We start from the raw sequence: 115,343 nt of genomic DNA, 5'->3' as shown, positions 1-115,343 counted from the left end.
ATCTCTTAGTCTCCTGAAATTCCCCTCCTACCATCTGCCTTATTATCTCACTAACCTCGTCTGGCGTAGGGATGTGCTCAACTTTTTGCTCAAATGTATCCGGTGTTTTTTCACTCATAATTATATTTAATCACTAACGTAAATTTTCGTCCACAAGTTATTTCGCCAGCAACTCCTTGCCGTGATTATAGGAGTCGCGTTTTCTAAAGACACTATTGGCTCTTCCTCTGCCATCTTCATTATCTGGTTCGATATGAATATTTGCCGATTTGAGACCTGGGAATGCCTTATGTAGGGCAATTTTAGCCTGATGACAAATATCATCGTGGGCCTCCTCAATCGTTAAATCCTTATTTGTGCCCAAGTGCAAATCTAAATAAAATGCTTCTTCCCTGCCCCTCGAACGAACCGCATGACAAAATTCTACGCCAGGTACGGCTAGAACTATTTTAGTTACCGCAGAAGGTGATACGACTTGGCCATCAGCCAAAGTCTTAGCGGTAGACACGATTATTTCCCATATAACCCTCAGCACAAACAGGCCGACTAGTAATGATAGTGCCCCATCTAGCCAATTCCATCCGATCCTGCTAATTATCAGAACGCCAGCAACGACTAGACTCGAAACCCACAGATCGCTCTTGGTTTCATTAGAATCTGCGATCAAGAACTCACTTTTTAAACTTCTGCCGGCCCCACCTTCATACCAAATAGTGATAATGTTTATACCTATAGAAGCCACAACGATTATCATCATAAATGGATTGACCTGAATCTCCTGCGGATGCATCAGACGATGAATGCCACCTTCGAAAATCTTATAGCAAGTAACAGATATTATCGAAACAATTAAAAGCGTTACGAAGGATTCGAATTTGTCATAACCATAGGCGTATTTATCGTCGGGCTTCTTCTTCGCCAATCGTATACCCAAAAATCCAATTATATTAGACAGCGAGTCTCCAAGAGAATGAAATCCATCCGCTGCAATTGCTAAAATGCCAGTATAAAATCCGAGAACTATCTTGATTAAACAGGCCACCAAATTCATAAAGAATGTCCGAACAAGTACCTTCTGTATTTCTTCCAGCCGTTTCTTTTGGATTTCCATACATCAATTTAACCACTTTCCCCCAAATATTTCTAATATAAAAACGCCAAAAGCCATTTTTAAATGGCTTTTTTTAATACCTAAGCTTAGCCCGTTAATTTGAAAATATTGAGACCTACTTATGACTAATGGCATCCCTAAGAATCGCTACTATTTCAGCATTTATTAACTTAGAATTGAGAATCTTTCGAACATTATTTATCTGCTTAGGCATTATTTGCTGTCCACAAAGTAGTTTAACTCTCTTCGTAACCTCCTTCATATCTTTAAAAGAAATCACCATATTCTCCAGACCGGCTATTTTTAATATTTCGGCACATCCCATGTTCTCGCTTACAAGGACGGGTATCCCCATGCAGACCGCCTCCATCGGGACGTTACCAAATGTCTCAAATATAGAAGGGCAGATAATTAGTCCCTGGGCAGAATAGAAATTCAACAACTCTTCATGAGTCATCGAGGCGAGTCTATTTATGCTCTTCGGCATCCCCATTATTTTTGAGTCGCTAGTTACAAACGATGCCTCGTGCCTCCAACCATCTTTTTGTAATGCCTTGTGAATATCAAAAAAGGCTTTAAAATTCTTTATGCTATCCCACCTACCAATGGCAGCGATCCTCCTTTCGGTCGTCCTAAAAATCGTATAGTCCTCTTTCACGTTAAATGAGTTGGGAATTATAAAGGCATTCTCAATCTCTCCTTTATATATTTCTTTCTCAACAAGGTCCTTGCATAAACGCGACGGGAAAACGAAGCGGCTCACCCTCTTTCTAAATGATTTCTCTATCTGATTGAAAAACTTCCTAAGCTTCGGCTTGAGATGCTCTGTCTCTTTTGTATATACTCCCGCATACCGCAACACTATTGGTATTTTTAACTCGTGGGCGGCTATGGAAATCAGCCATGGTACATAATATGTCCCATTCAAAAATACGACATCTGGCTTATCCTTGGCCAGAATATCTTTAATTATATTTATGATAGCCCTATACTTTTTCTCGAGGTCTCCCAGAGATTTAGAGCTATATATAGCTTTATATATCGAGATGTCGTGAATGTTTATAATGTGATGCGCAAACCAATCCAAAGAAAGATGTCGAAACATCGTAGGCTCAAGTACGTATCTTTTTGCATTTAACTCAAGGCCAATTACACCATCTCCTTCTCCGTGGATTGAATCTAAAAAATTGATGTTTGACCGAGTTATACCTCCAAGATATTCTCTAGTTACGTTGGTAGCTATTCTCATTTTGACTCTTATTATAACACAGATTATGTGCCATGGGAATCCCTGGGATTAAATCTTGGCTCACATCTCTCTGTCGGTAAATACCACTAATCGTTGGGAATAGCTTTTAGATGCTTCGTCCCAAGTACCTTCACAGGTAATTAGATTTAGGTGCGATCTTTCATCATTGGATATAAATATTTCAGAAGAGTCTGCATCTGGATCATATCGACGACTTTCGCGCACTATAAATGACACTAGCAAGCCCCTATCGTCTTGAACCTCAATCTTATCTCCCGGTCTTAGATTATGTAAATCTGAGAATACTGCCTTATCGCCACGTTCATCGTCGACATGACCATCAATCACCGCACTGCCGCTTTCTCCTGGACGAGGGCCCAAACTATACCATCCAGTATTTACCGGGAACTTTGGAACATCCATGAGCCCATCATCTGTTATCGCCACCTGCTCAATCACCGCATCAACACCAATGCTTACGATTTTAATCCGTACTGGGATCCCAATTCTATCGCCTTTTTGATTTAACCCGGGATATGCCAAACTATATATAAAAAATATGGCCGGAAGTCCAAGTAAAACTATACCCGATAACCACCATCTTATAATTCGTGTATACAAATATTTATATAATTAAATTCACGCCTGACACTACCAGAGAAGATTTACTTAATTTGGGCCGAAACCCGTATTTGGCAACTTCGGTGTTGGAGTTGGGGTAACCGTAGGAGCCGGAGTTACCGTAGGCGACGCTGTCGGTGTTGGCGAAGGTGTTGGAGTTGGTGTTATTGTAGGCGATACCGTTGGTATCGGCGTTGACGAAGAAGTTGGCGTTGGTGTCGCTACTATACATACTGGCCTAGTGATCGGGCTTGTGTCGAGAGTTACCGCGCCATTCCGTGCCAACACCCTGCCGTTGATTGACGCACCAGTAGTCGCCGTGACAGACGCGAATGCCAAGATAGTCCCGGAAAAGCTTGAATTTGTTCCTAGTGTAGCAGAAGAACCAACTTGCCAAAAAACGTTACAAGCTTGAGCGCCATTTATAAGATTTATCGTACTTCCCGATGCTGTAGTTAGCGTAGAGCCAATCTGAAAAATAAACACTGCATTTTGGTTCCCCTGACCATCTAGGGTTAATCCGCCAGTAAGGCCGATTGATGTCGCAGAATTATATACTCCCGGCGTCAGGGTCAATCCACCCAGATCGCCAGATATTATTACGGCACCAGCTTGCGTGCTAGCCAAATTATAAGCCGTAACTAGGTCTATCTGCGCCTGAGCAGCCACGCCATCAGTTATGTGCTGCGTACCATTGACTACTCCAGGCGGAAATCCCGTAACCGAAGCACCAGGATTCAATCCTAGGTCTCCGTTTACAACAGTAGACCCGATATTGGTAATCGTTGAACTTCCGAGTACTGCAAAATTACCAGCCGCGCCAAGATTTATCGTAGTCGCAGCTAGACTAGCCCCAGACACGTCAAGGACAAAAGAAACTACCAGCGCGACCATCAAAATTTTTCCAAATATTTTCATGATATTATTTTTCGTTAAGCTTGGCTGCTGCTTCTGGAGTTGATACGGTCTTGCTCATTAGAAATAATCTAATGATTGCCATGGCTATCATCCAATATACAAACATAGCGAGAAGAGTAGTCCATTCGAAGACGCTACTTTCTACAACAGTCTTTGGAAACACCGCTAGAAAAGGTGCGATAAATGGCCAAGTCACAGAATAGATAAGATTCGTAAAGCCCGCGCCAGGATTTGCTGCCATCAATTTTAATATAAGACGAAAAGCAAGCAGCACCTCTAAAATCGATAAAATGTACCACACGACCTGAGCGCCTCTAAATAACGGCTTCGTAGTTGGAGAATTGTATGAGTCCATATTTTTAATGTTATGTTGTTAATATTTTTTAGCGACGTAATGCTTTCACTATTGCGATTAATACACACGCACCAATCAATGCCACCACAAAACTGTATAGATTAAATCCCCCAACACCACTTGCTCCGATAACGCTCATCAACCAACCACCTATAACTGCTCCGACGATACCCACTGCTATATTTAACAATGCTCCCTGCTCAGCGTCGGTCTTCATTATCATAGAAGCCACCCAGCCAACTAATGCGCCGAATATGATCCATAATATAATTCCCATATGTTTTTATTAATTATTTTTTATTTTACCTAGACGATTATGATATTTTCTTAAGTTTTACAATCTCTTGCTCCAGCTTCTCAATGTTAACCTCCAATTTATGCGCACGCTCCGCGAACTTGGATTCGACTTGATTAGCATGACTAGCGAGAGTCTCGGCGACAAGCATCATGTCTGTAACATCTTCCATGGCCAGAAGTATAATCGGTGGAAATAATTTTGAAGTCATCTCCTCTTTGGGATGGATCTGTCTAGCATTTAAAATCATGACCTTACGGCCTATAACAGGAAACTCGTGAGCAACCTCGAAGCCTTTGAAAAATGAATTTCTGGGCAATATATCTTCGAGGAGTTTCCGAAGCGATGGAATATTCCATTGACCATTTCCGAGTTCATAGACAACCTTTCCTTCGGTATCTTTTGACTCGACTTGGAAAAGTCTATAGAAGGAATCATTAGCCGCCATCACTCGAAGGTCTTTGTTAAGAATCAGGACCGGTTCTCGAACCACATCGACTACCGTTCTGATGTATGTCCAACTTTCCTCCCATAAACGCTTCACAAAATCAGGGCCTATGGCCTCGATTCCTATACTATTCTTGTTTTTTATTGGTTTCATAATAATGAAGCCTGCCAATGATCAAAATTATTACAGCTGGCTATTGTGCAAAAAAGGGGTCACAATTGATCTACACTATCACTCCTCGCACGATAATGTGCAATTTGGCCGCTTTATTCATAAACATGGACGAAACCACTCAAGAAATACAACAAAAGGTGGCATTTACTATAGTTCACGGAGATTACGAAAAAAAGCTTCGCTCGTATGCCTTTTTTAAGATACGTAACCGCATGACTAGCGAAGATTTAGTCCAGAATACATTCATTAAAACTTGGAGTTATATAGTCAAGGGCGGAAAGATCGAAATTATGAAAGCCTTTCTCTATCATGTTCTCAACAATCTTATCGTCGACGAATATAGGAAACGAAAGACAACCTCACTTGATGCCCTGCTAGAGAAAGGGTTCGAACCTGGGAATGATAACTCTGGACGCCTTATAGATATGCTCGACGGCAAGAAAGCGCTTATATTGATACAGCGACTTCCTAAAAAATACCAAGAGGTGATGCGTATGAAATATAGCCAAGACTTATCGCTCGAAGAAATCTCACTCGTCACCGGACAATCAAAAAATACCATTGCCGTACAACTACATCGTGGACTGGCGAAGCTCAAATTACTATATGATCCAGCATAAGTGATGGGCCTTTACTTGATTAAATCAGCCCCCCACTGGAGGCTGATTTAATTTGTACATCATAGCCGGTTTAATCGATAGAATGGTCTGCTTCAGTTATATAGCCATCAAACCAGCTAAGCCCACGCTTGTCTACGGATTGATTAGTAAAAATACCATCATACTCGCTTTTGATTGCCGCTGACCAAGCTTCCTGGTCACCCACCATTTTCTTCATAGTCTCTAAGCCTGCCTGGGCTAATCTAGTCTGGTCTGCAGCTTCGGTGGAACTCGAAAAAATTGTCACAAATTGAGACGCCCCGAATATCACACCACCAACCAACAATAAGATAACTACCCCAAGAAAAATAACAATTCCAGCCGCTTTTAAGATTGGTCGCCAAAAATGTAAACTAGTATACCCGAAGTTGGTACTTGAGTGTATGGGATTATAGTGTTTGTCTATCATATTCATCAACGTTTCATTACTCTTATTACAAATGGTGCCGCCTCAAGACCAAATAGGTTACAACGGCCCGAACAATCATTTAGACTGTAATAACTTAAATTTTGTATCGGCTTACTATTGAATGTATAATCTAAAAAAATAAATACTGAGAAATGACCATCAACAAATCAATCAATATAATCGGCGTAATTCTTGTCGTTGCAATAGTCGGGATTGTACTGTTTGGATATGGTAAAAATCCACAACCAACACAGACCCCAAGTCCCAGTATCTCACCTACGCCGACCGGCACATTAGTTTCACCAAGCCCAAGTCCATCGGCAAGTAAACCCTCAGAAACTCCTCTGAGTTTTTCTCTCGCTGTTCCCTTCACGCCCCAGGCGCCGATCGGCAATTGGGACCAACTTCACAATGAAGCCTGCGAAGAAGCTAGCGCCATAATGGCCGGGGCATACTTTGCCGGCGACACAAGAGAAAAAATTCCGGCCGCCGAGGTGGAAATAGAAATTACCAAATTGACTAAGTGGCAGGATACGAATTTCGGCTACTATTTAGATACTGACGCAGTAGAAACTGCAGAAATGATTGAATCGGTATACGGCCTTAAAACTAACCTAGTAAAAAACTTTACCGAAAACGATATTAAATCGGCCCTACTAGCAGGTAAAGTACTTATAATTCCGGTTAATGGCCGCAAACTCAATAATCCGAACTATAAGCAACCGGGGCCAATTTATCATATGTTAGTAATTCGCGGCTATACAGCCACAAAAATTATCACCAATGATTCTGGCACAAGAAACGGCGAGAATTATCTATATTCATTCTCGACCATTAACAATGCCACGGCTGATTGGGATCATGCCATCGACACAATCGACGAAAGCAAATCCGTCATGATCGTTGTTTCAAAATAATCCACCAATATGCAAAATATTTTTTCGACGCACAGACGCACGATGAGCCTGCTCGGACTGGGCCTTATCGGACTGATCATCGTAATGACTAACTGGCCACTACCCGAGACCCTCGTTCTGGCCGTACCCTTTACTGATCAAGCTCCGACGGGGAGATGGGACCGTAACGAAGATTGCGAAGAGACAAGCATCGCCATGGCTCACGCCTATTTCGAAGGCAACAGAGATAATGAGTTAACAGTAGCCCTAGCCCAAGAATATATAGCCAAACTAAGAAAATGGGAGGCAAACAATATTGGCTACAACGCCGACACTGGCGCTTACACCACTTCTCGAATGGCTGAAAAAGTATTTGACATAACCGTTAAGCAAATAAGAGATTACACCGAAAAGGATTTAAAGAAAGAGCTGAGCAGAGGCCATGTCGTTCTCCTGCCAATAAATGCCCGATTATTGCCGATCTACACGGACTCAGGGCCTTTTTACCACATGATCGTGGTGCGCGGCTACAATGCCTCTGGATTCATAGTAAATGATCCAGGCACCACTCAAGGCAATGGTATGATTTATTCTTTTGATACGCTCAAGCAAGCAGCGGCAGATTGGAATAATTCTGCCAAGACCATGGATGCCACCATAAAGATAGCCCTCATCCTCTCAAAGTAGATTCTAAAGCCTACTAGCTATCCGCATCAGCGATCAATTGCAATGTATAGATGCTTTGTACGGCATCAAAAGTGATCGGGATCAAAATGGGTAGTATTTTTTAACTCGCTACCCAGGTCGTAGCCCGCGGTAGAATAATTAACTTAATTTAAGCACCGATAATTTACTAGTTTCATCAAAACTCGTGATTACTTAGTACTTATTTTAACAACTGAATGCAAATATCAAAACACAACATATTTATTGTCTCTTTCCTAATGATCGGCCTAGGACTACTCGGAGGGATGTTCGTTAGTAATCATACTCAAGTAGCCTCGGCTAACGCAACTTGCACTGTCGACACATCGCTACTGACAAGTCTATATGGAGCGATATTCCATCGACCCCTAGATTCAGGTGCATCTTTCCACGCAGGGAAGCCTTTGAGCGAAGTGTTGGCGACGATATCAAACTCTCCTGAACATTTGGCTTATACCGGAGTATTCAACGCAGTTAAAGCCCTTGAAGAAGCTCAAAGAAATCCGAATGGTCTCTCGGATGCCGATAAACAAAAATACCTCTTAATGGTAGACTCTTCATTATCGACAATCTCAGCTTGGACTGGAACTTTATCCTCTCAAGCTCTACAAAATCGTACCATCGGACCAGTTCAGGCTAGAAATGCCATTCAAGAAGTTTATTATAACTTGAATGCAAACGCCCAAGCAAAAGCTCAGTATGGATTGTTCAACGCCTCAGTTAGAATCGGCGAGCCACAATACATGCAGATGCCGCAATAAGACAAAGACTCGTTTATAGTTCCCCAGGAATAAAAAGATGATCCACTCATGGATCATCTTTTTATTCCTTCCTAAATACGCGGATATTAATCCAGATATTTTTATATGATCGCTCGTTGGGCAATTTATTTAGTAAACAAAAACCCCGGGGGTAGAACCCCCCGGGGGCTGATAGCCGTCGCGTAGACGACTATCGAACGAACTTGACGTTGTCGGTGTAGAACGGCCCGGCCGAAAAGCCGTTGCCATCCCTGACCCGAACCTGTTCGTCGCCGCCGCAGCAGCCGTGGGTGAACTCTGTCACCCTGTATTCCTGCCCACGGCGACTCACGATCGAGCCGACCTTGATACGCGAGTCAACCTTCGACTGATCCTGGCTCATGTGTCACCTCTCCTACTGGATGTGGTCCAAGTACTCCCTTGCCACCTCGAGAATCCGTGAAACATCGCTCGCCACGTTGGCGTAGCCAAATGAAATTCTGATGCTCCCGTTGGGAGCCGCATCGAATTGCGGCTCGTTTGGGTCGACCACGAAGCCATACACCTGCTCGTTAGCCCCGGGGTTGCAGAAGTCGCCCGCCCGGACGTGAACTCCACGCTCAGAGGCGAACTCTTCAAACCTTCTCACTGACAAGTATTCGCCGTCTTTGCGAACGGCGCAAGCCACGGTGTCCGTACCACGCGGGCTGTGAATGACGAACAAGGCGTCTCCCACTGCCAAGCCCTTGAGCTCGTCACGGAGCTGGGTAGCCAACGCGATGGCGTGCCGATTCCGATCCCCAAACTCCTCGAGGAACTCGAGCCCTTCCATGATCGCCGGGATCATCTGGAAGTTGATGGTTCCGTCCTCGTACTTCGACGCCCCACGATCATGGGTAAAGTAGTCGGTGGCGACCGACACCAGTCGGATCGAGCCGCCGGCGAACCACTTCTTGGCCAGCGCTGCGTAGGCCGTCTTCTTGATGATCAGGCAACCGACACCCGTTGGGAACCCGAACATCTTGTAGAACGACACCGGAACGAAGTCCGGCTTGACCGCGCTCAGATCGAGACGGCAGTTCGCGTTGTACGCGGCGGCGTCCAGAAGGACGTACCACCCGCGTTCCTGCGCCATCCCGACTAGCTCGAGCGGATGACACACCCCCGAGTAATTGCTCTTCGCCGGGTAGGCGAAGAGCTTGTTCCCACCTTCCGTACGCGGGTAGTCGAGCAGTCGGACCAACCCATCTACGTCGATCCCGAGATTGCCATTGATGGGCGCGTAGCGCACCACCCCTCCGTCACGTTTTGCGGTTTCCCGCAAGCCGTTGACCGAGTTATGGTTGTCCGCGGTGAGCAGAAGCTCACCGCCCCGGAACACGAAGTGTTCGAGGATACGGATCGCACCGGTCGCGTTCGGGGTAAAGACCACATCGTATTCATCGCTGGAAGCGTTGAGATACGACAGAATTCTCGCTCGCGTCGCCGTCACCATGTCGGAGGCGGTCTGCGATGCCCGGTGCGATGAGTGTGGGTTACCCAGCAGATGCGACGTCAGAAACGTCGCGAACTTGCTGATGAGCGATACCGGTGGAAGCGCCGCTCCCGTCCAGTCCGCATACACTTCGCCGTCCCTCAACTGAGGGAATTCGGCAGTCCTGTCGATCTTCTTCATCCTCAAGCTCCTTATGGATACAAGAAAAAAAGCACCAAATCTAACGTATTCTGTTGTGAAGGTCCCTACCATCACTGTTGTATTAATTATAGCATAAACAGGCGGTTTCGTCAATCGCAACAGCTTAGACCTGTCTAGGCCATCAATCTTACTGTTTTAGCAAGGAGAAATGAACGTTCCTCCCCTATTTTGCGGGTTGAAAAGAGGAAAAATCGAGCCTTAATTAGTGTTGCATAAGATCAACACGTATATCGGGCACTCCATGGTCTATCGCACCGACAAATCTCCAACATAGAAATTAACTAATTGATCAGCCGGTTTCTGCTTACCTCCATGCTGATTGTTAAAATTGGCCGAGCCATCAGTCCCACATATCTTAAGAATGCGATCAGAGCCACCGGGATGTTTATCAATCCACGAAGTAAGGTCATAAATCTTTCCATTAACCACGCTCCAGCAGCTTGGTCTGCCATTATGACTAGCAACATCTAAAAGAGTATGCCCAGAAGATGTATCTTGAGATTTTGGAGTGATGGATGGACTAGCAGTCGGGCTTACCGTAGAGCTCTTATTTGTATTGTCTTTAGCTGTAAAGACGAGAATTAATACCCCCGCAGCAAGAAACACGCCTAATATTAATATTTTTTTATACATAGAATAATATGTAATCAATTATTTTGGCTAGAGATTCTCTTTTTGCTCTTTATAATGCCCACGATACCAACAATAGCCGCTATCAGTCCGAGTCCTTGCGCTCCTGGACTATCGTCGTATCCACCGTACACAACCATGAATACGCCAAACAATATTGCAAGAATAGAATAAGTTATCCTAGTTTTATTCATACGAAAATTTTATCATATTCATGTCAGATTGACTAAAGAGTAAGGGAGCGCTCGGCAATCGATATGTGCAACTTGGGCTTGCTATTAATTGGATGGCGTTGGACTTGGTAGCAAAGGTCTGATTTGGATTGATTGAGCTGTCAGGCTTCCATCAGAATTCGCAGTACCATTAGTTGTTACGGTTTCTCCGATGCTCAAGTCGGAGACAACGCCCTTGGTAAACTTTCCAATCTCTGTCGAGCCGGAATAGAACACAATCTTTGAACCACCATCTCTCATTTTAACAGTTACACTCTTGTCGTCTTTTGAGATGATCTCTCCCGAGATAACTCCTGCGCCCATACTACCTCTGCTCGGACCATTTCTAAGACCAGCTCCAGCATTATCCGCGAATTGTTGACGCTGTTCCGAAGTTAAGTTAGCAAAATTCCCTTTTCCAGCCTGAGCATATTTCATGCCTCCATAAAACGCTCCACCTCCAACTATCACTGCGACTACTATCGCCACTAATAAAAGTTTCTTCATGGTATTTTTGTTATTCGAAACGTAGCGCCTCTATGGGATTTAATTTAGCCGCCCGAGAAGCCGGGTAGTAGCCAAATACAATCCCAATAGCGGCTGAGACGCCGAATGCTAATAAAATTGAAGATATTGAAATCGATGTCGCTATGCCACCAAATCTTGAGACTAGCAGACTGACGACCCATCCGAATATTATTCCTAGCGCTCCTCCAGAAAAGGTAAGCAGTACGGCTTCGGCTAAAAATTGTAAATTAATATCTTTTCTCTTGGCGCCGATAGCCTTTCTTAACCCTATCTCTCTCGTTCTCTCCGTAACCGTGGTCAACATCATATTCATAATGCCAATTCCCCCGACAACTAAGGATATGCCCGCGACTGCGGCAAGAAGAATAGTAAAGGTATCGGTAACCGAAGATGCCGTCGCTACAATATCTGCCTGATTAAGTGTACTAAAGTCAGCAAGGGCCGGATCTGAGATATTGTGCCTATCGAGTAGTAGGGCAGTAATCTGGGCTTGTAATTCCGCCATAGAGTTCTGATCAACAGCCTGGACGCTTATTTGACTTACCGATGCATTTCCAGCCAAAAACTTTTGCGCGGTAGAAAGGGGTATATACATCGTATTGTCGGGATTATTAAATCCACTTCCCCCTTTAGCTTTCATCACTCCAATAACTTTGAACTGAACAGAACGGATACGGATTGATTGGCCGATGGGACTTACTCCTTCACCGAAAAGATCATCTCTTACCGTTGGCCCCAATACTACTACTTTGGATAAACTTCTGAGATTCTGCTCACTGATAAATGAACCATCTTCAAGCTCAACATTTCTGACTGTTAAATAACTCGGCACCGTTCCAACTACTTGAGTATTGGTATTAGTTCCCTTAGCCGTTATCTGATACCGACTAGAAAGTTCTGGGGCGACATCATTCGCTAAAACTACTTGCTCCTTAAGTGCATCAGCGTCATCTTGAGTTAATGTCTGAGCGCTACCACGACCGGCATTGACCTGAATGCCAACGCCTCGCTGAGCACCGGGCATTACGATAACCAAATTAGATCCCAAGTTTTGGATGCTCGATTCAATAGTCCCCTTGGCTCCTTGCCCAATTGAGATCATAGCGATAACTGAACCGATACCGATGACAATGCCAAGAACCGTAAGACCAGATCTGGCCTTATTCGCTAGCAAGGCTGAATATGTTTCTTCGAATAAATCAGAAATGATCATGATAGATTTGCGTGACGCTTATTTTTATTTATCTTATCCTCCACGATTAGTCCGTCTTTGATGGTTATAATTCTATCAGCATGTTCGGCCACCTCTCGCTCATGAGTGATGAGAACGATAGTTCTATTTTGCTTTTCGTTAAGAGCCTGGAAAGTATTCAAAACTATTTCTCCTGTTTTTGTATCCAAATTACCGGTGGGTTCATCTGCGAGAATTAAAGAGGGATCATTAACCAAGGCTCGAGCTATAGCAACACGTTGAATCTGCCCTCCCGAGAGCTGATTTGACCTATGATGGAAGTGAGATTCATCCATCCCGGCATTAATAAGAGCCCGTCGAGCTTTTAGCTCACGCTCTTCTTTGGGAACTCCGGCATATACCAAAGGCAATATTACGTTCCTAAGCACAGTAGCTCTTGGCAATAAGTTAAATGCCTGGAAAACAAATCCCAATTTATCTTTTCTGGTATCAGCCAATTCGTCGTCAGTCAAATTAGAGACATCATGTCCATCGAGAATATATTCGCCGCTTGTGGGGATATCCAGGGCTCCGATGATATGCATCAATGTTGATTTCCCAGATCCTGATGGACCCATAATAGCTACAAATTCACCATCAGTAATTTCAAAACTAACTCCCTTAAGAGCACTAGTTTCTATATCTCCGCTTTTATATATCTTGAATATATTATTACACTTGATCATGGCTTGATAGACTCGTCACAAGTTATTATTAGCGCATCTGCGTCCTGTTGCCTCCTCCGCCGCCAGTAGCACTTCCGCCTACCGGGAATAGACTGTTTTGGCCCTGACTTGTCGTAGTTTGAGTTGAGGCGGCGATGGTTCGAACTATAACAAGATCTCCCTCATTAAGACCACTCGTGACTTCGGTAATAGCGTCATTAGATAATCCCGTTTCAATCGTCTGCCTTTGTATGGCAGAAGATAGAGAAATGCCAGTACTATTTAAAAGACTAGCCGCCGATTCGGCATCCAATTTGTCTCCTGGTATTTCTATGTAACTTCCACTACTAGCAGATTTGATGGCTGAGTTAGGCACCACCAAAACGTCTTGCTTAGAATCAGTGATAATAGCGGCAGAAACACTCATGCCAGATTTAATTCGCTCATCTTGAGTATCAAATCCGATTTTAACATTATAACTAACCACACCCTGGCTAACCGTTCCTAGGGAATCAACTTCTAATACTTTTCCCGTGAGAGCTAAATCTTCTACTGCGTCAAAAGTAAGTGTAGCCTTTTGTCCAACTTCGACTTGAGAAATATCAACTTCGTTCAACGATATTTGAGCAATGGTTTGTTTGGTCAGCAATGTCGCTATTATCGTACCACTCGATGCCGAATCTCCAATTTCAATATCTGATTTGGCCACGATTCCAGCAAATGGCGCACGAACTGCATAGTCTGCTAGGTTACTCTTCGCATCCTGCAATGCCGCTTGTCTCTGCGCAACTGTATTCTCCTGACTTCTTATGTCTATTGGATTAGAAAGCGCCGAATCTTCAAGAGATCTTTGGGCTGATTCGATTGACCGCCTAGCGTTACCTAGACTTGAAAGAATGCTATTTAAATTACTCACTCCGCTTCCAATACTATTTTGGAAGGTAACTAATTGTTGTCGTATCTGTCCTTTATGGCCTTGCTTCGATGCTTCGTCGTTAATATTGCTCACTAGAGCATCTAGCATGTTCTGCTCGCTTTTAATGGCTTGGGCTAAAAGTTCAACCGTATTTTCTGTCGTTTCTATAATTGACGTTATTTCTTCCGGCGAAGCATCTAATCTTACATCTCTATAAGTCTTGAAATTAGGATCATAGGCGTCTTTAGCGATTTTATAATCGTATTCAGCTCGAGAGGTTATAGATTTAAATTCCTCTCTAAAGTCTTGATAAGCTAAGTTGCCATACTCGCAAACATTGCCACAACCACCAGCTTCGACATTGTTGTCATAAAGGACGCCTCGCGCTAATTCAACTAAATTTGGTAGATTTAAAAATGCATCCGAGACCTTGCTATATCCGTCCTTGTATGACTGAGCTAGATTATCTGTCGTAGTCTCCCCGCTCGTCTCCTGACTACGACGCATTTTCTCCAAAGATATTTGGGCGCTCTCGAGGCTAATCTGAGCATCACGCACCGACCGCTGAGCATCTTGCGAGTCTAAGTAAGCTAAGGCTTGACCCGCGTAAACTTGCTGTCCGGCCTTAACCCCAACATAAGTTATACTACCCGAAACCTTTGGCTTAACATCCACTTGCTGCAGGGCAGAGATCTGACCACTGCCAGTGATAGAGGCAACGATGGTTCCTTTTTCGACGGCCGCTAATACATATTTAGTTTCTATCGTGGCGTCTCCTCGAAAAAAGAAATACGAGCCAAGAGCGATGACTAAAAACCCCATGCCCAATAATATCTTCCGTTTTAAAATTATTTGTAATATTTTATTCATATATTTTTATCTTCGTGGTAAACGAGGAGACGGCTCGCCTCGCTGAAGCCCTGGCGAAGCAGGCAATGGCCGGTCTGTCGGGGAAGCAGGCATAATTCTAATGAATTTAGCCACGGTCTGGCCTTTGTCGTTAGGTTCTCCAATCACTACAATCGATTCGTCAATTGTGAGATCTTTCATTTGAATCGCATCTTTGAAGCGTCTAATATCAGTATTCGCGTTAATAACTATAATTTTCTCAACATTGTCCTTGCCTCGGACTACCAGCTCAGAACCAGCCATGTTGATTATCTGCCCAAAAGTACCATGCCCACCGATGAAATCGCCGCCATTCAATTCTTGGTTAAATTCTCCCATGAATCCATCCCTTGGTCCGGCAAAATTTCGATGATAATTTTCTCCCCAGGCATACGAGAACTTAGCCTTACGATATCCGACTGCGACTCCGACGCTAAATGTCCCCAAGAGCATGGCAAAACCAAAAAGGGCTACGATAACAACAACTATTTTTTTTGACTTAATAAAGTCCAATATTTTACTCGTAGTGGATAAATCCGAACTATTTGTGTCCATGTTTCTGTTTATTAATTAATTTAATAACCGTAAAAAGTTTTTCAAAAGCAAGAGCAGCGAGTCTGATAAAAAGGGCTAGAAAAGCTACTGAAAGAAGTAGTGCCGTGGCCGTGATGCCAGGCATCGACTCAAAGGCCGCAAAAGCAAAACTGTCCCAATATTTAATCACTACGCCAGGATCAGAGAATATAAGAGAGATGAAAAATTCTAGGTTAGATTCTGATAAGACATGTTTTATTCCGATAAAGGCAAAGATCGACAAGAACAAAAAGATCATGAGTAGGACTACAAAAAAACCCAGATATCTCTTCGCCAGAATAAGCTCTTTCTCCAAGCCCAATCTTTTTATGATGCGCGAGAATAAGCTTCGAGGAAGTCTAACCGAGGGCATATCCTCAAATCGTTGATTATCTTTTTGATCTCGCATACATACTAATACGCACAAAGGATGCACTTTGGTGCATCCTTTGTGCCCTGAAATCATTTGTATATCTAGAGTAGCTTCCTTAACAAAGCTAGGCCTCGCCTATATCTACTCTTTACGGTATTCAGCGGTTCATTGAGTAAAATGGCAATCTCCCTAAAATTTAGACCGTTATTAGAATATAGATTGATTACGGAATTATAGCCTACTGGTAGCCTAGCCAAGGCCGCTGAGAGCTTCCTAGATTGTTCTTGGGCAAATATCTGATCCGGAATTGACGGAGATTCATCAACTATAGATTCGGGGAATCCGTTTTCCTTCAAAACAGAGAAAGGCAAAGCATTCTTTTTTCTTAGCTCATCAATGGCCGTTCGTTTTGCAATGGTGAATATCCAAGTTCGAAAACTTTTAGACTGATCAAAATTTTTAAGATTTTTCCAGACTTTAACGAAAACTTCCTGTGCAACGTCAGAGGCAGTATCTTGATTACCGGTATATCTTTTAACAAAACCAAAAATAATGGGCAGATATCGCTTAATAAGCCCCTCTAGGGCTTTATCGTCTTTCCCGAGGTATTTCTGGACTAATTGTTCGTCTGTAAGACTATTCATAGGCATGAGTACCATAGCAAAAATCCGTCCAGGATTAAAGGGGCATCGCAATGACGAGAGACATAAGAAGATATTCGCCGTTATAAGCAGAATGGATACTATCAATAAAATCCTGCCCTCTTCCGCCGACAATAATAAGAGCTACAATTGCAATCGAAATAGTTAATACTGCTTGCCATAAGATATCCTCCCCACAAAAAATATAAACATAACTAGGCATATAATTACTGCGACAATGATGCTGGGATATTGCCCATTAAAACCGTCGGCCGATAGGTGCTTCAAAAGAATCCCCAAATACGCCCAGATCAGCACTAGACCATAGGCAATATTTTTATCTTTGCGCATGCGCAAGATACCAATGAGCGCGCCGACGATTAAAATAATGCTAGTCCAGACAAAGTCAGCAACTCCAAATCCCTTCCAACCAATACTGATCAAAAATACCGTTATATTAGCAATCGCTGCCACGGTAATCCAGCCAAAGTACACGCTAAATGGCGCCCAAATAAAAAACTTCTCCGACGAAGTAAATCGCTCCGCGCGAAGAACATCTGCGATCTTAATAAGAAGAACGAGTAATATCGCCATTATAAAAACTGAGAGGCCGATATAGTCATAGTGCCAAGCAAATATCCACGTCATGTTAGCAAGAGAGGTGGCGATAAAAAGTGGGTTGATCTTTCTGAAAATCCCCTCTCTTTGCTGACCGCTTTTTGTAAATTGATAAATCACATAGCCAGCCAGTAGAAGATAAATCAAGCCCCAGATAGAAAAAGTCACGCCCGCTGGTGCAAATAGGTTAGGATAGGCATTCGATATCTCTCCGGTGGAACGATTATTAATGGGCAAACTATTAGCCAAAAAATTCACCACTACCATGGCGACATAAGAGACACCGGCAAATATTTTCATAAATATGTTTTTCATAAATTTATTATACGATTTTTAAAAGATTTATATGACCAATAAGACTAACTCATAATCTTATTCTCTCGCACCTTAAGTAAGACGTATATATCAATCAAGGCCATGCAAACACTCATAGCAAGTGGCCCCAAAAGGAATCCCAACGGACCAAAGAAAGCCAGTCCACCCAAGACGGAGATGAATACCGCAAGCGAATGTAGCTGCATACCACGGCCAACAAGCTTGGGGCCCAAGAGGTTATCGATAAGGCCAACTGCTATCATCCCCCACACCAGGAGCCCAACTCCACCAAATGTGCTATTGGTAAGAAACAAAAAGATGATCGCCGGAGTAATGACCAGCGCCGTTCCAATACCAGGAAGAAAAGCAGCCACAACGGCAACGCCTCCCCAAAGCGCGGGATTAGGCACGCCGAAGATTGCAAAACCAATACCGGTTAAAGCTCCTTGAACGAGCCCAATAGCTAAGTTTCCTTTCATAGCCGCGGACACGGCCACCTTCAAGCGTGACACAATGAAATCATCATCCGTATCGTTGAGGGGACTCAGCGCAATGAGATAATTTTTTAGTCTATCGCCGTCTTTGAGAAAGAAATAAAAAGCAATAAGGAATACGAACGTATTGAGTAATATCTTGGCAAAACTTGAAAACACTGCGCCAAAGTTTCTAATCAGCACGTCTAGCCCCTGCCTAGCATATTGATCAAAGTTGAATTCAAAATCTGCAGGAATCGGGAGAATAGTGCGGGCTTGGTTTAATATATTTTCCATCGAATCAACAAAATTTCCTCCACCGCTATGCACGAGGGATTGATACAGCTGGCTAGATTCTTTGAAGATCTGAGTTCCCAAAAGCACGATCGGTAATAAGATCAGAATAATAGCGACGAGAGTTGTGAGAAATGCCGCCAAGCTCTCTCGATTTATGAAAATACCTAAAAACTTTTTGTAGATCACCTGGAAGAGAAACGCGAATACAGCAGCCAATATCAATGGACTTAAAAATGGCTTAGCTACAAAATACAAGACGATAATCGATGTCGCGAGCGCTAAAAGTAGAAAATAATGAGAATGATGTTTGTTATCCATATAATTATATTTTGCATTTACTCCTATTCTGTCATTTTTATAAAATAATTAAAAGATTGCTCTCTAAAACTATCGTTGGACTTCACTATAGAATTATAAAAAAAGATGGCCATTGTTGGCCATCAAGTCCATATTCTGGACAGATTGTTATTTCCTGATTCCGGCATACCACCAATTAACACCAAATGCCATATAGTGCCACGAGAAAGGAACATGGCCGCAATATATATTAAGCGTATCTTCGGATTTGATCTCTCTGAACATTAAAACCTGATAGTCTTTGGAATCTTGCGGAATACTCCAAAATGTCATATTCGGATAGCGGCGCGAGAATGTTTTATCTTTATGATTTACGGCGGCTAGTGCATAGGGATCTGCTCTTAACCCTAGTTCATCGTAAGCCTTATTCATCTCCTCGCCCACCAGAATATCGTCAGGATTTATCTGAAAAAATATCATCTCAACCTCCCTATCTCCTTCTGGATCGTTGAGAGCATTACACTCTTCCAGATCTAACTTCCATTCGGGAGCAGTAAACGCCTCGCTAGAAGCTAGATGTCCACTTACTAGGACCTTCCGAGAAAAAGACTTTGATATCCTGAAATGTTTCTTGGCCGATCTTGTGTCTACTGTGCCCCAATGAGAAGCAAAATAGTCTCTTTCGAGCTCCACATCTATGGAATGGACAATGGATGTGTCGAATACGGCGTCAAGATTTTTATCTTCATTATTATCACCGAGGCTCTTGTCGATACGATTAATGTCTTCAACGCTTTTTGGGATAGTCTTGCGAGGTCCATCTTCCGATGGTGATACATGCGTCGGTTCATTTATGATTGCCTCGCGATATGATGGTTGAGTATCATCATTCGCTACATGTTGATGATTTGGCCCCATAATTAGAGTACAGAACATCACCAAGACAACAATAATACTACCCAAGATAACCCGCCCTATAGCATTGCTAGGTGAGTCTCCGGGCGGAGAAGAGATGTTTGTGCTACTGGAAGAAGACGAATAACTATAGCTACCATAGTCATCATCGTCTGAGCTTGATCCTTCATCCACATCGGGCTCTTCTCTGGGAGGCTCCGGCTGGTTAGCATAACCATTATCAAACCCTCTCTCGAATGCCTCACTGTGGAAGCCCACAAGAACATCGTGCCTAAATGCTGCGCCCATCGAATTACATTGCGATCCCTCTTTTTGACCCGCCTCATAGTCTTTTTGTTCTTGAGTTTTTTCTGGTTCTGATTCCCACCAATTCGCCATGTGCCAGCTCCTTTGTAAATGTGCTTATTCAAGAAATACATCAGTTTCGTTAGGCTGTCAAGGTCTTAAATCCAGACGCATTAAGGCGGGAGCTTATTCTTTAACTCGCCAATTTATCTCGAAGGAAATAGAATACTTGCCAGGGATCTCCCACCTAGAAAACCTGAAGCAAAACAGCTGAAATTTATTCGCGTCGATTTTACCGAATCCAAACCTGTTCAAGGTTAATTCTATATCTATAACCATTTTTAAATTTAATCACAATCCATTTTAAACGTCCACGCATTCAATAAATTCAGTTTAATCGATAATCTCAGCAAAAAATTACTGCCAATAGATATAAATGATACTGGATGTCTTTTTCATTCTCGTTGCTCCGCACTCCTTTTAATGATTAAATATACTAGTGTTCCAATAAAATAATTAATATATGAGAAAAACTTTTATCTATCTTGCGATCATCGCGGCGATCCTTCTTCTACTAATCGGCGCGATGTTCGCTTCCAATATCTGCCCACCTGTCGGACCATGGCCGACTCCTCCCTGGTGCCGTGGAGAATTTATAGTACACAAATATGAAGTATCGGTTTCTCCATCCCCTCTGCCTCAAATAAAAGCGGTTAATATGTACGACACATGGGGCCGAAACTACAATATGGGAATGTTCGAAACGACGCAGGCCAATATTGAGAGTTCATTCGAACGAGTAAGAACTCTTGGCGCCAAAGAGATATTCATACACGATTTTGACAGGGCTCTATATGACGACGAGACAGACTATAAAAGTACTTCATATCAGTTAGCTGACGAAACATTCTGGAACGATATGCGTGACGAATCAATAAACTCCGAGGATCTGGAGAAGCTCGTAGAAGCCGCCCATTCACGCGGGATGAAACTTGGCATAAAAAGAAATCTGGCCTTCGTGAATATCGGGAAATTCATATTGTCTGGGATAAAAGGAGATATTACCACAGACGTCGCGAAAGATTACGAAGACTTCAACAGTTCACATACGGAAGAATGGATTTCCAATTACTTCGAAAAATGGGAATCGCGATTATCAGAGAAGGGTAAGATGTACCAGGAAGCTGGAGTCGATATTATGTCCATATCGCCCATGTTCCAGGACCCAACGTTTACTAGACACGAGGAGCTTGCGAATAGATTATGGAAAAAACTCATATCTAAGGTCAAGGAGAATTTTAAAGGAGAGATAATGACTGATCTGAATATATACGGGTTTATCGACGGCAAAAACGGAAAGGAAGATTGGACAAAATATGATTATTACAAGGAAGCCGACGTGATTGAGATAAAAATATACGCTATACCTGGCAAGTACAAAATAGACGGAGAAGAATCATTCGATGCGGCGATGGGAAGAATGATCGAAGATGTTAACCGAAAGGCCATTGCGAAGGGAATAAAGGTATCTCTATTCTTCGCACCATCCAGCTATACAGACGGCACTTTTGCTGGCCCAGTCGAATATCTCGATTCCAAAAACCCATCGATCAGAGCCCTTGAAAGTGATTACAACGAGCAAGCCAAAGCTTTTAATTCCTTCTTTTCGGTGGTCCGAGATGCAACGAATATCGTCAGGATTAACGTCGGTAATTTCGCCTGGGATGATGCTCTCGATCCAGAAGTAAGGCCCCTGATATCGATATCGGCCGGCTTCCGCAACAAACCATCTGAAGAAGTCGTTAAGGCTTGGTTCCTAAAATAAATTCGGTACGAATAAAAACAAAGGGCCTCGCACTAGACAAGGATTGAGGTCCCCTGTCTCGATGCGAGGCATGCACGCTTAGCGTGCGATCTTGAAACCAATCCGCTGCCGTAGCGAGCGAATGGCCTGAGTCGTCTTCCCCCAAAGGAAGATGAGGTCATTCTTGATACCGCCAATGAACGAATTGTTGGCGGCGTTGGGGCTGAAGGTGGCAACCTCGCCGCCAAGGTACCGGGTCACGAGGTCGATCGCCTCGACCAGGTCCTTCACGTTCGGGCTCTCAATCCGGACCACAACCGTACTCATCATAGCGGTGACCAGAACGAGAGCCTTCCCATGCGTTAGTACGGCGTTGTTCAGGTGGTCCTTTGCGAGGACCTCCATGAACTGATTTTCCCAACTGAGCATCCACCCCTGCGGGATGACCAGATCCGGGTTCGGATTGATGATCGACCCGAGAGTCCGTACTTTCTCGCCATTGTTGTCGAGCAACACCATAGTTGCCATAGCCGCTCTCCTTCCATCCGTCCAGCTGTGCTGGATCGTTGGTTTACGGTCTGTTCGCGACGCCCAGGTTAGACGCCACAACATTATTTATATTATAGCACGAAACTGTAACGTTTGCAATACCAAAAAGTGCCCATTTAAGGCACTTTTTGAAAGACGCGCCCCTCTCCTCTTGGGCATCAATTCTATAACCTAACTGAGATTAGGACTTATTGTTGAGATACTTACTGGCTACACTTAGAGCGAACGAGGTTAAAATGACAATGACGCTAGTGAAGAGAAGTTTCAACAGAACAACATTCGGGCCGTTGCTTTCAGGAGATGTTGTCACAACCATCGACAGTCCGATAATACCGAAAGCGACAGACGCCCCGACGAATACTTTTGTAGCTATTTTTTGCATAACTTTAGCATATCAATTAAAACGATATTCGTAAACCATCCGCATGCCTTGCTTCGCTCACAGAACATATTCAGATCGACAACCTCGGCAAACACCCAAAAAGACTCAGCTGGATATGGATAAAAAAAGAAGCCCGCCGACTTGAGTCGACGGGTTTCCGTCGCCAAGTAGGCGGGCCGATAGCTAGGCCCAGCGATCGTGGTAGTCCACTTCTCGCGCGACGTAGTTGGTGTGGCCCAGAGCGCACGAGATCGAACCACGGAGCGGCTTGTTCATGAGCACGATACGATTCGGCAGCCTCGGTAGCTGTTCGACTTCGGTCATTGTCCCCATGATAGCCTCAACCTCAGATCGTGACCACGTTCCTCCGGTCGGTTTCTCGAGAACCGTGACTTTCATTTGCACTCCTCCTGTTCCTTGATGTGGCGTTCGAGATAAGATTACCAGCGGTGAGTCTTGATGCCAGGAGTGATGTTCGTCTCAACTACCGCCCCCTCGCCGTCGTGGATCACATATTCGCTTCCACGACTGGCGGCAGACTTTTTGGCACAGACCGCGCCGCAGACCACGACGTCGTTTGGACCCTCTAGCCCGGACTCGTCGAAGTCAAACTCAACGCGACAGACTGCACACTTACGAATGTCGGGCATGGCACAACCTCCAGATTTCAGGATATATTAATAATACCACCGAAATCGCGTTCTGTCAATCAAGTGCATCACGCTGAGCAAATGAGGCCAAAATCTGTTGGGAATAAAAAACCGACGCTAGTCGGCTAGAGAATTTTTGGAAAATTTGCTGATACTTGCTATAGTATAGATATGAACAAACAAAAAATTATACTCTTTGTTGCCATGGCACTTTTGTTGCCAGCGGTAGCTCTTGGTGCGACATTTACGAGCGGAAGCAACCCAACCGTCGGCTCGTCAGAGATAGTCAGCGATGATCTGTATATCGCCGGCAGTAGCGTATCCGTCACTGGTACAATAATCGGAGATCTCTTTGCGGCAGGTCAATCCGTCCTCATAAGTAACCAGGTCAGCCAAGATCTCTTTTCAGCTGGCAACAATGTTGTCATTACTGCCAATGTCGACGACGACGTTAAGATTATCGGCAATACTGTTTTTATTCAGGGCAACGTTGGCGGCGATGCCATGATAGGCGGCAATCAGATTACGGTTTCCGGTGGCCAAGTGGGTGGCGACCTCTTACTTGGCGGCAATTCAATTAATGTCGAGGCTTCTGTTCGAGGTAAGGCTCGGATAGCAGGAGCATTGGTATATATAAATTCCACCGTGACTGGAGATATTATTGTCGATGCCACTCAATTGAAATTGGGACCGAAAGCTGTTATTAGCGGCAATCTTACCTATCGTTCACCCAATGAAATGTCTAGAGATAGCGAGGCAAAAATTCTTGGCACAGTTTCTTATGAATCGAAAGCGATGCGTAACGAAAGTCGACCTATCAAAGCTTTCATATCATTCTGGTTGATCATGAAGGCCTTGATGATGATTGTCCTAGTATTCTTAATGGGTATCATGTTCAGACGCTACAGCGTTGAAGCAGTTGAGACTGCCTTCAAGTCTCCCTGGGCCGCACTTGGAAAGGGGTTCGTCACTGTTATTATCTTACCCGTAATATCTATTCTACTTCTGGTTACGGTCGTTGGAATTCCGCTTGGAATTTTAGGCATCATAAGTATTGTTGCTCTTAGTATCCTTAGCTGTGCCTTAACTCCGATATTCATAGGTTCACTTCTATATAAATGGCTTACTAAGAAAACGAATTTCGACGTTAGCTGGAAGACTATGTTAATTGGCGTGGCCGCATATATTATCCTCTGGTTCATTCCATTCGTAGGGTATGCCGTTATTTCTCTGTTCAGCCTGACTGCAATTGGAACGGCCGTAAGCTTGAAGCTACGGATGATCAAAGAGCTGAGATAAACATCTATATTCCCGAGTTAAGAGTATGCCATACGTGGCCTACTCTACGACGAATAAGTGACCGATCAAACTAAAACACCGCATAAGATACGGTGTTTTAGTTTGATCGGTCTGGTGAATGAGGCCAGAGTCTACTTGGATTAAATAATAAACTACATTTTACATCCAATGGTGCGACAGATAATAGCAACAAAAAAATCTCCCACATATCGCCAAGCTACCCCAAGCGACTCAGCATAACTCTTCTCCGGTATTGGCATCGTCTGGAATCTTTTAATATAATCCTGCCCTTCGGTAGTTAATGTAGAGTGAAATTGAGTGCAAAACCCATTTCTAATAACATGGCTATCGGAATAATCCGAACTATCATTAGGCGCCGAATCCATCATTTCTGTTGATTCAGCGGCGCGTGGATATGTGAGCTTATCATCCATCAGTTGTGGACAAGTACCCGTACGAGTACCATTGAAACATTCAATACAAATTTTGTCTTCTTGGTAGCCAAACATCTTCTTTCCGTAAACTTTATCGACATTCCAAATTCCAACAGCAAGCCAGACGACCACCAAGCATAATAATAGTGCAACCAGAGTATACAATAATATCCGCATGATATTCATGATCCAATCGTAGCATAGCCCCGGCATCTATACCAGATTCAACCAAAAAGCCAGCTTTGTCTGGCTTTCACGTAGCAATGCCGCCAACTTCGCTGACGCATCAATATCAGAACCTATTTTGCAACAAAAAAAGACCGTTCTCGGTCAGCGAGCATCAAACAAATGATGCTGTGATTGCAGGGATTAGAATTCTCCAAAGAGTAACGCCCGCCATACCGACGGGGACGATCACTCCGAAGAAAGCCACAAACTTCTTAAAACCATGGCTTCGCATGAATGCTCTGGCCCAGACAACGAACACAAAAGCATTAACACAAAGCTGGAGACAGCCGGCCAGAACACTAGCGCCAGCAAAGAAGTTTGTGAAATTTGCGATCAAGAAGAACAAGAAGCCTACCACCCCGGAAGCAATCATCCACCCGGTATCCTTATTCATTTTGCCACCCCGTATAGTAATTATACCACATTTACACGATATAATCAAGTGCTACTCCGCTGGATAAAATCAGGATCTATCTAGAAAATAAAAACCGCCAATATGGCGGTTTGATCATGCATCTCGACATGAACGACAGGCATGGCACTCATTGCACTCGCCTTTGCGAGCACGCTGACACGTTGACAGCGTATTCGAACATTCACATTTTTTGCCCAAAAATCTCCCTAAACACCCAGGACATCCAAAAGGACAAGGCAAAGGCTTCTTGCGATATGGTGAACGTGGTTTTTTATTCATCGCCTCTTACCTCAGAGAACGATCAACTTGACCTAGAATACCACTCGCGTGGTATTTGTCAATATACTTGCAATAATGCTGTCAGCTCTGCCTACGGAACGCATTCAGAACGCTGGATTGGGTTAGTATTCACAATGATTTAATAAAATATGCGTTTGTATAAAAAGAGAGAGCCCGCGAGGCGGGCACGTAATGTGCGGGCTCTCGCGGGCAGGTGATTTCTGAGCTTGCTCATCAGTAGAGACCGTGGCGTTCTTCAGCGCCTTCGTAGATCTTCAGCCAGCCTTCTTTGATAAACCAGGAAGGAATGTAGGCCTTCTCGAGTTGCCCCTCTTCCTTGAGGACTCGATAAGACCATACGCAATGTTGTTCGGAACCGCGAGTGATGTTACCGCCGCGCCTGTACTCGGCTTGCGGATAGGGCGATCTGATGCCGAGTTCAACGATGCGATTGTACCCGCACTTTAGCGGAGCATTGAAACCGCCGCTGATGTCCACGTACTTGTTGTCCAGACCGAGAGCAGCACGCAGAAGCTGAGTGAGCTCCTCCATGCTTTCGGCTGAACGAACCTTCGTGGTGATCAACTTCACCGCCATCGAACGACCTGTCGCGTAGAACGGATGCTTCACGTGATTCCAGCTCGTACCGAAGTTCTTACTGGGATCTGTTGCTTGTGCGTCCTCCGGGCAGTAGATGCTTCTCACCGCGTTGCCGCGAATGTAAGCATCTGTAGCGCCGTTGACCATTCCAACTGACTCTTTCCCGTTCATCACGGGATGATAAGCCGGGACGATGTAGAGATCGAACCCGCCACCAGGCCTGGACTGACTGTGCCAGAAGGTGAAGCTGTTCGGCTCTTCGACGGTGAAACGAACCATCAACTCGGTATCGAAGATCATCCTTTGGGGAATCACTTCGTACTTGAGACCAGCGACGCCAACTTGTTCGATGGCGGCGCTGATTGCATCTTCGGCTCGCCGATGGACGGCAGCAAAGACACTGATGTGGAGTTCGCGAAGTCCTCTTGTGAGCGTCTCCCGATTCATCTCCTGAATCTCCGACGGGATCGTCGAGAAATCCATGAAACGGTCGGAATCATCTCGCGTCAGGTTGTGATTACGATGTTCGGCAACCATGAGGCCACCGAAAGCCGAAGCCGTCCGATGTCGAACGTACTGTCGAACATGTGAGGCCGCAAGACGCAGAACCTCGAGCTGAACTTGCTCGGAGGAATCTGCATACAGAACGACTTCGCCCACCTGATCCCAAGGATCGAGGAGGACTTCCGCCACGACAGCGTGCGGCAGGCCTTGGGTTATGACCCATAGTCTATCTCTCCGACGCAGTTTCAGACTCATTATACTGACTCCTTTCTTGGGTTTTTGAGAACTAGAATAATTATACCACGTTTCCGTGATATAATCAAGTTAACTCCCCGAACGCTTTGATGTTAGAGACTGTTTTGAGGCAAAAGAAAGACCCACACTGTGGGTCACCTAGAAAGAGATTTCTATTGCCTGAAGATATTTATTCTTATCTCCAGCCATTGTCAATTTAACGGTTGGTGATTTTTTCCAAAATTGGTACCACTTTTTGGAACTTACCACTACGTAGTTCGCTCTTATCAATTCATCCTCGTCAATATCAGTTTCGGCAGTTAATTTCAATGTACGTTTTGACGCATCGGCAACTATTCGCATGACACTCTCCTAGTTTTAAGGTTAAAATAACAATAGCACCATCTAGTGCTATTGTCAAGCTTTGCTCTGCCTACGGAACGCATTCAGAACGCTGGATTGAGTAAGAATTCGGGGAGATTTAATTAGTCTTGGATACGTATAAAAACAAAGGACCCCGCACCAGACGAGGATTGGGATCCCCTGTCTCGATGCGAGGTGTGAGCGCTTAGCGCGCGATCTTGAAGCCAGTTCGCTGCCGTAGCGAGCGAATGGCCCGTACCGCCATGTTTCGAAGAAAGACGAGGTCGTTCTTGATGCCGCCGACGAACGAATTGTTGGCGGCGGAGGGGCTGAACGTAGCGACCTCGCCCCCGACGTACTGAACCATGAGGTCGATTGCCTCCACGAGATCCCTCACATTCGGGCTCTCGATTCTGACCACGAGCGTCTGCATCACGACATTGACCAGGACGCGGGCCTTCCCGTGCGTAAGCACGGCATTTTTCAGACGATCGGTCGCAGTGACCTCCATGAACTGATTTTCCCAACTGAGCATCCACCCCTGCGGGATGACCAGATCCGGGTTCGGATTGATGATCGACCCGAGAGTCCGTACTTTCTCGCCATTGTTGTCGAGCAACACCATAGTTGCCATAGCCGCTCTCCTTCCATCCGTCCAGCTGTGCTGGATCGTTGGTTTACGGTCTGCCTGCACGCATCCAGATTAGATGGTGCAACATTGTCTATATTATAGCACAAAATCCTAATATTTGCAATATCAAAAAGTGGTGTTTTAAGCCACTCTCTGAAAAATGCTCCGCATTGTGAATGACGTTAGAACTGTGATCAAAAAAGAGAATTTTTTGCATATCCCCGACTTGAGAGAATATCTGAATATTTAATCTAGCCGTCCCTACCATTTAATAAATTTAATAGTAGAATTATTATCATGAGCCAAGAATGGAATAGTAACGAAGCCAAAAAGATTATAGAGCATAAGCCGAACTCCCCCATAGTCGTCGAAAGCGAACGAGAATTGGAGTTAGAAAACCTTCCAGAGTTAGAAGAAGGAAAGATTTATCATTCAACGACCTACCCCTTCGCATTCCGACGCGAGGAGCAACCATACAATCGCTATACCTTACAAAAGACGATTGGCGGGCTAAAGTATATATTCCGACTTTCCGAAGGCTATGGCAATAGTTACAGCTTCCTATTTAAAACTAGAGAATATGCATACGCCCGGATAAGGCTAAGCCCAGAAGATCAGACGATACTTCGGAATGCCATCTCTTCTTTTATTGAAGCCGCGGCTTCCTTGAAATCAATTAAAGCAATCGGCATATCACCGGCAGATACTGCTTATTATGGGAGCGACGTAGGGAGGTGCATAGAAGAGATTCTGGCAAATCCCAACAATAAATTGACTCGAGATGAAATAAAAAGCGGACATTTGCCTCACGAAGTGTTCGAATTATATTATTCACTATTTGATAAGGATTTTTTACCCGATAAATTACGCAGGAAAGGTAAGGCGAAAGAACGCTCGGAGTATTTTAAAATTATGTTTGAAAAATATATGCCAGGGTGGGTAATCGAAAATATACCGGGTATGTTCAGCGACCTTGTCTTGAAAAGGATAGATTAGTTCTAACGTCCACATTAGGTCCAACCAAAAAGCCAGTATTATCTGGCTTTTTATAGGTGCTCCGCTGAGTAAAGAATGCCAGGATCTGTTTGGATTAAAAAATGACCGTTCTCGGTCAGCGAGCTCTTTTCTTTGAGCTTGAGTTTGGCCTTCTTCGCCCCTCACTTTTTCGTTTCGATATATGTTTTCTTTCATTCAAGGACATCCCAGCAAAGAGAACTAGAAATGCCCCTTCAATCCCGATGTCGCACGAGGCTTGCCCGGTCTCTGATGCTTGTTTAATCCGCCGTCTTATATCGTTAATGGACAGTTTGGCCATTGCCTATCCTTTGTGAGCAAACTAAGTCTAAAATACCACCCTCGTGGCATTTGTCAACTTTCGTATAGCAGCGCTGCTAGCTCCGTTGATGCATTGATGTCAGAATCTGTTTGGAATAAAAAAGCCGACGTTAGTCGGCGAATGGGCCTGGGATTACAATGATCCGACAAAGTTGCATAGTTCTTTCCCGATTGCTTTCTGCCAAAACACGTCCTGTTCGTCTTGGCTCATTTCGGAGATATACTTTCCACTCTCTGGTTCAATTTGAATCGACTCAAGCGGATAGCCTGGTACTATCTTCGAACTCGACTGAGCAACAAACAATCTTGGCGATATGATCGTTGTCTCACGAGTCTCGCCGCTTGGAGTCGCTACGCATATCGCAAACTCCCAATGCCCCCCGACTTTTTCTCCGAGCCTTCTGATTAAGGAACTATAGTGGTTCAATAATTCTTGGTCATCCGAACGGTCATCTCGACTATTTATTCTCCGGACATTAATGCCAGGCTGCTCTTTCTCGTTCAGACCATCAATAAATAGGGCGTTATCCATTGATAAAACTGTTGCGCCCAATACCTTGGCATATGCGACGGCTTTCTTCCTGGCGTTATCTTGAGCAGTCGCACCATCCTCTATTACTTCAGGAAGAACACTCTTATCTTTGACGCCATCAACTTGAAATTTCAGTGGCAGCAAGGCTCCTTTAATTTGCTTAACCTTGGCCTCATTTGTGGTGCCGATAATTAGTCGCATAGGTCTCAACCTTCTGATGGAATGCGATAAGGTTATCAGAAGTTAGCTCTACCGTCCATACTTGTTATAACTAAAAAGTCAGATAATGCTGGCTCTCATTATAACAGCGCTACTAGCTCGCACTGAAGGACGATTTCAGACAGATTGATTGGGTCGAAGAATTCGGAGACCTGGATTTACTACAAAAAAAATTGAATAGATTTCTTTAATTTCACCTGTTGTTAACCCACTCTGGCCAAGGTCTCATAAATTTGCTAAATTTAAAGCAGGAATGAAAATTATATCCTCAATAACTTACAATGATGCAATGCATGCACTATGCCCTTATTTTGCCATGTTCCCTCCAGAATTTGCTAGAGACGCCATCTTAAAACATTCAAAGCCAGGAGATTTAGTTATAGACCCCTTTTCAGGTAGAGGAACCACCTTGTTGGAAGCAAGAATACTGGGAAGAGCGGCGATAGCCAATGATATAAACCCTGTGGCGTTTGCGATTACTCAAGCAAAAACAAGGCCCATTAAACTGGCTACCTGCTTAAAATACATCGAAAAACTAGAGAAGGAGTTTGAGTCGGCCGATAAGAATTCTATCAGAGAAGAAGCTTCCAGGTTGCCGCTTTTTTTCCGCCATGCATACTATAGCAAAACCCTACTTCAGATTTTATGGTTAAGGAACCGACTTAAAAAAGAGCAAACAAAGGAGGGTCTTTTTATTAAAACATTATGTCTTAGCTACTTGCACGGGGAAACACAAAAAACAAAAAAGGTTTACTTAAGCAATAACCTGCCCCATACGTATTGCCCGAAGCCAGGCTACTCAGTTAGATTCTGGCACAAAAATAAAATGAAGGCTCCTCATATAGACACCTTCTCTGTTTTACGAGACAGGACAAATTTCAGACTATCAAACTCTAAACAGCATAAATTTAAATCTCGTGGGCATTGTATCTTAGGAGATGTTAGAGATATTGATAGAAACATAAAGAAGATCACCAGTAAGAAAGCCGCGCTAGTAGTAATGTCTCCGCCATATTTAAAAATAACATCTTACGAGGAAGACCAGTGGCTAAGGCTATGGTTCTTAGGATTCGAGCCATTTCCATCACGAGGCAAGATAACCAAAGATGACAGAATTGCATCTCAAGAAAAATATATAGATTTTCTTTCTGACACATGGAAGTCACTTATTAAAATAATGAGTAAAGATGGGATTATAGTATGTAGAATAGGTCAATCCACAAAAGATAATTACCCTTTGCGAAAAATTATCCAGAAAAGCATAAAAAGGAGCAATCAAAAACTTAGTTTAATAAAAGAAAGCTACTCTCCTTTTAAAAAAGTGCGGCAGGCTAGAATGTTCGGCAAAAAATACGATGACTCTGGAGAGTACGACTTTACGATCAAGGTTCTTAAGTAAGAGAGTGCTCCTGTTTCAATTTTTTACGTTGACTACTTAAAAAAGTATCTAGTTTAGAGTTTGACCAAGACTCGCCATAAAGAGCAATTCTAATTCTATCAAATGGGATATTCTTCCTTCTCTTTATTCTCTCCCAGTACTCCTTGTGGGATTGATCGTTGTCGCTCAGGATATGGGGTATAAACAACCCTAGGGTGTTTGGAAAATTAAAGTTAACACACTCTAGTAGGAATGAATCGAGGTCTCCTAATTTCTTCATGTAACTATTATGGTCCCTAGAAGTTGCACACTGCCCTAAAAATACCAACATGCCCCTTCTCTCATCTACGAATGGACGCCAAGCAGCAATATCTAGACCCGCATCTCCTGTATGAGCACTTCGTCCACTTCTGACACCATCAATTAGATTTTCTCCATCTCCGAGGGTCCTTATAAGCTCTGGCAGGGCCTTTAATAGTGATCTTTGTCTTCTGGGCCAGCTATTACGCGGCCAACCAAAATGTAAGCTTTTCGCAGGAACTGACTCACTTGAAATATATTTCTGAGCGACAGAAGAGCATAACTCTTCAAAAATACTTGCAGCGGGAAATGTTCTGGAGTTTATTTTTGTAAGTCCAACAAACGAAAGAAGTAAACAAAAAAGATAAGCCTTGTAGCGGTCGTTATTTTTAAATTGAAAAATCTCTTCCCCGGGAGATAACGCAAAGGGATAATGATCTTGGAGAATTACAGCACGGGTTTTTAATTCGTCCCACAACTTTGAAACTTTTTCTTCTGCATCATTACTATCCGATGCAAACGAAAAAACAGACAGTACCTCTTCCCGACTAACTTGATAGTCAGATTGAATCCATGCTGAAACTTCTACCCAATCTGCTAACTCTGATAACTCGTCTGCTTGGTTTGGTAATGATATCAGCTGGCGTAAAGTAGGAGCAGAAGATCTAGCTTTTTTTACCTTTTTTCTTGGCATCGAGTCTGTTTGTTAAATCTATGGCAAGCTCAGCTATTTCATCGATCATTGATCTTGTGGAAGAGTCAACTTTTTTATATGTATGAAAGTTGGCAGCTGCTTTTTTAAGTTTTGCCAAAGCATCAGCTATTAAGTCTGGGACTATCTGCTCTGCCTCTCCGGTAGCAGCAAAGACATTACTCAAAGATCCGACCTGATTCACGTTTACCTTTAGGTCAGCTATTAATTTCGGGTCGCTTAAGACTGCGTCTAATTGGCGGATATCAGGATTCTGTGACCGAATAACCGACTTGAATTTACCCTCCTTATCACCATAAATAAATTCAATGAGTAACTTCAGATTTTTAATATATTTTTCATGTATGGGGTTGTCTTTTAAGAGAGTCCCACTTTTTATTTTAAGACCAAGAAACTTTTGCGTATTTGTGTATCCAAGAATGGTATACAAATGGGAAAAGGCGAACTTTGCTATATTTTCCGGTTCAATAAGGTTTTTGCGCTCTGCCTGTTGTAGTACCTTTATGCCATTAAACATCTTCACGACTAGAGCATTTTGATCTCCTATGCGCTCAACAATCTCGTCTATTGACGTACCAGCTTTATGTAAACTAACAATATAAAGCGCCTTACTATAAGGATCCCACGGCATTGGCCCCTTAATATGCCTGAAGCCCAAGTAGCTCCATAGATCTTTTCGACTACCATAAACCTGCACAGGAATGTGTTTGGTGAGATTTTCCACAAGAGAATCCTCAAGTTTTAAATTGTTTGGACTAGAAAAGCCGAATTTTTTTAAAAGGTTTGAGTCAAAAAGTATTTTTAAAGCTGCTACGCGTCGATTGCCCTCAATGACGATATACTTACCAGGACTTTTTTTATCTCCGATAACTAGCAGGGGTTCTGCTTCGTAGTAACCATTCTGTCTGAATGATTCTATTAACTCATATAGATTTTTCTCTTTGGCAAGTTTCTCTATGATTTCTTCCTGACTTTTGCCGTTCAGGGTACTCCCAAAGCGAGGATTGTCGTCGTCTAACACTAAAGAATCCAAGGTAATCTCTTTCTTGTCTATTGGTTTTGGAAGCTCAATTTTATTAATTTTTCTCGTCATATTGCTGAAATTATTTAGATGAAGACATCCTCGCAGAAATAGACAATAAAATCAACATGGATACTGGACAAGATCGTATTGAACCTTGTCGGGATATCCTCCCATTATTTACCTCTCCTTAATAACAGCACCTGTATAACCCGGAGTATTTCTTGCTTTTACAAATTCGACCGAGTAACCAGTAGCACTCGAGGATAGTCCACCTACCTTCAAGATATTTTTTGTATCCCGGAACTGAACAAACCCGGCGTCGGTTTCAGCACCTATAAACAAGTCTATAACGTTTCTAGTTTTTACATCGTAAGTTGCCATAAGAAAATAGTCGCCCCGTTCCCAGCTTTTTTCCCATGTTTTTGTCCCATTTTCTATTTGGAGCATATTCGGCTCGCTGTTATTATCTGGTATGCCCAATTCGGCTACAAGTCCGGAGAGGTCCTTGCCAACAAGCATTGGGACATCAAACGCGGCAACTGTTTCCACATCCTTCCCTGGTTCACCAGAGGACAATGCCGAGATAAGTACAACCACACCAACAACTAGCAATAGGCTCACCGTGATTCGTTTGAGATTCGTCCCCATGGTATATTTTGCCTCGGCTAATGGGGACTCAGGGTTTTGTATAACACTAAACCCACCGCTAGGCCGAGAGCTTTCACTCTCCCACACCCTTTCGGGTATGGACCGACGAAGGAGCCTGAACGATGGGTTCAGTATCTTCGTCGGTATTTGATGCCATGCTAATCAGGTTGCCCCGATTGGTTTAGGCTGAATTGTTACGCTAAATTTACCACAAACACTCAATGATTAAAAGGTCTTGCTCTACTTGAAAAATTGACTAAAAATCGCTACGGTTGTGATAATCATGGGGAAAAATAAATCAAACAAAAAGGTTATTAATACCTTTAGAGATTTCTTAAGAACTGACTCGTTCCAAAAAACCGCTAGAGAGCTTAGGGTAAAATATGGGATTCTTCCAAGTGGGATTTCAATTTCAGATAAAGAACTACCAGAGATAAACCAGCAAACATTCCCGATTAATTTTGGGTCCGGGGACTTATACAGAGAGTTGAACCGAGATATAGAGAACCTGATCTCAGGGTTTCCAATAAAACATTGGGCCGTTGTGTTCCTGTCTAAGGTATATATTTTCTATAATGACATAGAGAGATTTGTCCACCTAAAACCAGATTTTGATTATGGGGTTATTGAGATTTTTAACCTAGCTGAAGATCTATCAACTTACGACGGTGGGTTTGACCCAGATAACGGGAACAGCCCCATGGCCTTACTAAAAGAAGTGGTTAATCGCGGCGATGAGTATCCTATCGCAATCGGGGTTCACAAAGATGCAACCAAGCGGGATCTGATCGACTTTATAAGCAAGAATTGGAAACGCATCGCTGGAGAAAGATCTGGGGAAGAAAGCAGGCTACTCCAGGTCAGGACTAGAAGAGAAGGGAGTCGCGAGATGACCGACTTCATCTATAGGAATCGTCACATGTCGAGAAAAAAACTCGCAAACCTAGTCTGCGAAATGTTCCCCGAAAAGCTGACGCGCTCAATAGATGCAGGCAGTATCGGAAAAATCATCTCCATCGAGAAAAAAAGGCGAAAGTAAGTGTACCTCACTTAATACTTAGTCATCGTCGTTAAGACAGAATAACCTGGTGGTATAACCATCAGGTTATTTATTTTCATGGGGACCAAAGCCGCCGGTTTATCCCCATGAGCCGGCGGCTTTGATTATATCTAAAGAACAAATTAAAAAGATGCGAGAGCTATACCGCAAAATATATGGGAAGGATTTTGAATCCGATCTTGAAGCGGAAGAACATCTTAGAACACTATGTCAGCTTTTTAGTTGGCTTATTAAGAATCAAGCAAAAAAAGAGGCAACAAATAAACCATGCAACAAATAGGACGAACTATAGCTCTGCAAAAACTAATATCAAGGTTAGGCCTTAAAAAATGGGAGGAGCTTGGGTTTACAATGGTCCCTAATCAAATCATAAAGGGTAGCGGACTCACAAACTCAGAGATGAGAGTCTACGCAACTATACTTATGAGAACTTTTAATAAGGGGCAGTGCAGAGTAAGTCACAATACTATCGCAAAAGATATCGGCCTAAATTCAAAAAATAGCAGGATTACCATCTTGAATAACATAAAGAAAATCGTTAAGAAGGGGTTTCTAGAAAGCCAGAGAGCAACAAATGGATCAGTCTGCGTATATAGACCACTGGTATTTGTGGATAAGACCGGCGTAGTTGATAGACGTGTAAATAAAAATTCACAGCCCCTATAAACATAATCGCATAGCCCCGTAAGGTTATGCTTACACAAATAAGAATAGTAAGAAAAAGTTATAAAAATGTCTTAGATAAAAAGTCTAAAATTAATTACTAGAATAATGGCTTAAATAAAGGATATTTGGAAAGCCGGTCAGAACTTTTTAGCCATAAATCAGACTTTTCGGAAAATCACCCGCTGGGAAAAGTCGAGAATCAAACCATTATAAAAATGGCTTAAATAAAGGATATTAGGAAAGTTGCTCCAGGCTTATCCCACCTAAATTAGCCATTATGACAGACTTGAATTGATTCCAAACTTAAGCGTTAATGTAATCAACCCCTAATTTAATGAAATGGCTTCCGAAAACCAAAAAATACAAAGAATAAGAGTCGACTGTGCAATTCTATATTGCCGGGTATCCACTAAAGAACAGGCAGAAGAAGGGTATTCCCTAGCCGCGCAATCGGAGTTGCTCAGGACTTATGCTGCTTCCAAAAACCTTAAGATCGTTAAGGAGTTCTCTGTACCAGAATCAGCAAGCGGAAAACAGACACGAAAGATATTTAAGCAGATGATTGATTATGCTGTTGACCATAATACTGGCAACATCTTATGCGAGAAAATCGATCGGATGACTCGAAATCAAAAAGAAGCAATTATAGCGGGCGATTGGGTTTTTGAGAATGAAAACCGAAAAGTACACTTCGTAAAAGAGAACTTCATAGCAAATAAGAATACCAAGGCCCACGAGAATCTGGTATGGGATATGAAAATTGCTATTGCTAGGTTTTACTCAAACAACCTGTCCGAGGAGGTTAAAAAGGGCCAGGCACAAAAACTGAAAGAGGGCTGGCTTCCCACTAGGCCCCCTATCGGCTATAAGACCATCGGAGAAAAGGGCAGGAAGATCCACATAGTTGATGAGAATAAATCGCCGTATGCTCGTCGTATGTTTGAATTGTATGCTTCCGGTCAGCATTCACTAAAATCACTTGTTGAGCTGTTATATCGAGAAGGTTTAAGAAATGAGTCCGGCCGAAAGATACTTAAAAGCCGGATTGCAGAACTTTTGTCTGATCCCTTTTACTACGGTTCGATGGTTTGGAAAGGTGTTATCTATCCGGCCAAGCACCCGGCATTGATATCGAAAGAGTTATTTGACCAGGTGCAGTCCCTCATGCATTCCAAAACAACGCCTAAACACAGGAAGCACTTCCACCTCTTTAAGCAGTTGGTTTACTGTAAGGCCTGTGGTGGCACCGTATGTGGTGAGATACATAAAGGGCGAACCTATTACCGATGTAACGGCTATAAGGGTTGTAGGGGCCTAAAATTCGCACGTGAGGACCGGATAGAGGCCCAGGCCAAGGAGATATTCGACTGGTTCCACCAAGGGCTTGATCCGGACGAAATTGCCCTGGTCCAGGAAGTACTAAAAAGCAATCATCGGGAAGAAGTTAATTACTTTGAAAATGCAACCGAGAATCTGGATCGACAATTCCAGATTCTTCAGCAACGCAAGGATCGTTGCTATATAGACAAGCTAGACGGCAAGATATCTGAAGACCAATACAACCGTAATATCCAAACGTGGGACCAGGATCAACAAAGGGTTATCGATGAAAAATCAAAATTAAAACAAAACAATACTCATTTCCTCTTACTCGGTAGTTCTTTTATGGAATTGGCCAGAAAATCAAAAGAAATATACGAATCACTAAAAGACGACATACCGGCAAAAAGAGAGTTCATGTCGCTTATATTCTCGAACCTTACTTTAAACGGCGAGATATTGGGCAAATTCTATAAAAAACCGATATTAAGGATAAAAGAAAGGGCAGAACAGGCAAAACTACAAAAACAAACTTTAGAACCGCCAAAAAGTGGCTCTAATCCAAACCAAAACGCCCTTTCGGGCGCTGGTTTGAACCCTCTGCTCCGCGACCAGGACTCGAACCTGGAACCTTCTCCTTACACGTAATCCATGTCTTACGACACGGGGTGGACTATATCTTCGCCCTATCTTACCTTACGATTTAGGCGTTTCGGTATCTAGTCTCTACGGCGCCCTCGTAAAATTTACGAGGTTCCCACGGTATTACCCATCCACCAGTCGGCGGACTAGGGCTTCACCGTTATCCCGAAAAGTTTCAATCCGTCTTTCGATCGGAAAGCTGCGTTATGCCGCCTTCTATCTCACGATGACAATTTGCGCAGACAAGGATACATTTATCAAGTTCTTGTTTAATCTTTTCCCAAGATCTCGTATATCCTTTATCTCCGATGCCAAATTGCTTATCAGATATGTGGTGCATATCAAGAGCTCCTTGATACTTACAATATCCACAAACTTGGCATTTGCCACCCTTATATTCTATCGCTAGACTTTTGACTTTGCGTCGCCTTTTGGCGACCGCTTTTATCAATTCCTCGCGACGATCGGCATAGGTTCTTTTATCCTTCATTAATAACATTATAGCGCTATTTCGAAGGAATAGTCTCCACAGGGAGCCGCTCTACCATTGAGCTATCGCGGAATGTATTGTTCTATAAGAACTTAGATATTTTAACAGAAGAACTCCGTGCATTCAAGGGTCTCAAATCAAATGGCGGCCAAAGGCCGCCATTTGATTTGAGACGAGTTGTCTCGGCTATTCGTAGCCCTTTAACTTGCCCAACTTGTGATGTTGTCGAATTTTATCCAAAGCCTTGGCTTCAATTTGTCTAATACGCTCGCGAGTAACGGCAAACACCTTACCAACCTCTTCGAGAGTGTGAGTCACGCCATCGGTCAATCCAAATCTCATATCTAGTATTTTCTGCTCTCTTGGAGTTAAGTCGGCGATGATTTCGTTAATATATGATTTTAATATTTTTCTAGCGGCGGACATCGATGGCGAAATCGTATCTTCGTCTGGAATAAAACTCTCTAGACTTGAATCCTGATCATCATCATCGCCCACCGGCGCTTCGAGAGAAATCGTTTCCTGTGAGATCTTCATGATGTGCCTAACCTTATCCACGGCAATGCCCATCTCTGAAGCAGTCTCTTCCGGCATAGGCTCACGACCAAGATCCTGCACTAAGCGTCGTACTACCTGTTGGTATTTATTTATAGTCTCAACCATGTGCACCGGAATGCGGATAGTTCTGCCTTGGTCAGCTAAGGCACGAGTAATAGCTTGCCTAATCCACCAAGTAGCATAGGTTGAGAATTTATATCCCTTTTTGTAATCAAACTTTTCTACGGCCTTAAATAACCCAATATTCCCCTCTTGAATCAAATCAAGCAGAGTCAAATTAGCCGAGCGCCCCACGTACTTCTTGGCGATCGAGACCACCAATCTTAAGTTCGAAAGAGCCAGCTTCTGACGAGCCGCTTCGTCGTCCTTCTCAATTCTTTTAGCCAATTCAATTTCTTCCTCGCTAGTTAAAAGTGGATATTGCCCGATCTCTTTCAAATACATCTGCACCGAATCTGACGAAGAATCGCCAAACTCAGTTTCGATTTTTTTCTTAGCATCGTACTCTTTGACTGATTCTTCATGAAAAACCCTGCCAGATTCAATAACATTAACATTTGCCGCATCGAGTTTGTCATACAAGGCCTCTAGGCCCTTAATATCCTTCTCAATATTGGGAAAAGAATTTAAGACTTCGGCCTGAGTTACAAAGCCTCTGTGGCGTCCTTTTTCGATCAAAGCAAGAACGCTGCTTTCGCTTAAAATTATCTTACCAGGAGCTTTAGACTTCTTAGCTACCTTCTTCTTGGTTTTTGGAGCTTTAACTTTATTCTTGGGCTTGATCGCTTTCTTCGCAGTCGTCTTTTTTGTTTTTTTGGCCATTTTATATGTTATTTATCTCAACCAATTCCTTGGTTAGATTTGTGAACTTCGATATCAATTCACTAATCTTATCTTTATCACCCGTCATCTCGGCTTCTTTCATCTCGTATTCGAGATTGACTAGACGAGCGACAATCGAACGGTGAACTATTTTTTGCAAAACAGACTTGAATTCTATCCTTAGATCTTCGTCTTGAAAATCTTTCCAGAGTTCTTGTGACCTCAGGAAGGCAAACTCTAGCTTCATCGCCGCCGCACCGTCAAAACCCTTAACGACCTCGGCGAAATTAAAGTTCTCTAGATCTAGCTTAGATAGCACCGTCACAACACCAGATACGCGAGGATCAATTAAGTCCAGATTGATCTTGACCAGCTCATCTTTAAAAATCGATGGATTCTTTATGATGATGGATAACAGCGCCTCGCTAAGTATATCCACAGCCAATTCATTATCAGGTGCCCACCCCACGGCAGCCACCGTTGGGACTGGCCCAGCCGAGACATTCGAACCCCCTTCATAAACACCTAAATCATCTTTAGCCGCTAAGACATCAGCCTCAAGTGCCTCTTCCTTAGTTTTTAAAAAGGATGCCAAGTGACTAATCCAATGGTCCTTCTCAACTTTGCTGACAATTCTTCTTATAAAAGGTGCCAGCGCCGCAATAACGGCTTTCTTCCCGTCAACCGATGACGGGTTTATCTGCGATCTCAAATTGTCGAAATAGAACTGTATGACCGGCTTTGATGCAGAAACTAACTCGGCCCATTTGGAACCATGCTTCTGGACAAAGTCAGCCGGATCCTTGCATAAAGGATCTTCTATTGAAACTACTTTTACACTGAAATTTTGGGCTAAGGCGAGGCCTATGCCCCTTCTTGTTGCTATCGCTCCGGCCTGATCGGTATCGAATGAGAAATCCAAATTACTTGTATAGCGCTGTAGGATTTTTAAATGATTTGGTGTCAGCGCTGTGCCGGATGTGGCGACTACATTAGTAACGCCGGCCTGGTACGACATGAGGGCATCCATATTGCCCTCGACCAGCAGACATTTGTCTGATTGGCGTATACTCTGTTTCGCCTTACTTAAGCCGTACAATACCATACTTTTGTCATAAATGGAAGTCTGGGGCGTGTTAATATATTTAGCTGGCTCTTCGCCCTTAGTCTCTAACGGTCTTTCTGCTTGAAACACTCTGCCCGTGAAGCCGACCACCCTCCCGTTTAGATCAAATATGGGGAATATAATTCGAGAACGAAATCGGTCATAAGCGCCACTCTTATTTTCTCTCTTGATGGCCATACCCGCGGCCACGATATCTTGCTCCTTATATCCCCTCTCTCTTAAAAAAGATGACAAGGCCTCCCAATCGTTAGCCGCAAAGCCCAATCTAAATTCATCTATGGTGCCCTCTTCGAGGCCTCTTTCTTTCAAATACTTTAGTGCCTGCATGCCCGTTCTAGAGGCCCTAAGTTGTTTCTCGAAAAACTTAGTTGCTAATTCGACGATATCATACAGAATGGCTTTCTCGTCTTTTTTCTGATCGATTAGCTCGTAGTGCTGTAATTGTATGCCAGCTTTCTGAGCCAGTATGCGCATAGCATCTGGAAATTCGACGCCCTCGATCTCTTTTACGAAAGCAAATATATCGCCGCCTTTTTGACAACCAAAACAATGCCAAATCTGCCTCTCTGGCGATATATAGAAAGATGGCGTCTTCTCATTATGAAACGGGCAACGTGCCTTGAAATTCATACCCGCCTTCTGAACTTTGATATAGCCAGAAAGGACTCCGACTACGTCTAGCCGCTCTTTTATTTTTGAAATATTATCGTCTGGCATCGCAATTTATTTATACCTTTTTCCTCGAAAAAAACAAATGAGCCATACGGCTCATGTCTAATCTCGCGCCCCGAGAACCAAGAAGCGGGCCCTTGATGAGAAAATGTCCGTTAGGGCTGGACTATCCTTGGCCTAGAATAATCGTCAATAACGATTCTAGTCAAATCGTATTTTTCGACTCCATCCTTTGAAAAATATATTTTTACAATTTCACCTTCACGGGTTTTCTGTGACCACATCTGATCAAATACAAAATTGCCTAAACTGTAGAAAATGTATTTGCCCTTATATTCCTCTACCGTTTGAGTCCAATGCGGATGATGCCCAATAACCAAATCAGCGCCCGCATCCACAGCGCCTCGAGCGAAACTTGTTTGTCTTTGATTGGGCACGTCGGTATATTCTGTACCCGAGTGCATCGAGACAACAATCACATCGGCAATGCCTTTAGCTACCTGAATTGCCTTCTTGGCCTTAGCTAAATCCATTATAGCTACGCCTGGCTGAATCACTTCTATAGCGGCTCCTGGAGGAAGTACGTCGATATCAGTAAAAGCCAAGAACGCGAACTTGATCCCGTTTATATTTATGTATTTTGGCCCATAAGCTTCCACTTCATTATTACCGGCACCCACGAAATCGACACCAGCCGATATAAGATATTTGAAAGTATCGGCTATGCCCTGAACACCAAAATTCATCGAATGATTGTTGGCCAAAGAAACTATTTTGATATTAGCGCGAGCCAAGGCACCGGCAACCTCTGGGTCAGAACGGAAAACGACATCTCCACTACTTACGCTTGGCCCAGACGTTATGGGCGTCTCTAGATTAGCGAAAACCATGTCAGCGCTTTTTAGATATCCCGCCATGGCTGAGAACGGATAATCATACCCATTCTTTTTCATTTTCTGAGCCACTGTTCGTGACGTCATGACATCGCCCACAAAAATAATAGAGGCCCCATTTTTACTCGCAGGACTCGGCGTGGGCTCGACAGTAATCTTTTCTTTAACAATATTAGTCTTAGTAAAATCTTTTATCTCCTGATCATTATGCGTGTACCCCAAAACAAAGAATACGGCCATAAACATAAACCCCACGGTAGCATATATGATACTTTTATTTTTGTCGGTCATACCATCAGCGATAAGTCGCCAGTTACAATTATTGTTGTACGCATTATAGCATAAGACGGGCCGTTGGCCCGTCTTATGCTATAACCTACTACCTATTTCACCAATTCGATAGCATCGCCTATCAAATTATTTTTTTACGTTTCAATAGAAGCGAATTCGATACCACCGACACCGAGCTAAGTGCCATCGCCGCCGAAGCGAATATCGGATTCAATAACAAACCGAAGAACGGGTACAGTGCGCCCATGGCTACGGGAATTAGAATAATATTATATCCAAACGCCCAAAACAGATTCAACCTGATCGTCTTCATGGTTTGCCTAGAAAGACTTATCGCTGACGCGATCGATCTCAAGTTTTTATTAACTAATGTTATGTCGGCCGCTTCGATGGCGACGTCGGTGCCGCTACCCATAGCAATGCCGACATCGGCTTGAGCTAGGGCCGGCGCATCGTTGATACCATCACCTATCATAGCCACGATCTTATTCTCCGACTGGACTCTTTTTACTTCGGCCTCTTTCTCATCTGGCAAAACCTCAGCCAATACCCTGCCTATGTTTAATTTCGCAGCGATAGCATTAGCCGTTTTTTTATTATCACCCGTTAGCATAATAACCTCGATCCCCATTTGCTTAAGAACTTCTACGCCGGCAACGGCGCTGTCCTTAATTACATCTGCCACAGCGATCAAACCGATGACTCCATCCTCAGATCCAAGAATCATTACCGTCTTAGCGCTATCTTCAAGCGAGTCTATCGAGTGCTTTAAATCCCCGAGATCTATGCCATTATTTTCGGATAGCTTCCTACTACCAATACTATATTTAGTGTCACCAATTACACCCTCGACACCAAGTCCAGGAATCGCCCTAAAACCTACCACCGCTTGAATACCTATATTCAGCCTCTTGGCCTGGTTGACTATACTCTCAGCCAAAGGATGCTCCGAATTAACTTCCAGTGAAGCGGCTATTCTCAAAATTGCCTTCTCGTCATAACCTTCAACGAATTTAACATCGGTTACTTCCGGCTTGCCGACTGTAAGCGTTCCGGTTTTGTCGAATATTACCGCATCAACCTTGTGGGCGATCTCCAGGCTCTCGGCATCTTTAATAAGAATCCCATTCTCGGCACCCTTTCCCGTACCAACCATTATTGCCGTTGGCGTGGCTAAACCCATAGCACACGGACAAGCAATTATAAGTACGGCAATTGCATTAAGTAGAGCATAGGATAGCGTCGGCGCGGGCCCCCAAATATACCAAACGCCGAAGGTAACGATGGCAAGCACAATAACAATCGGAACAAAATACGACGAAACTTGATCGGCCAATCGCTGAATCGGCGCCTTACTGCCTTGAGCTTCCTGAACCATTTTTACAATTCTGGCTAACATGGTCTCCGATCCAATTTTCTCCGCCCGAAAGATAAAAGCTCCATTCTTGTTTATGGTAGCCCCAACAACCGAATCATTCTTCTTTTTAGTTACTGGCATACTCTCGCCAGTAATCATGGATTCATCTACCCATGATTCGCCCTCCATAATAATTCCATCAACGGGAATTTTCTCGCCAGGCTTAACCCTAATCAGATCGCCGATAACCACAGCCTCAATGGGCACATCAACTTCAATCCCATCTCGAATTACCCGTGCACTTTTGGCCTGAAGTTGTAGTAATTTTTTGATCGCTTCCGACGTTCCCAGCTTCGCTCGCGACTCCAGAAATCTTCCCAAAAGTATTAGCCCAATTATCAACGAAGAGACATCGAAGTATGGCATTGCTTCGACTCCAATTGCTTTGACGTATTCGGGGAAGATAATTACGAATATGGAATAGATATACGCCACGGTCGTGCCTATAACCACGAGAACATCCATGTTCGCATTTCCATGAGCGATAGCTCTAATTGCCGATTTATAGAACTGCCTGCCAAACCAGAATTGAACTGGAGTGGCAATAATTAGCTGCAGCCAAAAATTCCTCAAAATCGCTGGTGCCGTATCCATCAATCCTGGAAAACTGCCCCACAATATTAGCCCACCCAATACAAGACTAACCACCACTTCCCACTTCAACTTACCGAGATCTTTAACCATGTGCTCCCTATGCTCATCGGCACTCATGGTCTCTTCTTGAACCATGGCTTCGTAGCCAGCACTAGAAACTGTTGACATAATCTTGTTGTCATCAACCTTATTACGATCGAAGGTAATCGTAGCTTTCTCGTTAGCTAAATTAACGTTTGCCTCCACAACGCCATCAATCTTTTTTAGTGACTTCTCAATCATCAACACGCAAGAGGCGCAGTGCATCCCCTTAATTGTATATATTTTTTTAGTATGTTCCATGATTTTAATCTACGACATTAATTATGCCTGTATACATGCCCATGGCACAGCTAAATTTAACTGAGCCAGTTCTTGTCGGAGTAAAGGTAAGTTCATTCCTGCCTTCTTTCAAATAAGTCCCGACACCATATTCTCTAATCACGAAACTAGAACTACAAGAATATAAGTCAGTCCCAATGACTGTCAGTTTGACCGGGATCCCATTTTTGACCTGGATCTTGTTCGGGCTATACCCTCGAGCAGATTGTGTTATCTCGACAATCTGATAGCCGTCAACCATCTGAGCCTCAACACCATTGTCTCGTTCTACTGTCTTGCCTTGGGATATATTGTCTAAATTAAACCCAGTAAGATTGTAACCATTAGTAACAGTCCATAAGCCGAGAATTAATAGCACCAGGCCAACAAATCTAAAGAGTGCCTTACCGATACTTCCATTTACCAACGAAGTGATGCTCCCAATACCAATTAGTCCAGGCAAAGTGCCAATGGCAAATAGAAGCATAACTGTGCCACCGCCTAAAAAGCTACCAGTACTAATAGCGTAGACCTGCATAGCCTGAGTAAAGCCACAGGGCAAGAAAAATGTTAATGCTCCGCTCACAAACGCGGACTTATGACTGTATTCTTTTGTTTCCGTCTTAACCCCAAAGAACCTCGCCAAACCCTTCGGCAGTGATAAAGTCGTAGCGCTGAATCTTGGAGAGATCTCTGTCAATTTTAGCCCCAGCATCAGCATGGTGAGCCCCGCGATAACAACGATCAGCCCAAGGCCAAGCCCAGACAGTCTAAATACCGAGCCGAACAGTCCAATTAAGCCGCCCAATAATCCGAAAGAGGCAACTCGGCCTAAATTGAAAAATATGTGTGGCTTAAATTTTTGCGCGAAGGTCGCTTCTGGGTGAATCTCGGCATGTCTAGCTGATATACCGAATAACAATCCCCCCACAAGAGCCATACAAGTCGAAAGACCCGCAGTTAAACCAATAAGCAAAACTGTTAAGTAGCTCGGCTTCGCTCCAAATTTGAAACCAGCCAAACTAATGTCGAGCGAGGCGAATACTAGATATATTATCGCCACGATGGCGACCGACAGAATAAACCAGAAATATACGACAGGATTCTTAGATATTAGTGGCAGACTTTCCTTCTGGCCCATGTCGTATCCCAGAGATTTAACCGCTTTCAGTATATTGCCATACCTCGGCTCACTGCCATCATATTCTATACTTACCTTGCCACTGCCGTAATTAACACTAACTGAACTCACTCCATCAATCTTAGATAGCTCATCCTCTAGCAATATCTCACAGGAACGACAATGCGTACCCGTTACATAGTAGATTTTCTTTTGCATAACCATTTAACTTAATTTTAACAAAAAACAAAGGCGAGATCGCCTCCGTGTCCAATATAAGTTTGATTATGCAAATATTTTGGGATTGACTACGCCATCAGACATAGCTAAAGCGAGCCCCCTAAAAGGATTTAAAACAAAGTTACGAAATTCAATAGTAGATCTGCGCGACATGAAAGGTTCCCGATCGCTGATGATCGTAATGCCACGCAAAGCGAGTCCAACCGATAGATACGACAGAAAAATCATCATACTGAACAGTACCAACGAAGAATCTACGACCGAACAGAAAAGTGAGGTCCAAACAAATAGATGCGTTAATGGACTATCAGAAGTTGCGCCACTTGGTCCAGTAGTCGCACAGTCATGGTGATGCTCATGGCCTATCAAGGCGAACTGACTTCCGACAAGAAGTATCAGCATAATAAGGCTAAAAATTGTGAGCTTTCTTGTGAACATTTTATATATTTATACGCTGCATTATAGCTTAAACCCACGCTCGGATCAATTATTCTTTATTGCCCCAGCGCCAGCCCGGCTTCTCACCAGTCTTATAGCAAATCCAGATCAGCACGATGGTCAATACAATCTCGGGAAGGACAACTGAGTAAAAAACATTGCCCCCAGCCATTAAAACCTTATCGGCACCAAGAGAGATCCGAATAAAGAAGAATAGATAGGCAACGATGATCAGCCAACCTTGCCATGTAGACGGATACCAGCCCCAACCATACGTCTTAGCTCTAAACCAAATTATTTTATTTTTCATAGTATATTTAAATGTTTTTAAGCTTTCAGGTTTAGTATGTATCTGTTGAGATACATGAATGGTATATTCACTATTCCCACCAGCCACTTCAAAATTGTTTGGCCAAGAATAAGCGGAAAGATTGGAGAAATACCCAAGAATGCGATAGGTATAAATATCAGACTATCGATTAGTAAAGCCGGCATCGAGCTAAATACATTACGCGCCCATAGATGCCTACCCTTAGTATATTCCTTAAACCAAGAATATATATAGGCATCCAGGTTCTCAGAAACAAGAAAAGCTATCCAGCTGGCCAGAGTTATTCGAGGAACCATGCCGAATATTTGCTCCCAGGTATTCTGCATATTCCAAAAAGGTGCCGGAGCTAAGCGTGTGCCCAGCCAAAAAAAGAAGACCATCGCCACCTGAGACACGAATGCTATCGCAATCATCTTTTGAGTCTCTCGTCTGCCAAATTTCTCGTTTACGATATCGGTAAAAAGATAAGTAACAGCAAATAGCAGGACTCCGCTTGGGCCATAAAAAGTCGCGAACCCTAGATCGAAAACAGAAATTTTAGCGGCTAAGATTTGAGCCACCAAAATAAAAGTCACGTATAAGCCGATCAGCAAATCCGGCTTATTGTATCTTCTGGCATACCAACTCCCCAAAAGCGTGAAGCTGGTAATCCCTATTATCCAAATGATGATTAGCGTCATATAATTGTCCTTCTTAAATGGGGCGGAATGTGAATCAATATCTCGTACGGGATTGTATCACATAAATTAGCTATAGACTCAATGGAATTAGGATCTCCGATTTTATCACTCATCAATATACATTCATCTTCAATAGTTATGGAGCTGACGCCGCTCACATCAATCGTAGATATATTCATGCTCACTCTGCCAATGATTGAACAGAATTGATTTCTAATCCTAACAAATCCCCTGTTGGATAAGCGTCGATCTACACCCTCGTAATATCCCGCGGCGACGGTAGCCACCTTCATATCCGACGGAGCAGTAAAGGTCTTGCCGTAACCAACCTCGTCGCCCCTTTTTATGTTTTTTATTCCCGTTATTTTTGCCACCATCTGCAATGCTGGCTTTAAGCCCACTTCTTTCTGGCCAATCCCATAGAGTCCAAGCCCGAGCCGACACATATTCGCATTTATTCGATCTTTGTATTTAATTCCAGCCGTGGAGCTGATGTGTTTGTATTTTAAATTTGGTAACTTGGAATCGATAGACGCCACAACCTTGTTCCATGCGTCTATCTGCTTCAAAGTAAAAGATTCATCAACGTTATCGGCATCAGAAAAATGAGAGCAAATCCCTTCAAGGATGATGTTGCTATTTTTCTTAATCAGCTGAATCGCTCCATCTGTCTGCTCTGGCAAGATTCCTTGGCGACACATGCCGGTATCGATCTTTAGATGGAATTTTTGAGCATAGTGCAAATGATTAGATATATACACCAGCTGATCTAGGCTTGTGATCACGAAACTACAGCCACCAACAACGCCCTGATTTAATTGTTCTAGAGTAGTGTATCCTAAGACTAAAATATTGCTTCTTATCTTGCTCTGCCTAAGCTTAAGCGCTTCATAAAAAGAGTCTACTGCTAAAAAATCACAGGCTTCGTGATCGAGTATCCCAGCAACCTCTACCAAGCCGTGGCCGTAGGCGTTGCTCTTTAAAACAGGTATAAACTTCAATCCCAGAGAAGAGCTCTGATATTGATGAAGATTATGGAGCAGATTATCCTTAGAAATTTTTACCTCAATTAAGGGATCATATTTAATCCTTGGCTTCTTAATCTGGGATATTATCTTCTTGAGCGTATTTACAATTGCCATATCGCTTATCCAAAATTACGATTCGAGATCCTTCAACTGATCTAGTGCTTTTTTTACAAATTGGCCAAATTTACGATCCTTCTGCTTTCTATCAAGATTGGACATTCCATAATACTCATTTTCTTTTCTTAATCTAATATAGTTTTGGTATTTAGCGTCATCTAATTCCCCACTCTCGACGGCTTTCAAAACAGCGCATCCAGGCTCCTGCATATGGGTGCAATCAACATATTTACACTCCTCGGATAAGGCAGTTATTTCGTTAAATATATTTTCTATGCCGTCGCCGGCGTCAGCCACTCCAACCTCTCGTGTGCCTGGATTATCAATTACGATTCCGCCATTTTCTAAGAAATACATTTCCCTAACGGTGGTTGTGTGCCTCCCCCTACCAGTTGACTGGCCTATCTCCCTAGTCTCAATCTCGTCCTTTTTTAATAACTTATTTATCAAAGATGACTTGCCCACGCCAGACGATCCAAGAAAACAATATGTCTTGCCTCCCTTTATATAGTTCATCAATTCGTCTAGCCCCTGTTCAGCAACAGTGCTAGCTACGATAATGTCGACATCGCTAAACCTTTCTCTTATTTGATCAATTTTCAGATCCAATTCATCTTTTGAAATTAGATCGATTTTGTTTAATACGATAGTCGATTTGATTTTCCCCTCACTGGCCAAGACAAGATATCTCTCAAAACGATTCAAATTGTAATCCCTATCTACTGATTCCACGATAAAAGCGACATCAATGTTAGTAGCTATAATTTGAGTATCTTGCTTATTGCTGTATTTCTTTTTAAGTATTGTTCTCCTAGGTAGGATTTTATAGATAATCGCCCTTTCTTCATCGGCTTCGGCTATAGCTACCCAATCGCCAACAGCCGGATAATCTTCTCTTTTTGTGGCATCAAATATTTGTTTTCCCGTTATTTTGGCCAGATATTCTTTCTTAGCAGTCTTAACCTTGTATGCTTCTTTGTGTTCAGCTACAACTCGAGCCACTATGCATTGCGGTAAAGCCAAAGACTGCCATTCTGATTCAAAAAAATCATCATAGCCTAAATGCTCAAGTTCAATTTTATTGATTTCATCAACCATATACTGTCCAATCATAGCACATCATTAAACCGCCTCAAGCTCGCCCGAAAAGAAAAATCAGGGGAGGATCTCAAGATCCTCCCCTGATTTGCAAGACTTACTCATCATCACTCAGACTTATGCGGAGGATCACAGGATAATTAGCAAGAAAATTAAGCCAATAATAATTCGGTACAGACCGAACAATTTAAAATCGTGTTGTTGGATATAGCGAAGTAAAAACTTAATAGCTAGAATAGCAACCAAGAAAGACACAATGAGCCCCACAGAAAGTTGGCCAAATTGATCGGCCGAAAAAGTAAACCCAGTTTTTAATAAATCATAGCCAGTTGCCGCTAGCATTGTCGGCACAGCTAAAAGAAAAGAAAACTCTACAATGGTTTTTCTCTTTATGCCCAAGAATAACCCGCCCAAGATTGTAGCACCAGCACGTGAGACGCCGGGCACCATGGCGATTGCCTGACAAGTTCCGATTAGAAAACAATTTTTATAAGAGATATCTTCAATATTCTCAGCGGCATCAGCCTTTTCCTTATGCCAATATTCAAAGACAATAAGAAGAATACCTCCCAGTATTAACGCCCAAACAATGACGGCCAAGTTTTCCATTAAATAACCCTTGAATATCTTATAGAGCAGAAAGCCGAAAATTGCCGTTGGCAGAAAGGCAACGATAATTCTTTTAATTATCTCCTTGCTAGACACTATTCTCTTCCAATACAGCCATATAACCGCCAAGATTGCACCAAGCTGAATAACGATTTCAAAACTTTTTACAAACTCCGTCTGGACGATGTTGAGAATTTTCCCACCTAAAATTAAATGGGCCGTAGAAGAAATAGGAAGAAATTCCGTAAGTCCCTCGACTATACCTAGAATAATACTTTGCCAATAATCCATAGACTAAAGATCTTTAGCTCAATTTTTTCATCACTTCGGCGAATTCTTCATCGGTCGCCATTTCGCCTTTTAGAACCTCGCAATTTTTGTCCCGCCAATACGATAGCTCTCCCATATTCTTTCTGGTTACTTTTTCTGCCATTTGTCGATCGCCTTCAATCTGAGTCATAAAGAATTGGACACCGCCCTCGAAAATTTCTTCGCACGACTTAACGCTACCATCGGTATTAACGCAATACAGACAAAAATTTGAATTCTCGTCTCCATTATCAAAGTCTTCTTTTTTGGTTAGGGGCATTCCACATGCCTGACAATTTTTTTCCATAGATTTGTTCGATTATTATTAATTATTTTGTTGTTGCTTTAAATTTAGCATTTTTATCTTTTCAATTCCATGCCACATTCCCCTACGTCTTAATCTTCAAAAAATAATCCGCTAGAAATTGTAAAACAACCAACTAATAAAGTTCGAAGCTAACTTGAGGACTCCATTGTAACCTCGACTTCTTTACCCAGGCTGTCTTTCAACGCTTTCTCTATTTGAGGCCTAAATTTCTCTACAATATTTAGATCGTAATAACCAAAATCGCCGCTGTGGTTATTAAATACAACGATTACCTTATCATCTCTGTTATCAATGCTAATATACCCACCGACAGTAATACTGTCAGAAAGATGCGGGTGCTCCTCTTTTAAGCTCGCTAAAATAGATTTATGAGTACCACCTCCCGAACGCAAACCACCCCAAGCTATAAAATATCTTGATTGCTCGCTTAATTGTTGGTCGTCTACCCCGTGAGGATCAAAAATAGGTAAAGTAACAATAAATTTATTCCTATCTTCAATCTCGCCGACGCCGACTATAATCGGCTCATTTTCTAAGGCATGTTTTAACCCTCTTACTCGCGGGATAAGCGCGTCTCTCGCTCTTTCATTCTCGAAAGTAAAATCTTTTGCTTGAGTCTCGATTATCTTAGCAAAGATAGCGGGATCTGACACACACCTTAATACATCGAATGGATACTTAGATCTTTTTGCTATCTCGAACAAAATCTCATTTGACCTGATACTCTTCAAATATATCCCAAGATTTGTATCTAAGAGGCCTGAATCACATAAATCAAAAAAATCTTTTTCAAATCCGTTCTGAATTAAGAATTTCCCAATGCGCATTTTTATTACAGATACGGTGCCGGGATCGTCTATCTTCTCAGAAATTTCCCTAAGTACTCTAATCTTAAAATCCTTGTCGTTGGAACCATCCACAAACTCTCCCGCAATCCAAAGATTTGTATTTTTTATATGATCATATGCTGATTGCAAAGTTGATTCATCCATTCGCCGAATTAACTCAAAACGATTGGAGAATCTGTTGTCTCCCAAAATTTCTGCAACAACCTCAATATCTTTTGGATCAACTAAATCTAAAAAAATAGCTTGGGCTTTCTCTGAATAATTAAGGAATTCACCACTTCCAGTCTCACTATTGAATATTACCAAGGGTAGATTCCTCGCGTCACGAAAAGGGCGCAATATTTTATCATACACCATGGCCCCATCCCAATCTTTATTTTTTACAGCTTCGTCGTGTTTTAATTTAACTTCTTCCTCTACTATCCCGCTATCTCTTACATCTCGTTTTAAGATATCAACTGCCCTATTTACCAAGTCAGCCAACCTTTGATTTAACTCTGAATTCTCGACCACGGTTTTTTCGACAAAGCCCCCGCTTTCTAAGTCAATATATCTTCCTCTTTCATGCCACGGAAGATCTTTAACCTTATTGTATTTTTCGTCGTGTGGATCAAATTCTTCTTGAGACATATGCTTAAATTTAGTTATTTACAGTATTATACATCAAGTTGGCGAGTAGCCCTATATTAGATATGGGCTCCGCCATCATCATGTCTAATTCGAAAAGATCGCGCCAAACAAAAATGCATGAAGCCAGGGGCGTGGGGAAGGTGGCACGTAATAGTGAAACGGGAAAGCGCTGTTACGTCCAAAGGCATCCTGAAGGAAACATTGGGTCGTAGAAGAAATCCGAACAATTACAGTATAGCCATAAACTATCTGTCTTTCCAGTATTAGATTCTAATTTCGTAACTTAATCCACTCTTCCCCAGAACTTTTACGGATACAAGATTATCTTTCAAATTCACCAACGTAAATGCATTTGCAGGCGGCCCTTCAACTTTACCAGAGGTATTCTCAACTAGCGACTGAATTACTTTTTTCTATCCTTGTATTTCTTTTTCTTTAAGTCTAAGTGATATTTATGAGAATCATCGCTATCACGTTCTTTCTCAATTTCTAGAGTTTGCATGCAGCGACCTCTTCTATATGGACCAAATAATTCTGCGAACTCTCCTTGAAACCAGGGTAGCGTTTTATACTCCATATCTTTATTTGATCCTCCCTCGAAATCAGGATCCCCTGGCAATCTTCCATATTCATCCATAGAACCATACCCGCCAGGTCCACCGCCCCATATTATGGTTCCGCCCCAATGTATAGCTCTTGGGTCTGGCATTAATAAATAACCATGTCCATAATTATTCCAGTTAGATTTTGAGATATATTTCTCAGGATAAAGCCATTCACTTTTTGCCGCCGCAACAAATCGTCTCGCTCTATTTTTAATAATAAAATTAATCTCACGAACTTCCTGCTCATCCAAGTGTCTTCTTACTTGAACATCTGTAAATCTAAATATTGCATTTCGAAAAGGGTTTGAGTTCGGACGAAGGTCTGTTGCTTTTTGGTATGGATTTCTTACCCAAGACAGGTTAGTCAAGATAAGTACCTTGTCTAAAGAAAGAGGAAAGATTGTATGCGTGCCCTGAAGCCATATATCAGGATCATTCGACTCTCTACACGATTGAGAACTAGGGCCACATTCTCGATTATAGACGGTTACAGGATGATCTGAAATTATGAATTTTGTTTCTGACTGTGATGCATCAGCTATCAACCAAACGCATTCCGTCCATATCGCAGCATGAAGTCGACTAAGCCCAATCATTGTGCTTAAAATATCATCTTTGTTTGTACTCCCAATCTTATTACTTAAAAAAGAAAGTCCTTTCGGAGTACGCAATTTTTGCGCACTCATATAAACTAAAATATCTTCAAGTGACGTACCCCATGTTTTTAATGGGTAATCAAAATCTTCGAAATATTCTACGGCAGGCTTTCCTTTAACGTCTATTTGTCCAAAGAAATGCTTTTCAATATCTTCTGGTTTAATATTAGGAATTTTTGTTGTATATAAATCTTCTTCAACAAAACATTTTTTACTCCCTTGTTTCCATAAAGATCTTTTTTGGTGTTTATTTCCTTTAGAGTCAATTGCAAAATTAGGCTTCATGTCTAAGTAAAAAAGCTCAGATTCGCCTGGTAACATAAATTTCTTTTGATACCATTGAGGAACATAGTGATGGTTTTTATATTCATCGTTATTATCCATAAATACATTTTAGCAATTTTAGACAAACAAAAATACACGAATAATTCGTGTATTTTTGTTTGTAATTTATGTACTCGGGTCGCACATTCGTCATAGATAAATGGGTTGACTCCGATACTAAATTGTCGATGCGGAGAGGATCTCCTTCGTCAAGACTTCGGAGGACCATGGAAGGGATTCGGTCTCGACTAAATTTTTATCGTCACAAAAGTTTGGCTAACTACCGCCTAACTAACAGCACCAATTGAATATGCCTTAAGACATATTCAACTGTCAATGCGGAGAGGGAGGGATTCGAACCCTCGATACCCTTGCGAGTAAACCGCCTTTCCAGGGCGGCGCACTAGACCACTATGCGACCTCTCCAAGTTTTTTAATAATACCAATTTTATCTAAATATCTTTTTCCCAGTAATTAAATTTTTAAGCCACGTAAAGCGGCCACTCTTTCTTCTATCGGCGGATGAGTCATGAACATCTTAGAAAACCAGCTCGTTTTTGCCTTGCCGCGAAACGGATTTGATATATACAAATGTGCATTCGCACTCGAAGCCCTTCGCATAGGATGCTGGTCTTGAGAAATTTTCTCAAGAGCGCTGGCCAAACCCTCGGGATAACGAGTGAGCAGTGCTCCAGACGCATCAGCTAAAAATTCTCTTTTTCTAGAAATTGCTAACTGGATAATCATGGCCGCTATCGGCGCTAGGATCGAAGCTATAATCCCGACAAGCATGATCGCCCCGTTTTTGTTATCGCGATCATCTCCACCCCAGAACATAGAACGTAGAAACCAGTCAGCCATAATAGAAATTAAACCAGCCAAAACAACGATGACCGACTGAAGTAGAATATCTCTGTTCCCAATATGCGACAGCTCGTGGGCTAGTACTCCTTCGAGCTCATTCTTGTCTAATTTCTGCAATGCGCCTTCAGTAACTGCTATGGCCGCATGTTCGGCATTCCTTCCAGTAGCGAATGCGTTTATCTGTCCGCCAGGAATTATATATAGTTTAGGAACTGGCAGGCCGGCAGTAATGCATAGATTTTCAACCACATGATAGAAATTCTCGTGAGATTCGTGGGTTACGGGAACGGCACCTGACATAGCCAATGCAACTTTGTCTGAGTACCAATAGGCCGTAAAATTCATAACTAAGCTAAGGATGATTGCACCATAAAGAATAACCGGCTTATTCAATGCAAAACCGAATAACCAACCAACAGCGATTACAAACAGCAAAAACATGGTCATAAGTAGCCATGTTTTGCGAATATTGGAATCTTTGTGGGTGTACAAATTCATAATCGAATTATATCAATATTGGCCCAAAGATAAAGCTTAAACCTACCAACTTCCACCGCCACCTCCGCCCATACCGCCACCAGAAAATCCTCCCCCACTGCTTCCTCCACCGGGACTAGATCCAAGGCTACTCGTAGCCGCAGAATTAAAGCTATTCAGGCTATTGATAAACAATATCGAATTGAAGGCGCCACCGGATGAATCAGAATACCAACTTGGCGGCGTTGTGTATATATCCTTGAACTCCTTAGCCCAGGCCTTGTCTACGCCAAGGACCATCGCATACGGAAGAAGCTTCTCGAATACTTCTGGCTTTTTTTCTGGTGCATTATGAAACGCGATTCTATCCTTCTCGGCAATCTGTAAATATTCTTTAAGGCCTAAAACATATTCCTTCGACTCCTGCCCTTTGACTGTTCTGGCTGGCATTAACATGCTGAATATAATCGCGATAACTCCAGAGAGGACAATACTAAGAGATGACAAGCCGACAAGGACTTCGTCTAAGTCCCAACTAGCTCCGGCCCAAATTAGTCCACCCAGCGCAGCTGCCGTAGCAAGGAAAGAGCTGACAATATATTTGGTAATGATTTTCTCTGGATTGCTTTTTATATGTCCATTCTCTATCAAAAAGCCGTAAGTCTCGTTTTTTATACTAGGGATAGAGGTGTAGAATGCGTTCTTTAGATCTGACAATTTAATTTCGGATGATCCGCTATCTGCACCGGCCATAAGACTGGTCATAATTTTCTTATCAACCGGATCCTCGAGAGATGATAGATCATTTCTAAGCTGTTTGAAAATATAATCGTCCGAAGAGAAAATCAGTCCCTTGTCGGTAGTTTTGATAATTTTTATAAAACCCTTAGTGGCAAGATACACTATCTCCGCCGATATATCAGAGTTACTGATTCTTTGGCGCATTATCGCGGAAACCTCCAGCGGAGTTAGCCCGCTTGGTGCATCGTACTGAGGAATAATGACGCCCCTACCCTTAGGATCTCGGCCCACCTTATTCCAACGCAAGAACATTAAAGCGAAGACGAATATTGGCAGAAGAAAAACGAAGAATCTGATGCTGGGATTTCTTTCTAAAAATGTTGGCGGAGGGATAGATACGATATCTTTCGGGAATCCAACGGCTACAGTTAGTCCCTCGCCGGCAGGCAGATTATTTTGAGAGAAGTTAAAGGCCGAGACTTGATCTAGCGAGTTGGCAATGTATCCAGCAAACTTACAAGGAGTAGTCGCGCCACGATTGCCAGCATAACAGGCTTGCCGGACATAACTTTCTTGTATCACTTGCGGCAAAGTGACAGTCGCTACTGCACTTTCTATCGGAACAGCCCACCCATCGCCCGTTGCATTCCAGTAGATCTCGTCAAAATTATCGAAATACCCTATAGCTCCATTGACCGAGTAACTTATCACATATGTATGTATGCCCGATATAGTGAGATTGGCACTGCCTATCTTGATACTCTGAGTGTCCCCAGATTTAGCAATCTCGAATTCGTAAGGCTTACCCCGCTCATCAACTACAGATACGTTTGATACTTTTAATTTGCCCTGCGTCTCTATATCCCTGTATATGCCATGCTTCTCAATATTTCCAAAATCATATTTTATCTTCTCAACGACATTAATACTAGAATCAGCGTTGACCTTGATCGAGGCATCGAAATTAATGATTTTCTCCGCCTGAGCATTAGCAGTCAGTCCAAACAAAGCAAAAACCGACAAAGCCACGATAGCTAAGCCGGTTTTGTATTTATTGTTGAGGCCCATGCGCACGATGCTAGAAAGCAACCTTAACGGGCTCTTTCTCTTTCGCGTCGGCCAATTCGAAGAATTTCTCCTTAACAAATCCGAACATCGAAGCGAATACATTAGTAGGAAATTGTTCGATCTTGTTATTTAATACTAAAACATTGCCATTATAGAATCTTCTTGCGGCCTGGATTTTGTTTTCGGTATCAGATAGCTCATCTTGCAATTTAGTGAAGCTCTCAACTGCTCTTAGCTGAGGATAATTTTCCGATAAAGCAAATAAACTTTTTAGAGTTCCGGTGAGGACATTCTCGGCTTCAGCCTTGTCGGTCACAGATTGGGCGCCCATAGCTTTTGATCTGGCATTTATCACAGCATCTAGAGTACCTTGCTCATGAGAAGCATATCCCTTAACAGTCTCTACTAAATTAGGGATTAGATCATATCTGCGCTTTAATTGAACGTCAATGTCTGACCAAGCTTCCTTAACTCTATTCCTGGCTGATACTAGGCCATTAAAGACTCCAACAACGTAGAGAACCAACACGACCAAGATTCCCAAGCTAATCCACATAAACATAGTATTTGTATTTAAATTGTTACCTAAATTCTAGAACATTAAGTCGCTCCGGTCAATCAATAACCATGGCTGTCTTTGAGGCCGAAAAGACAGCCATGGTTATTGCAGCCAAACAAAAAGGGCATAGGCGTGAGTTTCGAGAGGCCCGCGCAGGCTCGACGGCGCCGCCTCGGAGGGATGGTGCTTTAGCCCATCCTCCAAGTCTCTGTAGGGAGAGGGTGATTTCCCAGTAGAGAAATACAGCCCGTACTCGAAAAACCCATACCTATGCCCTTTCTCGTGACTTTAAAAAATGATTAATACTCGCCCATGCCACCCATCGGCATCTTATCTTTCTTCTCTTCTGGGATATCAGTTATCACGGCTTCGGTTGTAAGTATCATCGATGCCACCGACACAGCATTCACCAATGAAGTCCTGACAACTTTCAAGGGATCGATAATTCCCGCCTTTATCATGTCGACATACTCGCCAGTTGCCGCATTCAATCCGATTCCATTTTCCGAAGCAAATAGTTTGGTTATGACTTCGTTAGAATCTTTGCCGGCATTTTCGGCTATAGCTCGTACCGGTTTTTCAAGAGCTGCTTTTATAACCGCCAAGCCCTTGGCTTCGTCGCCAAATTCCGCCATGCCTTTTATTGATTTGACCGACAACTCCTTGGCAGCTTCGAATAAAGCCACCCCACCACCAGCAACAATACCTTCTTCAAGAGCGGCACGAGTGGCATTCACCGCATCTTCAATTCTGAATTTCTTCTCTTTCATCTCAGTTTCAGTTGTAGCTCCGACTTTAATGACGGCCACTCCGCCAGCAAGTTTAGCCATTCTCTCCTGTAATTTTTCTCTGTCGAACTCAGAAGTTACCTTTGCAATTTGTGATTTCAATTGAGCGACTCTTTTGTCTATCTCTACCTTTTTGCCTTTGCCGCCGATTATAGTGGCGCTATCTTTCGAGGCGACCATCTTACGAGCTCCACCTAGCATATTTAGCTCCACCGCTTCAAGCTTCATGCCTTTTTCTTCGCTTATAACTTGCCCGCCAGTAATTATGGCGATGTCCTCTAGCATCTCCTTCTTACGATCGCCAAAGCCCGGAGCCTTGATGGCCAAACAAGAGAAATTACCCTTAAGCTTGTTAACGATTAAAGTCGTAAGCGCATCACCATCGACATCTTCAGCAATTATCATAAGCTCTCTTCTGCCACTCTTTGAAATTTTTTCGAGTAATGGCACGATATCCTGAATTGAGGATATCTTTCTATCGGTTATCAGTATCTGAACATCATTATAAGAAGCTTCCATCCTCTCTGTATTGGTTATCATGTAGGGCGAGACATAGCCCCTATCTATCTGTAGACCTTCAACCATCTCTTTAGACATTTCGGCGGATTGAGATTCCTCAACTGTAACCACGCCATCTTTTCCAACCTGATTAAAAACATCGGCTATCATTTTTCCAATGACCTCATCGTTTGCAGATATGGATGCGACTTCTCTGACTTTTTCGCCTGTAACTTTTTGCTTCTTTTTGTCTAGATAATCAACAACCCAATTCAAGGCTTTTTCCATCCCCCTTTTTAGGGCCAACGGGTTTGCGCCCGAATTAACAGCGCTAAAACCCTCGGCCACAAGGGCTTGGGCTAGAACGGTCGCCGTTGTGGTTCCGTCGCCAGCGATATCATTCGTCTTTGATGCGACTTCTTTTATTAATTCGGCGCCAACGTTCTCAAATCTATCTTTTAGCTCGATCTCCTTAGCTACGGTCACGCCATCTTTAGTGATAACTGGATAACCATAGCCCCTGTCTAAAACCACGTTTCTGCCCTTTGGACCGAGAGTGACCTTAACCGCATTAGCGATTTTATCTACGCCTCTCTTTAGACCTTCGCGAGCTTCTTCTTTGTATGAAATTTGTTTAGCAGACATATTGTTAGCACGATCGGCAATGTGCCCTTCTCGAGTACGGGCTGTATTTCTCTACTGAGAAATCACCCTCTCTCTCGCCGCCGTCGCGCCTGCGAGGGCCTCTCGAAATGCACATTACTGATCGTTTTTAAGTTTAGGTTTTAATTAGTCTATTATTGCCAAGATATCGTCTTCCTTGACGATTAGATATTCTTTACCATCCATCTTAACTTCGTTCGGGCCATACTTGGTGAATAGAACTACATCGCCCTTCTTTACCTGCAGAGGCATCCTTTTGCCTCCGGCAACTGCCGGATCGTATTTGCCAGGACCCACGGAAATCACTTTGCCCTTCTCAGATCTTTCTTTATCTAAAGTATCGGGTAAGATTATCCCTCCTTTCTTTTTTTCTTCTCGGATTGGCTCCAGTACCACGTGATCAGATAGCGGTTTTAACATGTTTATTTTATATGCCAACCAAACCCGTAACCAATTAATCCTATTGATTACGAATAAAATTAGCACTCTTATATCTTAAGTGCTAATTATAGTCGTAGATTTTTTTAAGTCAAGATTATTTTAGGCCAGAATCCCTCTCCTCAAATGGTGGCAATAGGCCAAGCCTATGAACCTTATCATTATAATCACGAACGACTGAAGCCTCGAAGGAATATGGATGAAATTCCAATTCCACGTCATTAAAGATGATCCTACCCTTAGTCGCGTAAGTAACTGGATTATTCCTAATTCGACGTTGCTGATAATTTCTTAAAATCTTCTCTATGAGATCTCCGAGTCGATTATTCAGTAAAGATTCCATCGCCTTCGCCACCACGCCTAAGAATTTATTCGGCACCAAGCGTCTCTCAACGAAGTCACTATTCGGCTTAAAGTTGCACACGAATTTGTTTATCCAGTTATTCGCAGAATAAAAACTATTGAACAAGTCTTGCTCTATTAATATTGGCTTGAGACTAGCGTAGGTCTGAGCATTAAATAGGCTTTCATGCTCTAACCTAAGCTTTGTATCGATTATGTGATGATTAAGACAAAATTTATTCGGCGCTATCTTGTCGTACCGGCCCCTCCTTGAGCGCATGAGCGAAGCGACTAAATACAAAAACAGTCTAGCCGTGTATAGACGCCCAGACTTAGAGATAACTAGAATATCAAAATCACTTTTCTCATTTACATTACCCACCGCCATTGAGCCACTAGCGAACAGCCCGCGCAAATATGGCACAATCGCAAACCACTTAGCCAAGCTCATCATCTTTTTCCATTTCTGAGTAGCAATTTTCTCCCTAGCTATTCTTAAGTCGTATAGCTCATCCTTTCTCGGTAAAAAATAGAAACCATTTTTTTGGCCAATCGTTTCCGACTTAACCATTTTGGCTAGCATGGCTATAACGTCATGCAGTGAAGCGTCTTTTATTTCTTCTGAGCTTCTATAAACTCTCGCTGGGTTAATGAGAAATTTATAAACCTCAAGATGAGTCAGCGACATGTCTAAGATGTCGTAATAGGCCAATGTCGCAAGAATTGAATCCCGCAAATAATCCATACAGACATGGTAATCAGATAGCGAGTAAAAAACAATGGCGGCGCCATCAATAGTATCTTTTCATCGTGTCCTCGCCTGCATCATTGTTTCTCTATCGATTAGACTTGGCGTAGTCGAGGACAAGATGAAAAAATGGATGGGGCGAAGCGCAGTTTTAAAGCATGAAAAAAAGCGGCACTCGCGTGCCGCTTACAGGTTCTGTTCCAAGGTCATGCCTGCTTTGACCCGAGGGTTTTTTCCGGAACCCATCACCGTGGCGTTCAACCTGGCATTCGACGCTCCTGATTGCGCACATCGCGCAGTCTATTTTTGTTGTTGGAGTGGACGGGACGGCGGCGATTGCCGTTAGTTGGTCGAGACTTTGCCTCCGACCCGTCCTGGCGCCGTCGCCGAGAGCTGGTCCCTACAAGAAGAGGAACTGGCCGTCGACCGTGGGCACCGCGAGCTGATGCGTCTCGACGTCGCTCACCACCGGCAGAGCGATGAACTCGCCCTCTCTGGTGAAAATGCCCGGCTCGTGGGTGGCGATCAGGCTGCCGGGGCAGCCTTCGCACTCACGTCCGTCGACGAGAACCTTCAACTTGCCCGCCGGAGTCTTGCCGAGTACCTGCGTCATGATTTCCTCCTCCTAGAATGTCGCATAGCGGTTGCCGTAGCGATCACGCCCATTGATGAGATGCATGTGGCGAACGACGGTTTTCCCGTCGCGAGCCGCGATCTTCACCTCGGCCTGGCCTTTGCCGCCCAGGCCCCACGAGATGATGCGTACGTCGACGACGTCGTTTTGCCGGAACGGCTGGCCGATCTCGTTGCCGAGAAGGCGCAGTTCCAGCTCATCGATCTCGATCGTCGCTTCGAGCCTCTCGCGGAGGCCCATCATACGATCGACCTCTTCGTCGTCGCCAACCTCGAACGCCGCCTCGATGGCCGCGCTCAGATCCGGCAGACGCTTGGTCTTGTCGCGGATGATCCGCTCCCGCAATGCGTCAAACGCCACCCGAAGCTCATTCCTGATTGCCATCTTCGTCCTCTTGGAGCCAACGGCTCCATTTCGAGTTTACGATGCTGAATCAAATTGTACCGTACTGTATGCCCATTATAGCACACTTATACCCCGTTTGTCAATAGTGTATTTTAGGGTATACTTAGGTCCAAATGATAGCCGGAAAACTCAAAAATATCATAGCAAAAGCCCCAAATGGGTCAGGAATATACATATTTAGAAATAAAGATGCAATTTTGTACGTAGGTAAGGCCAATAATATAAAGAATAGGCTCAAGAGCTATTCCCGACCCACGGATACTAGAATAACGACCATGATCCAGGCAGCTACCATCATAAACTTTCAAAACACCGATTCCGATATTGAAGCTCTGATTTTGGAAGCCCAGCTGATAAAGAAGCTGCGTCCAAAGTTCAATATAGTTTTACGAGATGACAAACAATACTCATATGTCCAATTTTCCGATGATCAATTTCCAAGAATAACGATTGTTCGTCAGCCGATGAGCATCCAAGACATCGGGCCATTCACCGATAGCACGGCACTCAAAACCACATTGAAGCAACTTCGAAGAGCATTCCTCTACTGTACCTGTAAACAACTTCACAATAACTATTGTCTCAACTATCATATTGGTAATTGTTCTGGTTTTTGCTGTCTAAAAAAACGTGAAGCTACCAAAGATGAAATCAAGAATTACGACAAGAATATATACATCATTAAGAAGATTTTAGCGAGAAAGAGAAATAATATCGTGACAAGCTTAAAGAAAAAAATGATTATCTTAGGCAAGAAAGAAAGATTCGACGAAGCCATCAAGATCAGAGATAAGCTTGATGCAATTAAAAAAATATTCAGAAACTCGCAAATAATCGATAAAAGAATTAATGACGAAGATCATAATTCAAAATTAGAGACTATTGCGAAATTTTTCGGACTAACTAGCGCCGTCAGAATAGAGGGTTACGACATATCTAATATTCAGGGCATCAACGCCGTTGGGTCAATGGTCACATTTAAGAATGGGTTAGCAGATAAAAGTGGTTACCGAAAATTTAAAATTAGAGATTCAAATGTCTCAGACGATACTCGCATGCTTAAAGAGATTTTGACTAGGCGTTTCAGGCATTCAGAATGGGCAAAGCCCAACCTAGTGATAATAGATGGCGGCAAGGGACAATTGAATATAGCCTCGAGCATAGTGCCAAAAGATATTGCGCTATTGTCTCTGACGAAAAATGAGAAACACGTCGGCAGTCACATATACATACGCGGACGCAAGTTGCCTATCAAATTGGATAAGCTTCCAGCTGACGTCAGAAACATAGTTCTCAATGTCGACGCCGAAGCTCACCGCTTCGCCATCAGCTACTACCGCAAACTCCACAGAAATATGACTACGCCTTAATCATTTCTTTGCACCGATAGTCAAGTCGCTCCAGCCCAAGCCCACGACTCAACCGATAGTTCTCGCTTCCTGCGAGCTCGACTATCTACACGCTCGGCATTTCGAAGATCCGTTTTCTTATCGCCCCTTCGGGGCTATATCAAATATGTTATAGCCGAAACGCCTGCGCGAGTTCTCGCTGTAGACTTGAGCTTTCGCTTGCACAGATTAAAACTTGCACAAAATGACTAAGGCTTCGCATCTACCTAAAATAGCGAGGATAGTCACTTGTGAGACAATCCGGAGGCGAGCGGGCAGGTGTCCTAATCCGGCGACTGCCGGAGAAGGACGAGCGAGCCGAGGAAATTAGTCAGAATTTCTCGCTGGGAAATTCTGACATGTCGAACAAGTGATTATCCAAGCGATCATTGCCATTGATATTTTTGACCCGTATGATATCATTTAAATCGCAAATAAGTTAACATATGCTAGGTTTTCTAATCAGAATCTTGGGCAATTCCGCTGCACTTTATGTGGCGACATACTTCCTATCGCCAGCTTTTATTATAACTGGCGGGATTAAAGAATATCTATTGGCTGGAGTAGCCCTGGGACTACTTAATATGATAGTCCGTCCGGCGCTCAAATTAGTTTTGTCGCCAATAATAATCATCACTCTAGGCTTATTTATAATCGTAATTAATGCATTAATGCTGTGGTTAGTCGATTACGCCTTCGTATCAGTCGCAATTAACAACCTGACTACTTTGGTCTGGGCAACGCTCATAGTAAGCCTAGTAAACATGGTAGTGGCGACTTTCACGAAAACAATAGACTAGTACACAAAAAAATAATAAAAATGATCAAATACTTACCCTACGTACAAATAGTTCTAGCCGTGCTTCTAACAATCTCAATCCTGCTTCAGCAAAGAGGCAGTGGACTTTCTTCGGCGCTAGGTGGCTCATCAATGGAATATTCAACAAAGCGCGGAGCCGAGAAAACCATATTCTATTTCACAATCGTCATTACCGTCTTATTCCTAGCTACTTCTATCTGGGGATTATTCACTCGTTAATCTAAAGACAATGCTTAAAAGCGAAAACCAATTGGATGATTTTTTTGGTTACAAGCCCGAAGATAGCAACAAGCTACCAGCTATAAAACCAAAAAAGCGCTTTTTCAAAAGCCTAGAAGAAAAGGCTAGACTTCTTTCTAAAATATTATCCACCAAAGAAAGATATATCATCTTCAGTTTTTTGGTAATTATATTAGGCTCATTATTATCTATTCCGGTTACCGCTTACAGACACTACACCCAAGAGACTCCAGATTATGGAGGCTCTTTTGTTGAAGGTATCGTCGGAGAGCCACGCCACATAAATCCACTTCTATCTCAAGCCAATGACGCCGATCGAGATCTAGTAAGCTTAATATACTCGGGACTTCTAAAATATAACGAAGAGGGTAAGTTAGTCCCCGACCTAGCAAAGTCATACGACATATCTAGTGATGGCCTAAAATATACCGTCTATCTTAAACCGGGCATAAAGTGGCACGACGGCGTAGCGCTAACGGCAGATGATGTTTTGTTTACTATTGAAACCGCTCAGAGCTCGGACTATGGCAGCCTTCAGAAAGCCAACTGGACTGGCGTCACCGTCGAAAAAGTCGACGAATTGACTCTAATATTAAAATTAAACGATAAGTATGCCCAATTTTTGAATAATTTGACTCTAAATATATTGCCGAAGCATGTCTGGCAAGAAGTAAAGCCGATAAATTTCTCTCTATCCGAACTCAATCTCAAGCCAATCGGCTCCGGACCGTATAAGTTCAATAAGTTAAAGAAAGATAACACAGGCACAATAACCTCCTACGAACTTTCCGCTAATGAGAACTATTACGACGGGAGGGCCCACATAGACACTATAAAATTAAATTTCTATGCCTCAGAGATTGAACTCATTGAGGCCTACAATAGAAATGATATCCAGAATCTTGGATACATCTCTCCCGTAAATCTAGATAAGGTTAAATTCAGGAACAGGCTCAACGTGCAGGAGCTTAAGATGCCAAGATATTTTGGAGCCTTCATGAACACCAATCAGAGCGAGGTACTAGCTGATAAAAATATTAGATTAGCTTTGGCTTATGGCACAGATCGCCAAGAGATCATAAATAAAGTGTTGGACGGGCATGGTAGCATAGTTAACTCGCCATTGGTGGGCGACGTTATAGATATAAATAACGAAGTTAAGAAATATGATTTCGATACTGAGTTGGCTAAGCAGGTATTGAAAGAGACTGGATGGACTAACCCGGACGAGAGAGGCGTTCTCAGAAAAGGAACTGGCAAAAACGAAAAAAGATTAACCATAAAAATAACCACCTCAACCTGGCCCGAATTATCCGAAGCGGCCGACATCCTTAAAGAGCAGTGGGGAAAAATTGGCTTTGAAGTGAATATCGAAGTTCTACCCATCGCCGCACTTCAACAAACCATAAGAGAAAGGGCTTACGAGATTTTGCTTTTTGGAGAGATTCTGAGCATAGATCCAGATCCATTTACGCTATGGCATTCATCCCAGAAGAAAGACAAGGGACTAAATCTAGCCCTATACGACAACAAGACTGCAGATACAATACTAGAAGAAGCACGCCAGACTCTCAATCCAATCGAGAGAATGAAAAAATATGACGACTTTCAAAGAATAGTCATCGAGGATATCCCCGCGATATTCCTGTATAACCCAGACTACCTATACGGCCAGGCAAAGGACATTAAGGGATTTAAAACCAAAATTATCTCGATGCCATCTGACCGTTTCGTTAATGTCGAAAAATGGTATATTAATACCAAGAGATCATCTAAATAAATCTACGGTGGCTATAAGTTTCTCGAGTACGGGCTGTATTTCTCTACTGAGAAATCACCCTCTCGCTCGGCTCCAGTCGAGCCTGCGCGGGCCTCTCAAAACTCACATCCACCTCCGAGGCAAAAAATCAAAATGAAAGAGGTTATACGAGGCTTTACGGATCAGCTACAAGCTGGCTACAAGCTAGGAACTGAAAAGAAGTTAGATCGAGAATATGACGACTACGTAATCGCTGGCATTGGCGGGTCTATTGTTGCTGGAGAGATACTCTGGATGCTGACATCAGAGCAGAATAAGGATAGCCGCCCCAAGGTTTTTATTAACCGAGACTATGACTTGCCCGGCTGGATAGATAAATCAAGCTTAGTTATCTGCATGTCTTGGTCGGGCAACACCGAAGAGACGATCTCCGCCTTAAGCGCGGCGATAGATAGAGGCCTACCAGTGGTTGTCATATCTAAAGGCGGCAAAATGATAGATATGGCTAAAGAAAGAGGTGTCCCCTACGTCGACCTTGAAGATGATAATTTCCCGGCTAGACTGGGAGCTGGCTATGAGTTGGGAGCTCTTCTAGGTATATTAGGCATTGAGCTCGGCAACGTATCTATAGATCAAGATAGATTAGAAAAAGAAGCTAAGATTATAGCCGAAAGCATTGGCAAGAGAACTCCTCTGATGTACTCATCGTTTAAATGGAGAAAGCTAGCAGGTTTTTGGAAGACATTATTTAATGAGAATGCTAAAGTTCCGGCAGCGTGGAATTACTTTCCAGCGCTAAATCATAACGAGCTGGAAGGCCTGGCCGCCTCACAAAACTCGATTCATCCCATCATAATTCGGGACCAGAAAGACGATCCGAGAATAGCCAAAAGCATCGAGGCCACCATTGCAATTTTAACCAAACTAGGGTATACTTATTCTACTGTTAATGTCTCTCCTAGTAGTTCGCTACTAGAAAAGGTGTTAGAAAACTACATTTTTGGTCTTTGGACAAGTTTTTATTTGGCAGAATCACTAGGAATAGCTCCCGCGCCAACCCCGATCATAGACGAATACAAAAGAGCTAGGAACAACTAACTCATAGATTCACCGGGCGAGTGGTGAAACTGGCAGACACGTAGCGTTCAGAGCGCTATGGGCGCAAGCCCGTGGGAGTTCAAATCTCCCCCCGCCCACAGAATAATAATTGAAATAGTGGCAACACAACAAATTTATTTGTTGTGTTGGGAGATTTGAAAGCCGGAGCGATGTTGCGTCAGCAGATGCAACCACGAGGCGGGGTCGCGAACACGACGAACGACGGTGAGCCGTGATTCGTGACCAAATCTCCCCCCGCCCACTTTTTGTAAATTACTTTTTAATTTAGGATCTCGAAATTAGCTTTAGTACAGTTTTTAATTTGACTAATCTTTTCCAGATCCAGTTATAGAAATCGAAATGATAGAAGAAAAAATAGTAGCCACAGCCACATCGGCTCCGGCTGCACCAACGACTTCTCCGGCTATGCCGAAAAAGAAGTCCCCTCGCGGCGGTGGCCGCGGTCGTGAATGGTCAAAACCGGTCGTAAGACGCATAAAAGTCTTTAGGACCGATAAAGATCCGAACTACAAGGAAACCGATAGCAAAACCGGAGGGCTTAAAATTGTCCATCTGGGCGGTTTAGGTGAGATCGGCAGGAATATGTCGGCCATCCAATACGATGATGACATTATCTTGATTGACTGCGGATTGAGATGGGCAGAAGAAAATATGCCCGGTATTGATTCCATCCTACCTAATGTTGGATGGTTAGAAGATAAAAAAGATATGGTTAAGGCCATGTTCTTTACTCATGGTCATATGGATCACATCGGAGCTTTGCCGTTCCTTAGAGATAAGATTGGCGACCCAGATATATACGCCGCTCCCCTAACTCGAGCCATAATGATTAAGAGGCAGGACGACTTCAAATTCCAGAAACCTCTAGTCGTGAACGAGGTTAAGGCTGGAGACGAGATTAAGATCAGCGATAAGATTTCGGTGAAGGTGTTGAGAATAAACCATTCAATTCCTGACGACTTAGAGATAGTCATAAAAACTCCTCTTGGACATGTCGTTCACACGTCTGACTATAAATTCGACGATACCCCAGTCAATGATTTGCCAGCAGACATAGAAGAGATGAAAAGGATCGCCGATGAGGGCGTGCTGTTACTGATGTCCGACTCAACTGGAGCTGAATCCGAAGGTCACTCACTCTCCGAACAAGATGTTACCAAGAACTTGGAGAAATTATTCTCAGATTCTACGGGCATGGTCATCGTTGGAACCTTCGCATCTCTTATCAACCGTATCCAACAGATCATAACTATATCCGAGAAATTCGGTCGTAAGGTTGTGTTCGATGGTTATTCGATGAAGAGCAATGTCGAAATATGTAAAAAGCTTGGATATCTGAAACTCCAAAAAGGCACTCAGATAACAATGGATGAGGTTCACAATTATCCAAGAGAGAAAGTAACTGCCATAGTTACCGGAGCGCAAGGCGAAGGCAATGCCGTTCTCATGAGAATCGCTAGCGGAGAGCATAAGCACCTACAGACACACAAGAAAGATACGTACATATTCTCTTCTTCGGTCGTCCCAGGCAACGAAAGGAATGTTCAGTTCCTAAAAGATCAACTCTACAGAAATGGAGCTCAGGTATTTAATTATAAAATGCTAGATATTCATGCCGGCGGGCACGGTAGCAAAGAAGATCTAAGAAGAATGATCCAGCTAATTAAGCCTAGATTCTTGATGCCAATTCATGGACAATATTCCATGATGGTGAATCATAAATTCTTAGGCATGGAGGAAGGAATTCCCGAAAACAACATCATAATTGCCGACAATGGAACGGTTACTCACGTCGAAAAAGATAAATGGTGGTTTGATAAGAAACAAGCGCCATCAGACTATGTCTTTGTTGACGGCCTTGGTATCGGCGATATTGGCAATGTTGTTCTGCGTGATAGGCAGATACTGGCCGCCGATGGATTCATCGTTGTCATTACCCTAGTCGATGCCAATAACGGAAAAGTTAAGGGTAGTCCCGATATAATCTCTCGTGGCTTTATATACCTTAAAGACAATAAAGAGTTGCTAGGCCAAATTAGAAAGAAAATAAAATATATAGTAGAAGCCCAGAACATAACAAATCCGAACTTGGCTTATCTCAAAGATCAAATTAGAAATCAGGTTGGACAGTTCCTGTTCCAAAAGACAGAACGTCGACCAATGGTCTTGCCAGTCATACTGGAAGTCTAAGCTCAGATTAATCAACCTAAAACGCCCATATGGGCGTTTTAGGTTGATTAATCTTATGTAAGAGCGTTTAGAGCGAGACTGTGGCTTTCTTGAGTACGGGCTGAAAAACAATGGCGGCCTTCAGGTTTAGAAGACCGCCATTAAAATTCTATACGCTCTTGTTCTTATCTATGAAATTAATTAGCTCATTCTTCTTCTCGTTCAGCAACTCCCCGCTCTTTGCCTCAACAAACAACCTCATAAGCGGCTCAGTGTTGCTTGACCTCAAGTTAAACCACCAGTCGTTAAAATCAATTGACACGCCGTCCAACTCTGAAATCTTACCATTGGAATATTTGCTCTTAACGATATTGATCACGTCTTTCCAGTCTTTATCAGTCGCTATAGCGATCTCGCCAGAACCGACATATTCGCCAGACAATGTTTTTATCACTTCAGATATGGATGCCTTTTTATCTTTGAGAACTTTGAGTAGTCTAATAATTACCATCTCTGGGCATTCAGAATAGTTGGCTTCCTTAAAAAATATGTGGCCTGAATTTTCTGCACCAAGGCTAGCCTTCTTGCCTCGCATTGAATTAGCTACAGCTACTCTACCTATCTTAGATATAATGCCCCGATGACCAAAAATTCTTACAACATTTTTGGACATGTTGGCCGTATATACAATCTTAGGTTTACTCCATAGGCCAAACGACTGCTGCCACAACATTGCTAATATACTCGACACCGAGACGATCATTCCATCATTAGACACTATCGCTAAACGATCGCCATCAAGGTCAAGAGATATTCCAAAATCGAATTTATCATTATTAATCTTAACTATTAGGGCATCAAGCGCACTAGGACGATATGGATTTGGAGACTTGCCGCTTAAGAAGCTCCCACCAAGGTTCGTGTAATTAATACGAATAGCATCCAAGACTCTCTTCATTGACCTAAAAACTGGACCATCGCCAATATCGATTACTATATTGAAATTATCAAGCTCTCCAGGCTTTATCTTCTCGTTGTCTAAAATCCAACTCACGTAATTATCAAGCGCATCATCTTTTTTGATCAAATTGCCACGCTTATCAGCCAATCCAATTTCTCCATTCGAGATATCTCTTATCTCCGCAAGACCGTTTTCGAGACCAACGCTTATGGCATCTCTGCCGACTATCTTTAGTCCACCATACTCAATCGGATTATGCGAGGCAGTTATCATAATGCCTCCATCTACTTGCAGGTGGTTAACTGTGAAGTAAAATATAGGAGTTGTCGTCTGACCGATGTAAATCACGTCACAGCCCATTTCTACCGCTCCACGTACCACGGCTTCGCTTATTCCCGGCGATGAGCTCCTCTCATCTTGACCAACTACGATTTTTTTGGCACCTAGAGATTTAACAGTGGCCTTCGCGATTAAATAGGCTCGATTTTCATCCAGTTCGGTCGGATATATTCCCCTGACATCGTAGGCTTTAAAAATGTCTCCCATACATCAGAAGTATATCACAGCTACGCCCTTTTGCTTTAACATAGAGCTCCACTGCGATTTAAGTGAGCTATTCCATCCTATAGACTCTCCGAAGTTACTTCCTATTCTCTTTGTATGATCCCATTCCCGCTACAGCACCTCTCTCATCCAAACTAATTTATCTTTCTTTGTAGAAATAAAAAGGCCCCGAGTAGGGGCAAAATCTTCACTTTTTTAATTCGATACCAAGCATCCTAAGGGCGATACTTAATCGCCAATATTTAGATCCAACTCGTTCATAGGCGACACTTAAACCGTTAAAGACTGGATCTGGAGCGTAATCGCTCTTTCTCTCTCCGAAACCACGAGCCAACCACACAAATTCGATGCGTGGACTAACACCGCTTTCTAACACCTTGCTTTCGTATACTTCCGAGCTATTCCCGCAACCCACACAGTCAATACCCCGATACCTTCTTTCTTTTAGCTGATAGTGCTGTATCGAAGGAGAGATTTCGATTCTGCCAAAGGTCATAGCTAAACCGACTCGAGGACTGAAATGGCTAGATACCACATCCCCAGCGATAACCCTATCCCACCAATCGATAGTCGTCAGACTAACTAGGCCATGAGGAGTTGAATCATTGACCTCCGATAAGCTCCAATCAGCGATTCTATAGGAAATCGGTAGAGTGACATTAATCTTACCTCGATGCAGGGCTATAGCAAAAACGGGCCGAATTCCAAGGGTAGATATCCTAGCTTTTGTATCAAGCTCTTCTATCCCTCCGATGGGCAAGAAAAGCTTCTTATAATCCTTATCGAACACTGGTCTATAGTCTGAAAAGCCAGTATTTAATTCCAGCCACAAAGAAACTTCATATTTACCCCTATAGTTCTGCTTTTCACCTTCATTATCCTGCGATAAGGCCAGGCTAGGTAGTGCTACGATAAATAAGGCCAAAGCCGCGCTTCGAACCAGTTGAGGATGTCTCATTACGCACCTCTTGTAAATGACGCTAGAGCCAGGGTAACAGATATACTAATTAGGTCAATGCGTAGTCAAACCACGTACTATCCCAGCCGTAACCAGAGATACACTCGATGCATGGGATACTAAGCTTGGTTTTTTGTAAATTTTTGTTACCATGATCCTATGTCATTATCTATCGGAATTGTCGGATTACCAAACGTCGGAAAATCTACACTGTTCAAGGCCGTTACCAACAAACAAGTAGATATTCAAAATTATCCATTCACCACTATCGACCCCAACGTCGGCGTCGTTGCCGTACCAGACGAAAGACTTGCTCCCCTGGCCCAGCTATCAAACTCGAAAAAAATAATAAATACCACTATTGAATTTACGGATATCGCCGGGCTAGTTAAGGGCGCGTCATTGGGCGAAGGATTGGGCAACAAATTCCTGGCTAATATTCGGGAAGTCGATGCCATTGCTCAAGTTGTACGCGCATTCGTCGATGGCAACATTACGCACGTTCACAATCGCATTGATCCAGCCGATGACACATCAATTATAAATACTGAACTCGTAATGGCCGACATGGAAACGGTAAGCAAGAGAATCGAAAAAACATCTAAGCTGGCCAAATTCCAAACGATCGAGGGCAAGCATGCCCAAGCCGAAATGCATATTTTAGAAAAGTTTAAAAAACAATTAGACGCTGGCGAGATCATATCTAAACTCGAACTGTCCGAAGAAGAAGTTAACTTAGCCAAAGAGCTAAATCTCCTTACGGCCAAAAAATTCCTATACGTGATAAACGTCTCAGAAGATCAAATTATGAACAAATGGGAGCCCGATGAAGCTCTTAAGAAAATGTTCGCCAACGCGCCATACATCGTAATGTGTAACAAGCTAGAATTAACCCTATCTGAACTAGTGCCAGAAGAAAAAAAAGAATATCTAACCGAGTTTGGACTGCCGGAAAGTGGACTAGATCGCTTGATAAAAGAAAGCTATAAAACCCTTGGCCTCCTGACCTTCTTGACCACAGGCGAAGATGAGACCAGGGCTTGGACGGCCCATATCGGAGACTTTATCCCCAAGGCTTCGCGCGCCATCCATACTGATTTTGAGAAACTATTTATCCGAGCTGACGTCGTTAACTGGAAAACACTACTCGAATGTGGAGGCTGGTCAGAATCTAAATCAAAAGGCCAGATACATACAGTTGGCCGCGACTACATCATTCAAGAAGGTGACGTCGTAGAGATCAAAATCTAGTTTGACAAGTAACAATAAAATTGTTAGCATATAGGCACGATAAATAACGGCTTCGTGGTCGTCGATAGAATAACCATTGGGACCTCTATGAGGTACCATCTGTCGCCTCACATGAAGACCACAAAATGAAAGAAGATTCGCAGAATTACGAGCTGGCTTTTCATATGACCCCAGACTTGGAAGAATCAAAGATACCAGAGGCCAGAAGCGCTATTGAAGGTTTCGTTACTTCGAATGGTGCCAACATAACCCTTTCGAAAGAACCAGTTAGGACTAGACTGTCCTACCCAGTTCTGCATCACAAGGGTAGCTACTTCGGATATATGCATTTTAGCACCAAAGATGGCGAAATGCTTAATAATCTGAATGAGTTTATGAAGGCAGATGTTAATGTCTTTAGATATCTCATAGTTAAGTTGCCTTCCGACAAGCAACGCAGTAAAACTATTGCTAGACAACAGAAAGCCAGAGAGAGATTCGAGAAGAGAGAGCAAGTCAAGGTGCCAGAAAAAGACAGCAAACAACTAGACGAGCAACTCGAAACTATAATCGAGAATCTATAGTAGGCTAAAAAAATAAACAAAATATATGAATCTCAATAAAGTATATTTAATCGGAAGGTTGACCCAAGATCCGGAAGCCAGATCAACTCCATCTGGACTGACGGTGACCACCATAAAGATGGCCACCAATAGAGTCTGGACCGACCAGACTGGCCGACGCGAGGCGACTGAATATCACACCGTAATCGCCTGGGCCAAATTAGGAGAAGTTGCCAGTAAGTTCCTAAGGAAAGGCGGCTTAGTGATGATCGAGGGTAGGATGCAGACCAGGAATTGGACGGGCCAAGACAACGTTAAAAGATACACCACCGAGATAATCGCTGAGAATCTACAGCTTGGACCGAGAACTACTGGCGCAAGCAATAGTGATCAATCTGATAGCTTCGTAAGCGATATCCGACCAGCGGCCAACAAGCCCAGCGTTACCGCCGAGACAGCTGATGCTGATATCCCCATAATAGACGAGAACGAGCCATTGCATGCCGGCATCGAAGAAGACGAAATGGCTATAAAAGAGAAGGACCTACCATTCTAAAAAATAATTAAGAAATAAAATAAAAAATGAATTGCGATTTTTGCCAAAAGAAAACTGAGTTTATCGACTACAAAGATACCCAATTCTTGAGAAAGTTTGTGACTTCTCAATTTAAGATCGGATCATCTCGTAGGAATAGACTCTGCAATAAACATCAAAGATTAATAGCTAATGCCGTTAAGCTCGCTAGATACATGGCTATGATGCCATACACGAGAAATCAAACCGTAGTTAAGTAAGAGTGAACTAAAAAGACGATGGCAGATGCCATCGTCTTTTTAGTTCGAATAAATTATTAATAACCTACGCCTCCAGAACAGCTGCGGCCTTAATTTTCTCAACTATCTCCTTCTCTACTTTTGGATTTTCTTTTATAAATTGCCGTGAGCCTTCGATACCCTGCCCCAGCCTTACCTCTCCATAATTAAACCAGCTTCCTGCCTTAGTTAAAACACCATAGCGCACGCCCGAATTAACAACATCCGAATATCTTGAGATGCCTTCATTATACATAATATCAAACTCGCAAGTTCTAAATGGTGGCGCAACTTTATTTTTCACAATCTTAACCTTAGTTCTGTTGCCCACGATTTTCTCACCATTTTGGATCTGGGCCGAGCGTCGAATATCTATTCTAACAGAAGAATAAAACTTCAAGGCTAGGCCGCCAGGAGTAGTCTCTGGATTACCGAACATAATGCCAATCTTCTGCCTCAATTGATTAATGAATAGGACAGACGTCTTCGATTTTGCAACAATAGCCGTCAACTTTCTTAGAGCATGCGACATGAGTCTAGCCTGGCCACCCACGTGCTGCTGATCCATCTCCCCCTCAATCTCTGCGCGAGGAGTAAGCGCTGCTACCGAATCGATCACCACGATGTCTACACCGCCAGATTTAACTAGGCTCTCGAGTATATCCAGGGCCTGCTCTCCAGTATCCGGCTGGGATATCAAAAGTTGATCGATCTTAACACCAATCTTCTTGGCATATTCTGGATCTAGGGCATGTTCAGCGTCGATATAAGCAGCAACTCCACCAAGCTTCTGAGCCTCAGAAACTATGTGAAGCGCCAGGGTCGTTTTACCAGAGCTTTCTGGGCCAAATACCTCTATTACCCTACCCCTGGGGATACCCCCCACGCCTAGGGCTAAATCAAGCGAAATAGACCCCGTTGGGATGACGTCTACGTCTACCTTAGCAACATTCCCAAGTCTCATAATAGATCCATCACCATACTTCTCTTGTATCTCCTTCACCATTAAGTCTACTGACTTATTTTTACCATCTTGGATATGCTGTTTGTCCTCTTGTTTCTTAGCCATAAAGTTGGATTAATTAGTAATAAAAGTATATGTGAAATTATCTGGAAATCAAATCAGTTGTAAACAAATCGCACCCCCTAGGTGGTGCGATTTGTTTAATTATTATACTGGATCTTCTTGTCTCTCGGCTTCGGGTGTATCGGCGTTTATACCTGACTCGCCATATGCCATGGGGCCAGACACCGCCATACCTTCGGGCTTAACATAAACCTCCCTAGGCTTGGCGCCATCGCCCGGGCCGATGATGCCCTTATCCTCGAGTATATCTAGTAATCTAGCGGCCCGAGCGTAGCCGACTCTTAGTCTTCTCTGCAACAAGGAAGCCGAAGCTTTTCCGGCTTGAATTACGGTCTCTTTGGCCTCTTCGTACATATCGTCTTCTTCATTGCCGCCATCACCGCCAAATCCACCGCCACCGCTCGAAGACTTGGCTTCGAAATCAATAGTTAACCCCGCTTCTTCGGTTACTTCCATCTTCTCGGCCTGAGTCTTCCAGAATTTAACGACATCCTTTACCTCTTTCTCGGTTACCATTGGCCCTTGAAGTCTTCTAGGCTTGGATGTATCTCCCGACAAGAAAAGCATATCACCGCGGCCAAGCAATTTCTCGGCTCCGCCCATATCCAATATGGTTCTTGAATCAACTTGACTCGCCACCTGTAGGCCAATCCTCGATGTGATGTTGGCCTTGATCAGTCCAGTTATAACCTCTACCGATGGCCTCTGAGTTGAAACTATCAAATGAATACCGACAGCACGAGACATTTGAGCCAGCCTAACAATTGCCGCTTCAACATCTCGTCCATAAGAAGCCATAAGATCAGCCAATTCATCGATAACTATAACAATGAAGGGCATCAATGGTTCCGACTTCTCGGTCATCTTGGCATTATATGAGAATAAATCTCTAGATCCCATTTTTTGCAATGTTTCATAGCGGCGTTCCATCTCAGTCACCGCCCAGCGTAAAGCTCCTAGAACTTTCTTATTATCGGTGATGACTGGCGTGATTAGATGAGGAATGTCATTGTACAAGCTTAGCTCTACTCTCTTTGGATCTACCAAAATCATTTTCAGGACGTCAGGAGAGTGCTTATACAACATAGACAACAGAATCGAATTAATAGCTACAGACTTTCCAGTACCGGTCGCTCCGGCGATGAGTAAGTGCGGCATCTTATCTAAACCGGCGAAAACAGCTCCACCTGAAACATCTCTTCCGAGTGCTAGTGGTAAGAAATTTTTAGATTTAAGAAAATCTTCTTCCTCAAACATATTCTTTAATCCAACTAGAGCCACTTTTTTATTAGGAACTTCGATGCCAACTAAAGCTTTGCCAGGAATTGGAGCCTCAATTCTAAGAGGATGAGCGGCTAGAGCCAGAGATAAGTCTGGATTTAAAGTTGTAATTTTAGACAATTTTACGCCCACGGCTGGACGCATCGTATACTGAGTAACTGTCGGGCCAATTGAGACTTCGCCCATCTCAACGTCTATGCCAAAGTTCCCAAGGGTTCTCTTGATGATCATGGCGCTGGCGTTTATATCACCCGTAGCCGGAGAGTCCTGATCTTCCTGCAAAAAGGTTGTTGGTGGTAGAGCCCAATTGCCAGGCTTCATGTTCTTAATGACGAATTCTTTGTCGGTAATTTCCGCCTTGACTGGTCTAGCTACCGGCCTAGCTTCTTGCATCGGTTTTTTATCTTCAACCACTTCGTTATTCCTCTTCACCACAACATTATCTGTCAGTCTTTCCTTCTTCTCATCAACTTCTTCATCAACTTCGTTCTTGTAAAATAGTCCAGTAATCGATACATCCAAAGACACTAATACCGATATAAGGATAAGCGCCACCAAGATTATAGCCGAGGCTACGAATCCAACGGACTTAAGAAGCGGCAAGCCCAGTATAATACCCAAGTAGCCGCCCTGAGTAACGCGAACATTGAAAGAGCCTTCTCCAAAAATAAAAAATATAGCCAACGTAGCTAGAGTGAATAGGATTGTGCCAAATACGGCGCTAAAGTATATTTTTCTAGATATAGATTTAATAAAAGCTACGCCCAGCAGAACTAGTGCTACCGGTATTATAAAAAATCCCCAGCCAAAAAGAGAACGAGCAAAAGAATCAAACAATGCTCCGCCCTGACCGGCACGGCCAATAAAACTGAGAACGCTAACAACGGCAAGAATAAAACTTAAAATCCCCCAAATACTATTTTTTGTTTCCTGACCTATATCGAAACGCGATGGCCCTTCTAGTCTACCCTTCTCTGGTCGTGACTTAATAACTTCCTTGTTCTTTTTTGGTCTTCCCATGATTTTAATTGCCTTATAAGTATACAAATAATCTGGCCAAGTTAGCAAGTAAAAAGGCGGATAATTATTGTGGCAGATAAACAAAACCGCCCCAAAGGGGCGGTTTTGTTTATCTCGTTGATTACTCCTCTATCATCTCCTCAATTTCGCTGTTTAGGCCCGTACCAGCTGGTATCAGGCGGCCAATAATAACATTTTCTTTTAGACCTCTTAAGAAGTCCTCCTTACCAACTGTCGCGCTTTCGATCAATACCTTGGCCGTTTCTTGGAATGAGGCTGACGACAAGAAGCTATCAGTCGTTAACGATACTCTAGTTATACCAGATAGTAATTGCTCATAGGTCGCCTCAAGCTTATCTCCATCCTTGGCTACGGCGTTTTCTTGCCAGACTCTCCTCTTCTCCATGATATCACCGGATAGCAAATCTGTATCGCCAGGATTTAGGACCTTCACTCTAGAAAACATCTGTCGAGTAATGAGCTCAACGTGTTTGTCGTTAATACTATCTCCGGTTGGGAAGTAGATGGCTTGGACTTCTCTGATTATATTTCTAGCAACCAAGTCGGCATCCTTTGTGACGTGATATAAGTCCTTAATGTCTATGTTACCTTCGCTCAATTGCTGACCAAGAGTAACAAAGTCTCCGGCAACTACGGCGATGGCGATATTTGGAGAAACTGCGTATTCTCTATTCTCACCTGTACCCGATACTTGGATAGTAAGTATTTTCTGCTTTCCCTTCTCCTCCACGGATACGACTTTACCATCAACATCAGAGACAAGAGCCTTAAATGATGGCGGTCGGGCCTCAAATATTTCTTCAACGCGAGGTAGACCCATCGTAATGTCGGCACCGCCACCAGCAACACCTCCAGTATGGAATGTTCTCATGGTTAACTGGGTGCCAGGCTCTCCAATTGCCTGAGCCGTAACAACTCCTACGGCCTCGCCAATCTCAACTAATTTATTCTTTGATAGATCGTAGCCATAGCACATTCTGCAGACACCAGCTAGAGATTTACATTTAAGCAACGATCGGATTCTTATCTTCTCAAGTTTCAAGCTTTCTACTCTCTTGGCTGTTTCTTTGTCTACGATTTTGCCCTTCTTAACTATGACTTCGCCGTCATCGCCAAGAATATCATCCATGACAACCCTCCCCTTAATTCTTTTACCAAGAGTATCACCACTAAACTTTTTATCGTCGGCATACAAGATATATCCCTCTTTATCCTTACAGTCTTCTTCGGTGATGACGATATCCTGAGCAACATCAACTAGTCTTCTGGTTAAATAGCCCGCAGTTGCAGTCTTAAGAGCGGTGTCTACTAATCCCTTTCTAGCGCCGTGAGTTGAAATGAAATATTCAAGTGGGGCCAAGCCTTCCTTAAGAGAACTCCTAACTGGTAGTTCGATTAGTTCTCCAGACGGATTAGCGAAAATACCTCTCATACCCATCATTTGATCTAGCACCGTCCAGCTTCCTCTGGCTTTCGATTCAACCATCATGTAAGCCGAGTCATTGGGGCCTAGCGATTTTTTGACCAAGACTGACAGTTTATTTTTAGCACCATTCCATATTTCAATAGCTCTAGATTTTCTTTCATACTCAGTCAATAATCCCTGTTCATATAATTGCATATTCTCTTCGGTCAGCTTGTCGGCCTCTTCGATGATTTGAGGCTTCTCTTTCGGGATTCTGATGTCATCCATACCCCAAGACAATCCAGATATGGTCGCGTACTTGAATCCAAGACTCGTAATCGTATTAAGAAACTTTACTATGACTTCAAACGGGTTCTCATCCCAGATATCTGATTCGATATTCTTTAGGTCGTGTTTGGCTATGGTCCTATTTACGAACTTGTGACCTTCGGGTAATGCCTGATTAAATATTAGACGTCCGACTGTTGTCTCTACCAATCTAGGTTGCCCCTCGGTCTTGTCAGGATTCTGAATTTTGATCTTAGATCTTAATTCTATAAAATCATTACTTAGAGCCATCATGGCTTCCTCAGTACTTCCAAAAAACTTACCCTCGCCCTTTCCACCCTCGTTAATGCTGGTTAGATAGTAAACACCTAAGACAACGTCATTCTTAGGAACGGCTACCGGCTCGCCAGTAGCTGGCTTGAGTATTCCTCGTGAAGCCAACATCAATTCTCTAGCTTCTTTTTGAGCTTCGTCAGTCAATGGCAAATGAACGGCCATTTGGTCACCGTCGAAGTCGGCGTTAAACGCTGTCGTTGGTAGTGCTGGGACCTTTATAGCCTTACCCTCAATAAGAGTTGGCTTAAAAGCTTGAACAGACAATCTGTGCAATGTTGGAGCACGATTTAGCAATACCAGCTTCTCGGTCATGGCTTCTTCTAAAGCCGCCCAAACGTCTGGCGTCTCTTGCTCAATCAATCTACCGGCTGACTTAATGTTGTGAGCTAATTCTTTTCTAATTAAAATACCGATAACAAAAGGCTTGAATAATTCTAGAGCCATACGTTTCGGCAAGCCGCATTCATCCATACTCATCTCTGGACCGACTACGATAACGCTTCGGCCTGAGTAATCTACTCTTTTTCCAAGTAAATTCTGTCTAAAACGTCCCTGTTTACCTTTAAGCATGTCAGCTAGAGACTTGAGAGCCCTCTTCTGCCCAGTCGAAGCGGCAGTAGTAACCTGACCTCTTCTCATGGAATTATCAATCAGAGCATCGACGGCTTCTTGAAGCATTCTCTTCTCGTTCTTGGTAATTACTTCGGGCGCCTTTAATTCTATTAAATGCTTTAGTCTATTATTTCTATTGATTACTCTTCTGTACAAATCATTTAGATCGGACGTAGCGTATCTTCCACCATCCAAAGGCACCATCGGTCTTAGTGATGGCGGGATAATCGGCAGAATAGTTATAACCATCCACTCGGGCCTTATTCCGGCTCGATGCATACCCCTTAAGAACTTCATCCTTCTTGCCATCTTCTTGGCCTCCAGAGGATTGGTCTCATTCTTGGCCTCAGCCTCTAAGTTGACGATTGCATCTTCAAGGTTTATATCTTCGAGCAATCTTCGGATAGCTTCAGCGCCGATACCAGCTTCAAAAACTTCACCATATTTTAATGATAGATCTCTAAAGTCTAGCTCTGAAATAATTTGGTACTTAACTAAATTCCTAAGATTATTTCTTTCTCTGTCTTTCAACTCTTTCAAAGCCCTTTCCTCATCTGATCCTTCGGCTAGATTTTTTATCTTAGACTTAAATTCGCCCTCAACTCTCTTCATAGCTTCGGCCTTCAAGTCTTCGTTCACTTTCATGACTACATAGCTGGCAAAGTAGACGACCTTCTCAAGTTCTGGCAAGGAGACGCCAAGTATGGCGGCAATCTTTGACGGCACACCTCTCAAAAACCAAATATGCGCGACTGGTGCGGCCAGCTTAATGTGTCCCATTCTCTCTCTTCTAACAATTGAGCGCGTGACTTCAACACCGCACCTATCGCAGATGATTCCCTTATATCGAATTCTCTTGTACTTACCGCAATAACATTCCCAGTCCTTAGTTGGACCGAAGATAGCTTCTGAGAATAGCCCTTCTCTCTCGGGTTTCTGAGTTCTGTAGTTTATAGTCTCCGGCTTTGTAACTTCACCGTATGACCACGATAAGATATCTTCTGGCGATGCGACCTTTAGTTTTATAGATGATAGATTCATTTTATATTTTGGGTGAAGTTATCTTTCGATAAGTTCTACGTTTAAGCCCAAGCCCTTTATTTCTGAGACCAAAACCTTAAATGATTCCGGCAGATGTGGAGCTCTTATCTTCTCACCGTTTACTATTGATTCGTAAGTCTTTGCTCGACCCAAAACATCGTCAGACTTGATAGTTAGCATTTCTTGTAATGTGTGTGCCGCGCCATATCCCTCTAGAGCCCAGACTTCCATCTCTCCAAATCTTTGTCCGCCAAACTGAGCCTTCCCTCCTAGCGGCTGCTGGGTAATTAGAGAATAAGGACCGATAGATCTCATGTGGATCTTGTCCTCCACCATGTGAATAAGCTTCATGAAATAGGTAACACCAACAAATGACTTTTGATCAAATGGTAATCCGGTTCTACCGTCATATAGTTGAATCTTACCGTCGACTGGATATCCAGCCTTCTCAAGTTCTTCCTTGATTGTTTCCTCGGTCGGTCCGGCCATAGCTGGAGTTGCGGCATGGTAATCTAATTTTTTAGCAGCTAATCCTAGATGGGCTTCGAGTACTTGTCCGATATTCATACGAGAAATGATGCCTAATGGAGACAACACCATATCAACTGGGGTTCCATCTGGCAAAAATGGCATATCTTCTTTCGGTAATATTATTGAAATTACTCCTTTGTTTCCGTGTCTTCCGGCTAGTTTATCGCCTACTTGAATTTTTCTTAATTCGGCCACTGAGACTTGGATTCTTTTGATAACGCCAACATCCAGCTTGTCACCCTCGTCTCTCGAAAACGTCTTAACGTCAACAACTCTGCCCTGCTTACCATAGCTTAATCTTAGTGACGTATCTTTAACATCTCTAGATTTCTCGCCGAATATAGCTCTTAGCAATCTCTCCTCTGCCGTTAAATCGCTCTCACCTTTTGGTGAAATCTTACCAATTAGAATATCTTGAGACCTGACTTCGGCTCCAACCCTAACTACGCCATCTGGATCAAGATCATTCAATCTTTCCATGGCTACGTTCGGAATATCGTAAGTAGTTACCTCTGGACCAAGCTTAGTCTCACGAACATCAGTCGAATAGTCTTCTATGTGAATAGACGAGAGAATGTCTTCCTTGACCAATCTATCTGAGAGAACAATGGCGTCTTCAAAGTTGCATCCGTCAAAAGACATAAAAGCCATAACTAAATTCCTTCCAAGAGCCAGCTCGCCCTTGTCAGTAGACGGTCCGTCCGCCAAAGGCTGTCCTTTTTTAACTTTGTCGCCTTTCGCTATTATTGGCCTTTGATTAATACAAGTGAATGCATTAGACTTAGCAAATTTTATTAAATCATATTCGATATCCTTGCCCTTCTCAGTCTCTAGGGTAATGTGGCCTGAATCAACTTCTTTGATTACTCCATTTTCAGAAGCAAGAGTGACTAATCCCGAATCTTTCGCGATCTTACCCTCTAGGCCGGTTCCAACATAAGGCGCCTCTGGCATAATCAGCGGAACAGCTTGTCTTTGCATATTCGATCCCATCAAGGCGCGATTAGCGTCATCGTGCTCTAAGAATGGAATCAAAGAGGTGGCTACAGAAAACTGTTGCCTTGGAGAAACGTCTATATAATTTATTTCCGATGGCATGGCCGTACCAGGCTCACCTTTTAATCTAGCCACGATCTTGTCGCCAACAAGCTTACCATTCTTATCTATTTCGGCTCCGGCCTGAGCTATAATATGTCTTTCTTCCTCGGTGGCATCCATGTATATTACCTCGTCCGTAACCTTACTGTCGATTACTTTTATATACGGCGTAAGAATAAAACCGAGAGGAGAAATCTTGGAATACAAGGCTAAGTGTCCAACCAAACCGATATTAGGACCTTCTGGAGTTGCGATAGGACAAATCCTCCCATAGTGTGAGGGGTGAACGTCTCTTACTTCAAAGCTAGCCCTTTCTCGAGTTAGACCTCCAGGACCCAGAGCCGATAGTCTTCTCTTGTGCTCTAATTCGGCCAACGGATTATGTTGGTCCATGAATTGTGAAAGTTGACCAGAAGCGAAAAATTCTTTTAATGCGGCCACAAAGGGTCGAGAATTGATGAGCTGTGCCGGCATGACTGACTCCGGTTCCATGGTACTCATTCTGTCTTTTATAATTCTCTCCATCCTGGCAAAAGCTACTCTCAATCTATCTTGTAGCAATTCGCCTAAAGTCTTAACTCTCCTATTGCCAAGGTGATCTATGTTGTCTGGCTCGGAATGAGGATCGTTATTCAGCCTAATTATCTCTTTCAAAATATTTATAATATCTTGAGCTCTCAGAACTCTCTCCTGTGGATCTTCTAAGCCGATCTCTTCATTAAATCTTTTGTTGGTTCTGAATCTGCCAACTTTTGATAAATCATAACGAGCCGGGTTAAAGAACATGTTATGTATCATCTGCCTAGCATTATCAACCGTAGCCGGATCTCCAGGCCTTATCCTCTTATACATCTCAATTAAGCCCTCTTCTTCGTTCGAAGATGGATCAGCTAAAATCGTGGACAATATGAACTTAGTTTGCTCATCGGTATCAACGTCTACAAAATGTTTCTTGATATCATCGTCTTTAGATATACCAAAAGCCCTCAAGATAGCGGTAACTGGAACTTTTCTCTTTCTGTCTATCCTGGCTGATATTACTCCGTTATATTCGGTTTCAAATTCTAGCCATGCGCCACGAGCAGGAATTAATTTGGCACCAAAATATCGCTTAAAGCGACTTGATTTTGATAATGAGAATAGGGCGCCTGGGCTTCTAATTAATTGTGATATGACGACTCTCTCGACACCATTGATAATAAAAGTACCCCTAGGCGTCATTAGGGGGAAATCTGCTAAGAATAATTCCTGCTCTCTGTATTGGCCAGTTCTTTTGTTCTCTAGGCCAACCTTAACTTTGAGGGGCGCTTCGTAGGTTATGTTTTTCTCAAGCGCTACTCTCTCCTTGTACTTTGGCTCGTCCAGCTTAAAATCCAAAAAACTAAGCTTAAGCTCTTTACCCGTCCAGTCGTCTACCGGAGATACGTCTTTTAATAATTCCTTGAGTCCATGATCCAAAAACCATCTATACGAATCCAATTGGACTTGGACTAAATTTGGAGCTTCAAAATTTTCTACCGAATGCTTGGAAAATATTTTGCGCATCATTATTTTATCGCAATTACCCGCTTACGCTGTCGGTAATTCGATTTTTAAGAAATTTAGTTTAACAAACAAAGAAAAATAGTCTAAATAGCTCTTAACGCGCTAAAAACGAACACGGTCTATCAGGTCGTGCCCAACGATTTAAAAATTTTATCTACTTTGTGTGTTCGACAAGGAAGGGCTGGAATTGTTAGCTTTTAAATATCCACAATCGGTTCGATAGTTAATCTCCCGGTTGATATCTATTTAAAGGCTAGCAAATTAATTAATGGCTTTATCCCTAGCTATTTAAGGCACTCACGAAAGCCAGAACCATCTTGTGCGATGAGCTATTTTTGTCAATATGCCCACCCACCTTAACCTCCTTCAAAGACAATGGATTAATCTTATTCTTTTTTAAGAATTTGTCAACAGCGCCTATCAACACATGGTCAAATTTGTGGTCTGCTACTATTTCGACAAAGTCAACGGTGCCCGACTCCTCCTTGAGGTAAACTATCACTTTATGCGGATCCTCGAATAATTCTATCTCTAGATACATAAATTTATGAATTTCTTTTAATATTTTGCATTACGCCTAGGCCGATAGCTATCGATATTAGATTGCTACCTCCATAGCTAAGGAACGGGAATGGTATTCCCGTGGCCGGCATCAAACCGATGTTGACCGAGGCCCCTACGAAAACGTGGGCGAATATAAATACTGCCAGCCCGATAGAGAACAAGCGACCAAAATTATTATTTGAACGCTTGCCAATATTAACAATCCGGGACAGCATAAGCAATATGGTGGCCAGAACCAAACTCATACCCACCAGGCCGAATTGCTCTATCGTCGCCGCAAATACGAAATCATTCTTCGGCTCCGGCAAGAAACCCAACTTCACCTGAGCTCCGTTGCCAAGACCATTTCCAAACCAATAGCCGGTTCCAATCGCTATCTTCGATTGAATTAAGTTATAGCCCGCTCCCCTTGGATCTTTATACGGGTTCAGAAAAGAGATCACCCTGGTTTTCTGATAATCTTTAAGGACAAAATTCCAGCCGAAACCAGATACTATTAACCCAGCGATAACTAGGATTATGAAATGTTTTTTACTTATGCCAGAAGCCATCAACATTGATAGCCATATCAAGGAGAATATTATTGCCGATCCAAGATCTGGCTGAAGAATAATGATAGCGGCCGGAATGCCAAAATATATGCCCGATATTATTATGTTCTTGATATCGTTTATATGAATATGCCTCTGAGAAAAGAATTTTGCCAATAAAATTATTAAAACCAACTTCGCCAGTTCTACCGGCTCGAATGTATAATTTCCTAAAATGATCCAAGAGTTAACCCCACGGATAGATCTAGAATAGAAGGTCAACAGAAGTAGTAGGATTGAGACAACATACGAGAACACTACCGGGAAAGAATAGTTCTTTAGATACCTATAGTTTATGAAAGAGAAGAATGTCATCACGCAGATAGCGATAACGACTATTAATAACTGCTTCGGGACTAGCTCGTGTACGCTACCCGATATGCCATACATATTAACTACTCCAAATAAAGAAATTGCCACCATGGTGGCAAATAAAATAAAATCAATTTCGTGGAAATAGAAACTAATTCTTCTCGTAAATTCTCTGAAATTCCTCGGTTGATCCATGGGCTTTTATGAAGTTGGAATTATCAAACAGGTTAGTAGTAACTTCGACATCGGCTCGGTAATAAGTCCCCGCAAATGGCTTCGTCCAGAAAACCTTGAACTGTCTTTCACTCTGAGAATTTAACGTTTTTATATCAGTCTTATTTACAGCTATTATCTTATTACTTTCGCCATATAAAACAACGGCTACATCTACGTTGCTCAAATCATAATTTGATGGGTTATATACAGTCCCCAGAACCTGACTATGGACACCATCGGCATTGACTACGACATAATCTTTTTTGACAACAAAATTAACAGGTTCAGTCGCAATATCTAGCTTACTCCATGCGGCGTTCTTAATTTTAATTTCAACAGACGCTATATCTTCTATCTGGACTCTCTGCCTAACTATGTATTTTGTCTGGCCTGGAGCGATATAGAAAAAATCTGGGCTTATCTTCTCGGTGCCATCGCTAGATTTATATACTAAATCGAAATCAACTCTCGACGATCCAAGCTCGGTGTTAGGATTAGTAGCTTGCGCTACAAAGTCATAGTCACCTTCATTTACCTTGATTAGCTGGCTAGATATTATGTCTATTGGTTTAATCGCCTCTCCGCATGGTTCACATCCAGCCTGGATGCCACAATCGACTCCAACCTCTTTGCCGTTTTGAATACTATCGGTACATGTTGGGACAACTTTAAAGAACATAGCATAAATACCATATGCTAACAGAGCAAAGATGATCAGATAGATAGCGCCTATGAAGAATTGCTTGGCCGACCTTTTATCCATATGTACTCTTATATTATCAAACCAACATAAAAAAAGAAGGGCTGATTAGCCCCACTAGTTACCTCCGAAAGACAAAGCCTCGCGGTATTTTATTGCACAAATTATAATTACGATAACCCCAGAGATCAAATGAGCTCCCAGCCACGGCATATTAGATGCCAAATCATCGATAAAGAGCCCCATGATAAGCACGGCAATCCATATAATACCAAATATCCAACCGATTATATTAAGCATCAATATACGCCTTTTAGTCATCGTGTTTACTCCAAAAAGAACTAGACATATAGTCTCACGTAGTACACTCATTAGCAAGTAACTAAAAATCGTGATCAGTGTGAGGCAGCTACCTACTTTCGCCGGGAAAACCGACTATCATGGGCCATAAGGGATTTCACTTCTGAGTTCGGAATGGGATCAGGTGGAGCACCCTTGGTATAGCTACCTTACACTAAACACGATCTTTCTGACACTACCAGAGTAGCTGGGAGTGTCGGTTTTGAGAGGCCCGCGCAGGCGCGACGGCGCCGAGCGAGAGGGTGATTTTCCATCAGGAAAATACAGCCCGCACTCGAAAAATCGATACTCCCAACTACTCTATCAAAAAACATTAAGTGATTACACTAACAGTTACAGAAGAAATATCTAAATCTTGCTAAGCAAAATTTAGACGGATGAGGATCAATTAGTAACTCTCGGCTGAACACATCGCTGTGCTTACACCTGAGTCCTATCAACCTTGTAGTCTACAAGGGATCCAGAATATCTCATCTTGAGGCCTGCTTCGCGCTTATATGCTTTCAGCGCTTATCAGAACCAAACATAGCTATCCAGCGATGCTCTTGGCAGAACAGCTGGTTCACCAGAGGTTTGTTCGTCCCGGTCCTCTCGTACTAGGGACAACCCCTCTCAAATATTCAACGCCCACGCCAGATATGGACCAACCTGTCTCACGACGGTTTGAACCCAGCTCGCGTACCCTTTTAATTGGCGAACAGCCAAACCCTTGGGGCCTTCTTCAGTCCCAGGATAGGGCGAGCCGACATCGAGGTGCCGAACACTGCCGTCGCTGTGAACGCTCGGGCAGTACCAGCCTGTTATCCCCGGAGTAGCTTTTATCTGATGATCTTCTCCACTCCTACGAGTTAGAGTCGGTTCACTAGGTCCTGCTTTCGCAACTGCGCGGCATATCCGCCTTGCAGTAAAGCTGGCTTGTGCCTTTACACTATCGCTCCGATTTCCATCCGGAGCTAGCCAACCTTGATGAACTCCTCCATTACTTTTTGGGAGGAAAGTGCCCCACTTAAACTGCCCGCCAGGCACTGTCTCGATAACACCCTAGAAAAGTAAGACATTGATAAAATCTAAAATAACTCCATAAGATTGATTACTAAAATTCTCAGTAATAAATCTATCACCAGGAGCTTACTTTAGCTTTTATTGTCCCACCCTTTTAGGGTGTTACCGGTTAGAGCTACAAATCGTTAAAATGAGTGTTTCATTGGCGGATCCACCACACCCGAGAGTGTGGCTTCAAATCCTACTCACTACGCTACGTATAACAACTCGTAGACCAATACCAAGCTGCAGTGAAGCTTCCGGGGTCTTTCCGTCTTGGCGCGGGAAGTCGGCATCTTTACCGACATTGCATTTTCACCGGGCTATTGGTTGAGACAGTCCCCCAGTCGTTCCGCTATTCATGCGCGTGGGAACTTACCCCACAAGGTATTTTGCTACTTTTAGACAGTTATAGTTACTGCCGTCGTTCACCGGCGCTTCGGGCGTCAGCAGTACATCTTGCGACATACCACCTCCACCGTTAACGTTCCGGCACCGGACAAGCGTCACCCCGTATACAGCGCCTTTCGGCTTAGCACGGAGTTGTGTTTTTGATAAACAGTCGCCAGGGGTTCTTTAGCTGTGGCCGCCTTGCGGCGGCAGGCCTTATCGCGAACTTACGGCCGCTTTTTTGCCGAGTTCCTTAACCAATAATCACCCGTTCGTCTTGGTGCACTTACACCAGCCCACCTGTTTCGGTTTTAGGTACGTGCACTCATGTACTAACATTAGAGACTTTTCTTGGAGCCCTCTTCGATCAAATCTCGTCTTGCGACGATTTCTTCTACCCTCGACATTGCCTTGCGGCCTCTACCGGATTTTCCTGGTAGAAAGTCTATGGGTGGAAAACATCAAATCCAATAATGTGCTTGATCTTGTGTTGCCCGTCATCTCAATCAGATATACATAAGTGGGGCCGGAATATTAACCGGCTCACCATCGGCATCCCGCGCTCGAAAGCACGGTTATCCTTAGGGACGCCTAACCCTCCGATGATTGCCATCGCGGAGGAAACCTTAGGCTTACGACGGACCGGACTTTAACCGGTCTTGCGGTTACTCATCCCAACATTTTCCCTTCTGACCGCTCCAGCCCGCTTCACAGCGAACCTTCACAGCAGATCAGAATGCTCTCCTACCGCTCGGTGGTTTCATAAAGGACATCTCGAAGAACGAGATGAAAGGTTGTCGGACGAAAACAACAATCGTGGAACCCGCTGTGTCTGGCAGACAGGTTCTGTATGAAATTGATTGTCGTTCCCGCCCGACTTATGGGACAGAGCCGTGGAGTTGAGCCACGTATCTCTGGCTTATGAGGCCAGATGTTCTTCCCTTGAACTATCTCTGTCCACAACTTTCCTTTATGAAATCACCGAACCCACGCTTTCGGTATTAGACTTAGCCCCTATAAATTTTCGGCGCACTTTGCCTCCTCATCTTGCGATGAGATCGAATAGTGAGCTATTACGCACTCTTTAAAGGATGGCTGCTTCTAAGCCAACCTCCTACCTGTCTAAGGCAAAACACTTCCTTTTCACTTAGTCTAAATTTTGGGACCTTAAGCGGTGATCTGGGCTGTTTCCCTTGCGTAAACGAAGCTTTGCCCCCGCTTACTCACTGCCGCACATTCCACAAAGGTATTCGGAGTTTGTTTGGTAGTCCTACCCAAAAGGGCACGGATTACCATTCAGTGCTCTACCCCCTCTGCTACTGTGCAACGCTGCCCCTAAAGGCATTTCGGAGAGAACCAGCTATTACCAAGCTCGATAAGCTTTTCACTACGAACCACAACTCATCCAATGGTATTGCGCTACCAACTGGTTCGGACCTCCAGTTACCTTTCGGTAACCTTCATCCTGGTCATGGTTAGCTCGCCTGGCTTCGGGTCTTACTCAAACTACATATCCAACTTAAATTTTTGAACTTACGTAGTCCAAAAATTTAAGTTGGATGACGCGCTATTAACACTCGGTTTCCCTTCCCCTTCGTCCCATAAGGACTTAGAGTGTAATTTAAATAAACTCGTTGGGTCATTCTTCAATAGGCACACAGTCACCGCACCCTGCACGGAAACTCTAAATTCTAATTTCCAAACTCTAAACAATTTTCCAATTCGTTTAGGACTTAGGATCTCTGTGCAAAGTACGGCTCCTGCTCTTTGTAGGCATATGGTTTCAGTTGCTATTTCACTCCCCTCATCGGGGTGCTTTTCACCTTTCCCTCACGGTACTGGTTCACTATCGATCACTAGAAGTATTTAGCCTTATCCAGTAGTATGGACAAATTCACCCAGGACATCCTTATCCCGGGCTACTCAGGAAATAATACAGAAGTTCGTTTGTTTTCGCTTACAGGACTGTCACCTTCTTTGGTTGGCCATTCCAGGGCCATTCTGCTAACGCACGAATTTGTAACTTCTTTTAAAAACTTGAATCTCGATCAAGAAGACCGAAATTCAAATTTTTAGTTGTACTATCCCTATTACCCCGACGACATAATAAATTATGAAATCGGTTTAGGCTGTTCCCTTTTCGCTCGCCGCTACTAAGGGGATAACTTCGTTCTCTTTTCCTCTGGGTACTGAGATGTTTCACTTCCCCAGGTACGCATCTCGCTTACGCGAGATAATATGAGTTTGTCATATTGGGTTGCCCCATTCGGTTACCTCCGGATCAAAGCCCGCTCGACGGCTCCCCGAAGTTTATCGCAGTCACGCCACGACCTTCATCGCCTTCTAGTGTCTAGGCATCCTCCATACGCCCTTATATCCGTCTAAATTTTGATTTACAAAAATTAGATAAATATTTCTTCTTACTAACTACAAATGAGTAACTATCAGTGTGATTTCTTTACTTAATGCATTTTCCCGCTTTTAGTAAAACAAATATCCAATTCGTTCTACTAAAGCGTACTAACAAATTTTCAAGCTTCTTTCATTAGCTGTCAGCGAAGAGCCGCCTAGTGGCCTATCGTCGAGAGCCAATCTTTTGATCACCCCGCCATCCACTAGCCAAGGTATAATTTTTAATCCCTACGAATACTATCTGCATCCACTTATCTCTACCACACATTTACGCCTACGGATGCGGGGTAAGAGTTTAATTACCATACTCGCGATACTCGTCTAGATAAACTCTTAAAAAAATTACCGCTTCCGAGCGGCTTCTGATTAGAGCATAAAAATACACTAGACCAATCAGCCGCTTTTGACCAGAAGTTGTAGTGATTTATCCATATATTTAAGTACAGGCATTATATCAGATAGCTTGTACACAAGTCAACACCTTTCCCGATAACGCCTGAATGGCCAATTTTGCCAGCTTTTACTTCGAGCCTCTGTGTTGAATATAGATCGTTGGGCCCCTGCTAAGCCTACAAAAATACGACCCGTATGGGTCGTATTTTTGTAGGACACTGCCGTCATTTTTTAGGCCTTCTTAGTAAACACTTGCGGCAATAGTTCTGGCCTTTTCTTCTCGATTATATAATAGGCCAAAGTTATCATAAGCGCACCCACTAAGGAATAGCCAATCATGCTTCCCGCGCCAGTCTTGATAGTCAAGGCACCCAACACAATTCCAGTATTTATATTTATTACTGCAGCCGAAGAATAAACAGTCGGAACATTATCAGCTCTAGCCTGAGCAGTGTTGTTTATGACGGTGTTATTTATTCCAGCATTAACCGTAGTGAAGAATCTAATTATTGATTCCTGATTAGCTGCTAAAGAACCAATATTTATTCCGCCATTAATTATTCCGTCGCCTACGATATATCCATTCAAGCTCGTGCTATTCGGATTATAACTGAGCCCAGCGGGTAATGGGTCGAACACATTCACGTTATTGATAGTAGTCGAAGAAAGATTTCTGACGTGCAAGATAAATTCGATTGTGTTACCAGAAGACCCCCTAGTAGACGTCTTCTCTATAGTTTCGGCAGTAGATGTATTTCTAACAAATTTCTGTATGTTTAGATTATAATTGTTCGATACGTAATTATTCACATAAACAGAAGCCGTATCGTTAACAGACTGAAGATTGTCGGCAGTAACCGTGGCCGTGTTGGTGATAGTATTTGAGTTATAATATCCGGTCGATTCAACTACAGCTCTGAATTTTATTACCGAATTGTAATCGCCATATCTAGTACCTAGATAAATACCACCCGTGGTTAGTCCATCAGATTGGTAGCTCCCATCAAGAGTTGTGCTACCGGATAAATATCTCAATCCACTTGGAAGGTAATCACTGACTCTTAAGTTGCCCACGTATCCGGAACCATAAGAGTTTACTCTCGGTCTTATAGTAAATTCCACCGTGTCGCCAGAATTGGCGTTAACAGTTTCGGAATCATAACCACTTCCAGACGTTATATTCCTGACAGTCTTAGATATATCAAGATAGGAAGTCGGTGTCGGTGTCGGTGTCGGTGTCGGTGTCGGTGTCGGTGTCGGTGTCGGTGTTGGCGTTGGCGTCGGTGTCGGCGTTGGCGTCGGTGTCGGAGTCGGTGTCAGTGTTGGCGTTGGAGTCGGCGTTGAGCATCTCTCTACCATCCAGCTTACCGTTGGGCCATCTATACTAGAATTATTTTGAATGAAACTGTAATAACGCGTTCCTGGATGAAGTGCCAAGCTCGGCATTCCAGGCAACCTGGGATTAAACCCGGCAGGAGCTGTGGTATATCCACTTAATCCGCTAAGAGTCTTATCCCATGCTGACGAAGAAGAGACTTCGTCGTCTATAAATATGCGAATGTCATTACCAACCGAAGGATATGAAATTTGAGCTACATAATCCACGTTCGAGCATGCCGGAACGGAAATGATTGGGCTTAATGTCGGTGATGGTACCGGCGTTGGCGTTGGTGTCGAACAATCGACGCCATAGTTGATCATCGTTCCTATGAAAACGAGATTTCCATTTTGAGGGTCTCGAAATCCAGCATCGATCTGAACGCGTCCACAATTCTTTCGGGCAGTATCGTAGAAAAATTCCGTGACGCCCGATTCGCCTTCTTGATAAACAGTCTTCCCAGTCATCTGGAATAAACTCTGATCAAGAAATTCATCTGTGGCCTGCCAGTTAGCTACGTTATGATGAAAAGCAGCCTTCTCAACAGTGACTGGGCCAGGACCATGATTAGTTATTTGGGCAATGTAATGTATGGTTCTATTTCCCTGGTTGGGTATAGTAACATCATACTGATAACCACTAGTTTCAGTAATTGTATAAGTTACATCTGGATGCAAGTCATAGGCCACCGCCTCGCCAAAAAATGAGGTCACAGAGAAAGCGACAATAGCTATCAGTCCTATTGCGTAGATCGACCTCGTTATGTTTTTTGTTGATATATTAGTCATATTCATGTTATTTTATATTATGTCATTTTATTTTAATCGTGTCAACTACCTTTCCCGCCTACCTCTGTAAATTAGCACCTATTATTATCCTGTTCCTATCGGTCCCGATTGGCCAGCAGGTAGCCAGCACCAAGTCATTGTTTATCCCGAGATTGGCAAGCTCTTCTACTGTGCCCGTCTTCTTTATCTCTACATTGTATGTATAATCTTTTCCATTGAAATTGATGAATATCTGATCTCCCCCGCTTAGTTTAGATAGACCAGAGAAAACTCGTCCATATTTAGCTCCTAAAGTATTAGAAGAAGAGTGCCCAACGATAACCGTCATGCCCCCGTCGCCCGGGATAGACGATTGAGGATATACTAAAACGCCTTTATTCAATTCCGCGAGTAGAGATTTTGAATCTGTTTTGCTCGATATCACCAGCGGTACCTTTATTCCTAACTTGGGGATGTAAACATAGTTAGAAGAAATTGCTTGTACGGAGCTCCCGATTGAGGCTGCCGAATTATTTGTTTGTGCTTGACTATTATTGTTAGCGGGGATGAAATCTATGTCTCCAGCCACACTTCCATTAGTTGGATAAGCGCTCAGCTCTGGTACATTTGATCCACCAAAACCATCATCCGGATAGCCCGATCCATAGCCATAGGTTTTCCTATAAAATTCTGTCATCTGAGCATTCTTCTCTTCTTCGGTTAGCTTTGGATTGACCGAATCGTTAGCGATACCAAAGATATTTCCAATATTAGCTATCAACACGATTACCAAGAAAGCCACAGCAAAGACACCGAGTAATCTTATCACGCGGTTATATGTAGTCGGAACTTCTTTCACCTCTTCCAGGGAAGCATAAAACCCCGGCTCCGGATTTGAAGTCTTGATTACAGCACTATTCTTTTTTATAAAAAATAAGCTTCTCATTTTATTATTTTTGATTTTGTATTGAGGCCGTGTTCCCAGTACTGATAATTATATTGCCCTGCAAGAATCTATAATCCTTGAAATATATGAGAGCAAGACTAATTACCAGCAGGAGGATTCCCCTAAGTATTAGCCGTGGATACTGGACCTTTATGACAACAAAAATTTTGAGGATTAGGATCAGGGCAGCCAACAGCGCTCCAGCGATCAAAGCATCATTTAACGCTACGTTCGAGTAATAAGCCCCATAAGCTGGGTCCTTCTCTTGGTTGTTCTCATCACTGCTGATCGTCGTAATGACATCTTTTACTTGTCCGCCGGGAGCCATTAGCAAAGATATCGGACTAATCTTTTTAACCGGTTCTGGCGTCGAACTTACTGTCGGCTTGGCCTTGGGTTTGGGACTTACGGCCGCCGTACTAGCTTTAACAATTGGTCTCGGTTCAGAAACTACACTAGCCGACTTAGGCTGGACTAATGGCTTGCCGAAATGCTGAACTACGACTATAGTATTCTGCCCATTAATCTTGCCAGAACCAACGGCTATACCAGTATCAACAAAATCTTTGTATAGTAAATTTTTCTTATGAGATCCTGAATTAATCCAAGCCTTAACAACTTCATTAGTAGAAACGAAGTTCATAGCCAGATTCTCACCCGCGATAGAATAACTGTATTTAGCTCGATCAAACCAATTCCAAGGAGAAATATTGCTTGGGGACTCGTGCGCAAAATAATTTTTATCGAACATGTCTGCCAACTTCATCTGAGCCGAGGCATTTAGGGCCACGCTCTGATTTAATACTGGGACCCCGTTGTCTCTCCTTACATCATTGGTTAGCGCCAATAGGTCAGATTGAGAAACCTGATTAAAAATATCGGCACCAAGAAATTCATAAAAAGAAAAAATGCTTAGGAGCTTTATCGCTACAAGTATCGAAAGGATTATGAAAAAACTCCTATTGCCCAGACTTTTGGGCTGATAGTTGTTGTTCTTAGAAGGAATAAAGAAGTCCTTAAGATATTCAGTTATACCGAATGGCCATTTAATCATGCAGATAATTAGATAATTCCTACATAATTATCTCATATTACGAAGTTATTGTCAATGGCCCCTCTTCGGTTATGGCTACAGTATGCTCAAAATGAGCAGATAGGCTTAAATCCTTGGTTTTATAGGCAAATCCGTCGTCCCCATCGGCTATTTTCCAGCTACCCGTGACCACCATCGGCTCTATGGCGATGACCATCCCCGCCACTAACTTCGGACCCATGCCTGGCTTGCCATAGTTGGGAACCTGAGGATCCTCATGTAATTCTCTGCCGATGCCATGCCCAATTAGGTCACGTACAACATTAAAGCCGCTATCCTCGACGTACTTCTGGATCGCATGGCCAAGATCACCAAGAGTGCTTCCGACTGTGGCTTTAGATATGCCTATCCTTAGAGCTTCTTTCGTGACATTCATCAATCTCTCTTTTATATCTCGATCCTTGCCTCCGGGCATCAATACTGTAGTCGCCGAATCAGTGTGGAATCCATTATGCAGTACGCCCATGTCTATCTTAACTAGATCACCATCCATGATTATTCTGTCTGATGGCACGCCGTGGACTATCTCTTCATTAATAGATACGCACAGGGCACATGGATAACCATCAAATCCCAAGAAAGATGATTTCACTTTATACGAAGAAACCAGGCTCCGTGCAAGTTCTTCTAACTCATAAGTGGCTATCCCCGGCTTTGCGGCCTCTGATAGCTTGCGTAAAATTGCGGATAGAATTTCTCCGCCTTCCTTCATAGTCTTAATTTCTTTTTCAGTCTTTAAATTCATTTTGATAACTCGTATAAAATATCCTGCGTGACCTTATCTATCGATTGCTCACCATTAATCTCAAATACCTTATAGCCAGTTTCTTTTAGATATCCGATAATAGGCTCAGTTCTTCTTAGGAAAACTTTATACCTCTCTCTAATTACTTCCGGATCATCAAGGGAGCGCACAATCAGCCTACTACCATCTTGGGGGCAAACCGCCACATCCTTAAATTCTTCAAAATTCGGTATTGGGTGCTGATTAGCTTCGCAGATTCTCCGGCGGCTGTTTCTCTTAAATGATTCTTCGGGCCCAAGCCTAATGTAAAATATCTTAACTTGATCTTGATTAAATATCTCGTTAAGTAGCGGTATCTCCAGCCTAGCTTCGTCAATTGTACGTGGAGATCCGTCAAATACTATGCCCTCCATCGGGCCGCTATCTACCTCCTCAATTTTATTAAACATTATTTTCACAACCCAAGTGAAAGGGACAAGCTCCCCCGCATCCCACAGTCTCTTAACCTCGGCAGTCTCGGGATCATTTTTTACGAGTTCTTGATTATTTATGATTGGCTCAATCAATCTAGACGTTTGCAAGTGAAAGAGATTGAATTTCTTAGCCAAGATCTCGGCCTGAGTGCCCTTGCCAGATCCAGGAGCACCAATCAATATAACCGCTTTCTTTCTAGGGTGACTTTCCATGCCTGAATAATAACATTTTTTAAATAGCCCACAAATAAAAATACCGCCCCAGCTGGGGCGGTATTTTTATTTAACAATTAGTATTCGTACATCGACAATTGAGCATCTACCTGCTTCATAATTTCCAGCGCCACCGAGACGACAATTAGTATTGACGTTCCGCCAACGGCGAAAGTTGATATACCAGTCGCACCCCTTACAACGTTAGGCAAGACAGCAATTACGCCTAAGAATACGGCTCCAACTAAAGTAACTCTGTTGAGTAGGTGGTTTAAGAACTGAGCAGTCATTGGTCCCGGCCTAATTCCTGGGATATAACCTCCCTGCTTCTGAACATTGTCGGCAATCGATTTTGGATCAAAAGTAACTGCAGTATAAAAGTAAGTGAACAGAACAACGAGTAAGAAATAGGAGATATCATACACGGCTTGATTCTGGACTATGTCTCTCACGAACGTAGCAATTCGAGATACTATAGCTATGTTAGATGCTGAAAGAAAATTAGCCAGCATACCGGGTATCATTAAAATCGATAAGGCGAATATAATTGGAATAACTCCGGCGTTATTAACTCTCATAGGCAAATATGTGGAGACTCCGCCATAGACTCTCATCCCCCTGACTCTACGCGCATAGTTTATGGGGATATTTCTCTGAGCCTCAGATATATAAACAACGCCTACTATAACGAATAGCGCCACAATGACGAAGCCTGCGTACGTAAAGAGATCGCTAGCTGTATACGTGAAAAGGGTCTGACTCAAGCTAGCCGGAAAAGAAGCAACTATACCAGCAAGAATTAGCAGAGACACGCCATTGCCTAGATTCTTCTCAGTTATTAATTCTCCTAACCACATCAAAAATATGCTACCGGCGACAATAGACGCTAGAGCTGAAATCCATCCGACTAAATTGAGCGGATTTATTACGCCCTGACGAATAAATATAGTTAAAAATCCATAGCCCTGAAGTATGGCTAATGGCACAGTCAGCCATCTCGAATATTGATTGAATCTCATCCTGCCAGCTTCGCCATCATATTTATACATTTGCTCGAGAGATGGGAATATCATAGTTAATAGCTGCATGATGATGGAGCCAGTGATATAGGGACCTAGGCCGAGCATACCCAGAGAAAGAGTGGATAAAGATCCGCCCGTGAAAGTACTCAACATTCCAAAAAATTGATTTTGGGAGAAGAATTCTTTTAGTTTTAGAGCGTCAATCGCTGGAATAGGAATATTTGAAACTAATCTGGAGATTACTAGCAAAGCGAAAATATACAGAACCTTATTTCTTAGGTCAGCTTTTTTGAATATTTGGATTAGCTTATTCAAGGTAAGTGATTAAGTTATTTGATTACTCCACCAGATTTCAATATCTTTTCCTGCGCAATTTTAGAAATTTTCAGACCACTGAATACTAGTTTCTTCTTTAGATCCCCACCAGAGAGAATTTTAACTCCATTCTTAACGCTATATATCAAACCAAGCTCTTTTAGAGTCTTTGGCGTAATCTCTTGCCCATCTTTCAAATTATTAAGATCGTAGAGATTAATTGCCGCTGGCTTATCATGTTTGAGCATAAAGAAACGATGCTTCATGTGAGGTCTAGCATTGCCAGGCTTCTTTGAGGCTCCCCTACTTTTAGGGAACAACTGCCAAAGTCGATTGTCGCCACCTCTAAATCCAGGCTTCACGCTGGCTCCAGCTCGGCCTTTTTGTCCTTTAGTCCCATGGCCAGAAGAAAAACCGCGCTTACCTCCTCGGCCAACTCTCTTTTGGCTCTTCCTCTTTGTGTTTGATTTTATATTGCTTAGATCCATATGATTAGCAGGTATTTTATTTCTTAAGCTCTTTAATCCTAATCTTGCCCAAGGCCTGGATAGTTGCCATAGCGATATTAACCTTATTATTCGTCCTCTCGACTAGCTTGCCAGTAAGACTGCTTATTCCTAGAAGCTTAGCAACAACACGAACAGGACCACCGGCCTTTACGCCACCTTTCGATGGCTTCAGAATCACAACGGCGCTATTGTACTTGGCTTCAACTTGGTAAGGGATGGTTCCTCCAACGATTGGAACAGAAACCATAACTTTTTTAGCTTGGTTATACGCCTTCTGCACTGATTGAGCTACGTCTTTGCCTTTAGCCATCCCGACGCCAACCTTTCCATGCATATCGCCTATTACGATAGTTGCTCGGAAGCTAAATCTCTTACCCCCCTTGGTTACTCTAGCAACTCTAGCGATGTCGAGAACTTTCTGCTCATATTCTGGCTTGACGAAATCTTGTCTTGGGCCACGATTGGTTGGCCTGCCACCTCTTCCTGGGCCAGATCTTCTGCCGCCAAAACCACCTGGTCGTTGGCCGGGCCTGCTTGGACTTGGTGCCGTGGGTTGATTACCAGCTACTGGATTGTTGATCTGATTTTCCATATTTATTAAAATTTAATTCCACCCTTCCTTAAGCTTTCAGCTAAAGCCTTAACTCGTCCATGAAATTGAAATCCACCACGATCGAAAACCGCCTCCTTAATACCAGCTGCCACGGCTTTCTTGGCTAAGGCTTCTCCAATTTTCTCAGATTTCTCAGATTTGGAACCTTTTATCTTTTTTACTTCTTGAGTCTTTGCGCTTAATATCGTTTTATTGGCGACGTCATCAATAAATTGGACAACCAAGCCGCGATTGCTCCTGAAAACAGAAATCCTAGGCCTTTCTGCTGTGCCGGATATTTTCGCCCTAACCTTGGCGTGCCTACTAATTCTTTTTTCTGTTTTTGTTCTTTCCATTGTAGTTTAATCTTAGGCTGTTGAAGCTGCCTTTTTGCCAGCTTTCTTTTTAATTACTTCGTCCGAATATCTAATGCCACTCCCCTGGAATGGTTCGGGCTTCCTCTTTGATCTTATCTCGGCGGCAACTTTGCCTATCAATTCGTTATCGATACCGCTAACCTTAATAGAATTCTTCTCAACTTTAAATGCTATGCCTTTAGGCGCAACTATCGTAATCGAATGCGAATAGCCAAGTTCCAGCTCTAGATTGTCCCCCTTAACCGCGGCCTTGTATCCGACACCTTGAAATTCTAACCCCTTCTCAAATCCATCAGTCACACCCTTAATCATATTCTGAGTTAAAGCCCAAGATAGTCCCCAAAGAGCCATTACCTTGCCCTGCAACTTCTTGCTTAGTTTTTGAGGATATATTTTTAGCTCGTTCTTGTCTATGTCAAAATTCAAATAGCCAGAAACGGGCCTACTCAATTCTCCCTTTGGGCCCTTCACGTACATGAAACCATCGTTGATTCTTATATCAACTCCGGCGGGGATATTAATTGTTCTCTTTCCTATTTTAGACATTTTATTATTTAGCTAATTCCCAATTACCATATCTCACAGATTATCTCTCCGCCAAGGCCGCTCTTCCTGGCCTCGATAGAGCTCATGACACCCTTTGAAGTAGATAATATACCAATGCCATACCCAGATCTAACAGGCCTTATCTCCTTAGCGCCCAGATACATTCTTCTAGATGGCTTACTCACTAGCTTAATGTCGCTTATGGCTCCGTGGTTATCCTCATACTTTAAGGTTATATATAAAAAATCATGCTCGCTGTTTTTAATCTTCTTGGCCTTCTTCTCGTAGTCGGTAATAAATTCGGAGTCTTTCAACACCTTGGCAATCGCTAATTTCATTCTCGAGAACGGAATAACCACCTGTTCTTTCTTAACGGCTTGGGCATTCTTTATCACTATTAACATGTCTGAAATTGGGTCTGTCATTTTATATAATTAATTAACAATAATTACCAACTCGATTTCTTTACGCCAGGCAGAAGTCCAGCGCTAGCCAATTCTCTGAAGTGAATTCTGCATAGACCAACTTTACCAATATAGCCAGGCTTCCTTCCGCAGATAAAACACCTTCTCACAATTCTGGTAGAATATTTCGGCTTCTTATTGGATCTGGCTATTGTCGATTTTTTTGGCATTTTATTTTATTGGAAAACCCATAAGTTTTAACAATTTTATACCCATGTCTCGATTCTTTGCAGTCGTAACAACTGTAACCTGGATACTAAATATATCTTTCAAAGTCTCGTAGGTAATTTCCGAAAATATACTTTGTTCTTTGATCCCTAAATTCAAATTACCCATTTTATCAAAATTCTTCTGATCTATTCCTCTGAAATCTTTAGATCTTGGCAAAGCTATGGAGATCAAGCGATCAGCGAAATCGTACATTCTCTTGCCCCTAAGAGTGACCGACAAGCCTATATCCATGCCTTCTCTTATTTTGAAACCAGCGATAGACTTCTTGGCTTTCCTTCGAATCGGCTTCTGCCCGGAAATCAGGGCTAGATCTCTCTCTACCTTATCGACTGCCTTGTCGTCCTTTAATAACTTTCCGATACCCGTATTGATCACGATCTTCTCCATCTTTGGTATACCCATAACATTGGCAACCTTAAACTCCTTCTGCAATGCAGGGGCCACTTCTTTCCTATATTTTTCTATTAATCGTGACGACATATGAATATTTATTGACTCGTTATATTATACAGATTTTTCTAAATTTGGGAAGCCTATACCTCACCTCCACATTTTTTACAGATTCTAGCCTTGCTTCCAGCCTCAATTCTATAACCAATTCTAGTCGGCTTCCCGCAAGACTTACAGATCAAGGCCATACTAGATACGCTAGCAGATCTTTCTTTATGTATTATCTGCCCCTTCTGGCCTTGCTGTCTGGCTCTAACCGACTTCTTGACTAGATTCAAACCTTCGACTATCGCCCTATTGGTATCCGAAAAAACCGATAGGATTTTCCCTTTCTTACCCTTGTCTTTGCCAGATAGCATTATTACGTTGTCGCCTTTCTTTATTTTCATAAATTTATCTTTAAACTACCTCTTGCGCTAAGGATGCTATAGTACCAAAACCCTTTTCTTTTATCTCTCTCGGTATTGGACCGAATATTCTGCCGCCTTTCGGTTCCTTTCCTTCTAATATAACCACGGCGTTGTCATCAAACTTGATATAACTGCCGTCTTTTCTTCTGAATGGTTTTCTTTGTCTGACGACGACTGCCTTTAAGATATCTTTCTTCTTGACTGCTTTCCTTGGTTCAGCAACCTTAACTGAGACTACAACTATATCGCCTAACTGAGCATATCTTTTCTTTGATCCTCCGAGTACCTTAAATACGCCGACCTTCTTAGCTCCAGAGTTATCTGCTACATCAACTATTGATCTTAATTGCAACATATATTTTTATTCTAAATTAATATTACGATTGCTTCTCCTTGCCGGCAGCGATCTTATCTACCACAATCCACTTCTTGTCTTTCGAAATCGGTTTAGTCTCTTTAATTAAAACGTTATCCCCAACATGATATTTATTCTCTTCATCATGAGCCTTAAATCTCTTACTTACTTTATAAAACTTTTTATACTTCGGATGTTTTTTCAATCTTAGTATCTCAATCACAACGGTTTTATCCATCTTGTCAGAAACGACCACGCCCTTTAATATTCTATTTTTTGTTTCTAAGGTAGTCATCTTTATGTTATTTCGACTTGATTTTTAGCTCGGTCAAAATTTTAGCTATCCCCTTCTTGGTCTTACTAATCTTAGATGTATCTTTTAACTTCTTATCGGCAAGATCGAAACTTAATTGCATTAGCTGCGCCTTTAAATTATCCAAATTAGTGGTTAGCTCTTTTATCTCCATTGCTTTATATATATTCTTAGCCATATTATCTTGAAATTATTCTAGTTTTCAGTGGTAACTTGTGGGCTGCTAATTTCAAAGCCTCGCGAGCCTGTACTTCGCCTATGCCATCTATTTCAAAGATGACTCTACCGGCTTCAACAACTGCCACGAAATGATCCAAAGCGCCTCGTCCTCCACCCATACCCAACTCTGGACTTCGAGCTGTTCTCGGCTTTGATGGAAAAACTCTGACCCAAATTTTACCGCCTCTTTGCAAATATCTAGCGATTACCCTTCTCGCTGACTCAAGCTGATTCGCCTTCACCCACTGAGCCTCTTCGGCTTTGAGCCCAAAACTACCAAAGCTAAGAACCGTTCCTCTTGCGGCAACTAAACGATTTTTACCTTTGTGAACTTTGGAATGTTTTACTTTGCTTGGTTGAAACATGGTATTATTTGTCGAAAGTTAAGCCTTTAAATATCCAAACCTTGATACCAATCGCTCCGTATGTCGTTCTGGCTGTATATTTTGCGTAATCTATGTCGGCTCTCAAAGTTTGTAACGGCAGATTGCCCTCCTCTAAGTGCTCTGTTCTAGCAATCTCGGCGCCATCCAATCTTCCACTTAACTGAATTTTGGCACCTTTAGCCTGCTTACTGGCGATTATCTTAGCTAAAGTTTGCTTCATTATTCTTCTGAATGGTAATCTTTTCTCAATCTGATCCGCAATGGATTCGGCCATAATCGCAGCTGAAGACTCAGGATTCTTTATCTCCTGAATCTCGATCCTAACGCCAACCTTCTTTTTTAAAACCTTGCGTATCGCAGTCTTAAGCTCATCTATCCCAGTTCCTCCTCTACCAATCAATAATCCCGGCCTCGAGCTAAAGATAATTATGTTCAGTAAATCTGTACCGCGCTCTATTTCGACGCGATCGACGGACATATTCTTCATCTTCTTCTCAAGAAAAGCTCTAACAGCAACATCGTCCTTCAAGAGTGATATATATTTTCGTTGGCCAAACCAGCGAGACAGCCAGTCTTTTTGTATTCCTATCCTGAATGATGTTGGTGAAATCTTATGACCCATATTATTTATTTGGATTTATAATATTAAACTGCCTTCCTCTGGAATATCTTTTTAACGAAGCCATCTTTCTTAGCCCCGATTTCTTTCTTTATGCTTGGCTTTTTATCTTCAAGCTTGGAGGACGCCTTATCTTCTTTGACCTTAGAAACTTTAGCCTTTTTCGACTCATCATCCTTGGCCACATTCACAGACTTAAGACCGGCGACTCTTTCTGAGAGAACCAACACTACATGACTGGTCTTCTTTTGAATAAGGGCTGCGCGACCAAAACCTTTAGGCTTGAATCTTCTAAGCTTCACTCCCTCGTCAACTCTGAACTCTTTAATAAATAGGTTCTCCTTAACCAATTGAAAATCGTTCTCAGCGCTAGCAATCGCAGACTCGAGTAACTTCTTAACTGGATTGGCTGGCTTTCTGATTAAAAATTCCAATTGATTTATGGCAAACAAAGCATCCTTGCCTCTCAGCAATTGGGTAATAGCCCTAACTTTTCTTGGGGCCATACGCAATCCATTTAATTTTGCTTTTACTTCTGCCATATTATTTTATTATTTTTTCACTGCTTCTGCAGTCGGAGCCGCTTTTGCGGCCTTGGCTGCATCTAACTCTTTCTGCTTTGCTGCGGCTTCTATTTCTCTCTGCATCTTGCCACCATGTCTTGAGAACTTCTTAGTCAAAGAAAACTCACCAAGCTTGTGGCCAACCATGTCTTCTGTAATCAAAACAGGGATATGAATTCGTCCATTATGTACGCCGAAGGTGTAGCCTATCATCTCAGGAACGATCGTACAAGCTCTAGCCCACGTCTTAACAACGGTCTTGTCGCCCGCTTTTAAATTACTGATTTTCTTCAGCAATTTTTGGTCAACGTATGGTCCTTTTTTTAGTGATCGCGACATGATTCTAGATTAATGATAATTATTTGTGCCTTCTTCTAACTATGAACTTGCCCGACTTTTTCTTCTTATTCCTAGTCTTCCTGCCTCCAGTAATCTTACCTTGTCTGGTCTTAGGTCGTCTTGTTCCTCTACCCTGTCTCCCCTCTCCTCCGCCATACGGATGGTCAACCGGATTCATGGCTGTTCCTCTAACCTTGGGTCTCTTGTTCAGCCACCTTGATCGGCCGGCCTTACCGAGGACTATTGAGCTATGCTCTTGGTTCGAGACCTGACCGACAGAAGCATAACATTCTTCAGAAACCATCCTAACCTCAGATGAAGGCATCACTAAGTGGACATGCCCCGCATCGCTGGCTAAAACCGTAGCTCCGCCTCCAGCAGATCTGACGATCTTCCCGCCCTGACCAGGGAATAATTCAACATTATAGACCATCATTCCCTGAGGAATATTTTTCAATTTCATTCTATTGCCCAACTTCAATGGTGCCTTTTCCGAAAATATAATCGGATCACCGGCCTTCATTCCCTCCGGAGCAAGGATATACATCTTTTCGCCATCGGCAAAATGAACTCTGGCGATCCTAGCTGTTCTATTCGGATCATATTCTATTGAAAAAATCTTGCCAGGTATATCAAACTTTTTTTGTTTAAAATCAACGAATCTATAAAGTCTCTTAACGCCGCCGCCGCGATGATAGCTGGTTATAATACCCTGGTTATTCCTGCCGGTAGATTTCACAATCCCACCCTTTAAAGACTTCAAAGGAGCAACCTTGGTTAGATTGTCAAAACTATATCCCGTGGCATGTCTTCTTGATGGTGTTGTAGGATTATAACTTTTCATGTTTTTATGCTTTGGCTTGGTCTATTGAGTAGCCATCTTTCAAAACTACAATGGCCTTTTTGAACCCAGATTTAATGCCAGAATGTCTGCCGACATTCCTAATCTTACTAGGCATATTTATTATCCTTACGTCTTTAACTTTAACATCAAATAATTTCTCAATATTCTTTTTGACTTCTACCTTATTAGTCTTGTCTCCGACTACGAACACATACTGGTTCATCGTCACAAGGTTAGTAGCCTTTTCACTTATATAGAAACTCTTCAATACTCTATAGGCTCCAGGTAGATAATTTAATTTAATCGAGCTAGAGACCGCATCCTCTTTAATTGCCTCTTTCGAACCTTCCTGCGAATCTAAAGTGGCCTCAACTTTTTTTGAATTCTTCTTGCTCTTATCTTCGTCGTTTTTAAAAATATTTAACTTCATATTTATTTAACGGTGGACTTGACCATTTTTTCAATAGAATCCTTGGTCATAATTATGTTCTTAAAAGTAAGAACTTTCAGGGCATTTAAATTCCTAGACTCTATCGTGTCAACATTCTTCAAATTCCCAGAAGCAATAACTAAGTCTCTCCTGTTGGTTCCTGATACCATCAACGTGCTCCCAAGCCTAGCATTCTCGAAATTTTTCGACATATTCTTCAATATCGCCGTAACTTCTCTGGTCTTTGGTACTTCCAGCTTAAGCTCGTCAACTATGAATATCTGACCATCCCTCAACTTGGCCGATAGGGCAACTCTAAAAGCTTTCTGGGCCATCTTTGCGTTGATCTTCTTTGAGTAGTCCTTCTCTTTTCTTGGGCCATGAGTAGCGCCGCCGCCCTTCCAAATTGGAGATCTAATTGATCCATGCCTGGCACGACCAGTGCCTTTCTGCTTCCATGGTTTTTTGCCTCCACCTCTGACCTCGTCTCGGCCCTTGGCATGAGCAATAACTTGTCTCTGGTTAGCCATCTGGGAAACAACAACTTGATGCAATAGATCCTCGCTCATGGCTACACCAAAAAACTCCTTTGGAAGGTCTACCGTACCGATGTTATCTCCTTTTTGGTTATATAATACTGCTTCCATTTTATTTACTCGAAATTATTTCTAACACGCCACCGATATTGCCCGGTAACGCGCCTTTTATACAAATAAGATTATTCTCTTGATCGATATGAACAATCTGAAGACCTCTGGCAGTTGATTTGCCGCCACCCATTCTTCCGGCCATCCTTAAACCTTTAAGCGTGTGCTGAGGAAATCTCTGCCCGATAGAACCGACGTGTCTCTGAACTGATCTGTGGCCATGACTAGCGGGCATACCGTGGAAACCGTGTCTCTTAACGGCACCGGCGAAACCTTTGCCCTTGGCTAATCCGGTAACCTTAACCTTGTCACCAATCTCGAATAATGACGCGTCTATTTTATCACCGACGGCTAAATCTTTATCAGCAAATTTTGAGCCCTTAAATTCCTTCAACAAAGCAAAAGACCCCAAATCTTTAAAGTGCTTCTTCAAAGCCTTGGTATTGTTCTTTTTTGATCCGAAGCCAAGCTGTACAGCTTCGTAGCCATCATTCTCGACGGTCTTTACCTGTACCACAACATTCGGCGTGACCTCCACGACAGTCATGGGTACTACTGCCCCATCTTCTCTAAAAAATTGGGACATACCTAGTTTTTTTCCAATTATGAATTTCATGATCTAGGCTAATAAAATAAAAATCCGTCTTCCGGCGGAAACAGACCCTATTCTTGCGAATGTTGTCTAACAAAAAGAAAATATGATACTTATCTTTTTGCCCGCGGAATAATTAAGATTATAACTGGAATCGGTGCATTTTTAGAAAACCGGACCCTTCGGTAATCTCAGGGTTGGCCGGATAAATTCTACCGATTTTTATTATGACCTTAGTCTCCGGAATATGATACCTCATCATACGCCGAAAGTAAAGTAATAAGTATTAGCTAGTCACGCTTACATCTTGACTTCGATGTCGACTCCAGACGGCAGGTTTAGATTCATCAGCGCGTCGATAATTTTTGGAGTCGGAGTATTGATGTCAATAATCCTCTTGTGAATTCTCATCTCGAATTGCTCTCTGGAATTCTTATCAATGAAGGTCGAGCGATTCACGGTGTATTTGTGAATCTCTGTTGGCAATGGCACGGGACCAATGGGCTTACCACCATATCTTTCGATGGTTTCGATTATTTGTTGAGCCGACTTGTCGATAATCTTATTATCGTAAGCCTTCAACTTGATCCTTATTCTCTGACTTGTTTCTGTTTTCTTTGCCATTGTGATGTGTGTGTCTTTATAAAGAGCGATCCGTCCTCTGCGCCTAGCCCCAGAAGGGCCAGAGCGCAGAGGACGGAATTGCTTTAGGCTATAATCTTAGTTACTGATCCGGCACCCACAGTTTTACCGCCTTCTCTAATGGCAAACTTGAGTTTTTCTTCCATGGCAATCGGAGCAATAAGTTTAACTTTTACATTGGCGGTATCGCCAGGCATAATCATTTCGCTTCCCTCTGGCAAGAATACCTCTCCGGTAACATCAGTTGTTCTAAAGTAAAACTGAGGCTTGTAACCCTTGAAAAATGGGGTATGTCTACCTCCCTCTTCCTTGGTTAAGATGTAAACCTGAGCTTCAAATTCAATATGCGGAGTGATTGATCCAGGTTTGGCCAAGATCTGTCCTCTTTCGACATCTTCTTTCTTAGTTCCTCTTAATAGAATTCCGGCATTATCACCAGCCTCACCTCGATCTAGCTGCTTGTTGAACATCTCAATACCCGTTACAACTGTCTTGGCGGTTGGCTTAATACCCACTATCTCCACTTCATCGTTAAGATTAAGGACTCCTCTTTCAATTCTACCAGTGACAACTGTTCCTCGGCCTTCGATAGAAAAGATGTCTTCGATTGGCATAAGGAATGGCTTCTCAACATCTCTTTTTGGCTCAGGGATAAAGGAATCGAGGGCATTTACCAATTCGATTATCGGCTTGATAGTCGCATCGTCCTTCGATTTCGCCTCTAATGCTTTTAGAGCTGAACCTCTTATGATCGGGGTAGTATCGCCAGGGAACTGATATTTATTTAACAGTTCTCTTATCTCAGCTTCGACTAAATCTAACATTTCCGGATCATCAACTTGATCACACTTGTTCATGAAGACTACTACGGAAGGAACGCCAACCTGGTAGGCCAAAAGAATGTGTTCTCTAGTCTGAGGCATTGGTCCATCAGTAGCGGCCACAACTAAAATTGCACCATCCATCTGAGCGGCACCAGTGATCATGTTCTTAATGTAATCGGCGTGCCCTGGGCAATCAACGTGAGCATAATGTCTTTTTGGAGTCTCGTATTCAGAGTGGTGAGTAGCGATCGTAATACCCCTGGCTCTCTCTTCTGGTGAGTTGTCGATCTGACTTACGTCCTCGACTCGAGCGCTATATCCCTCATCTTTCATGAGGTTTAGAGCATGCAAAATAGACGCCGTTAATGTCGTCTTGCCGTGGTCAACGTGACCGATTGTGCCAACATTTAAGTGTGGCTTTGATCTTTCGAATTTCCCTGCCATTCTTGTTTTGGCTCTTGGCTTATAGCTTATAGGCTGAATTGGGAAGCCTAGAAGTCATAGTCCAGAAGCAGATGATTAGATTAATAAATTAGCAATGTTTATTTTAACCGAGATAAAAATATTAGTCAATAGTTAACAATTTCTCTTCTTTCTGTATTTCCTCTCTTAGAACCTGGATATCTTTGTTAATTCTCTCAAGTATTTCCAGCTCATTCTCCCCGAAAGTCATCTTAGATGCAGCAATTATCTCGTCTACGCCTCTAAAAACCGGCTCTTTTAACGATTCCTGCGGAGGCAAATTCTGATTTATCTTAACGCTTTTTTCATCTTCCTTGGTTAATACTAAATCCTTATAGGTATCATAATTCAAGACGACGTAAGACGGATCTCCATTCTCCATGACTAGAACAGCCGTGGATTTATTCATCAATTTCTTTAATTCATCAATCTTCATATGCTCTACGGTTAAAATTATTTCTTACCATCAATAATCTGGGCAGCTATATTATTGGGAACAACTTCATAGCTTTCGAACTCCATATTAAATGTTCCCCTGCCCTGAGTCAACGATCTTAAAGACGTGGCATAACCAAACATTTCAGAGAGTGGAACCCTGGAGTCAATAACTTTTAAATTCAAAGGGCTCCTATCGGCTATTCCCAATATTTGGCCGCGCCTTGAAGATAAGTCTCCGGTAGTTTCTCCAAGAGACTCCTCTGGGGTAATAATCTCAACTTTCATAATTGGCTCTAATATCACGGGCTTAGCTCTCTTAGACGCTTCCTGCAAAGCCATGGATCCAGCAATTTTGAAAGCCATTTCGGAAGAGTCAACTTCATGATAGGAACCATCGTACAGCGTGACTTTCATATCCACCATCTGGAACCCACCAAGCACACCCTTCTCCAGAGCTTCTTTGACTCCCTTTTCGGTTGGCGTTATAAATTCCTGAGGGACTGATCCGCCCTTGATGGCATCTACGAACTCAAACCCCTTGCCCCTTTCCTGAGGCTCAACTCTTAGCCAAACATGGCCATATTGACCACGACCTCCAGATTGACGAATATATTTACCTTCGGCTTGAGCCTTGTCAGAAATAGTTTCTTTATAAGCTACCTGAGGTCGGCCGACATTCGCGCCTACGCCAAACTCTCTTTTCATTCTATCTACTATAATTTCCAAATGAAGTTCGCCCATACCAGAAATAATCGTTTCTCCGGTCTCCTCGTCGCCCTTGATTCTGAAAGTTGGATCTTCGTCTGACAATTTCTTCAAAGCGATACCCATCTTTTCTTGGTCAGCTTTTGTTTTAGGTTCTATACGTAAAGATATGACTGGCTCAGGAAAGACTATCTTCTCGAGTACTACTGGATTTTCTGGATCGCAAAGAGTGTCACCGGTTCTGGTGGCTTTCATACCTACAGTAGCGGCGATACCTCCAGCATATATTTCTTTTATGTCTTCCCTCTGATTAGCATGAATTTGAAGCAATCTGCCTATTCTCTCCTGAACTCCAGATGTAGTATTCAGAACATATGAACCAGAAGTTAATACTCCAGAATACACACGGAAGAAAGTAAGTTGACCCACGTAAGGATCGGTAGCAACTTTAAATGCCAAAGCCGTAAATGGCTTATCGTCTTTTGGATCAATGATCATTTCCTCGCCAGTCCCCTGCTTAACGGCTTTAACCGGCGGTCGTTCCATAGGTGACGGCAGATACCATGCTACAGCATCGAGCATTAACTGAGTCCCTTTGTTCTTGAGGGCAGATCCGCATAAAACCGGATAGACCACGCCAGCGATAGTAGCCTTTCTCAATATTCTTCTGAGGGTATCCACGTCAAATTCTTTCCCATCAAGATAATCAGACATTGCCTGATCGTCAGTCTCAACGATCTTCTCAATCATAAACGCTCTTTCCTTCTTCGCCTCCTCTAACATCTCGGCGGGAATCTCTTCTTCAATAACTTTTTCGCCAAGAGAACCCTCGAAGCGATAAGCTTTCATTTTTATTAAATCAACGACCATCGTAAACTCATCCTCGACGCCATTAGGAATCTGGATTTTGATCGCTTTCGGCGATAATCTGCCCAATATGGATTGATAGGACCTCTCGTAAGAAGCGCCCAATCTATCGAGTTTATTTATAAAACAAAGCCTTGGTACGTTATAGTCATCTGCGTAACGCCAATTTGTTTCCGACTGAGGCTCAACTCCGGCGACGCCATCGAATATAACCACGGCTCCATCTAAAACCCTGAGAGACCTCTTTACCTCAACGGTGAAGTCGATATGCCCAGGAGTATCAATTAGATTTATCTTGATCTTTTGCTCTGGATTGCCAATTAGCTCAACTGGAGTCCAGAAACAAGTAGTCGCGGCGGCAGTTATGGTTATACCTCTTTCTCTTTCTTGCTCCATCCAATCCATAGTTGCCTCGCCCTCGTGCACTTCACCAATTTTATGAGATATCCCCGTATAGAATAAGACACGCTCGGAGACAGTTGTCTTTCCAGCATCAATGTGAGCAATAATTCCGATATTCCTTGTTTTTTCTATAGGGTAGTCGCGCATTTGTTTTCTTGTTTTTTAAGTTTAATAAAAGATTCCCCACGCAAGCGCGGCGAATCTTTTATTTTTTTACCAAGCGAAATGTGCAAAGGCCTTGTTAGCATCAGCCATGCGATGAGTATCGTTCTTCTTTTTAACTGCGCCCCCAGCATTATTATAAGCATTTACCAGCTCTTCGGATAGTTTCTCTCTGGCTGGCTTACCCTTGCCAGACCTAGCCGCATCGACAACCCAGCGCATAGCTAGGGCTATTCTTCTCTCTGGTTTAACTTCGATAGGTACTTGATAATTAGCTCCGCCAACTCTTCTTGATTTAAGCTCCATAGTCGGTCCAGCGTTTTGAAGAGCTTGATCCAAAACCTCGAGAGCCGGCTTGCCGACTTTCTTCTCTATAATAGTTAGAGCATCGTATACGATTTTGGAAGCCGTAGACTTTTTGCCGTCCCTCATCATTCTATTAATCAAAGAAGCTACGAGCACGCTCGAATATTTTATATCTGGCTCTATCTCTAATTTCTTTTTTATTGGTCTGCGCATTTAAAATGTAGATTATTTTGCCTTTTTAACTCCATACTTAGATCTCTCCTGCTTTCTACCCTCAACGCCAGCGGCATCCAAGACGCCCCTAACGATGTGATATCTGACTCCTGGCAAATCTTTTACTCTTCCGCCTCTTAGCATAACAACCGAGTGCTCTTGAAGATTGTGTCCTACTCCTGGGATATACGCGGTTACTTCCATGCCATTTGTTAGTCTAACTCTAGCGATTTTTCTGAGAGCCGAGTTCGGTTTCTTAGGCGTAGTTGTCTTAACAACTGTGCAAACCCCTCTTTTGAATGGAGCTGGGTAGTAAACTGGCTTGTTCAAAACAGAGTTCATGCCATAAATAAAAGCTGGGGCCTTGGTCTTGGCCTTAACGCTTTTTCTGGGTTTTTTGAGTAGTTGCCTAAATGTAGGCATAGTTAAAAAATTATAAAGCTTTAAAAATGACCGGTAAAGGTCTAACCAATTCTATCAGAATTAATCCTCTCATGTCAAATCTACCCAAAACTAGATTCCTGTGATAACTCGAAATAGAAAAGATATTAGATACGATAGCCATGGCAGAACGAACATGATGAACGCCACAAATAAGATAATGTTATATCTATATAGAAAAAGTTTAAAGGCATTGAATCTGTCTGGCAGGAAGGCCATCAGCAGCCAATGCCCATCCAGCGGAGGGATCGGCATTAAATTAAAGATGGCCAGGGCTAGATTAATCCATATTATGAATACAAACAATTCCTGAATGACCGAGGAATAAATCAAGAAAGGCATAAACCTCATAACAAGTCCAAACAATAAGGCCAAAACTATATTGGAAATTGGGCCAGCGAAAGCGACCTTAGCTGGTCCAAGTTTCTTGTCTCTTAGCAATAACGGATTATAAGGAACCGGCTTAGCATATCCAAAAACTAAATGCGGAGGCACTATATATAACAGTAGCGGAAGAATAATCGATCCAAAAATATCTAAATGCCTTATTGGGTTAAGAGTTAATCGCCCCATTCGCTTGGCCGTGGGATCGCCTAAAGAGTTGGCCATTAGGCCATGGCTGAGTTCGTGTATTACGACAGAATATAGCACAATCACTATTTTAACAGCCAAAATCAATAAATCATTCATGGTATTGAAAAATTACCAGTTTTATTGTACGATGTAAACTGCTTAATTTAATCTAAGACATGAAAACGAGGCTAGAACTCCAGAAACAGTTCGCACCCAGTTCATGATTCGGCAAATCAAAAATGGCTAAAAAATGTCCAAAATGCGGGAAAGGCAAGGTAATGGTCACGAAGCGTGTCCTATTAAGAGGTAACTACAACCCCACCAGTAAGTCTCCTCGCTATCCAAATTTACAATGGGCCACGATTGACGGCAAAAGATTCAGAATGTGCACCGATTGCATCAAGACCCTGAACAAGGCCAGATAACCACATCATCTCAATGGTAGAGAAAATACGACCCGACATCATGTCGGAGTCCGCACCTAAAGATCAAA

General features: G+C 42.8%; 119 protein-coding genes, 2 tRNA genes and 2 rRNA genes (1 of these 123 cut by a window edge). 22 read left to right on the top strand and 101 right to left on the bottom strand.

Annotated features, from left to right (window positions below; translation table 11 throughout):
- From DEG18_01240 to DEG18_01205, 8 genes are all read right to left on the bottom strand, one after another.
- Positions 1-118 carry the 5' end (the start) of a hypothetical protein gene (locus DEG18_01240; GenBank protein HBX58221.1) on the bottom strand. It extends 221 nt beyond the left edge of the window, so only the first 118 of its 339 coding nucleotides appear in the window; its start codon is at positions 116-118; the stop codon falls past the left edge of the window.
- A 39-nt stretch (positions 119-157) separates the two neighbouring features.
- Positions 158-1,111 (bottom strand): hypothetical protein, encoded by a 954-nt coding sequence (locus DEG18_01235; protein ID HBX58220.1) that lies wholly within the window; start codon positions 1,109-1,111, stop codon positions 158-160.
- Positions 1,112-1,226: 115 nt separating this feature from the next.
- Positions 1,227-2,360, bottom strand: coding sequence for a hypothetical protein (locus tag DEG18_01230; GenBank protein ID HBX58219.1), 1,134 nt, complete (start codon positions 2,358-2,360; stop codon positions 1,227-1,229).
- A gap of 60 nt (positions 2,361-2,420) precedes the next feature.
- On the bottom strand, positions 2,421-2,981 hold the full coding sequence (locus DEG18_01225; protein ID HBX58218.1) for a class F sortase: 561 nt from the start codon (positions 2,979-2,981) through the stop codon (positions 2,421-2,423).
- Positions 2,982-3,029: 48 nt separating this feature from the next.
- Positions 3,030-3,899: a hypothetical protein gene (locus tag DEG18_01220; GenBank protein ID HBX58217.1), complete on the bottom strand. Its 870-nt coding sequence runs from the start codon at positions 3,897-3,899 to the stop codon at positions 3,030-3,032.
- Between the two features lie 4 nt (positions 3,900-3,903).
- A complete protein-coding gene (locus DEG18_01215) occupies positions 3,904-4,254 on the bottom strand; it encodes a YggT family protein (GenBank protein ID HBX58216.1) in 351 nt (116 codons plus the stop codon).
- Between the two features lie 28 nt (positions 4,255-4,282).
- Entirely contained in the window at positions 4,283-4,531 is a 249-nt protein-coding gene (locus DEG18_01210; protein ID HBX58215.1) for a GlsB/YeaQ/YmgE family stress response membrane protein, read from the bottom strand.
- 37 nt (positions 4,532-4,568) lie between these two features.
- Positions 4,569-5,150, bottom strand: coding sequence for a hypothetical protein (locus DEG18_01205; protein ID HBX58214.1), 582 nt, complete (start codon positions 5,148-5,150; stop codon positions 4,569-4,571).
- A 17-nt stretch (positions 5,151-5,167) separates the two neighbouring features.
- On the opposite strand from DEG18_01205, the gene DEG18_01200 reads away from it, so the two are divergent.
- Entirely contained in the window at positions 5,168-5,791 is a 624-nt protein-coding gene (locus DEG18_01200) for a hypothetical protein (GenBank protein HBX58213.1), read from the top strand.
- 70 nt (positions 5,792-5,861) lie between these two features.
- On the opposite strand, the gene DEG18_01195 is transcribed toward DEG18_01200, so the two are convergent.
- On the bottom strand, positions 5,862-6,245 hold the full coding sequence (locus tag DEG18_01195) for a hypothetical protein (protein ID HBX58212.1): 384 nt from the start codon (positions 6,243-6,245) through the stop codon (positions 5,862-5,864).
- Between the two features lie 146 nt (positions 6,246-6,391).
- Here DEG18_01195 and DEG18_01190 point away from each other — a divergent pair, with 146 nt between their 5' ends.
- The 3 genes from DEG18_01190 to DEG18_01180 all read left to right on the top strand — a co-directional run bounded on the left by DEG18_01190 (position 6,392) and on the right by DEG18_01180 (position 8,601).
- Complete coding sequence (locus DEG18_01190; protein ID HBX58211.1) at positions 6,392-7,156, top strand: hypothetical protein; 765 nt, start codon at positions 6,392-6,394, stop codon at positions 7,154-7,156.
- 9 nt (positions 7,157-7,165) lie between these two features.
- Entirely contained in the window at positions 7,166-7,822 is a 657-nt protein-coding gene (locus tag DEG18_01185; GenBank protein ID HBX58210.1) for a hypothetical protein, read from the top strand.
- Between the two features lie 257 nt (positions 7,823-8,079).
- A complete protein-coding gene (locus tag DEG18_01180) occupies positions 8,080-8,601 on the top strand; it encodes a hypothetical protein (protein ID HBX58209.1) in 522 nt (173 codons plus the stop codon).
- Between the two features lie 394 nt (positions 8,602-8,995).
- Here the strand turns inward: DEG18_01180 and DEG18_01175 are convergent, their stop codons facing one another.
- The 12 genes from DEG18_01175 to DEG18_01120 all read right to left on the bottom strand — a co-directional run bounded on the left by DEG18_01175 (position 8,996) and on the right by DEG18_01120 (position 20,226).
- The gene (locus tag DEG18_01175; protein HBX58208.1) at positions 8,996-10,327 is read right to left on the bottom strand and encodes a cysteine desulfurase; all 1,332 of its coding nucleotides are present in this window, start codon (positions 10,325-10,327) and stop codon (positions 8,996-8,998) included.
- A gap of 195 nt (positions 10,328-10,522) precedes the next feature.
- The gene (locus DEG18_01170; GenBank protein ID HBX58207.1) at positions 10,523-10,909 is read right to left on the bottom strand and encodes a hypothetical protein; all 387 of its coding nucleotides are present in this window, start codon (positions 10,907-10,909) and stop codon (positions 10,523-10,525) included.
- Positions 10,910-11,184: 275 nt separating this feature from the next.
- A complete protein-coding gene (locus tag DEG18_01165; GenBank protein HBX58206.1) occupies positions 11,185-11,625 on the bottom strand; it encodes a hypothetical protein in 441 nt (146 codons plus the stop codon).
- Between the two features lie 10 nt (positions 11,626-11,635).
- Positions 11,636-12,859: a multidrug ABC transporter substrate-binding protein gene (locus DEG18_01160; GenBank protein HBX58205.1), complete on the bottom strand. Its 1,224-nt coding sequence runs from the start codon at positions 12,857-12,859 to the stop codon at positions 11,636-11,638.
- Positions 12,856-13,563 carry an ABC transporter gene (locus DEG18_01155; protein HBX58204.1) on the bottom strand — a complete coding sequence of 236 codons (708 nt, stop codon included), beginning with the start codon at positions 13,561-13,563 and terminating at the stop codon, positions 12,856-12,858. Before DEG18_01155 ends, DEG18_01160 begins: the two co-directional genes overlap by 4 nt.
- A 28-nt stretch (positions 13,564-13,591) precedes the next feature.
- Complete coding sequence (locus DEG18_01150; protein HBX58203.1) at positions 13,592-15,328, bottom strand: hypothetical protein; 1,737 nt, start codon at positions 15,326-15,328, stop codon at positions 13,592-13,594.
- 6 nt (positions 15,329-15,334) lie between these two features.
- Complete coding sequence (locus DEG18_01145; protein ID HBX58202.1) at positions 15,335-15,901, bottom strand: hypothetical protein; 567 nt, start codon at positions 15,899-15,901, stop codon at positions 15,335-15,337.
- Entirely contained in the window at positions 15,888-16,328 is a 441-nt protein-coding gene (locus DEG18_01140) for a hypothetical protein (GenBank protein HBX58201.1), read from the bottom strand. The genes DEG18_01145 and DEG18_01140 overlap by 14 nt, the downstream gene beginning before the upstream one ends.
- A 65-nt stretch (positions 16,329-16,393) precedes the next feature.
- The gene (locus DEG18_01135; GenBank protein HBX58200.1) at positions 16,394-16,951 is read right to left on the bottom strand and encodes a hypothetical protein; all 558 of its coding nucleotides are present in this window, start codon (positions 16,949-16,951) and stop codon (positions 16,394-16,396) included.
- A gap of 147 nt (positions 16,952-17,098) precedes the next feature.
- Positions 17,099-17,866 (bottom strand): lantibiotic ABC transporter permease, encoded by a 768-nt coding sequence (locus tag DEG18_01130; protein ID HBX58199.1) that lies wholly within the window; start codon positions 17,864-17,866, stop codon positions 17,099-17,101.
- A 44-nt stretch (positions 17,867-17,910) separates the two neighbouring features.
- Positions 17,911-18,954 (bottom strand): hypothetical protein, encoded by a 1,044-nt coding sequence (locus DEG18_01125; GenBank protein ID HBX58198.1) that lies wholly within the window; start codon positions 18,952-18,954, stop codon positions 17,911-17,913.
- A 147-nt stretch (positions 18,955-19,101) separates the two neighbouring features.
- The gene (locus DEG18_01120; protein ID HBX58197.1) at positions 19,102-20,226 is read right to left on the bottom strand and encodes a hypothetical protein; all 1,125 of its coding nucleotides are present in this window, start codon (positions 20,224-20,226) and stop codon (positions 19,102-19,104) included.
- A 430-nt stretch (positions 20,227-20,656) separates the two neighbouring features.
- On the opposite strand from DEG18_01120, the gene DEG18_01115 reads away from it, so the two are divergent.
- On the top strand, positions 20,657-21,958 hold the full coding sequence (locus DEG18_01115) for a hypothetical protein (protein ID HBX58196.1): 1,302 nt from the start codon (positions 20,657-20,659) through the stop codon (positions 21,956-21,958).
- Between the two features lie 78 nt (positions 21,959-22,036).
- Here the strand turns inward: DEG18_01115 and DEG18_01110 are convergent, their stop codons facing one another.
- From DEG18_01110 to DEG18_01100, 3 genes are all read right to left on the bottom strand, one after another.
- Positions 22,037-22,549 (bottom strand): hypothetical protein, encoded by a 513-nt coding sequence (locus DEG18_01110; protein ID HBX58195.1) that lies wholly within the window; start codon positions 22,547-22,549, stop codon positions 22,037-22,039.
- 118 nt (positions 22,550-22,667) lie between these two features.
- On the bottom strand, positions 22,668-22,868 hold the full coding sequence (locus tag DEG18_01105) for a hypothetical protein (GenBank protein HBX58194.1): 201 nt from the start codon (positions 22,866-22,868) through the stop codon (positions 22,668-22,670).
- A gap of 440 nt (positions 22,869-23,308) precedes the next feature.
- A complete protein-coding gene (locus DEG18_01100; GenBank protein ID HBX58193.1) occupies positions 23,309-23,518 on the bottom strand; it encodes a hypothetical protein in 210 nt (69 codons plus the stop codon).
- Positions 23,519-23,689: 171 nt separating this feature from the next.
- On the opposite strand from DEG18_01100, the gene DEG18_01095 reads away from it, so the two are divergent.
- Positions 23,690-24,817, top strand: coding sequence for a hypothetical protein (locus DEG18_01095; protein ID HBX58192.1), 1,128 nt, complete (start codon positions 23,690-23,692; stop codon positions 24,815-24,817).
- A gap of 152 nt (positions 24,818-24,969) precedes the next feature.
- On the opposite strand, the gene DEG18_01090 is transcribed toward DEG18_01095, so the two are convergent.
- From DEG18_01090 to DEG18_01070, 5 genes are all read right to left on the bottom strand, one after another.
- Positions 24,970-25,464, bottom strand: coding sequence for a hypothetical protein (locus DEG18_01090; protein HBX58191.1), 495 nt, complete (start codon positions 25,462-25,464; stop codon positions 24,970-24,972).
- Between the two features lie 127 nt (positions 25,465-25,591).
- Entirely contained in the window at positions 25,592-25,873 is a 282-nt protein-coding gene (locus tag DEG18_01085; protein ID HBX58190.1) for a hypothetical protein, read from the bottom strand.
- A 534-nt stretch (positions 25,874-26,407) separates the two neighbouring features.
- Entirely contained in the window at positions 26,408-27,532 is a 1,125-nt protein-coding gene (locus DEG18_01080; GenBank protein HBX58189.1) for a hypothetical protein, read from the bottom strand.
- Between the two features lie 138 nt (positions 27,533-27,670).
- Complete coding sequence (locus DEG18_01075; GenBank protein HBX58188.1) at positions 27,671-27,874, bottom strand: hypothetical protein; 204 nt, start codon at positions 27,872-27,874, stop codon at positions 27,671-27,673.
- A gap of 205 nt (positions 27,875-28,079) precedes the next feature.
- A complete protein-coding gene (locus DEG18_01070; GenBank protein ID HBX58187.1) occupies positions 28,080-28,568 on the bottom strand; it encodes a hypothetical protein in 489 nt (162 codons plus the stop codon).
- 234 nt (positions 28,569-28,802) lie between these two features.
- Here DEG18_01070 and DEG18_01065 point away from each other — a divergent pair, with 234 nt between their 5' ends.
- A complete protein-coding gene (locus DEG18_01065; GenBank protein HBX58186.1) occupies positions 28,803-29,501 on the top strand; it encodes a hypothetical protein in 699 nt (232 codons plus the stop codon).
- A gap of 472 nt (positions 29,502-29,973) precedes the next feature.
- Here the strand turns inward: DEG18_01065 and DEG18_01060 are convergent, their stop codons facing one another.
- Complete coding sequence (locus DEG18_01060; protein HBX58185.1) at positions 29,974-30,573, bottom strand: hypothetical protein; 600 nt, start codon at positions 30,571-30,573, stop codon at positions 29,974-29,976.
- A gap of 271 nt (positions 30,574-30,844) precedes the next feature.
- Between DEG18_01060 and DEG18_01055 the strand changes: the two genes are divergently transcribed.
- Positions 30,845-31,990, top strand: a complete 1,146-nt coding sequence (locus DEG18_01055; GenBank protein ID HBX58184.1) for a hypothetical protein — start codon at positions 30,845-30,847, stop codon at positions 31,988-31,990.
- On the opposite strand, the gene DEG18_01050 is transcribed toward DEG18_01055, so the two are convergent.
- From DEG18_01050 to DEG18_01040, 3 genes are all read right to left on the bottom strand, one after another.
- Positions 31,983-32,963, bottom strand: coding sequence for a hypothetical protein (locus DEG18_01050; GenBank protein ID HBX58183.1), 981 nt, complete (start codon positions 32,961-32,963; stop codon positions 31,983-31,985). The two genes, DEG18_01055 and DEG18_01050, sit on opposite strands and share 8 nt — an antisense overlap.
- Complete coding sequence (locus tag DEG18_01045) at positions 32,935-34,074, bottom strand: hypothetical protein (GenBank protein ID HBX58182.1); 1,140 nt, start codon at positions 34,072-34,074, stop codon at positions 32,935-32,937. Before DEG18_01045 ends, DEG18_01050 begins: the two co-directional genes overlap by 29 nt.
- Positions 34,075-34,182: 108 nt before the next feature.
- Entirely contained in the window at positions 34,183-34,653 is a 471-nt protein-coding gene (locus DEG18_01040) for a hypothetical protein (protein HBX58181.1), read from the bottom strand.
- Positions 34,654-34,936: 283 nt separating this feature from the next.
- On the opposite strand from DEG18_01040, the gene DEG18_01035 reads away from it, so the two are divergent.
- From DEG18_01035 to DEG18_01025, 3 genes are all read left to right on the top strand, one after another.
- A complete protein-coding gene (locus DEG18_01035) occupies positions 34,937-35,692 on the top strand; it encodes a hypothetical protein (protein HBX58180.1) in 756 nt (251 codons plus the stop codon).
- A 288-nt stretch (positions 35,693-35,980) separates the two neighbouring features.
- The gene (locus DEG18_01030) at positions 35,981-36,379 is read left to right on the top strand and encodes a hypothetical protein (protein HBX58179.1); all 399 of its coding nucleotides are present in this window, start codon (positions 35,981-35,983) and stop codon (positions 36,377-36,379) included.
- A gap of 339 nt (positions 36,380-36,718) precedes the next feature.
- The gene (locus DEG18_01025; protein ID HBX58178.1) at positions 36,719-38,347 is read left to right on the top strand and encodes a hypothetical protein; all 1,629 of its coding nucleotides are present in this window, start codon (positions 36,719-36,721) and stop codon (positions 38,345-38,347) included.
- A 169-nt stretch (positions 38,348-38,516) separates the two neighbouring features.
- Here the strand turns inward: DEG18_01025 and DEG18_01020 are convergent, their stop codons facing one another.
- The 24 genes from DEG18_01020 to DEG18_00905 form a co-directional block, all read right to left on the bottom strand.
- Positions 38,517-38,831: a hypothetical protein gene (locus DEG18_01020; protein ID HBX58177.1), complete on the bottom strand. Its 315-nt coding sequence runs from the start codon at positions 38,829-38,831 to the stop codon at positions 38,517-38,519.
- A gap of 186 nt (positions 38,832-39,017) precedes the next feature.
- Entirely contained in the window at positions 39,018-40,211 is a 1,194-nt protein-coding gene (locus DEG18_01015; protein ID HBX58176.1) for an RNA polymerase sigma factor RpoD, read from the bottom strand.
- Position 40,212: 1 nt separating this feature from the next.
- The gene (locus tag DEG18_01010) at positions 40,213-42,054 is read right to left on the bottom strand and encodes a DNA primase (GenBank protein HBX58175.1); all 1,842 of its coding nucleotides are present in this window, start codon (positions 42,052-42,054) and stop codon (positions 40,213-40,215) included.
- A 110-nt stretch (positions 42,055-42,164) separates the two neighbouring features.
- A complete protein-coding gene (locus DEG18_01005; GenBank protein HBX58174.1) occupies positions 42,165-43,193 on the bottom strand; it encodes a capsule biosynthesis protein in 1,029 nt (342 codons plus the stop codon).
- Positions 43,194-43,314: 121 nt separating this feature from the next.
- Positions 43,315-45,546: a hypothetical protein gene (locus DEG18_01000; protein ID HBX58173.1), complete on the bottom strand. Its 2,232-nt coding sequence runs from the start codon at positions 45,544-45,546 to the stop codon at positions 43,315-43,317.
- Positions 45,547-45,550: 4 nt separating this feature from the next.
- A complete protein-coding gene (locus DEG18_00995) occupies positions 45,551-46,909 on the bottom strand; it encodes a hypothetical protein (GenBank protein ID HBX58172.1) in 1,359 nt (452 codons plus the stop codon).
- Positions 46,910-46,969: 60 nt separating this feature from the next.
- The gene (locus tag DEG18_00990; protein HBX58171.1) at positions 46,970-47,362 is read right to left on the bottom strand and encodes a hypothetical protein; all 393 of its coding nucleotides are present in this window, start codon (positions 47,360-47,362) and stop codon (positions 46,970-46,972) included.
- Positions 47,363-47,411: 49 nt separating this feature from the next.
- The gene (locus DEG18_00985; protein ID HBX58170.1) at positions 47,412-47,672 is read right to left on the bottom strand and encodes a hypothetical protein; all 261 of its coding nucleotides are present in this window, start codon (positions 47,670-47,672) and stop codon (positions 47,412-47,414) included.
- A 17-nt stretch (positions 47,673-47,689) separates the two neighbouring features.
- Positions 47,690-48,373 (bottom strand): hypothetical protein, encoded by a 684-nt coding sequence (locus DEG18_00980; GenBank protein ID HBX58169.1) that lies wholly within the window; start codon positions 48,371-48,373, stop codon positions 47,690-47,692.
- On the bottom strand, positions 48,370-49,515 hold the full coding sequence (alr, locus tag DEG18_00975; GenBank protein ID HBX58168.1) for an alanine racemase: 1,146 nt from the start codon (positions 49,513-49,515) through the stop codon (positions 48,370-48,372). The genes DEG18_00980 and alr overlap by 4 nt, the downstream gene beginning before the upstream one ends.
- Before the next feature lie 15 nt (positions 49,516-49,530).
- Positions 49,531-50,631: a ribosome small subunit-dependent GTPase A gene (rsgA, locus tag DEG18_00970; protein ID HBX58167.1), complete on the bottom strand. Its 1,101-nt coding sequence runs from the start codon at positions 50,629-50,631 to the stop codon at positions 49,531-49,533.
- A gap of 114 nt (positions 50,632-50,745) precedes the next feature.
- Positions 50,746-51,516 (bottom strand): undecaprenyl-diphosphatase, encoded by a 771-nt coding sequence (locus tag DEG18_00965; GenBank protein HBX58166.1) that lies wholly within the window; start codon positions 51,514-51,516, stop codon positions 50,746-50,748.
- A 13-nt stretch (positions 51,517-51,529) separates the two neighbouring features.
- On the bottom strand, positions 51,530-51,841 hold the full coding sequence (locus DEG18_00960; protein HBX58165.1) for an AraC family transcriptional regulator: 312 nt from the start codon (positions 51,839-51,841) through the stop codon (positions 51,530-51,532).
- Between the two features lie 149 nt (positions 51,842-51,990).
- Positions 51,991-53,340, bottom strand: coding sequence for a hypothetical protein (locus tag DEG18_00955; protein HBX58164.1), 1,350 nt, complete (start codon positions 53,338-53,340; stop codon positions 51,991-51,993).
- A 403-nt stretch (positions 53,341-53,743) separates the two neighbouring features.
- The gene (locus DEG18_00950) at positions 53,744-54,985 is read right to left on the bottom strand and encodes a hypothetical protein (protein ID HBX58163.1); all 1,242 of its coding nucleotides are present in this window, start codon (positions 54,983-54,985) and stop codon (positions 53,744-53,746) included.
- 279 nt (positions 54,986-55,264) lie between these two features.
- Positions 55,265-55,351: transfer RNA gene (locus DEG18_00945), tRNA-Ser, on the bottom strand.
- A 48-nt stretch (positions 55,352-55,399) separates the two neighbouring features.
- The gene (locus DEG18_00940) at positions 55,400-56,236 is read right to left on the bottom strand and encodes a zinc metalloprotease HtpX (protein HBX58162.1); all 837 of its coding nucleotides are present in this window, start codon (positions 56,234-56,236) and stop codon (positions 55,400-55,402) included.
- Positions 56,237-56,329: 93 nt separating this feature from the next.
- Entirely contained in the window at positions 56,330-58,177 is a 1,848-nt protein-coding gene (locus tag DEG18_00935; protein ID HBX58161.1) for a hypothetical protein, read from the bottom strand.
- Entirely contained in the window at positions 58,086-58,631 is a 546-nt protein-coding gene (locus DEG18_00930) for a hypothetical protein (protein ID HBX58160.1), read from the bottom strand. Before DEG18_00930 ends, DEG18_00935 begins: the two co-directional genes overlap by 92 nt.
- Before the next feature lie 302 nt (positions 58,632-58,933).
- The gene (gene groL, locus DEG18_00925; GenBank protein ID HBX58159.1) at positions 58,934-60,565 is read right to left on the bottom strand and encodes a chaperonin GroEL; all 1,632 of its coding nucleotides are present in this window, start codon (positions 60,563-60,565) and stop codon (positions 58,934-58,936) included.
- Between the two features lie 144 nt (positions 60,566-60,709).
- Positions 60,710-61,003 carry a co-chaperone GroES gene (locus DEG18_00920; GenBank protein HBX58158.1) on the bottom strand — a complete coding sequence of 98 codons (294 nt, stop codon included), beginning with the start codon at positions 61,001-61,003 and terminating at the stop codon, positions 60,710-60,712.
- A 115-nt stretch (positions 61,004-61,118) separates the two neighbouring features.
- Positions 61,119-62,108, bottom strand: a complete 990-nt coding sequence (locus DEG18_00915; protein ID HBX58157.1) for a hypothetical protein — start codon at positions 62,106-62,108, stop codon at positions 61,119-61,121.
- A 403-nt stretch (positions 62,109-62,511) separates the two neighbouring features.
- Positions 62,512-62,724: a hypothetical protein gene (locus DEG18_00910; GenBank protein ID HBX58156.1), complete on the bottom strand. Its 213-nt coding sequence runs from the start codon at positions 62,722-62,724 to the stop codon at positions 62,512-62,514.
- 12 nt (positions 62,725-62,736) lie between these two features.
- Complete coding sequence (locus tag DEG18_00905) at positions 62,737-63,129, bottom strand: hypothetical protein (GenBank protein HBX58155.1); 393 nt, start codon at positions 63,127-63,129, stop codon at positions 62,737-62,739.
- 134 nt (positions 63,130-63,263) lie between these two features.
- Here DEG18_00905 and DEG18_00900 point away from each other — a divergent pair, with 134 nt between their 5' ends.
- The 7 genes from DEG18_00900 to DEG18_00870 all read left to right on the top strand — a co-directional run bounded on the left by DEG18_00900 (position 63,264) and on the right by DEG18_00870 (position 70,666).
- Positions 63,264-64,520 carry a hypothetical protein gene (locus tag DEG18_00900; protein ID HBX58154.1) on the top strand — a complete coding sequence of 419 codons (1,257 nt, stop codon included), beginning with the start codon at positions 63,264-63,266 and terminating at the stop codon, positions 64,518-64,520.
- A 464-nt stretch (positions 64,521-64,984) separates the two neighbouring features.
- A complete protein-coding gene (locus DEG18_00895; protein ID HBX58153.1) occupies positions 64,985-65,338 on the top strand; it encodes a hypothetical protein in 354 nt (117 codons plus the stop codon).
- 20 nt (positions 65,339-65,358) lie between these two features.
- Positions 65,359-65,577, top strand: a complete 219-nt coding sequence (secG, locus tag DEG18_00890; protein ID HBX58152.1) for a preprotein translocase subunit SecG — start codon at positions 65,359-65,361, stop codon at positions 65,575-65,577.
- 10 nt (positions 65,578-65,587) lie between these two features.
- Complete coding sequence (locus DEG18_00885; GenBank protein ID HBX58151.1) at positions 65,588-67,378, top strand: hypothetical protein; 1,791 nt, start codon at positions 65,588-65,590, stop codon at positions 67,376-67,378.
- Positions 67,379-67,510: 132 nt separating this feature from the next.
- Positions 67,511-68,455 carry a hypothetical protein gene (locus DEG18_00880; protein HBX58150.1) on the top strand — a complete coding sequence of 315 codons (945 nt, stop codon included), beginning with the start codon at positions 67,511-67,513 and terminating at the stop codon, positions 68,453-68,455.
- Positions 68,456-68,469: 14 nt separating this feature from the next.
- Positions 68,470-68,553 (top strand) — tRNA-Leu (locus DEG18_00875).
- Between the two features lie 262 nt (positions 68,554-68,815).
- On the top strand, positions 68,816-70,666 hold the full coding sequence (locus tag DEG18_00870) for a ribonuclease J (GenBank protein HBX58149.1): 1,851 nt from the start codon (positions 68,816-68,818) through the stop codon (positions 70,664-70,666).
- Between the two features lie 148 nt (positions 70,667-70,814).
- Here DEG18_00870 and DEG18_00865 read toward each other — a convergent pair whose 3' ends face one another.
- A complete protein-coding gene (locus tag DEG18_00865) occupies positions 70,815-72,152 on the bottom strand; it encodes a hypothetical protein (GenBank protein ID HBX58148.1) in 1,338 nt (445 codons plus the stop codon).
- Between the two features lie 205 nt (positions 72,153-72,357).
- On the bottom strand, positions 72,358-73,128 hold the full coding sequence (locus DEG18_00860) for a hypothetical protein (protein ID HBX58147.1): 771 nt from the start codon (positions 73,126-73,128) through the stop codon (positions 72,358-72,360).
- Between the two features lie 159 nt (positions 73,129-73,287).
- Here DEG18_00860 and DEG18_00855 point away from each other — a divergent pair, with 159 nt between their 5' ends.
- From DEG18_00855 to rpsR, 4 genes are all read left to right on the top strand, one after another.
- Positions 73,288-74,379 carry a redox-regulated ATPase YchF gene (locus DEG18_00855; protein HBX58146.1) on the top strand — a complete coding sequence of 364 codons (1,092 nt, stop codon included), beginning with the start codon at positions 73,288-73,290 and terminating at the stop codon, positions 74,377-74,379.
- Positions 74,380-74,504: 125 nt separating this feature from the next.
- Positions 74,505-74,942 (top strand): hypothetical protein, encoded by a 438-nt coding sequence (locus DEG18_00850; GenBank protein ID HBX58145.1) that lies wholly within the window; start codon positions 74,505-74,507, stop codon positions 74,940-74,942.
- A 25-nt stretch (positions 74,943-74,967) separates the two neighbouring features.
- The gene (locus DEG18_00845) at positions 74,968-75,477 is read left to right on the top strand and encodes a single-stranded DNA-binding protein (protein ID HBX58144.1); all 510 of its coding nucleotides are present in this window, start codon (positions 74,968-74,970) and stop codon (positions 75,475-75,477) included.
- A gap of 26 nt (positions 75,478-75,503) precedes the next feature.
- Positions 75,504-75,716 (top strand): 30S ribosomal protein S18, encoded by a 213-nt coding sequence (gene rpsR, locus DEG18_00840; protein HBX58143.1) that lies wholly within the window; start codon positions 75,504-75,506, stop codon positions 75,714-75,716.
- 64 nt (positions 75,717-75,780) lie between these two features.
- Here the strand turns inward: rpsR and recA are convergent, their stop codons facing one another.
- The 42 genes from recA to DEG18_00630 form a co-directional block, all read right to left on the bottom strand.
- Positions 75,781-76,803 carry a recombinase RecA gene (gene recA, locus DEG18_00835; GenBank protein HBX58142.1) on the bottom strand — a complete coding sequence of 341 codons (1,023 nt, stop codon included), beginning with the start codon at positions 76,801-76,803 and terminating at the stop codon, positions 75,781-75,783.
- Positions 76,804-76,905: 102 nt separating this feature from the next.
- Positions 76,906-79,122, bottom strand: coding sequence for a cell division protein FtsK (locus DEG18_00830; protein HBX58141.1), 2,217 nt, complete (start codon positions 79,120-79,122; stop codon positions 76,906-76,908).
- Positions 79,123-79,243: 121 nt separating this feature from the next.
- Positions 79,244-82,825 carry a DNA-directed RNA polymerase subunit beta' gene (rpoC, locus tag DEG18_00825; protein HBX58140.1) on the bottom strand — a complete coding sequence of 1,194 codons (3,582 nt, stop codon included), beginning with the start codon at positions 82,823-82,825 and terminating at the stop codon, positions 79,244-79,246.
- 18 nt (positions 82,826-82,843) lie between these two features.
- On the bottom strand, positions 82,844-86,002 hold the full coding sequence (rpoB, locus tag DEG18_00820) for a DNA-directed RNA polymerase subunit beta (protein HBX58139.1): 3,159 nt from the start codon (positions 86,000-86,002) through the stop codon (positions 82,844-82,846).
- A 277-nt stretch (positions 86,003-86,279) separates the two neighbouring features.
- Entirely contained in the window at positions 86,280-86,540 is a 261-nt protein-coding gene (locus DEG18_00815; GenBank protein ID HBX58138.1) for a hypothetical protein, read from the bottom strand.
- A 4-nt stretch (positions 86,541-86,544) separates the two neighbouring features.
- Positions 86,545-87,660, bottom strand: coding sequence for a rod shape-determining protein RodA (locus tag DEG18_00810; protein HBX58137.1), 1,116 nt, complete (start codon positions 87,658-87,660; stop codon positions 86,545-86,547).
- A complete protein-coding gene (locus DEG18_00805) occupies positions 87,617-88,444 on the bottom strand; it encodes a hypothetical protein (GenBank protein HBX58136.1) in 828 nt (275 codons plus the stop codon). Before DEG18_00805 ends, DEG18_00810 begins: the two co-directional genes overlap by 44 nt.
- Before the next feature lie 54 nt (positions 88,445-88,498).
- On the bottom strand, positions 88,499-88,681 hold the full coding sequence (locus DEG18_00800) for a hypothetical protein (protein HBX58135.1): 183 nt from the start codon (positions 88,679-88,681) through the stop codon (positions 88,499-88,501).
- Between the two features lie 100 nt (positions 88,682-88,781).
- A 5S ribosomal RNA gene (rrf, locus tag DEG18_00795) occupies positions 88,782-88,893 on the bottom strand.
- Positions 88,894-89,122: 229 nt separating this feature from the next.
- A 23S ribosomal RNA gene (locus DEG18_00790) occupies positions 89,123-92,550 on the bottom strand.
- 658 nt (positions 92,551-93,208) lie between these two features.
- On the bottom strand, positions 93,209-95,149 hold the full coding sequence (locus DEG18_00785; GenBank protein ID HBX58134.1) for a hypothetical protein: 1,941 nt from the start codon (positions 95,147-95,149) through the stop codon (positions 93,209-93,211).
- 52 nt (positions 95,150-95,201) lie between these two features.
- A complete protein-coding gene (locus tag DEG18_00780) occupies positions 95,202-96,068 on the bottom strand; it encodes a hypothetical protein (protein HBX58133.1) in 867 nt (288 codons plus the stop codon).
- A gap of 4 nt (positions 96,069-96,072) precedes the next feature.
- Positions 96,073-97,122 carry a hypothetical protein gene (locus tag DEG18_00775; GenBank protein HBX58132.1) on the bottom strand — a complete coding sequence of 350 codons (1,050 nt, stop codon included), beginning with the start codon at positions 97,120-97,122 and terminating at the stop codon, positions 96,073-96,075.
- A 37-nt stretch (positions 97,123-97,159) separates the two neighbouring features.
- The gene (gene map / locus DEG18_00770; GenBank protein HBX58131.1) at positions 97,160-97,912 is read right to left on the bottom strand and encodes a type I methionyl aminopeptidase; all 753 of its coding nucleotides are present in this window, start codon (positions 97,910-97,912) and stop codon (positions 97,160-97,162) included.
- On the bottom strand, positions 97,903-98,592 hold the full coding sequence (locus tag DEG18_00765) for a hypothetical protein (protein HBX58130.1): 690 nt from the start codon (positions 98,590-98,592) through the stop codon (positions 97,903-97,905). Before DEG18_00765 ends, map begins: the two co-directional genes overlap by 10 nt.
- 77 nt (positions 98,593-98,669) lie before the next feature.
- The gene (locus DEG18_00760) at positions 98,670-99,929 is read right to left on the bottom strand and encodes a preprotein translocase subunit SecY (GenBank protein HBX58129.1); all 1,260 of its coding nucleotides are present in this window, start codon (positions 99,927-99,929) and stop codon (positions 98,670-98,672) included.
- Between the two features lie 14 nt (positions 99,930-99,943).
- Positions 99,944-100,417 (bottom strand): 50S ribosomal protein L15, encoded by a 474-nt coding sequence (locus DEG18_00755; GenBank protein ID HBX58128.1) that lies wholly within the window; start codon positions 100,415-100,417, stop codon positions 99,944-99,946.
- Positions 100,418-100,433: 16 nt separating this feature from the next.
- Positions 100,434-101,030, bottom strand: coding sequence for a 30S ribosomal protein S5 (locus DEG18_00750; GenBank protein ID HBX58127.1), 597 nt, complete (start codon positions 101,028-101,030; stop codon positions 100,434-100,436).
- A 5-nt stretch (positions 101,031-101,035) separates the two neighbouring features.
- On the bottom strand, positions 101,036-101,386 hold the full coding sequence (locus DEG18_00745) for a 50S ribosomal protein L18 (protein HBX58126.1): 351 nt from the start codon (positions 101,384-101,386) through the stop codon (positions 101,036-101,038).
- 12 nt (positions 101,387-101,398) lie between these two features.
- A complete protein-coding gene (locus DEG18_00740; protein HBX58125.1) occupies positions 101,399-101,953 on the bottom strand; it encodes a 50S ribosomal protein L6 in 555 nt (184 codons plus the stop codon).
- A gap of 23 nt (positions 101,954-101,976) precedes the next feature.
- A complete protein-coding gene (locus DEG18_00735) occupies positions 101,977-102,378 on the bottom strand; it encodes a 30S ribosomal protein S8 (GenBank protein ID HBX58124.1) in 402 nt (133 codons plus the stop codon).
- A 23-nt stretch (positions 102,379-102,401) separates the two neighbouring features.
- Positions 102,402-102,587 (bottom strand): type Z 30S ribosomal protein S14, encoded by a 186-nt coding sequence (locus DEG18_00730; protein HBX58123.1) that lies wholly within the window; start codon positions 102,585-102,587, stop codon positions 102,402-102,404.
- A gap of 1 nt (position 102,588) precedes the next feature.
- Positions 102,589-103,128: a 50S ribosomal protein L5 gene (locus DEG18_00725; GenBank protein HBX58122.1), complete on the bottom strand. Its 540-nt coding sequence runs from the start codon at positions 103,126-103,128 to the stop codon at positions 102,589-102,591.
- A gap of 53 nt (positions 103,129-103,181) precedes the next feature.
- Positions 103,182-103,487 (bottom strand): 50S ribosomal protein L24, encoded by a 306-nt coding sequence (locus DEG18_00720; protein HBX58121.1) that lies wholly within the window; start codon positions 103,485-103,487, stop codon positions 103,182-103,184.
- Between the two features lie 10 nt (positions 103,488-103,497).
- Complete coding sequence (locus DEG18_00715) at positions 103,498-103,863, bottom strand: 50S ribosomal protein L14 (GenBank protein ID HBX58120.1); 366 nt, start codon at positions 103,861-103,863, stop codon at positions 103,498-103,500.
- A gap of 22 nt (positions 103,864-103,885) precedes the next feature.
- Positions 103,886-104,158 (bottom strand): 30S ribosomal protein S17, encoded by a 273-nt coding sequence (gene rpsQ, locus DEG18_00710; protein ID HBX58119.1) that lies wholly within the window; start codon positions 104,156-104,158, stop codon positions 103,886-103,888.
- Positions 104,159-104,165: 7 nt separating this feature from the next.
- Positions 104,166-104,354: a 50S ribosomal protein L29 gene (gene rpmC, locus DEG18_00705; protein HBX58118.1), complete on the bottom strand. Its 189-nt coding sequence runs from the start codon at positions 104,352-104,354 to the stop codon at positions 104,166-104,168.
- 1 nt (position 104,355) lies between these two features.
- Complete coding sequence (locus tag DEG18_00700; protein ID HBX58117.1) at positions 104,356-104,760, bottom strand: 50S ribosomal protein L16; 405 nt, start codon at positions 104,758-104,760, stop codon at positions 104,356-104,358.
- 4 nt (positions 104,761-104,764) lie between these two features.
- Complete coding sequence (locus tag DEG18_00695; protein ID HBX58116.1) at positions 104,765-105,403, bottom strand: 30S ribosomal protein S3; 639 nt, start codon at positions 105,401-105,403, stop codon at positions 104,765-104,767.
- A 23-nt stretch (positions 105,404-105,426) separates the two neighbouring features.
- Positions 105,427-105,942 (bottom strand): 50S ribosomal protein L22, encoded by a 516-nt coding sequence (locus tag DEG18_00690; GenBank protein HBX58115.1) that lies wholly within the window; start codon positions 105,940-105,942, stop codon positions 105,427-105,429.
- Between the two features lie 9 nt (positions 105,943-105,951).
- Positions 105,952-106,302 (bottom strand): 30S ribosomal protein S19, encoded by a 351-nt coding sequence (locus DEG18_00685; protein HBX58114.1) that lies wholly within the window; start codon positions 106,300-106,302, stop codon positions 105,952-105,954.
- 19 nt (positions 106,303-106,321) lie between these two features.
- Complete coding sequence (locus DEG18_00680) at positions 106,322-107,146, bottom strand: 50S ribosomal protein L2 (GenBank protein ID HBX58113.1); 825 nt, start codon at positions 107,144-107,146, stop codon at positions 106,322-106,324.
- A gap of 4 nt (positions 107,147-107,150) precedes the next feature.
- A complete protein-coding gene (locus tag DEG18_00675; protein ID HBX58112.1) occupies positions 107,151-107,576 on the bottom strand; it encodes a 50S ribosomal protein L23 in 426 nt (141 codons plus the stop codon).
- Between the two features lie 2 nt (positions 107,577-107,578).
- Entirely contained in the window at positions 107,579-108,223 is a 645-nt protein-coding gene (locus tag DEG18_00670; protein HBX58111.1) for a 50S ribosomal protein L4, read from the bottom strand.
- A 1-nt stretch (position 108,224) separates the two neighbouring features.
- Positions 108,225-108,842 (bottom strand): 50S ribosomal protein L3, encoded by a 618-nt coding sequence (locus DEG18_00665; protein HBX58110.1) that lies wholly within the window; start codon positions 108,840-108,842, stop codon positions 108,225-108,227.
- A 273-nt stretch (positions 108,843-109,115) separates the two neighbouring features.
- On the bottom strand, positions 109,116-109,439 hold the full coding sequence (locus DEG18_00660) for a 30S ribosomal protein S10 (GenBank protein HBX58109.1): 324 nt from the start codon (positions 109,437-109,439) through the stop codon (positions 109,116-109,118).
- Positions 109,440-109,522: 83 nt separating this feature from the next.
- Complete coding sequence (gene tuf / locus DEG18_00655; GenBank protein ID HBX58108.1) at positions 109,523-110,725, bottom strand: elongation factor Tu; 1,203 nt, start codon at positions 110,723-110,725, stop codon at positions 109,523-109,525.
- Between the two features lie 121 nt (positions 110,726-110,846).
- Complete coding sequence (locus tag DEG18_00650; GenBank protein ID HBX58107.1) at positions 110,847-111,179, bottom strand: hypothetical protein; 333 nt, start codon at positions 111,177-111,179, stop codon at positions 110,847-110,849.
- A gap of 17 nt (positions 111,180-111,196) precedes the next feature.
- Positions 111,197-113,302: an elongation factor G gene (gene fusA / locus DEG18_00645; protein HBX58106.1), complete on the bottom strand. Its 2,106-nt coding sequence runs from the start codon at positions 113,300-113,302 to the stop codon at positions 111,197-111,199.
- Between the two features lie 66 nt (positions 113,303-113,368).
- On the bottom strand, positions 113,369-113,836 hold the full coding sequence (locus DEG18_00640) for a 30S ribosomal protein S7 (GenBank protein ID HBX58105.1): 468 nt from the start codon (positions 113,834-113,836) through the stop codon (positions 113,369-113,371).
- Positions 113,837-113,848: 12 nt separating this feature from the next.
- The gene (locus tag DEG18_00635) at positions 113,849-114,259 is read right to left on the bottom strand and encodes a 30S ribosomal protein S12 (protein ID HBX58104.1); all 411 of its coding nucleotides are present in this window, start codon (positions 114,257-114,259) and stop codon (positions 113,849-113,851) included.
- Positions 114,260-114,349: 90 nt separating this feature from the next.
- The gene (locus tag DEG18_00630) at positions 114,350-114,967 is read right to left on the bottom strand and encodes a site-2 protease family protein (GenBank protein HBX58103.1); all 618 of its coding nucleotides are present in this window, start codon (positions 114,965-114,967) and stop codon (positions 114,350-114,352) included.
- Between the last annotated feature and the right edge of the window lie 376 nt (positions 114,968-115,343).

Source organism: Candidatus Yanofskybacteria bacterium (assembly GCA_003514055.1).
In the GTDB taxonomy this organism is placed as follows: domain Bacteria; phylum Patescibacteriota; class Minisyncoccia; order 2-02-FULL-40-12; family GWA2-44-9; genus UBA12115.
The sequence above is the reverse complement of the archived record's forward strand: the minus strand, read 5'-3'. Positions and strand labels throughout refer to the sequence as shown.

Coding starts and splice junctions, on each gene's coding strand:
- DEG18_01235 (HBX58220.1), bottom strand. CDS start 1,111: ATGGAAATCCAAAAGAAACGGCTGGAAGAAATACAGAAGGTACTTGTT.
- DEG18_01230 (HBX58219.1), bottom strand. CDS start 2,360: ATGAGAATAGCTACCAACGTAACTAGAGAATATCTTGGAGGTATAACT.
- DEG18_01220 (HBX58217.1), bottom strand. CDS start 3,899: ATGAAAATATTTGGAAAAATTTTGATGGTCGCGCTGGTAGTTTCTTTT.
- DEG18_01215 (HBX58216.1), bottom strand. CDS start 4,254: ATGGACTCATACAATTCTCCAACTACGAAGCCGTTATTTAGAGGCGCT.
- DEG18_01210 (HBX58215.1), bottom strand. CDS start 4,531: ATGGGAATTATATTATGGATCATATTCGGCGCATTAGTTGGCTGGGTG.
- DEG18_01205 (HBX58214.1), bottom strand. CDS start 5,150: ATGAAACCAATAAAAAACAAGAATAGTATAGGAATCGAGGCCATAGGC.
- DEG18_01200 (HBX58213.1), top strand. CDS start 5,168: ATGATCAAAATTATTACAGCTGGCTATTGTGCAAAAAAGGGGTCACAA.
- DEG18_01195 (HBX58212.1), bottom strand. CDS start 6,245: ATGAATATGATAGACAAACACTATAATCCCATACACTCAAGTACCAAC.
- DEG18_01190 (HBX58211.1), top strand. CDS start 6,392: ATGACCATCAACAAATCAATCAATATAATCGGCGTAATTCTTGTCGTT.
- DEG18_01185 (HBX58210.1), top strand. CDS start 7,166: ATGCAAAATATTTTTTCGACGCACAGACGCACGATGAGCCTGCTCGGA.
- DEG18_01180 (HBX58209.1), top strand. CDS start 8,080: ATGATCGGCCTAGGACTACTCGGAGGGATGTTCGTTAGTAATCATACT.
- DEG18_01175 (HBX58208.1), bottom strand. CDS start 10,327: ATGGTAGGGACCTTCACAACAGAATACGTTAGATTTGGTGCTTTTTTT.
- DEG18_01170 (HBX58207.1), bottom strand. CDS start 10,909: ATGTATAAAAAAATATTAATATTAGGCGTGTTTCTTGCTGCGGGGGTA.
- DEG18_01165 (HBX58206.1), bottom strand. CDS start 11,625: ATGAAGAAACTTTTATTAGTGGCGATAGTAGTCGCAGTGATAGTTGGA.
- DEG18_01160 (HBX58205.1), bottom strand. CDS start 12,859: ATGATCATTTCTGATTTATTCGAAGAAACATATTCAGCCTTGCTAGCG.
- DEG18_01155 (HBX58204.1), bottom strand. CDS start 13,563: ATGATCAAGTGTAATAATATATTCAAGATATATAAAAGCGGAGATATA.
- DEG18_01150 (HBX58203.1), bottom strand. CDS start 15,328: ATGAATAAAATATTACAAATAATTTTAAAACGGAAGATATTATTGGGC.
- DEG18_01145 (HBX58202.1), bottom strand. CDS start 15,901: ATGGACACAAATAGTTCGGATTTATCCACTACGAGTAAAATATTGGAC.
- DEG18_01140 (HBX58201.1), bottom strand. CDS start 16,328: ATGCGAGATCAAAAAGATAATCAACGATTTGAGGATATGCCCTCGGTT.
- DEG18_01135 (HBX58200.1), bottom strand. CDS start 16,951: ATGGTACTCATGCCTATGAATAGTCTTACAGACGAACAATTAGTCCAG.
- DEG18_01130 (HBX58199.1), bottom strand. CDS start 17,866: ATGAAAAACATATTTATGAAAATATTTGCCGGTGTCTCTTATGTCGCC.
- DEG18_01125 (HBX58198.1), bottom strand. CDS start 18,954: ATGGATAACAAACATCATTCTCATTATTTTCTACTTTTAGCGCTCGCG.
- DEG18_01120 (HBX58197.1), bottom strand. CDS start 20,226: ATGGCGAATTGGTGGGAATCAGAACCAGAAAAAACTCAAGAACAAAAA.
- DEG18_01115 (HBX58196.1), top strand. CDS start 20,657: ATGAGAAAAACTTTTATCTATCTTGCGATCATCGCGGCGATCCTTCTT.
- DEG18_01110 (HBX58195.1), bottom strand. CDS start 22,549: ATGTTGTGGCGTCTAACCTGGGCGTCGCGAACAGACCGTAAACCAACG.
- DEG18_01105 (HBX58194.1), bottom strand. CDS start 22,868: ATGCAAAAAATAGCTACAAAAGTATTCGTCGGGGCGTCTGTCGCTTTC.
- DEG18_01100 (HBX58193.1), bottom strand. CDS start 23,518: ATGCCCGACATTCGTAAGTGTGCAGTCTGTCGCGTTGAGTTTGACTTC.
- DEG18_01095 (HBX58192.1), top strand. CDS start 23,690: ATGAACAAACAAAAAATTATACTCTTTGTTGCCATGGCACTTTTGTTG.
- DEG18_01090 (HBX58191.1), bottom strand. CDS start 25,464: ATGCCGGGGCTATGCTACGATTGGATCATGAATATCATGCGGATATTA.
- DEG18_01085 (HBX58190.1), bottom strand. CDS start 25,873: ATGAATAAGGATACCGGGTGGATGATTGCTTCCGGGGTGGTAGGCTTC.
- DEG18_01080 (HBX58189.1), bottom strand. CDS start 27,532: ATGAGTCTGAAACTGCGTCGGAGAGATAGACTATGGGTCATAACCCAA.
- DEG18_01075 (HBX58188.1), bottom strand. CDS start 27,874: ATGCGAATAGTTGCCGATGCGTCAAAACGTACATTGAAATTAACTGCC.
- DEG18_01065 (HBX58186.1), top strand. CDS start 28,803: ATGAGCCAAGAATGGAATAGTAACGAAGCCAAAAAGATTATAGAGCAT.
- DEG18_01060 (HBX58185.1), bottom strand. CDS start 30,573: ATGCGACTAATTATCGGCACCACAAATGAGGCCAAGGTTAAGCAAATT.
- DEG18_01055 (HBX58184.1), top strand. CDS start 30,845: ATGAAAATTATATCCTCAATAACTTACAATGATGCAATGCATGCACTA.
- DEG18_01050 (HBX58183.1), bottom strand. CDS start 32,963: ATGCCAAGAAAAAAGGTAAAAAAAGCTAGATCTTCTGCTCCTACTTTA.
- DEG18_01045 (HBX58182.1), bottom strand. CDS start 34,074: ATGACGAGAAAAATTAATAAAATTGAGCTTCCAAAACCAATAGACAAG.
- DEG18_01040 (HBX58181.1), bottom strand. CDS start 34,653: ATGGGGACGAATCTCAAACGAATCACGGTGAGCCTATTGCTAGTTGTT.
- DEG18_01035 (HBX58180.1), top strand. CDS start 34,937: ATGGGGAAAAATAAATCAAACAAAAAGGTTATTAATACCTTTAGAGAT.
- DEG18_01030 (HBX58179.1), top strand. CDS start 35,981: ATGCAACAAATAGGACGAACTATAGCTCTGCAAAAACTAATATCAAGG.
- DEG18_01025 (HBX58178.1), top strand. CDS start 36,719: ATGGCTTCCGAAAACCAAAAAATACAAAGAATAAGAGTCGACTGTGCA.
- DEG18_01020 (HBX58177.1), bottom strand. CDS start 38,831: ATGAAGGATAAAAGAACCTATGCCGATCGTCGCGAGGAATTGATAAAA.
- DEG18_01015 (HBX58176.1), bottom strand. CDS start 40,211: ATGGCCAAAAAAACAAAAAAGACGACTGCGAAGAAAGCGATCAAGCCC.
- DEG18_01010 (HBX58175.1), bottom strand. CDS start 42,054: ATGCCAGACGATAATATTTCAAAAATAAAAGAGCGGCTAGACGTAGTC.
- DEG18_01005 (HBX58174.1), bottom strand. CDS start 43,193: ATGACCGACAAAAATAAAAGTATCATATATGCTACCGTGGGGTTTATG.
- DEG18_01000 (HBX58173.1), bottom strand. CDS start 45,546: ATGGAACATACTAAAAAAATATATACAATTAAGGGGATGCACTGCGCC.
- DEG18_00995 (HBX58172.1), bottom strand. CDS start 46,909: ATGGTTATGCAAAAGAAAATCTACTATGTAACGGGTACGCATTGTCGT.
- DEG18_00990 (HBX58171.1), bottom strand. CDS start 47,362: ATGTTCACAAGAAAGCTCACAATTTTTAGCCTTATTATGCTGATACTT.
- DEG18_00985 (HBX58170.1), bottom strand. CDS start 47,672: ATGAAAAATAAAATAATTTGGTTTAGAGCTAAGACGTATGGTTGGGGC.
- DEG18_00980 (HBX58169.1), bottom strand. CDS start 48,373: ATGACGCTAATCATCATTTGGATAATAGGGATTACCAGCTTCACGCTT.
- alr (HBX58168.1), bottom strand. CDS start 49,515: ATGGCAATTGTAAATACGCTCAAGAAGATAATATCCCAGATTAAGAAG.
- rsgA (HBX58167.1), bottom strand. CDS start 50,631: ATGATTGGACAGTATATGGTTGATGAAATCAATAAAATTGAACTTGAG.
- DEG18_00965 (HBX58166.1), bottom strand. CDS start 51,516: ATGGATTATTGGCAAAGTATTATTCTAGGTATAGTCGAGGGACTTACG.
- DEG18_00960 (HBX58165.1), bottom strand. CDS start 51,841: ATGGAAAAAAATTGTCAGGCATGTGGAATGCCCCTAACCAAAAAAGAA.
- DEG18_00955 (HBX58164.1), bottom strand. CDS start 53,340: ATGTCTCAAGAAGAATTTGATCCACACGACGAAAAATACAATAAGGTT.
- DEG18_00950 (HBX58163.1), bottom strand. CDS start 54,985: ATGGATAATAACGATGAATATAAAAACCATCACTATGTTCCTCAATGG.
- DEG18_00940 (HBX58162.1), bottom strand. CDS start 56,236: ATGACCATGTTTTTGCTGTTTGTAATCGCTGTTGGTTGGTTATTCGGT.
- DEG18_00935 (HBX58161.1), bottom strand. CDS start 58,177: ATGTATTCGCTTCGATGTTCGGATTTGTTAAGGAGAAATTCTTCGAAT.
- DEG18_00930 (HBX58160.1), bottom strand. CDS start 58,631: ATGTGGATTAGCTTGGGAATCTTGGTCGTGTTGGTTCTCTACGTTGTT.
- groL (HBX58159.1), bottom strand. CDS start 60,565: ATGTCTGCTAAACAAATTTCATACAAAGAAGAAGCTCGCGAAGGTCTA.
- DEG18_00920 (HBX58158.1), bottom strand. CDS start 61,003: ATGTTAAAACCGCTATCTGATCACGTGGTACTGGAGCCAATCCGAGAA.
- DEG18_00915 (HBX58157.1), bottom strand. CDS start 62,108: ATGGATTATTTGCGGGATTCAATTCTTGCGACATTGGCCTATTACGAC.
- DEG18_00910 (HBX58156.1), bottom strand. CDS start 62,724: ATGACGCAGGTACTCGGCAAGACTCCGGCGGGCAAGTTGAAGGTTCTC.
- DEG18_00905 (HBX58155.1), bottom strand. CDS start 63,129: ATGGCAATCAGGAATGAGCTTCGGGTGGCGTTTGACGCATTGCGGGAG.
- DEG18_00900 (HBX58154.1), top strand. CDS start 63,264: ATGATAGCCGGAAAACTCAAAAATATCATAGCAAAAGCCCCAAATGGG.
- DEG18_00895 (HBX58153.1), top strand. CDS start 64,985: ATGCTAGGTTTTCTAATCAGAATCTTGGGCAATTCCGCTGCACTTTAT.
- secG (HBX58152.1), top strand. CDS start 65,359: ATGATCAAATACTTACCCTACGTACAAATAGTTCTAGCCGTGCTTCTA.
- DEG18_00885 (HBX58151.1), top strand. CDS start 65,588: ATGCTTAAAAGCGAAAACCAATTGGATGATTTTTTTGGTTACAAGCCC.
- DEG18_00880 (HBX58150.1), top strand. CDS start 67,511: ATGAAAGAGGTTATACGAGGCTTTACGGATCAGCTACAAGCTGGCTAC.
- DEG18_00870 (HBX58149.1), top strand. CDS start 68,816: ATGATAGAAGAAAAAATAGTAGCCACAGCCACATCGGCTCCGGCTGCA.
- DEG18_00865 (HBX58148.1), bottom strand. CDS start 72,152: ATGGGAGACATTTTTAAAGCCTACGATGTCAGGGGAATATATCCGACC.
- DEG18_00860 (HBX58147.1), bottom strand. CDS start 73,128: ATGAGACATCCTCAACTGGTTCGAAGCGCGGCTTTGGCCTTATTTATC.
- DEG18_00855 (HBX58146.1), top strand. CDS start 73,288: ATGTCATTATCTATCGGAATTGTCGGATTACCAAACGTCGGAAAATCT.
- DEG18_00850 (HBX58145.1), top strand. CDS start 74,505: ATGAAAGAAGATTCGCAGAATTACGAGCTGGCTTTTCATATGACCCCA.
- DEG18_00845 (HBX58144.1), top strand. CDS start 74,968: ATGAATCTCAATAAAGTATATTTAATCGGAAGGTTGACCCAAGATCCG.
- rpsR (HBX58143.1), top strand. CDS start 75,504: ATGAATTGCGATTTTTGCCAAAAGAAAACTGAGTTTATCGACTACAAA.
- recA (HBX58142.1), bottom strand. CDS start 76,803: ATGGCTAAGAAACAAGAGGACAAACAGCATATCCAAGATGGTAAAAAT.
- DEG18_00830 (HBX58141.1), bottom strand. CDS start 79,122: ATGGGAAGACCAAAAAAGAACAAGGAAGTTATTAAGTCACGACCAGAG.
- rpoC (HBX58140.1), bottom strand. CDS start 82,825: ATGAATCTATCATCTATAAAACTAAAGGTCGCATCGCCAGAAGATATC.
- rpoB (HBX58139.1), bottom strand. CDS start 86,002: ATGATGCGCAAAATATTTTCCAAGCATTCGGTAGAAAATTTTGAAGCT.
- DEG18_00815 (HBX58138.1), bottom strand. CDS start 86,540: ATGTATCTAGAGATAGAATTATTCGAGGATCCGCATAAAGTGATAGTT.
- DEG18_00810 (HBX58137.1), bottom strand. CDS start 87,660: ATGGATCAACCGAGGAATTTCAGAGAATTTACGAGAAGAATTAGTTTC.
- DEG18_00805 (HBX58136.1), bottom strand. CDS start 88,444: ATGGATAAAAGGTCGGCCAAGCAATTCTTCATAGGCGCTATCTATCTG.
- DEG18_00800 (HBX58135.1), bottom strand. CDS start 88,681: ATGCTTAATATAATCGGTTGGATATTTGGTATTATATGGATTGCCGTG.
- DEG18_00785 (HBX58134.1), bottom strand. CDS start 95,149: ATGAATATGACTAATATATCAACAAAAAACATAACGAGGTCGATCTAC.
- DEG18_00780 (HBX58133.1), bottom strand. CDS start 96,068: ATGAGAAGCTTATTTTTTATAAAAAAGAATAGTGCTGTAATCAAGACT.
- DEG18_00775 (HBX58132.1), bottom strand. CDS start 97,122: ATGATTAAATGGCCATTCGGTATAACTGAATATCTTAAGGACTTCTTT.
- DEG18_00765 (HBX58130.1), bottom strand. CDS start 98,592: ATGGAAAGTCACCCTAGAAAGAAAGCGGTTATATTGATTGGTGCTCCT.
- DEG18_00755 (HBX58128.1), bottom strand. CDS start 100,417: ATGGATCTAAGCAATATAAAATCAAACACAAAGAGGAAGAGCCAAAAG.
- DEG18_00750 (HBX58127.1), bottom strand. CDS start 101,030: ATGGAAAATCAGATCAACAATCCAGTAGCTGGTAATCAACCCACGGCA.
- DEG18_00745 (HBX58126.1), bottom strand. CDS start 101,386: ATGGAAAGAACAAAAACAGAAAAAAGAATTAGTAGGCACGCCAAGGTT.
- DEG18_00740 (HBX58125.1), bottom strand. CDS start 101,953: ATGTCTAAAATAGGAAAGAGAACAATTAATATCCCCGCCGGAGTTGAT.
- DEG18_00735 (HBX58124.1), bottom strand. CDS start 102,378: ATGACAGACCCAATTTCAGACATGTTAATAGTGATAAAGAATGCCCAA.
- DEG18_00730 (HBX58123.1), bottom strand. CDS start 102,587: ATGCCAAAAAAATCGACAATAGCCAGATCCAATAAGAAGCCGAAATAT.
- DEG18_00725 (HBX58122.1), bottom strand. CDS start 103,128: ATGTCGTCACGATTAATAGAAAAATATAGGAAAGAAGTGGCCCCTGCA.
- DEG18_00720 (HBX58121.1), bottom strand. CDS start 103,487: ATGAAAATAAAGAAAGGCGACAACGTAATAATGCTATCTGGCAAAGAC.
- DEG18_00715 (HBX58120.1), bottom strand. CDS start 103,863: ATGTTGCAATTAAGATCAATAGTTGATGTAGCAGATAACTCTGGAGCT.
- rpsQ (HBX58119.1), bottom strand. CDS start 104,158: ATGACTACCTTAGAAACAAAAAATAGAATATTAAAGGGCGTGGTCGTT.
- rpmC (HBX58118.1), bottom strand. CDS start 104,354: ATGGCTAAGAATATATATAAAGCAATGGAGATAAAAGAGCTAACCACT.
- DEG18_00700 (HBX58117.1), bottom strand. CDS start 104,760: ATGTTTCAACCAAGCAAAGTAAAACATTCCAAAGTTCACAAAGGTAAA.
- DEG18_00695 (HBX58116.1), bottom strand. CDS start 105,403: ATGGGTCATAAGATTTCACCAACATCATTCAGGATAGGAATACAAAAA.
- DEG18_00690 (HBX58115.1), bottom strand. CDS start 105,942: ATGGCAGAAGTAAAAGCAAAATTAAATGGATTGCGTATGGCCCCAAGA.
- DEG18_00685 (HBX58114.1), bottom strand. CDS start 106,302: ATGTCGCGATCACTAAAAAAAGGACCATACGTTGACCAAAAATTGCTG.
- DEG18_00680 (HBX58113.1), bottom strand. CDS start 107,146: ATGAAAAGTTATAATCCTACAACACCATCAAGAAGACATGCCACGGGA.
- DEG18_00675 (HBX58112.1), bottom strand. CDS start 107,576: ATGAAGTTAAATATTTTTAAAAACGACGAAGATAAGAGCAAGAAGAAT.
- DEG18_00670 (HBX58111.1), bottom strand. CDS start 108,223: ATGGAAGCAGTATTATATAACCAAAAAGGAGATAACATCGGTACGGTA.
- DEG18_00660 (HBX58109.1), bottom strand. CDS start 109,439: ATGGCAAAGAAAACAGAAACAAGTCAGAGAATAAGGATCAAGTTGAAG.
- tuf (HBX58108.1), bottom strand. CDS start 110,725: ATGGCAGGGAAATTCGAAAGATCAAAGCCACACTTAAATGTTGGCACA.
- DEG18_00650 (HBX58107.1), bottom strand. CDS start 111,179: ATGAAGATTGATGAATTAAAGAAATTGATGAATAAATCCACGGCTGTT.
- fusA (HBX58106.1), bottom strand. CDS start 113,302: ATGCGCGACTACCCTATAGAAAAAACAAGGAATATCGGAATTATTGCT.
- DEG18_00640 (HBX58105.1), bottom strand. CDS start 113,836: ATGCGCAGACCAATAAAAAAGAAATTAGAGATAGAGCCAGATATAAAA.
- DEG18_00635 (HBX58104.1), bottom strand. CDS start 114,259: ATGCCTACATTTAGGCAACTACTCAAAAAACCCAGAAAAAGCGTTAAG.
- DEG18_00630 (HBX58103.1), bottom strand. CDS start 114,967: ATGAATGATTTATTGATTTTGGCTGTTAAAATAGTGATTGTGCTATAT.